This window comes from Campylobacter sp. RKI_CA19_01128 (assembly GCF_025771175.1).
In the GTDB taxonomy this organism is placed as follows: domain Bacteria; phylum Campylobacterota; class Campylobacteria; order Campylobacterales; family Campylobacteraceae; genus Campylobacter_D.
Genome location: NZ_JAKMPU010000004.1, coordinates 1 through 112,638 on the forward strand (window position 1 = coordinate 1; position 112,638 = coordinate 112,638).

Genomic DNA, 112,638 nt, shown 5'->3' on the forward strand with positions numbered 1-112,638 from the left:
CATCAAATTTTTGACCTAAAATATTACCTTTAAAATCTGTATAAATTTCCATCATATTATTTGTTCTGAATTTATAACCATTAATTCTTTTATCTACTTCTACAATAGCTGCATTTGGTTGCGCTGCTTGCACTTTTGCAACAACTTCTTTTGGGATAAATCCTGTTGGAATGCCTTTGTATTTACCATCAACTTCTTTCCAGTCTCCATTAATGATAAAATCAATTTCTGTTCCATCAACCAAATTTACTTCGTAAGAATCCACGTCTTGTTTTACATAACCTACATTTACTCCTTTAAAATGAGTGTTTAAAAACTCTTGAGCCTTTTGAGGTAAAGCACTTGGACTAACAATCATATCTGCAAACATAGAACTTGCACAAACCAAACTAGCCAACATTAATTTCATTTTCATTTTTTCTCCTTTAACTAAAAGTTGAAAGAATGATATTATTTGCTTGTGAAATTTGTGTGAATTTTAATTTTTAAAGCCAACTATCTTATTTTTGTCAAATGAAGATTCTATTTCTTTTTCTATGGTGTGTAAAAAATCACTCATTTTAAAAACACCATCTTTAGAAATAGCCGCTTTTAAAGCCGTATTTTTAACCACCATTACAATTTGAGCTCCACTTAATTCATATGAGGCTAATTTTTTTAAATCAAAACTACCTTCAAATTTAGCATTTTTAGGTAAAGCTTTTTGCCATATCATTAAGCGTTGTTCATAATTTGGCTTTTTAAATTCAATTTTATACTCAAATCTTCTTGAAAAAGCCACATCTAAGCTTTCTAAAAAGTTAGTTGTTGCTATGATAACTCCACTAAAGCGCTCGATTTGTTCCAAAAAAATATTTTGCATTTGATTATGCATTTTATCAGCACCGCCACTGCTTTCTACTCTAGTACTTAAAAACTGATCCGCCTCATTTAAAAGTAAAATAGGGCTTTGCTTACTTGTTTGACAAAGCTCTTTATAAGTATCAAAAATCTTTCTTACATTTTGTTCACTCTCGCCCACATATTTACTTAAAATTTTCGAGCAATCAAAACTCAAAATGGATTTTTTCATAGCTTTTGCCATACTTAGCGCACTCATAGTCTTACCCGTACCAGCAGGGCCATAGAAAATTATCTTAGCTTCTATATTTTTATTAGTTTTTATACCCCATTTATTTAATCTTTCTAAAACCTTTTTATCTTGTTGTTTTAATATGCTTTCTAATAAATCTTTAGTACTTTGGGGCATAATAACATCATCTATATTGATATTTGGCTCGATTAGTTCAAAAATATCTTGCTCTTTAACCAAATTTTGAAGTTTAATTTTTTTATTCTTCTTTGGCTCTTTAAAATTAATAATTCTTTGTAAAATATCATCACTTAAATAAAAAATCTTAGCTATATCACCCAAAGAATTAACAAATTCATCATATTCTAAAAGATTTGAACTAAGTAGCTTAGAATCTTCTTCTAATAAGGCTTTGTTTTCTTGTTTTTGAGTCTCATCCTCGCTAATTAAATGAAGCAAAAAATTAAAATCTCTACTATAAGAATTTTCAGTATTTAGCAAATACTCTTCTTTTAACAAACTAATAAATATCAAGCATTCTTTATCATTTAAAGCATATTCTTTAAAAATCTCTGCTAAAACATTAGAAATTTTACTTTTCTTTAAACGCTCTTTAATGTATACTTCAAATATAGCTATATCTTTTTTAATATTCTTGCTTTGAGAGCTTTTAGCAAAAAAACGCAATCTTTGATAAAGCTCGATTTTAAAAAATTCATCTTTTAAATATGCAATATGATCTTCATAAATTTGATCTTGCATATAATCTTGTATGCTTTTATTTTCTAAGACTTGTAAGAAAACTTCACTTAAACTTAACTCACATTGTAGCAAATTTAAAAGCAAGCTTGAGTTTTTACTTGCTTTAAAATCAGAAAAAATTTGAACAATAAAACCTTTTTCTATAAGATTTTTAAGATCTTTTAAATGATCTAAATACTCATACTCATCATTTTTAAAAACTTCGCTAAGAAGATTATAAGCATTAATACTTGCATTTGCCTGCAAATAATTTTTGCATAAATGCTTTAAAATTAAAATTTCATCTTCACTGCATTGTAAGTTTTTATAAATATTGCTTTTAAAAGTATCATTAAGAAAAAGTTTTAAATCTTTCATATTTTCCTTTATATTGACTTTATGCTAAATTTGATTTTGGATTTTTTATCATTAAAACTCATATTTTTATCACAAACCTCATAAAAAATATCATAATTTTTACTTACAATCTTTTGAGTAAAACCACAAGAAGTAGTTTGTTTATTTTTTCCATAAAAAATAGGTCTTTTGTAGATTAGATCTTGTAAAAAATCATCATAATATTCATTATTAAAAAATCTGTTATTAAAAAAAATTTTTGCATAGCATATGCCATTAACACAAATTTTATCGCTAATTTTTAATTCAAGTAAGGCTTTAGAAGCACTATAAAGCTCTAAACTTGTAAAATTTTTTCCCTCATATAAAAAACCATAATCAGCAAATTTAAACTCTGGAGTTTTTAAAATAACATAAGCACTTTGTGCTTGTGTTTTACTTTTTAAAGCACAAGAGCTTAAAAAAACACACACAAAACACAAAAAAATTATTTGAAGTAAAGTTTTCATTTAAGATTTTTAAAACTAAGATTAAGTTCTAAATTGAGTTCTTTTACTATTTTCATCACGCTTTGTAAATCATCAATTTGCTTACCAACTACGCGAATTTCATTACCTCTAATGCTTGAAGTTACCTTTAACTTACTATCTTTTATAGCTTTGTTAATCTTCTTAGCACTATCAGCATCAATAGCGTCATTAACTTTTAAATTCAGTCTGAAATTTGCTCCACTTTCTCTACTTAACTCTTTAATGCCATTAGGGTTTATCCCTCTTTTAATAAGCTTTGAAATAACAATATCTTTTAACACTTCAAGCTTTGCTTCACTAGAACAAGTAAGCTTATAAACACTTTCTTTTTCATTTAACTCTATTTCACTTTTAATGCCTTTTAAATCATATCTACTATCAAGCTCCTTTTTAGCTTGTTCTAAAGCATTTTTTAACTCTTGCTTGTCAATTTCCCCACTAATATCAAAACTATGTTCACTTGCCATTTTCTATAAACTCCTTAAGATTATTAAATACAATTTGGACTAAATTTTGTATGGATTCTTCACTTGCCCATGCAACATGTGGAGTGATGATTAAATTTTCTTTATTTTTTATACTAAGCAAAGGATGATTTTTAATCATAGGTTCTATTTCAAGCACATCAAGCCCTACTTTGATATTTTTCTCATTCATAACTTGAGCCAAATCTGCTTCATTAATGATTCCACCACGTCCTACATTAATCAAGATAGCCTCATTTTTTAAAAGCATTAGCTCTTTTTTACTTAATAAATTTTTTGTTTTTTCATTTAAAGGTGCGTGGATGCTAATTACATCACAAGTTTTTAAAAGCTCTTCAAGACTTACTTTTTCATACTCATCATTATTGTTAGTTCCTGAAGTAGAATAATAACAAACTTTAGAACCAAACATTTGAGAAACCCTAGCTACTTCTTTACCTATAGCTCCAAGTCCTATAATACCATGTTTTTTACCGGTTAAAGTATGTAAAGTCTTGCTAAAATCACAAAACATTTTACTCTCACACCATTTGCCTTCTTTGCTCCATTTATCATAATATGGAATTTGATTTAAAAAAGCAAAAAGCAAAGCAAAGGTATGGCTTAAAACACTTTTTGTAGAATAACTAGCTGCATTTTTTACCACTATACCTTTAGAATTTGCATAAGCTACATCTATATTATTTACCCCTGTACCAAGTTGTAAAATAAGCTTTAGATTGGTGCTATCAATCACTTTTTTGTCAATGATGATTTTATTTATCATCACAACTTGTGCATTAGCTATTCTTGCAATAACCTCATCTTTAGAAGTTAAGTCATAACTTACAAACTCGCCAAGACTTTCAAAAACCGTTAAATCCGCTCCACCTAAGGTAGCAGCATCTAAGCATACTATCTTCATTAATCTTTTACTATATGTCCTACAAATTTAGAATAATTATCAAGTACCAAACCACCTTTTCTAAAACCTAATCCACAACCCTCATAAGCAAAGAAAACCCCTGCTTGGTAATAATCATTTTCATTTTTATTAAACTCAGCAAATTCTTGATATACAAAGCGATTATTTTGATAATCTCCCTTTGTTTCAAAACATACATCTCCATTAGCTTCTATAATAGAAACATTGGCTCCTTCTCTACCAAAAACAGGTTTTTTAACACATTTTTTACCCACTAAAGGTTGATCGCTTGTTTCGAGCAATAAAGGATGATTTGGATAAAGCTCCCATAAAATTTTCATTATACCCTTACTTTGAAAAAGTAAAGTATAAGCAGGATTTAAAATGATTGCTTTTTGATTTTGCATGATTTGCGTTAAAAGCATAGCAAGCTCACCCTCTTCTATGGCTATACTCTCCCAAGGAATGAGTTTGAAAAAATACTCAAAATTTACATCATTTTTAAAAACACCTTCGGGCGAAAATTCTACTTCATCTATAAAAGAAAACTCACTCTCAAAACCTGCTTCACTAGCAATGTGTGCTAAAAGTTTGGTTGTGATCATATCCTCATCACTTCCTGCAATTGAAGAAAATAATATCTTCCAACCCTCATAATATTTTTCAAACTCACTTACATCTTCTTCTAAAGTGATAAATCTTTTAAAATTATCTTTTAAGGCTTCATATATATTATTAAATTGCGAGCTTTCATCTAGGTTATTTTGCTTTAAAATAGCCCATTGTAAAATAGCACTTTCAAATAAAGATGTTGGAGTATCAGCATTAAATTCTATTAGCTTTATAGGCTTACCATCAAGTCCACCTGCTAAGTCAAATCTACCATATAAATGCCAATGCACATCATTTTCCCAACTCATCTTAATCGCATCAACCAAATTAAAAGGAATTCCAAGCTCATCAAAACGATCATTATCAATCACTTCTTGCGCAGCAGCCACAAACATATCATAAAGTTCATTTACTGCTTCATAATATGCATTTGCTTCATTTTCCCTCACACAAACTAAATTAGAATCTAAATAATCACTCCCATCATTATCTGTATGCCATGAAAAGCCTATTTGTTCTAAGTAAGATTTTTCTAAAGGATTTACTTTTAAAAAATTCATTTTACACCCTTAAGATCCAAAAGAGTTAGAAGAACTTGAGGTAGCCTTAGAACCACCACCAAAAAAGCCTGATTTTTTCGCACTCGAGCCTGAAGTAGCACTTGTACTTGCTTTATTAAAACTATTTACACTTCTTTGATAAGCACTTTGATTTGAAAATGCTCCTCTTTGTTGATTTGCAAAATTTTGATTATTAAAAAGCTTTGAACCTATCCAGCTACCAAGTATAGCACCAGCTGCACTTGCAAGCAATGTCTCACCCAAAGAAAGTCCTCCGCTACTCATTTGAGCATTGTTTGGATTTGTTAAATTTGAAGTACCATTGTCTATTTTAGCAGCTTCTTCTTGGATTAATTTATCCATTTCTTCTTTGCTTAAAACTCTTTCTGTGCCATCAAGTTGTTTTAAAACCACCCTAGTTTCATCACTTGGAAATTGATCTTTGATTTTGTATTGATTTGGAGCAGTTTCTTCAATGATAACAAAAGCACCTTGAGTATTTGCTGCTTGGCTTAATGCATTATTAGAATCATTTGTATTGTTGCTACACGCACTTAAAGCACCGCCACTTATAGCAGCAATACCGCTTATCATACTAAGCTTAAGTATAGTTTTTATATGTTTCATAATCTTTCCTAAATTTATAAGTTTAACTTAATAAGATTTTAACAAAAAAAGTATTAATAAAAATTAATTGCTTTAATTTATCATAATCATTAAATTACTACTTAAAATAAACACAGCAAAAGCAAAAAATATAAAAGCACTTAAATAATCAATAAGTTTTAAATTCTTTTGATAAATTCTTACCATGAAAGGTTTTGAAAATAATAAAGAAACTAAAGAAAAGTAAATTATAGTTTCTAAGATCAAAACAAAAATTAAAACTATCAACATCCATCGCATTTGAGCAAAATCAAAACTTGCAAAAACACTAGCAAAATAAAAAATAACTTTTGGATTGGATAAATTTGTAATCATCCCACTTAAAAATGCAGATATATGAGTTTTTTGGACTTTTATATTACCTATTTTTGCATTTTTATAAATCCCATAAGCTAAATACAAAAGATAGCAAGCTCCAAAGCTTGATAAAACGATTTGCAAAAATGGAAATTGATGAAAAATCACACTCAAGCCAAATATAGAAAGTATAATCCACACACTCATGGCTAAACTCACACCCAAACTTGCTTTTAAAGCACTTTTAATACCTTCTCTTAAAGCACAAGAACTTACTAAGAAAAAATCAGGTCCTGGTAAAATAAGTCCAAAAAAATGAATGATTAAAATCCAAAGAAACATAAAAAATAATCGAAGAAAAGCCGAAAATTCGGCTTTTTGGTATTAGAGTCTTGACTCGTAGCGTCTAAGCATATAAAGTCTTTTAAGCATTTTTTTGCGTGCTGAAATTTTTTGTTTTTTGCGAATTTCAGTCATAGGCTCAAAAAATCTTCTTGCGCGAACTTCAGTAACAACTAGATTTCTATCTACTTGTTTTTTGAATTTTCTATACGCTTCATCAAAAGACTCGTTAGGATGTACCTTGATTCCTGGCACGACCCTCACCACCTTTCGTTGGAAATTTGAAAGTTTTGATTATACCATAATTTTACTTGAAAATAAAATTTATTTTTGTAATAATTACATAAATAAAAATTAAACATAAATTCTTAATTAAGACAAAGTTTGGTTTAATTTTTCTAGTATTACAATTAAAAAAATATTTTACAAGGAAATCAAAATGAGTGCCTGTGTCACTAATTATACTAAGAAAAGATATATAGCTTATATCGTTTCCATGGTTATTTTCATTGCTTTGCCTTTTATCAAAATCAATGGAAATCATTTCTTTTTATTAAGTTTTGATCATAAAAAACTTAATTTATTTTTTACAGCTTTTGATACCCAAGAGCTTTATTTAATGCCATTTCTTATTATGGGTATGTTTTTAACCATACTTTTTGTTACTACCTTAGCAGGAAGAATTTGGTGTGCATGGAGTTGTCCTCAAACCATTGCTAGGGTTATTTATAGAGATTTATTGCAAACAAAAATATTTAAAATACACAAAAGCACAGCAAATAAACAAAAACAAGTAGATGGATTTTTTATCAAAAAAGCTTTAAGCATTGTGATTTTTTATCTTTTTTCTATATTAATGATGAGTGCTTTTTTATGGTATTTTGTACCACCTGAAGATTTTTTTATATATATTCAAAATCCTGCTGATCATTTATTGCTTTTGGGAATTTTATTTTGTGCTTCTTTGGCCTTTACTTTTGATATAGTGTATTTGGGCGAAAAATTTTGTGTTTATGTATGCCCTTATGCAAGAATTCAATCTGTAATGTTTGATAATAATACCGTTCAAGTTATATATGATGATAAAAGAGGTGGAGTGATTTATGATGGGCATACTAAACTTTACCAAAAACCACCACAAGGTGAATGCATAGGATGTGAAGCCTGTGTAAAAATTTGTCCTACACATATAGATATACGCCAAGGAATGCAACTTGAGTGTATTAATTGTCTTGAATGTGCTGACGCTTGCTCGAAAATTCAAGCTAAATTTGATCGCCCTAGTTTGATTAATTGGACTAGTGCAAAAGCTATTGAAACAAGAGAGAAGGTAAAATATTTTAGATTTAGAACTATCGGATATTTAGTAGTTTTATGTGGTGTTTTTGCAGCCTTAGTTTTAATGGGAAGCAAAAAAGAAAATATGCTTTTAAATATTAATCGCTCTAGTGAGCTTTATCAAATTAGAAAAGCACATGATGGAGAATTAATTATTAGCAATGCTTATGTATTTTTATTCCAAAACACTGATAATAAAGCACATGATTATTATTTTGATGTGAAATTACAAGGTATTGATGATGGTTTAGAAATCATTAGACCAAAAAAACCTTTTAAATTAAAAGCTGGAGAAAAAGATAAACAAATAGTTGTACTAAAAGCTACTAAAAAACTAGCTGATAATGATAGAAAAGATACCGTAATACCTTTAACTATTAAAGCATATGCACTTGATGATAAAAATATCATAATCACAAGAGAAAGTAATTTTGTCTATCCTAAAAACTCAATTATAGAGCACAAAAAACACCAATGATAAAAAAACTTTCTTCAAAATCTCAAGCAAGGCTTGAAAAAATCAAACAAATTGCTGCGGAGTCGTTTTTAGAAAACGGCTACGAAGCAACCAATCTTAAAGATATTATCAAGCAAGCTGGTGGTTCATTTTCTTGTGTATATGAGCATTTTAAAAGTAAAGAAGGTTTATTTGAAGCGGTTTTAAATGATTTTGCAGAAAATCATTTTCTAGCTATTTTGAAAAAAAATATGCAACTTTCACCCAATGCTAATTTAGAAGAATTTTTATATCAATTTGCTAAAGCTTATTTGGGAATTTTTAATGACGCTAAAACCATAGCTATAGTAAGGCTTTTATATTCTGAAATTTATAATGAAAAATTTGATTTTGGGAAGTGGTTTAAAGGAAGCAATAGAAAAGAAGTAGAATATGTTCTTCAAAAAAGATTTGAAGAAGAAAATAATGAAAATTTAGCCAAAAATGCTGAATTTTTAAGCTATACATTTTGTGCTATGCTTAGGGGAACCTTTTTTATACAAAGTACTTTTGAAAATAAGGTTTTAATGAGTAAAAAAGAGCAACAAAATCATGCAAAAAAAGTTGTTAAGCTTTTTACTCAAGGAATTGTTAATTTTAATTAACCAAAGATTGATAGAATAACAATCATACATTTTTGTAATATAAATTACTTTTTTAGCTAAATAAATAATTTAAGGAAACCAATGAAAACAAAACTTTTAACTCTAGCTTGTGCCTCGCTTATATTTGTAGCATGCTCAGATAATAAAAATGCACAAGTTAAACAACTCCCTCCTCAACCTGTAAGTATTATGACTATGCAAAGTGCTAATTTACCTTTAGAATTTACTTATCCTGCAAGATTAAGCACTGAGTTAGATGTGGTGATCAAGCCTAAAGTAAGCGGTGAAATCAAAGCAAAATATTTCAAAAGTGGCCAAGCTGTTAAAAAAGGCGATAAGCTTTTTCTTATAGAGCCTGATAAATACCAAGCAACTGTAAATATGGCTTATGGAGATGCTTTAGTCGCAAGAGCAAATTTTGATGATGCTGAAAAAAATTTCAAAAGAGATCAAATTCTAATAGAAAAAAATGCTATTTCACAAAAAGAATTTGATGCAAGTTTGGCTAAATTTAATTCTACCAAGGCTAATTTAGAAAGCGCTAGAGCAAAGCTTGCCAATGCAAGATTAGACTTAAAATACACCGTGGTAAGCGCTCCATTTGATGGGGTTTTAGGAGATGCGCTAATGGATGTGGGTGATTATGTAAATGCTTCATCAACTGAGCTTGTACGCATTACAAACATTAACCCAATCTTTGCAGACTTTTATATTTCTGATGTAGATAAAATCAATATGAATAAAAATATTCAAAGTGGCAACTGGCAATTAGAAAATATCCAAGTGCAAGCTAATGTTGGCGGTGAGCTTTTCAATGGAAAATTGTATTTTATAGATAGCGTTATAGACACTCGTAGTGGTGGAGTAAAAGCAAAGGCTATTTTTGATAATAATAACTCAAGCTTAATGCCTGGTTCTTTTGCAAATGTTCATGTTGGTGGTTTTGTTCAAAAAGATGGTTTTGAAATTCCTCAAGTTGCACTTTTACAAGATGATAGCGCTACTTATGTTTATACCTTAGTAGATGGAAAAGTAGTTAAAACTATTGTTAATGTTATCTATCAAACTTCTGATAAAGCAATCATCGACAAGGGCTTAAAAAATGGCGATAAAGTGATTTTAAATAACTTCAAAAAAATCCGACCTGGTGCAAGCGTTAGCGTAATGGAGAATAAATAATGTTTTCTAAATTTTTTATAGAAAGACCTGTATTTGCTTCTGTTGTAGCTATTATCATTTCTTTAGCAGGGATTATAGGGCTTTATTCTTTACCTGTAGAACAATACCCTTCTCTAACTCCACCCGTTGTAAAAGTAAGTGCAAATTACTCAGGCGCTGATGCTCAAACAGTGGCTCAAACAGTGGCTATTCCTCTTGAAGACGCAATCAATGGGGTTGAAAATATGATTTATATGGATTCAACTTCAAGCTCTTCAGGCGATATGAGCTTAAGTGTGTATTTTAACATAGGTACAGATCCTGACCAAGCAACAGTTGATGTTAATAATAGAATTTCAGCTGCTATGGCAAAACTACCTGAAGATGTTAAAAAAACCGGTGTTAGTGTAAGAAAAACTGGCTCAAGCATTTTAGAGGTTGCTACTTTGTATTCTCCTGATGGTTCTATGGATTCACTTGAAGTATATAATTACGCTGCATTAAATATCTTAGATGATCTTGCCAGGGTTCCTGGTGTGGGTAATGCTGTAGCTATTGGCTCAAGAAATTATTCTATGAGAATTTGGCTTAATCCTGATTTATTAAACAAATACCAAGTTACTGCAACTGATGTTATCGCTGCAGTTAGTGAGCAAAATGCTCAATATGCTACTGGTAAGATAGGTCAAGAGCCTGTGGTAGAAAGATCTCCTTATGTGTATTCAGTAACTATGCAAGGAAGGTTAAAAAATACCAAAGAATTTGAAGATATTATCATAAGAGCAAATAGCGATGGCTCTTTTTTAAGACTTAAAGATGTGGCTGAAGTTTCTTTGGGCTCAAGAGAATATACATTCAATGGTAGATTAAATGGAAATGATGCAACTCCTATTTTGATTTTCTTACAAACTGGAGCAAATGCAGTAAGTACAGCTGAATTGGTACAGAAAAAATTTGAAGAACTTTCTAAAAGTTTTCCTGAGGGCTTAGCTTATAAAGTGCCTTATGATACAACTATATTTATTAAAGCTTCTATTAAAGAAGTGGTAAAAACTTTTTTTGAAGCACTTATTTTGGTTGTGATTGTAATGTATTTATTCTTGAAAAATTTCCGCTCAACTATCATACCTATGATTGCTGTGCCTGTTTCTATTTTAGGAACTTTTGCAGGATTATATGTCTTAGGTTTTAGTATTAACCTACTTACGCTTTTTGCTTTAGTTTTGGCCATTGGTATTGTTGTTGATGATGCGATTATTGTGGTTGAAAATATCGATAGAATCATGCATGAAGATCCAAATATAAGCATAAAAGAAGCAGCTATTAAAGCCATGGATGAAGTTGCTGCACCTGTTGTATCTATCGTTCTTGTACTTTGTGCAGTATTTATACCTGTTTCATTTATATCTGGCTTTGTGGGAGAAATTCAAAGACAATTTGCTATAACCCTTGCAATTTCAGTTACAATTTCAGGTTTTGTAGCTTTAACTCTAACTCCTTCTTTGTGTGCGATCTTTTTAAGAAGAAATGAAGGTGAACCATTTTATTTTGTGAAAAAATTTAATGATATTTTTGATTGGTCTACTGAAGTTTTTGGAGCCGGTGTAGCTTATATACTTAAAAGAACTGTACGTTTTGTTATAATATTTTTTCTTTTAATAGGTGGTTTATATGGATTATTTAAATTAGTACCAAACTCACTTGTTCCAGCTGAAGATCAAGGAAATTTTTTAACTATTGTTAATCTACCAGCAGCATCTTCTCTTAATAGAACTACTCAATCCATGGATGCTATGGCAGAAGAACTACGCAAAAATGAAAACATAACAAATATTGTAGGTCTTATAGGTTATGATCTTTTCACAGGCTCTTTAAAAGAAAACGCCGGTGCAATGTTTGTGAATTTAAAAGATTGGAACGATAGAGATACTAGTAGTTTTGATTTAACAGGAATGTATAACAAACAATACTTTTTAAATCCAAATTTCCAAACTTTCTTTGTTAATCCACCGCCAATCCAAGGATTAAGTTTAACTGGTGGTTTTGAAATGTATGCACAAAATCGTGGTGGTAAAAGCTATGATGAAATTCAAGCAGATGTAAATAAATTAGTTGAAGCAGCAAACAAACGTCCTGAACTTAACAACGTAAGAACAACACTTGATACTAATTTCCCGCAATTAAAATTAGAAATTGATCGTGATAAAGTAAAACTTTATGGTTTAAATTTAGCAGATGTATTTAGCACGCTAAATGCTACTATAGGGACTTATTATGTAAATGATTTTTCTATGCTTGGGAAAAATTATCGTGTAAATATTAGTGCCATTGGAGATTTTAGAAATACACAAAATGCTTTAAAAAACATCTTTGTTAGAGCAAATGATGGTTCTATGATAGCCTTAGATAGCGTTTTAACGCTTCATAGAGGGGTTGGACCTGATGATGTAAAACGCTTTAATATGTTCCCATCAGCACTAGTGCAAGGTGATCCTGCTCCTGGTTATACTTCAGGACAAGCAATCGATGCTATTGCACAAGTTGCTAAAGAAACTTTGGGAGAGGATTATTCTATTGCCTGGGCAGGTTCAGCTTATCAAGAAGTTACAAGTAGTGGCGCAGGTCAAGTAGCTTTTGTACTAGGACTTTTATTTGTATTTTTAATCCTAGCAGCTCAGTATGAAAGATGGCTCATGCCTTTAGCAGTAATCACTGCTGTACCTTTTGCGGTATTTGGCTCTTTACTTCTTGTATGGCTTAGAGGCTTAGAAAATGATATATATTTTCAAACAGGGCTTTTACTTTTAATAGGTCTTTCAGCTAAAAATGCCATTTTGATTGTTGAGTTTGCTATGGAAGAACATCTTAAAAAAGGAAAGAGTATTTTTGATGCTTCTATTAGCGCAGCAAAATTAAGATTTAGACCTATTGTAATGACTTCATTAGCATTTATTTGTGGTATTTTACCTTTATACTTTGCTTATGGAGCAGGAAGTGCAAGCCGTCATGCAATAGGCACAGGTGTCATAGGGGGTATGATAGCAGCTTCTACTATAGCCATTTTCTTTGTACCTTTATTTTTCTATTTACTAGAAAGTTTTAATAAATGGCTTGATAAAAAAAGAGGTAAAATCAATGCGTAAGTTAATAATTTTTGCAAGTTGTTTTTTAATAACAGCTTGTAGTTTAAAACCAAATTTAGAAATCAAAGATGTAAATTACACTAAAAGTTTAGATCAAAACATTAGCATTAATAAACAATGGTGGAAAGCTTTTGATGATAATTATTTAAACACCTTAGTCGATCAAGCTTTAAAAAACAATAACGACTTGCAAATTGCATATATGAATTTACAAAAAGCTTATGAAACTTTAGGTATAGCAAGAAGTAATTTGCTTCCTAAGCTTGATGGAAGTGCTAGTGGAGCAAGAGGAAAAACTAGCATTAATGCTCCAAGCAACAAAAGCAATGAATTTGTCTATGGTAATGATTTTAACATGGGTTTAAACTTAAGCTATGAAGTAGATTTATGGGGCAAATACAGAGATACTTATGGTGCTTCAAAAGCAAAATTACAAGCTAGTGAATTTGACTATGAAAGTGCGAGATTAAGCTTAATTTCTAATGTAGTAAAAACTTATTTTAACTTAGCAAGCTTAAGCGAGCAGGTAAAAATTTTAGAAGAAACAACCCAAAGTTATCAAAAAACTTATGAATTAAAATTAGAGCATTTTAAACTTGGAGTAATTAGTGAGTATGAGCTTAACAAATTTAAAGCTGAGCTTGAAAATTCAAGAGTTTTACTCACAAATGCTAAAATTCAAAAAGAAGCTAATACTAAAGCTTTAAAAATCTTAACTTCGAATGATATTGATGATATACTTTATAATAGCATAGAGTATAAAAAAATAGGACAATACGAGCTTAGCATACCTGAGGGCATTGGCAGTGAAATTTTACTTCAAAGACCTGATGTGCAAGCTAGTTTAAAAACTTTAGAAGAAAAAAACTATCTTGTTGGAGTAGCTAGAACTGCATTTTTACCAAACCTTTCTTTAACAGGACTTTTGGGCTTTCAAAGTAATGATTTAGATCTTTTAGTCAAACATGGAAGTAATACTTGGAATGTAGCTGGAAATTTTGCAATGCCGATTTTTCATTGGGGTGAGATTATGAATAATGTTAATATTGCAAAACTTACCAAAGATGAAGCATTTTTACAATATGAAAATACCTTAAAAACAGCCTTTGGGGAAATAAGACTTGCTTTATTTAACCGCCAAAGCTATTATGAAAATGAGCAAAATTATAAAAATTTATTTCTAGCCCAAAGTAAAATTTATGAAATTTCCACCTTAAGATATGAAAATGGTGTGATTAACTTGGCTGATTTTTTACAAGATCAAAGAAATTACCTAAATGCTAAACTTTCTTACACTAACTCATCTTATGAGCTTGCAAATTCCATTGTAGATGTTATGAAAGCTTTTGGTGGAGGATTTAATGCTAAAGAAGAATCAAAAGAAAACATCAAAGCTATGGAAGAAAACTTAAAGGAAAACTTTTATAACAACTAAGTCTTTAAGGCTTAGTTGTTAATGCATTTGAATTTGAATTCTTTGATTAAAATTATTATTTCCTCTATCTTTTGGGCTATTATGTTCAAAACGATAACGCATACTACCTGAAACATTAACATCTTGGAAAATTTCATCTAAAGGCGCAGAATTTGACACACTTATAAGCCCTAATAAAAATACAAAAAATGCTATAAAAATCTTTTTCATTATAAAGCCTTTGTAAAAATATGATACAATTATAGTCTTTTTAAATAACTACAAAATGAAATTTTTAGGAAAAATATGAATTTTTTACAAAACTTAGCTCTTTCTTACTCACACAAAGCTATGCAAAAATCTTTAGAGAATGGTTTTGATGTGAAACTTTTAAAAGAAGGACAAGAAAAAAAAGTTAATCCAAAAAAATCTTATATGCTTTATGCTCACATACCATTTTGTCATACTTTTTGCCCATATTGTAGCTTTCATAAGTATTATTACAATGAAGATTTAGCAAAAAGATATTTTGAAAGTTTAAGAGAAGAAATCAAACAAGTCAAAGATAAAGGATTTGATTTTACTTCTATGTATGTGGGTGGTGGTACTACTTTAATCAACGAAGAAGAGCTTGCTAAAACTTTAGAACTTTGCAAAAAATTATTTAACATCAAAGAAATTTCTTGCGAGAGCGATCCAAACCATATCGAACCTAAAAAATTAGAAATGTTTAAAGGGCTTATAGATCGTTTAAGTTGCGGTATACAAAGTTTTGATGATGATACTTTAAAAAAAGTAGCAAGATATCATAAATTTGGTTCAAGTAAAGAACTTCAAGAAAAACTTTCTAAAGCCATAGGCGTGCTTCCTATTATGAGTCTTGATTTGATTTTTAATTTTCCTTCTCAAACTAAAGAGCAATTGCTCAATGATTTAGAAATAGCCAAGAGTTTAAAACCTCAACAAATCACAACTTATCCTTTGATGAAATCCAATTTAACCAAAGATAATATCGCAAAAACTTTAGGAGTAAGTTTTAAAGATAATGAATTTGAGTTTTATAAAATCATTGTAGATTTTTTCAAAGATTATGAAAGAAATAATGCATGGTCATTTTCTTTAGAAAAAAGTAGCTTTAATGATGAGTATGTAAGTAGCCATCATGAGTATTTAGGCGTGGGAAGTGGGGCTTTTAGCTTTTTAGATGGAGAACTTTTAATCAATGCTTTTAATTTAAATGATTATTCTAAACTCATCAAAGAAAAACAAAATGCAAATATTGCTAAAGCTAATTTTGGTAAAAAAGAAATCATCAAATATGTCTTTTTAACCGAAATGTTTACTGGTAAAATCGAAATTGATAAATTTAATAAAACTTTAGATTGTAATTTAGAAAAAGATCTTTTCATCGAGCTTTTAGGCCTTAAACTAAGTAAAGCTATAAAAAAAGAAAACAATACTTTATATACAAGTGAATTTGGACGTTATTTGTTTATGGTATTAATGAAAGATTTTTACACAGGTATGGATTTAGTGCGTGCTGTATTTAGAGATGATAAACGCTTACAAGATAAAGAACGCATTAATATCATGCAAGAAAATGTTGATCCACTTGATTTTAAAAGTATGGAGTTTAAAGGATAAAAAGCCTTTAAAAAAAGGCTTTTTACTAAAACGGTCTTACCACCATCATAATAGCGATGATTATAAATAATATTGTTGGAATTTCATTATAAGCTCTAAAGAATTTCCCACTTTTTTGGCAAGTATCATTTTGAAGTTGTCTATAATAATAATAATTTTGCAAATGATAAATGATTAAAAGTAAAGCACAGGTTAATTTAGCATGCATATATCCACCTACCATTAACACATCTTTATTGGCCATCATCATTAAACTTCCAGTGATTGCAGTAGCTATCATAGCAGGAGTTTGGATATAAAAATACAATTTTCTTTCTTGAATTTTCACCACTTCCACAAAGCCTTTATTGTCTTTATGCTCTGTGTGATAGACAAAAAGTCTTGGTAAATAAAACATTCCAGCCATCCATGAAACAAAAGCCAAATAATGCACCATTTTAATCCATAAATACCATTCATTCAAAAAATCTAACATTTTTCTCCTTTTTTATTAAAAATTTCTTTTATTAAAATCAAAGCTACGCTAATGTTAATCATCACATCAGCAAAATTAAACACAGCAAATTCAAACCACTTATGCCAAAATACAAAATCCACCACGCCTATATGCACAAAGCGATCAAGTAAATTTGAACACCCAGCAGATAGCATAATGGCAAAAGCGATCAAATGTGTTTTAAAAAACTCTTTTTGATAAAGTAAATACCCAAACAAAGCCAAAATAAAAACAAGCTGTATGTATTTTAAATACTCTCCCAAAAATGCAAACATTGAAAAGGCCACACCGGTATTATAGGTTAAAACTAAATCAAAAAATTCACCCTTATACTCAAGCCCTTGTAAAAACAAATACTTGCTTACTTGATCTAGTATAAAAATCAAAGCAAAAACAAGCCAAAATTTTAAAGGCAGGAATTTAAGCATTCAACGCTTTCATAAAAAAGCTTTCTACAGCTTTCATTTCTTTTTCTAAAAGCTTAATGTCTTTTGCTTCAAGCAATAAGCGTATTAAATTTTCTGTACCTGAATACCTAAACAAACTAGCAATTCCTTTTTTTTCTAAATCTTTTTTCAACTCTTCCAAGCCTGCAAGCTTACTTAAGTCTTTTTTCTCTGAAATTTTAAGATTATGCAAAAGTTGTGGGTAAGGCTTAACTTGATTTAAAATTTCACTTGCACTTTTTGCTTCACTAAGCATTAAAGCACTAAATTGTAAAGCAGCTACCAAACCATCTCCGGTTTTTGCATAGTCACTAAAGATAATATGCCCACTCTGCTCACCACCAAAATTTCCACCACATTCTTTGAGTTTTTCAAGTACATATTTATCGCCTACATTGCAAGTTTCATGTGTGATTTTATGTTTAGTTAAAAACTCTTTTAAAGCACCATTGCTCATTATAGTGCTAACTACGCTTGATTTTAACTTGCCTTGTTTTTTCAAAAATAAAGCTAAAACACCCAAAAGACTATCTCCATGGGCTACTTCGCCTTTTTCATCCACAACAACCAAACGATCTGCATCCCCATCAAAAGCAAAACCCACATCTGCTCTAAATTTCTTTACCTCCAAAGCTAAATTTAAAGGATGTAAAGCCCCGCAATTTTCATTGATATTTAAACCATTTGGCTTATCGTTGATCACAATCACATCTGCACCAAGTTCTTTAAAAACCGTAGGTGCTACCTTATAAGAAGCTCCATGAGCCACATCTAAAACAACGCGCAAAGACTTTAAAGTCAGCTCTTTAGGAAAAGAATTTTTTATAGAAACAATATATCTTCCTATCACATCATCAATTCTTTTTGCTTGGCCAATTTGTGATTTTGTTGTTCTTGCTTCTTCTATGAGTTTATCATTAAAATAAATTTCTTCTATTTTTGCTTCTGCTTGCTCATCAAGTTTATTTCCATGTGCATCAAAAAATTTAATACCATTATCATAGTAAGGATTATGCGAAGCTGATATCATAATCCCTGCATCACAACGCATATCTTCAGTTAAAAACGCAATAGCAGGTGTTGGCATAGGACCTATTTCTATAACATTATATCCTATAGAAGTAAGCCCTGAAACGATAGCATTTTCTATCATATAACCGCTTCTTCTTGTATCTTTTCCTACTAAGATATTATTTGTAAGGGCTTTGTCTTTAAAATAAATTCCAGCAGCCATAGCTAAACGCATAGCTAAAAATGAATCCAAAAACTCCCCCGCTTTACCGCGTACTCCATCTGTTCCAAAAAGTTTCATTTTTTTACCTTTGATTTTAAATAGTGCAATTATAAGAAAAAAAGTTAAGTAATGTATAAATGTGAGAATTTTATAAACATTAGTTAGTAATAAAAATATATAATTTTTAAAATTTCACTTAAGGAAAATGAATGAAAAAAATCATCGCAGGGGTTGTAGTAGTAGTTTTACTAGCTATAGGATTTTTTACCTCAGCTTCTTACATTAACTCAATCAATGGAAAAATATTTGCTCAAATGAGCCAAGATACAGCATATTATAGTGTTGAAGATGCTAACTATACCAAAGGACTTTTAAATTCCAAAGGAAGTTTTATAGCTACACTAAATGACTTGCCTTATAGTTTTAAAGTGAATGTGGATTTTTCTAATAATTTTTTTGCAAGTAATAATGCCATCGTTTCTATTTTAAATGAAAATGAAGACTTAAAAGGCATTTTCCCAAATGAAGAAATCTTTAAAATCTTAGTTAGTGCAAAAGGTGGAGACATTAACATCAATGCAAAAATAAATGATATTAATTTTACGCGCAATGATACAAATTTAGTTTTAAATAACACATCTTTTAAGATTACAGGTTCTGAGGAATTTGTAAAAAATATGGAACTTAATCTAGGTTATGTTTTGTTAGAACAACTATCTCATGAAGAAAAATTAGAAGCAAAAAATATCAAAATTTTTGAATTTCCTATACAAAAATTAAGTTTTAGTGATATTTTTAGCCCTAGTAGAAATAGTGAGCAAAATATAAGCATTGATAGTGCTAGTTTTATAAGTTCTATTGCTTTTGACTTTGATAAATTAAAAATTTTTGCAAAAACAGCTCAAAATGCTCAAAACGATTATGATAGTGTTTTAAAACTAGATTTAGCTAAATTTAATCTTGCAAATGAAAACTTTATGTTAAATAATATTAATTTAGATATGAATTTTAATAATCTTTCTAAAAAAGCTTATGATAGCTTAATGCAAAATTCAAACACTGATATTTTTTCTATGATGCTTTTGGCAAGTCAGTTTTTAAAAGCAAACCCACAAATCATCTTAAATAATCTAAGTTTTGAAAAAGAAGGTAAAAAATTTGACGCAAATGGACAAACTATTTTCACTGAAAACAATATAAAATCACAATTTCATGCAAACACAGAAATTCTTCCTAGTCAAATTTGGCCTGATTTTGCAAATTTTGATACTTATTTTGTAGATAATAATGGCTCTTATGTGCTTGATTTTATCTATGATGATTCTAATAAAAGTGATGTTACAACTATCATTAATGGCGAAAGACTTACCATAAATCCACAATGACAAATTTAAGCTTAACTTTTCGTCCTAAAACTTTAGATGAGGTTTTAGGACAAGAAAATTTAGTAGAAATTTTTAAAAAATTCATACAAGTTTCAAAACTCCCTCATAGTGTATTTTTTGGTCCAGCAGGTTGTGGAAAAACCTCTTTTGCAAGAGCAATAGCGTATGAGTATAAACTAGACTTTTATGAGTTTGATGGAGGAAATTTTAAGCTTGAAGAGCTTAGAAAAATACTAAGTAATTATGAAAATTCTTTATATAAACCTTTGATATTTATCGATGAGGTGCATAGGCTTTCAAAAACCCAACAAGAAATGCTTTTAATCCCTTTGGAAAATCAAAAATGCCTTTTCATAGGTGCAAGCACTGAAAACCCTTACTTTACTTTAACTTCAGGCATAAGAAGTAGAAGTATGCTTTTTGAATTTAAAGGTTTAGAATATAAAGACTTAGAAAAACTTGCCACAAAAGTACAAGAAAAACTCCAATGTAAAATTGATGATGATGCCAAAGACTTTTTAATCACTTCTAGTGCAAATGATGCAAGAAGCTTTTTAAATTTATGTGAGTTTGCTTTGGCTTTAGATAGCACTCATATCACGCTTGAAACTTTGAAAAAATTAAGAGCAAATGTTTTAAGCGATGGCACTTCAAGTAAAGATACACACTATAAACTAGCTAGTTCTATGATAAAAAGCTTAAGAGGAAGTGATGTGGATGCGAGTTTGTATTATCTTGCGAGGTTGATCGATGGGGGTGAAAGTGCGGATTTCATCGCTAGAAGATTAGTGATATTTGCAAGTGAAGATATATCAAATGCAAACCCACAAGCACTTAATCTAGCCACAAGCACACTCATAGCAGTAAAAAACATAGGCTATCCTGAAGCTAGGATCATCTTAGCTCAATGTGTGGTATTTTTAGCAAGTTCGCCCAAGTCAAACTCAAGCTATCTTGCTATAAATGAAGCGCTAAATTATGTGCAAAACAACCCAGCTTTAAAAATACTCCCTTATCTTGATAATAACAACCCACAAAGAAAAAACTACCTTTACCCGCATGATTTTGGTGGCTGGGTTAAGCAAAGATATCTAGAAAAAGATTTGAAATTTTATCATAGCAAAGGCATAGGTTTTGAAGCGCAGCTAGACTTATGGCTAAACGATATGAAAAAAGTTAAAAAGTGATTTTAAGCACAATGTAAAAATATTTTTATATAATTTTCATTTTTTGGTTCCGTAGCTCAGTTGGTAGAGCACCACCTTGACATGGTGGTGGTCGTTGGTTCAAGTCCAATCGGAGCCACCATTTTTATTTCTTTCGATTAATTCACTACATATATTTTAACAAATTCGTAAATTCTTGAATTTCTTTTTCTTGATCTAAAATAATTTTTTTCGCTATATCAGTGATAGTTTTGTCTTTAGAGTAAAATAAAATTTGTTTTGAAACATCTACTGCACCTTGATGATGTGCTATCATCGCTTCCAAAAAGTCTTTATTAATGTTTTTGTTTTCTTTAACCGAGCTCATTAAAATCATCATTTTTTGCATTAACTCTTTTTCTTCTTGAACGAATTTTTTATAAGTTTCTTCATCAATTTGAGTTTTTGTATAAAGATTTTTATCTAGAATTTCTTGAAATTCTTGAATTTCTTTTTCTTGAGCTTTGATGATATTTTGAGCGATTTTTTTCATCTCTTCACTTTTAGTATGTTCTAATAAAAGCTTAGATGAATCAATAGCACCTTGATGATGTGGAATCATATTAGCTAAAAAATCTCTTTCTATATCATTGCTTTGTACTAAAGGATTTTTCATCATAGGTTCATGCATACTCATCATGATTTGTGATGAAATACTTCCAGAAGCTCCATGATGAGCATGATGAGAATTTGCAGCAAATAAAGCACTTGCTAAAACTAAACTTGAAACTATAGTTTTTATTTTCATTTATTTCCTTAAACTTTTAATTTAAAATCAAAAATATATAAAAATATCACAAACTAAAATTAACAAAAAAATTCAATTTTTTTTTGTTATAATTTATATAAAAATATCACAAGGATGGAAAATGCTTAAAGAACTACTTGAAATAAAAAAAGAAATGGAACCTATAATTCATGATTGTTCAGTAAAAATTCAAGTAGCCGCAAGAGAAGTAATCGTAAGAAAAAGAGAATATGAAATTTATGGGCCTATGATAGATAGAGTATATCTTGATAATGCCATTTATATTAAAATTTTTGGTAGTGGGCGTGATACAAAAAGCACAAAAGTAGATATTAAAAACGGCTTATATATGGTGTATGTAGCTCCTGATAAACCAACTAATCAAGAAATCATGAATAAACTAAAAATCGCATTTGAAAGTATAGATAATAAATTCATTTCAAGAATTTTAGAACTCAATAGAAGAATGAAAGAAGTGATTAATAAAACCCAAGCAACCCTAGCAAAAGCATCAAATATGAATGTTTTAATAGAAACTAATCTAGGCGAAGCAAGTGCTGCACATAAGTTTGTAATAACCATCAAATACCTAAAAGATAATCAAAAATTAGAATTAAAAAATTCAAAATCTGCAGGTAGCTTTAGAGATACCAAAAATCACATCAATCTAGTAGTAGAAAAAAGTACTGATTCAGCTGTATGTGAAAAACTTTTACATGATGTTGAAATTTATTTTATAGGAAATGGAAAATAAAATTACTTTTTCACTCTCAAATTTGCTAAATGCGTCAAAGCCACCGCAATAGCATCTGTGATATCAAGTGGCTTAATATCTTTTGAAATTCCAAGCAATCTTTTCACCATAAAAGCTACTTGCTCTTTAGTGGCTTTTGCTTTACCTGTTACGGTTTTTTTCACTTGTAAAGGTGTGTATTCTGCAAATTCTCCATGGGTTTGTAAGATTTTTAAACTCAAAGCTCCACGAAATTGTGCTAGTTTTAAAACTGTTTTTGGATTATAAGCAAAAAATATATCTTCTATAGCTACCTCATCAAATTGATGATTTTTAAAGATTAAATCAAGTCCTTCACATAATTCTGTGATTTGATACTGCAAATCATTAGATTTGATTTTGATAAGCCCTGCTTCTATGAGTTGATTTTTATTATTAATTCTTTCTACAATAGCATATCCACAATACCTAGAACCAGGATCTATCCCTAAAACTTTCAAACTTTTCACCTTTTTATTCACATAGATGTGAAATTTAAATTTTTATGTGAATAATTTTAACCATTTTTTATAAAAAATAAGCTAGAATTTTAAGTTTTACATCATAATTTATAAGAAAAATAATGAATATAAAAGATTTTTTACTTGAGTTTAAAACTGAAATTAGCAATAACGAATACAATACTTACATTTCTCACTTACAATTTAGTGAAAAATTAAGTAAAAATAATATCTTAGTATTTATCGCACCAAATCATTTTTTGGCTAAATTTATACAAACAAAATATGCACAAAAACTAGCTTATTTTTATGAAGTAAAAACAGGAATTAATCCTCAAGTTAAAATCATCACAAATGATCAAAAGGTAGAGAAAAAACATTTTTCTACAGATATTTCACAGATTAAATTTCAAAGTACTATTTTAAACCCTTCTTTTACTTTTGAAAGTTTTGTTGTAGGAGATTCTAATCAATTTGCCTATGCAACCTGCAAAGCCATTACCGATAAAAGCAAACTTGGAAAGTTATACAATCCTATCTTTATCTATGGCCCTACAGGACTTGGAAAAACTCACTTGCTTCAAGCTGTCGGAAATGTGTGTTTGGATAATGGATATAAGGTTATTTATGCTACAAGTGATAATTTTATCAATGATTTTACCATGCATTTAAATAACAAAACCATGAATAAATTCCATGAAAAATACAAAAATTGCGATGTTTTACTCATCGATGATGTGCAGTTTTTAGGTAAAACAGACAAAATTCAAGAAGAATTTTTCTTCACTTTTAATGAAATCAAAGAAAAATTTGGACAAATCATCATGACAAGTGACAATCCTCCAAATATGCTAAAGGGCATAACAGAACGCTTAAAAAGTCGTTTTGCAAATGGGATCATCGCAGATATCACTCCACCTCAGCTTGATACAAAAATCGCAATTATCAAGAAAAAATGCGAATTTAATGCTATTTATCTTAAACCTGAAGTTATAAGCTATATCGCTACTTCAATGGGAGATAATATCCGAGAAATAGAAGGTATGATTACAAATTTAAATGCTCAAGCAAGACTTTTTAACCAAGAAATCACTTTAGAAATTGTTAAAAGCTTTATGAAAGATCACATTAAAGAAACAAAAGAAAATATTAGTGTTGAAGATATACTTGCTGATGTTTCAAAAAGCTATAATCTTAAACCTAATGATATAAAATCAAATAAAAAAACACAAAATATCGTTATGGCAAGAAGGGTTGTGATATTTTTAGCAAGAGAACTTACGACTATGTCTATGCCTCAACTTGCTAGATTTTTTAATATGAAAGATCACACCGCCATTTCACATAATATTAAAAAAATTCAAGAACTAATGAGTGAAAATGAAAACTTAAAAGCCATAGTAGAAGAATTAAGAAATAAAATTTTGACAAAAATAAAAAGCACCCTGTGAATAAAAGTGAAAAACAAAAAATTTTATTCTACGAGTAAAATTTCTATAAAAAAAGACTTTTAAAAAGCATTTCACATTTTCACATTGCCTATTATTATGATAAAATAAATTTAAAAAATAAAGGAAGTAAAAATGAAAATTAGCATTAACAAAAACACTTTAGAATCTGCCATAGTTTTGACTAACTCTTATGTAGATAAAAAAGACTCAAGCAATATCGCTTCTCACTTACTTTTTGAAGTAGTTGAAGATAAATTAATCATAAGAGCAAGTGATTATGAAATAGGTATTAATTATAAAATCAAAAAAATTAAAGTTGAAAGTGCAGGTTTTGCAACTGCTAATGCTAAAAGTATTTTAGATATTATAAAAAGTTTAAATAACGAAGATGTAGTCTTAGAAACCATAGAAAATTTCCTTTTTATTAGACAAAAAGGAACTAAATATAAACTTCCTATGTTTAATTATGAAGATTTTCCAAATTTCCCAAGCACTGAAGGAAAAGATAAATTTGATATTGATTCAAGTGATTTAAGTAGATCTTTGAAAAAAATCCTACCTGCAGTTGATACAAATAATCCAAAATATTCTTTAAATGGTGCTTTACTTGATATAAAAACAACTCACATTAGTTTCGTAGGAACAGATACAAAACGCTTAGCAGTTTTCACACTTAATAAAACAAATGAAAAAGAATTTAACCTTTGTATCCCTAAAAAAGCTATTTTAGAAATGCAAAAAATCTTTTTTGAAAAAATTGAAATTTATTATGATGAAAATATATTGATTGCAAAAAATGATAATTTTGAGTTTTTCACAAAACTTATTAATGATAAATTCCCTGATTATGAAAGAGTAATTCCAAAAAATATTACAAAAGAATTTATTTTTAAAACTGAAGAATTTATGGATGCATTGAAAAAAATCAATGTAATTACTGAAAAAATGAAATTAAATTTCCATAAAGATAAACTTGTATTTGAAGGTATCAGTTTAGATAATATGGAAGCAAAAACTGAACTTGAAATGGAACTTAATATAGATGAGGAATTTAATCTTTGCATTAAAAATAAATTCATCACTGACTTTTTAAATTCTATTGAAAGCGAAACATTCAAACTTAGCATAAATGAACCTCATATGGCATTTTTAGTTTCAAGTGAAGAATTACAAACTGTAATTATGCCAGTTATTTTATAAGGAAAATAAATGCAAGAAAATCAAAATTATGGCGCAGGAAATATTAAAGTTTTAAAAGGCTTAGAAGCTGTTAGAAAACGCCCTGGTATGTATATAGGTGATACCAACATAGGCGGTCTTCATCATATGATTTATGAAGTAGTGGATAATTCTATCGATGAAGCTATGGCAGGTTTTTGTGATACAATCAATGTAGAAATTACTACAGAAGGCTCTTGTATAGTAAGTGATAATGGTAGAGGAATTCCTGTGGGAATTCACCCTACTGAAAATATACCTACTTTAACTGTAGTTTTAACCGTGCTTCATGCAGGTGGAAAATTTGATAAAGATACTTATAAAGTTTCAGGTGGTTTACACGGGGTTGGTGTAAGCGTTGTAAATGCTTTATCAAAAAAATTAGTTGCTACAGTACATAGAGATGGAGAAATTTATCGCCAAGAATTTTCAGAAGGTAAAGTTACAAGTAATTTTGAAACCATAGGTAAAAGTAAAAAAACAGGAACAATCATAGAATTTTGGCCAGATGATCAAATTTTTGAAGTGACTGATTTTGATTATGAAATTTTAGCTAAAAGATTTCGTGAACTTGCATATTTAAATCCAAAAATTACTATAAATTTTAAAGATAACCGCGTAGGAAAAGCAGAAAGTTTTCATTTTGAAGGTGGTATAAGTCAGTTTGTTACAGATTTAAATAAAAAACAAGCTCTAACTAAGGCAATATTTTTCAATGTAGATGAAGAAGATGTAAATGTTGAAGTAGCATTGCTTTATAATGATAGTTATAGTGAAAATTTACTTTCTTTTGTAAATAATATCAAAACTCCAGATGGTGGAACGCACGAAGCAGGTTTTAGAATGGGCTTAACTCGTGTTATAAGTAATTACATTGAAGCAAATGCAAGTGCTAGAGAGAAAGACTCTAAAATTACAGGTGATGATGTAAGAGAAGGTTTGATAGCAGTGGTAAGTGTAAAAGTGCCTGAGCCACAATTTGAAGGACAAACTAAAGGAAAATTAGGTTCAAGCTATGTTAGACCTATAGTTTCTAAGGCTTCTTTTGAGTATTTGACAAAATACTTTGAAGAAAATCCTATCGAAGCAAAAGCTATCATGAATAAAGCTTTAATGGCAGCTCGTGGTAGAGAAGCAGCTAAAAAAGCTAGAGAATTAACCCGTAAAAAAGAAAGTTCAAGTGTAGGGACTTTGCCAGGAAAATTAGCTGATTGTCAAAGTAAAGATCCAAGTGAAAGTGAAATTTATTTAGTTGAGGGTGATAGTGCGGGAGGTTCTGCAAAACAAGGTAGAGAAAGAACTTTCCAAGCGATTTTACCTTTAAGAGGTAAAATACTCAACGTAGAAAAAGCAAGACTAGATAAAATTTTAAAAAGTGAACAAATTCAAAATATGATCACAGCTTTTGGTTGTGGGATCGGTGATGAGTTTGATATAGAAAAACTAAGATATCATAAAATCATCATCATGACTGATGCTGATGTGGATGGTTCTCACATACAAACTTTGCTTTTAACATTTTTCTTCCGCTTTATGAATGATCTTGTAACAAATGGACATATTTATTTAGCTCAACCACCTTTATATCGTTATAAAAAAGGTCAGAAAAAAGAAATTTATCTAAAAGATGAAAAAGCTTTAAATGATTATTTGATTGAAACAGGTATAGAAAGCTCTACTTATGAGGGTATAGGATTAAACGATTTAAAAGATTTTCTAAAAATCGTTGCAGCTTATAGAAGTGTTTTAAAAGAATTAGAAAAAAGATTTAATGTAATTTCAGTGATTAGATATTTGATAGAAAATCCTGATTTGATAAAAGCTTCTAATGAAGAATTATTTAAAATCATAAAAGAATTTTTAGAAAAACAAAATCACAATATCTTAAATTCATACATCAATGAAAATGAAATTCGTGTTTATGTACAAACTGAAAATGGCTTAGAAGAGCTTATCATCAATGATGATTTATTTGCTAATCCTTTATATGAAGAGGCAAATTATATTTATCAAAAAATCAAAGATAGAGATTTAAAATTTGATAAAGATATTTTAGAAATTTTAGATGAAGTTGAAAAAAATGCTAAAAAAGGTGCTTATATACAACGCTATAAAGGTCTTGGTGAGATGAATCCTGAACAACTTTGGGAAACAACTATGGATCCAAGTAATCGTCGTTTGTTAAAGATCACCATAGAAGATGCTCAAAGAGCAAATGATACTTTCAACCTTTTCATGGGTGATGATGTAGAACCACGCCGTGAGTACATACAAGCTCATGCTAAAGATGTTAAACATTTAGATGTTTGATTTATAAAATGAAAACTTTTTTACAAAATATCCCAAAAGTAGAATTACACTTACACATTGAAGGCTCATTAGAGCCTAAAATGATGTTTGAATTAGCTAAAAGAAATAACATCGTTTTAAAATATAAAAGCGAAGATGAGATAAAAAAAGCTTATGATTTTTCAAATTTACAAGATTTTTTAGATATATATTATCAAGGTGCAAATGTTTTACAAACCAAGCAAGATTTTTATGATTTAACCTTTGCTTATATGAAAAAGTGTAAAGAACAAAATATAGTTCATACTGAAATTTTCTTTGATCCTCAAACTCATACTACTAGAAATATACCTTTAAAAGATGTTATAGAAGGAATTTGGCAAGCTTTACAAAAAGCAAAAGAAGAATTTGGAATTTCAAGTTTTTTAATCGCTTGTATTTTAAGGCATTTAAGTGAGGATGAGGGTTTAAAAACTTTAGATGAGCTTTGTTTATATAAAGATAAAATCAAAGCCATAGGACTTGATAGTTCCGAAATCAATAATCCTCCTTTTAAATTTAAAAATTTATTTCAAAAAGCTAAAGAAGAAGGTTTTTTGTTAGTTATGCATGCGGGTGAAGAAGGAAGTAGTGAGTATATCAAACAAGCTTTAGAGCTTGGTGTAAGTAGAATAGATCATGGAATAAGGTGTGAAGAAGATTTAGAGCTTGTAAAACAATTAGCAAAAAGTCAAATTCCACTAACAATGTGTCCTTTATCAAATATAAAATTAAAAGTTTTTCAAAATATGCAAGAACATAATATTTTAAAACTTTTAAGACAAAATCTTTGTGTTTGTGTAAATTCAGATGATCCAGCGTATTTTGGTGGATATATCTTAGAAAATTTTATAGCCTTAGATGAAACTTTTAAGCTTAGTAAAGATGAGGTTAAAAAACTTTGTATTAATGCTGTAAATGCTTCTTTTTTACAAAAAACAGAGAAAGAAAAAATTAAAAATTTAATAAAAGAACAAAATTAATTTATAAGGATAAAAAATGAGATATGGTGAAAAAGAAATTAAAGAATTTAATGTAGAAAATATGGAAGTTTGGCCAAATGATGCTAAAAATGATTATGTGATTAAAATTACTTTGCCTGAATTTATGTGTTGTTGTCCACGTAGTGGATATCCTGATTTTGCTACTATTTACTTAGAATACATTCCAAATAAATTAGTAGTAGAACTTAAAGCAATCAAACTTTATATCAATACTTTTATGTATAGAAATGTTTCACATGAAGCAAGTATTAATGAAATTTACAATACTTTAAAAGAAAAACTTGATCCAAAATGGATAAAAGTAGTAGGCGATTTTAACCCTCGTGGTAATGTACATACTGTGATTGAATGTAGATCTGACTTAGTAGTGCCACAAAATTAAATTTTTATTAAAAATAAAAAGATATATTAAGTCTTATTTTAAAGGAGGAAAATATGAAATTAAAATTATTTAGTCTAGTTGCAAGTGTTGCTTTGGTTTCAAATTTAGCTTTAGCAGATGAAAATTCAGGTTTACTTTTAGGTATTGATGCAGGATGGTTTCATACTAAGGTAAAATCTGATCTTGATCATAGTAAAACAAAAAATATTAAATATAACGGTGATTTAGAAGGTGATGTTCCTGTTTTTGGTTTAAGAGTTGGTTATCGTTTTAGTGAAAATCATAGACTTTATGGTGCTTATAATTACTCAAGTGAATTTAGTGATGTAATCAATACTACAAGATTAAAAATTGATGGAGAATTTACCACACATAAGTTTTTACTTGGTTATGATTTTACTCCAAAAATTTTTGAAAAAACAAGAGCAGTTTTAGGTGTATATGGTGGTTATGCAAGAACGGATATGACTTTAAAAACAAGCTTTTTATCTTTATCTCAAGACTTTGATGGTTATACTTATGGAGCAAAAATCGGTGCTTTATATGAGTTAAATCAAACAAATGAAATTGAGTTTGGTTTTAAGGCTGAGCAAACTCATTACAATACAAGAAATTTTTATCAAAATATGGTAGGTTCAAACTTTTACGATCCTAAACAAACAAATTATGGTTTATATCTAGGATATACTTATAAATTTTAAGGAGAATTCATGCCAAAAGATGCAAATGGAACCGAGCTTAATGCAGGTGATAGTGTAAGTGTTGTTAAAGATTTAAAGGTTAAAGGTGCAAGCACTACTTTAAAGCGTGGCACGACTATAAAAAATATTAAACTTACAAACAAAGACACCGAAATTGAAGCTAAAGTAGATAAATTTGGTGTGATTGTTTTAAAAACTGAATTTCTTAAAAAAATATAGTAAAAATTCCCAATCAATCTTGGGAATTTTCTTCTTGATAAACACAATGTTTAAAAATAAATTGATGTTCCTCAGGCAAATTTTCAAATAAAGCATTTGCGAGTTGTCTTATCTCCCAAAGGGCTGATTTTGAGCTTCTAAGACTAATAAAATTTTGCAAACTTCTTGCATTAATCGTTAAAGTTAATTCTGTTTTATAGCTTTCTGGTAAGCAGTATTTTGCTATATCTAAACTAATGCTATTTTGCAAAATCAAACGCAAATTTTCTAAAGCTTTAATACTTGCATTATCTACTACTTCATTTCCAGTTAATACCAAGTATCTTTTAGCATTTTCAAAGTCATTTTCTTTAAATTCACTTTCATTTCTTAGTTCTTTTAAAGTATATCTTGTGCTTTTTACACTAGGACTAGTGTGGCGGTGTCTTGCAACTTCTTGTAAGCATGCTCTTGAAATACCTTGTATATAAAAAGTATAGTTTAAATGCTCTAAGGTTGAAGCATGTTTGAATTTATTTCCCACACGATCGATTAATTCTTTATCTTTTTCGCCACCACAATCGCCTTTGTCAAAACTTTGCCAACATGTTCTTGTCGCATGAGAGCATACAGAAAGTGGAGTATGGTTTAATAATGTGATTTTCATCAAAAAATTCCTTCAAAAATAATTGAATTTTACACAAATGTTTATAAAAATAAAATTTTTTATTCGTTATAATTTCAAAAAAAGAAATTAAGGTTATTTTATGAAATTAAAACAAACTAAGTATATTTTTGTAACCGGTGGTGTTTTAAGCTCATTAGGAAAAGGTATAGCAGCAGCTTCTATAGCTACGATTTTAAAAAATTCAGGTTTAAAAGTAAGTATTTTAAAAGCAGATCCTTATATCAATGTAGATCCTGGTACTATGAGTCCTTTAGAGCATGGAGAGGTGTTTGTTACAGATGATGGAGCTGAGACAGATTTAGATTTAGGACATTATGAGAGATTTTTAAATGAGAGCTTATCTCAGGATAATAACTTCACTACAGGTAGAGTTTATCAAAGTGTTATAGAAAAAGAAAGAAGAGGAGATTACTTAGGAAAAACTATACAAGTAATCCCTCATATAGTTGATGAGATAAAAGATCGCATTAAAAAAGCTGGAGTTGATAAAGATATTCTAATCGTTGAAATAGGTGGTACAGTAGGAGATATAGAAGGTTTACCATTTTTAGAAGCCATTAGAGCTTTAAAGCTTGAAGTAGGTAAATATAATGCTATTAATATTCACTTGACTTTAGTGCCATTTATCAAAGCAGCAGGAGAACTTAAAACAAAACCAACTCAACATAGTGTGGGAGAATTACGCCGTATAGGTATAAGCCCTGATATGATCATTTGTAGAAGTGAAAAATCTTTAGATAGAGAGTTAAAAGACAAAATTGCAATTTCATGTGGAGTTGAAAAAAACTGCGTTATAGAAAGTGTGGATGCAGCTAGTATTTATCAAATTCCACTAAATTTCTTAAAACAAGATATTTTAAACTCTATTGCAAGTTTATTAGATCTTCAAAATTTAAAGCCAAATATGAATGAATGGGATTCTTTAGTAAAAAGAGTCATTGCTCCAAGTAATGAACTTAGCATTGCTTTTGTAGGAAAATATGTAGATTTAAAAGAAAGCTATAAAAGTTTAACAGAAGCCATTATTCATGCAGGCGCAGCACTTGATGCAAGAGTAAATTTAAAATGGATCGATAGTGAAAAATTAGAAAATGCAAATATCGAAGAAAGCTTTAAAGATGTAAGTGGGATTTTAGTAGCAGGTGGTTTTGGTTATCGTGGGGTAGAAGGAAAAATCAAAGCCATACAATATGCAAGAGAAAATAAAATTCCATTTTTAGGAATTTGTTTGGGTATGCAGCTTTCTTTAGTGGAATTTGCACGTAATGTTTTAAAACTTGAAGATGCAAATTCTCATGAGTTTAATCCAAATTGTAAAAATCCTATCATCTTTTTGATTGATGAATTTATTGACGCAAGTGGAGAAAAGCAAATTAGAACAAGTAAAACTCCACTTGGTGGAACTATGCGTCTTGGAACTTATGAGTGTCATATCAAGCCAAATACACTTTTAAGTAAGGTTTATGATAATCAAAAAAGCGTAAAAGAACGCCACCGCCACCGCTATGAAGCAAATCCAAAATACAAAGAAATGTTTGAGAAAAATGGGCTTATTATAAGTGGGGAGAATGAAGGTTTGGTTGAGGCTGTGGAGCTTAAAGATCATCCATTTTTCTTAGCAGTGCAGTTTCACCCTGAATTTACTTCACGCTTAGTTAGAGTTAATCCGGCTATTTTTTCTTTTATCAAGGCATCTTTAACAAATCATGCTAAATAAAGCCAAAATAAAAGAAATTTTACACCAGCGTTTTATCAATGATACGCATGTAAAGCTTTGTGATTTACCTATGCCATCTTGTTTAAAAGATGTCTATAAGGGTGCTTTACGTATCAAAGAAGCGATTGAAAAAAATCAAAAGCTTGCTATTGTTGGGGATTATGATGTAGATGGGGTGATTTCTTGTGTGATTTTATCTGAATTTTTTGATGATATTGGATATGACTATGTGGTAAAAATTCCAAATCGTTTTAAAGATGGATATGGTCTAAATGAAGAAATCATCAATGAACTCGATGGAGTAGATTTAATCATCACTGTAGATAATGGTATAGCAGCTTTTGATGCAGCAGAGCTTTGTTTACAAAAAGGAATTGATTTAATCATTACCGATCATCATATGCCTCCAGCTACTTTACCAAAAGCTTATGCGATCATTAATCCTAAACAACAAGATTGTGATTTTCCTGATATTGAAATTTGTGGGGCTCAAGTGGCTTGGTATTTAGTCGCTGCTATAAAAGAAGTGTGTAAGATTAATTATAATATGTGTAAATTTATAGAGCTTTTATCAATTGCAATTATCGCAGATATGATGGAGCTTAGAGATTTAAATAGAGCCTTAGTTAGAAAAGGTATAGAGTGTATTAATGATTCAAAGCGTGTGGCATTTAAAGCGATTAAGCAGTATTTTGGTAAGGATAAATTTGAACTTGACAATATCAGCTTTTTAATCGCACCTTTGATTAATAGTGCAGGAAGAATGGATGATGCGATTATTTCTTATAAATTTTTACATTCTAAAAATATTGATGAGGTTATGGGTTATTTAGAACAAATCATTACTTATAATAATAGCCGTAAAGATGAAGAACGCGAGCTTTTTAAGCAGTGTTTAGAACAAGTTGATGAAAATGATCCTGTGATTATTGTCAATGGCCAAAATTGGCATGAAGGTGTTTTGGGTATAGTTGCAAGTCGTTTGGCAAAGCATTTTAACAAACCTGCCTTTGTTTTTTCAGAATGCGAGCAAAAGGCTAAAGCTAGCGTTAGAAGCGTGGGTAGGATAGATATTTTAAATGTTATAGAACAAGCTAAAGAATTTGTTTTAAGCTATGGCGGACATAAAGGTGCAGCTGGAGTTTTAGTAGAGCTTGAAAAATTTGGTGTTTTTAAAAGCAGGCTTTATGAAATTTGTCAAAATATCCCTAAAGATGACTTTTATAATGCTGATGAGGTTTTAGGTAGTATTGATCCAAATGAAGTTGATTTTGAACTTTTAGAGATATTAGAATTTTTTGAGCCTTTTGGGCATAAAAATCCAAGGCCATATTTTAAATTTGACAAGCTTTTTGTAAAAAATAAAAGAAAGCTAGGTAAAGATGAAAATCATATGAAGCTTATTTTAACTCAAGGAAATAAAACTCTAGAAGCTTTATTTTTTAATTTTGACTATGAGCCAGAGCTTGGAGAAAGCATTGATCTTATAGCTAGTGTTTCTAAAAATAATTTTAGAGGATTAATCACCCCACAACTTACTATAAAAGAAATTCTTAGATAATTCATTAACTTAGCTACATAGTTTTTATTTATAAATTTGCTATAGTATAAGTACTTTAAAGGAGTAAAATGTTAAAAAAATTTTTATTATTAGTAGTATTTTTTAATTTTACTTTTGCTTTTGATACCAAAATTTTTATAGGCGATACTTATATACCTGAAGATTTTTATAAGTACGATAAAGACTTTAAAACTGCAGCTAGAAAGTACAATATACCGACGGCTTTACAAAGCCATAGCTTTAACAGAAAATGCAGCTTATAAGCATAATATCACTAGCAAAAATAAAAACCAAACAAGAGATTATGGCTTAATGCAAATTAATAGCATTCATTTAAAACGCTATGGGATTAGTGAGAGTGAGATTACAAAAGCTAGTGTAAATATTGACATAGCCGCAAGATTACTTCATGAGATTATACAAAAACATGGCTTTAGTTGGAATGCTATTGGAAGGTATCATTCAGCAAATGATAAATATAAAAATATTTGGCTTGATAAAGTGATGAAAAATTTAGTTGCTATAGTTTTAAAAGATAGTAAAGATCTTTTTATAATGGAAAAATTCAGAGCTTTTAAGCTTGCTTCTCTTTTGATAAATGTGGATAAAAAACAATATAGAATTTTATTAGCAAGTAATAATTAAAACAAGAAATTATAAATTTTCTTGTTTTAAAGCTTCTGCTTGGTAATAAGCGATTAATGGTTCGATGATCTCATCAAAAAGACCACCTTCTAAAATCGCATCAAGTCTATATAAAGTAAGATTTATTCTATGATCGCTAATTCTATTTTGAGGGAAATTATAAGTGCGTATGCGCTCACTTCTATCGCCACTTCCAACTTGAGATTTTCTTGCCTGGCTTTCTTTTGCTAAGCGTTCTTGTTCTTGCATTTCAAAAAGTCTTGCTTTTAAGACTTTCATAGCACTTTCTTTGTTTTTATGCTGGCTTTTACCATCTTGATTTACCACAACTATACCTGTTGGAATATGAGTAATTCTTACAGCACTATCTGTGGTATTAACGCTTTGTCCTCCATGGCCACTACTACGCATTACATCGATTTTTAAATCATTTGGATTGATTTGAATTTCAACATCATCAACTTCTGGCATAATAGCCACTGTAATAGCTGAAGTATGAACTCTACCTTGAGATTCTGTTTCAGGTACTCTTTGAACTCTGTGCGTTCCACCTTCGTATTTTAGCCTTGAATAAGCTCCATTTCCTTTGATGAGAATGATAATTTCTTTAAATCCTCCTACACTACCCTCGCTAGAACTTACGATTTCGTATTTGTAATCACGATTTTCAGCATAGCGTATGTAGGCTTTTACTAAGTCCCCAACAAATAAAGAAGCTTCATCTCCTCCTGTTCCAGCACGAATTTCTAAAAATATATTTTTATCATCGTTTGGATCTTTAGGCAATAAAAGAATTTTTAATTCTTCTTCAAGTTGTGGCTTTAAGACTTCGAGATTTTTAAGCTCTTCTTTTGCAAGCTCCCCTAGTTCTGCATCAGATAAAAGAATTTTATTTTCTTCGATTTCATCTAAAGTTTTAAGGTATTCTTTTGCTTTTTCTACTATGGGTTCTAAATTCTTTTGCTCTTTAGATAGAGCTGTCATTTTAGAAATATCATTAGAGATATTAACATCGCTAAGAAGAGTATTTAGCTCATCAAAGCGTGTTAAAAAAGGTTTGAGTTTATCAGCTAACATTAAAAATTATGCTAATTTATTTACCAATAATGCTAATCTACTCACACGGCGTGATGCAGTTTGTTTTTTCAAAAATCCACGGCTTACCATAGCGTGAATGCTTTTATTAGCTACTTTTAGTGCATTTTGTGCAGCTTCTTTGTCATTGTTTGCTGCTGCTTCGCGAACCGCTTTTGTAATGTTTTTTAATCTTGTTCTATAAAATCTATTTCTTTCAGTTCTTTTGATAGTTTGTCTTGCTCTTTTTTCAGCAGATTTATGGTTTGCCATAATTTTCCTTTTTTATATAAATTAAATTGCTAATTATACAAGATTAAAATTAAAATTTAATTAATTTAAGTAATTTTAAAGTATCAATTAATCATATTCATGGCTTTTACTATGCAAGATTTTTGATCTTGACATTGATTTTCTAATTTTTCCGCAAGAGTTTCTTCATGTGTGACTGCAATAAAAACCATAATTGCACTAAAAAGAGTAGTTAGAATTTTCATTAATTTTTCCTTTTTTAAATATTTTGAAAAATTATAAAAATTCTTTGTGGAAATAATGTGAATTTAATATTTTATATTATTTGTCTTTAAAAAATCGCGTAGTTTTTCGTACTCACCATTTTCCAAATAACGATATTTTCCTGCTTTTAACATACCAAGATCTAATGCTCCAAAAGCTACTCTTTTAAGATCCATCACTTCTAAATCAAAATGCCCAAAAAAGCGTCTTAGTTCTCTATTTTTACCTTCATTAATGATTACTTTTAGCTTTGTATAGCCACCACTTGAGCCAAAAATTTCAAAGCCTAAAAATGGAGCAAAACTCATTGAGGTTATTTTAGTTTTAGCATGAGCCCCTTTTTTTTCATTTTGAATTTCTAAGCCATTTTGCATAGCTTCGATAACATTTTTATCTATATTACCTTTTACTTTTAAGTAATATTCTCTTTCTAAATCACTATGCATAAGCGCATGGGCTATCACAGGTGAATCAGTTAACAAAAGCAATCCCTCGCTTGCAAAGTCAAGCCTTCCCACACTAAGCCAAGTGCTAAATTGTTTTGGCAGGGTATGATAGATGGTTTTTCTACCTCTATCATCTTTTTTACTAACTATTTCACCTTTTTGTTTGTGATAAATAATGACTGAAAATTGTGTTTTTTTATGGAGTTTTTTACCATTGATAAAAACTTTATCTTCAGCATTTACGCTATCACTTAGCAAGGCTGTTTTTTTATTGATTTTTACTAAGCCTTGTTTGATTAGCTCATCAGCCTCACGGCGAGAGTATTTGCTATTGTGTGAGATGAATTTATTAATTCTCATAATTTTACTTTACATCACAAAAATAGTTGGTACTATAGTCGGATATTTTTTGATTTTTCTAAAAATATGCTTTCTTAGTACTTGTCTAATTTGAGCTTCTAAAACTTTTGGATTATCTAAAATTTCATCTTTTACATTTGGGAAAAATTGACTTAAAACATCACTCATTTCTTTTGAGAATGCTCCATCTTGTTTATCAGCTACCAAGCCATAGCTAAATACTCTTGGTTTATTAATAAGAGTTTTACTTGCTTTATCAAGCTGGGCAATGATGACAACTATACCGCTATCTGCTAGTTTTTGTCTATCAATTACCACATCATATGCGATTTGTTTGTTGATTTGATTATCTACAAAGACTTTTCCTGTTTTAACTGTTTTAACGCGTTTGATGTATTTTTGGCAAAGCTCTACTTGATCCCCATCACTCATTAAGTAGATGTTTCTTTCAGGTATGCCACATTTTAGAGCGGTTTCTTTGTGTTTATTGATATGATTATACTCTCCATGCACTGGTAAGAAAAATTTAGGTTTTACTAAAGTTAGCATGAGTTTTTGCTCTTCTATACTAGCATGTCCGCTTACATGAATTTCACTAAATTCTTGATAAGCTACTTTAGCTCCTGCTTTTAAAAGAAAATCAAGCACAGCAGAAACATTTGCTTCATTACCTGGTATTGCTTTAGCTGAAATGATAACTTGATCGCTAGGTTTGATTTTGATAAATTTATGCTCATCAGTTGCCATTCTATATAAAGCACTCATAGTCTCACCTTGACTTCCTGTCGTGACAATTAGCACTTCGTTGTCTTTGTATTTGCTTACTTCATCAGCGTCAATGAAAATTTTTCTATCAAGTTTGATATAGCCAAGCTCCATAGTGGTATAGAGATTTCTTTCCATAGAGCGTCCTATAACACACACTTTTCTGCCGTATTTTAAACCATAGCTAATAGCTTGATATACACGGTGGATATTAGAACTAAAGGTGCTCATGATTACTCTGCCTTTAGTTTTGGCAAAAATTTGATCAAAAGTAGGTCCTACGGAGCTTTCACTTTTTGTATAACCCTCTTTATATGAATTTGTGCTATCACTTAAAAGACAAAGCACGCCTTCTTCGCCATATTGAGCTAAACGACTTAAATCCGTTGGATAGCCATCAATTGGTGTTTGATCTATTTTAAAATCGCCAGTGTGTATGATGGTTCCTGCTTTAGTTTTAATAGCCAAAGCACAAGCGTCGATGATAGAGTGGGTTATGTGAATCCATTCTAAGTTAAATTCACCTATTTCATAAATTTGTCTTTTTGTTATAGGTCTAAACCATTTACGCTCAGCTTTTAAACCATGTTCTTCAAATTTATTTGAAATCATACCTAGTGCTAAAGGTGTTGCGTAGATAGGAAATTGAAATTCTTTGAAAAAATACGGCACAGCACCAATGTGATCTTCATGGGCATGAGTGATGATGATAGCGCGAATTTTGTTTTTAATTTTTCTTACATAGTCAAAATCAGGTATGATAATATCTACTCCATGCATGGTTCCATCTGGAAAACTCATACCTATATCAACGATAATCGCATCGTTGTTGGTTTCAAAAACAGTGATATTTCCACCGATTTCTCCAAGTCCACCCAAAGGTGTAATACGAATTTTATATTCGCTTGAGTTGTTGTGTTTTAAAGGGTGGAGTCTTAGCTCGTGCATGATTTTATTAGCTTCTATGCTTTTGGCAAGTTCTATTTGCCATTCTTCATTACCACTTAATTTAGAAGGTAAATTTCTATTTTTTTTCTTTTTCTTTTTTTCTTCGCTAGCTTCAGTTTGAGTATTTTCTACTTTTGTTTCGTTTTTAATTTCACTATTTTGCTCTTGATTTTGTGAATCTTTTTTTCTTTTGTTTCTAAATTTATTAAATCTTTTAGCTTTATTTTGTTCTTGAGTTTTGTTTTCTTCGCTCATAGTCATCCTTTAAATAGTCATAAATTTTAAGGTATGAATCAACGCTAATTTCATGAGCTCTTGAGGTAGAAGAGATGTCTAGTGCTTCAAATGCTTTTAGAATTTTTTCTTTTTTATTTTTAAAATTGGATAAGAGTTGTTTTCTAGGATTTTGAAAACAAGCTCTAAGAAATTCTTTAAAAGCTTCTATATTTTCACATTTTTGCTGATAATGAGTAGTTTTTATTAACTTCATTACAGCTGAAGTAACTTTTGGTGGAGGATTAAAGCTTTGTGGTTGTATATCAAAAAGCATTTGTCTTTGGCATATTAATGCACAAAGCACCCCTAAAGCCGAAAAATTACTTTCTTTTTCATTTGCACAAAATTTCTGTGCCACTTCTTTTTGCACCATTACTATAAGCCCAAGGCAATTTTGATCTTCTAGGGCTTTTAAAATCAAATTTGTAGCAATATAATATGGTAAATTTGCTACCAAAAAGTACTCTTTATCGCTTAAACTTCCTTGATCAAAAGCATCACTTGCATTTTGATGGATAAGCTCAAAATTTCCACCTTCAATCTCATTTTGAAATTTTTTATTTAAAATAGGAATCAAATCTTTATCAATCTCATATGCTCTAATATGAGCTTGTGGGATTTTCAAAAGTTCTTGCGTTAAATCACCTAAGCCAGGCCCAATCTCAACTATATTTTTAGTATCTTTGGGTATGGCTTGGATGATTTTATCTACCACGCTTTTATCACATAAAAAATTTTGTCCAAAATGTTTTTTTGCTTTTATCATAAATTTATTTTATCTAAAAAATATTAATTATAGCATTATTTTAAGCGCTAATTAGATAAAATTTGAATTATTTTTTATAAAGGTTATTTTTTGAAAAATCTTATAGTATGTGCAGGAGGAAATGAGGATTTTAAATTTGCACAAAGTATAGGCATAGGTTTGGTTAATTCTGCTTTTTCTCTAGGTAAAATTTTAAGTCAAGTAAAAGTAGATAGAGTGATTTTTATAGGCACATGTGGAATTTACCAAGAAGGAAAAATTTTAGACATTTATGAAAGTTCTAACGCAGCGAATTTAGAATACGCAGATTTATTTGATAGTTTTTATACGCCTATATCTAATGAGATTAGATTAAATGTTTCACATGAAACTATGATTAATTCTTCAAATTATATTTGCAAAGATGAAAATATCGCCCAAGAATTTTTTAAAAAGGGCGTACATATAGAAAATATGGAAGCATACGCGGTGCTTTCTTGTGCAAAAATGCAAGGGATAGAAGGAATTTGTTATTTATGTGCGACAAATTTTTGTAATGAATTGGCACATGAGGATTTTTTAAAAAACCATCAAAAGGCAAAAGAATTATTAAAAGATTTTTTGTTAGATAAAAAACTTATATAGGAAAAAAATTGAGTGAATTAAAAAATATATTAGACTTTACTAAAGAAGAATTAGAAAATTTAGTCCAACCAAAATTTAGAGCAAAGCAAATTTTTGAATGGGTATATAAAAAATATGCAGACGATTTTTCACAAATGTCATCTTTACCAAAAGACTTTAGGGTGTTTTTGCAAGAAAATTTTCATTTTTCACCTTTAAAATGTGTGAAAGATGAAAAAAGCAAAGATGGGAGTATTAAATATCTTTTTGAACTTCTAGATGGTAAAAAAATAGAAGCTGTTTTGCTACCAATGAAAGAAGAACTTGTAGATGAAAATGGAAAAATCATCAAACATGCAAGATATACTATTTGTGTTTCCTCTCAAGTGGGGTGTAAAAGTGGGTGCAGTTTTTGTCTGACTGCTAAAGGCGGTTTGAAAAGAAATTTGACTGCAGGAGAAATAGTAGGACAAATTTTATGGATTAAAAAACATAATCACATTCCTTATGAAAGAAGGGTTAATATAGTTTATATGGGTATGGGAGAGCCTTTGGATAATCTCAAAAATGTTTCTAGAGCAGTTAGAATTTTAGCCGATAATGATGCCTTAGCGATAAGCCCTAGAAGACAAACTATAAGTACAAGTGGTTTAGCAAAACAGATCAAAGAGCTTGGAGAAATGAATTTAGGTGTACTTTTGGCTATTTCGCTCCATGCTGTAAATGATGAGCTTAGAAGTGAATTAATGCCTATTAATAAAGCTTATAATATAGCAAGTATTATGGAAGCGGTGAGAAATTTTCCTATAGATCAGCGTAAAAGAGTGATGTTTGAATACCTTTTAATTGATGGGATAAATGACAAAATAGAGCATGCCAAAGAACTAGTTAAACTTTTAAATGGCATAAAAGCTAAAGTAAATTTAATACTTTTTAATCCACACGAAGGAAGTTTATATAAAAGACCAAGTGTTGAAAATGCGGTTAAATTTCAAGATTATTTAAGTGCAAAAGGTGTTACTTGTACGATAAGAGAAAGTAAAGGACTTGATATTTCAGCTGCATGCGGACAGCTTAAAGAAAGGCAGAGTAAACAATGACTTTTTTAGATATAGCACAGCTTATTTTTATAAGCATAGTGGTGATCATAGGACTTGGTGGAATTATTTATGTATTAAAAAATGAAGATAAATGATTAGTTGATATATCAATATTGCTTATCATGATTATATATCATCATGGATAGTGTTATCTTTAATGGTATAGAGAATTTTAAACTATAATTTCTTTTAAAAATTCACCTTTTATATCTTTTTGAGATTGTATCAAAAATTTTTGATTTTTATATGTAAATTCTAAGCTAAAAGAGTGTAAAAGCAGTCTTTTAGCACCTGTGATTTGAGCTCTTTCGATATCACTCATTTTTCCATCAAGTATTTGCTCTATTTGTGTTTTTTCTAAACCATATAAAGGTTCACCTAAAATTTTATGTTTCACATGAAACAAATGTAGTCTTATTTGGTGTTGTCTTCCTGTTAGAGGTTTAGCTAAAATTAAACTGGCATCTGAATTTTCAAAATATTCTAAAGTGTAAAATTGTGTTAAAGCTTCTTTGCCATTTTCACAAATATGCATCCTAGTTTTGACTGCATCATAGTCTTTAGCTAAATTCATGCTTTTATCTACTATAAATTCTTTTTTAGTTTTTCCTTTTACTAGAGCAAGATAGTTTTTTTGCACTAATCTTTTTTCAAACATGGTTTTTAACTCAATTTGTGCATTTTTATGTTTAGCTATGAGCAAAAGCCCGCTTGTTTCTTTATCTAGTCTATGAGCCACGCAAGCTTTTTCACCCCATAAATGCCAAATTTCATCACAAAGACTATAAGTGCAATTGCGTCCATTAGGATGAGTTAGCACTCCACTTGGTTTTTCTACGATGGCAAAATCTTCATTTTCAAAAACTATTTCTAATCCTTTGGGGTTATTTTCATATACGATTAATTCCACTAAGCCATCTAAAAATTTGTTTTTTTCTTCTACCAAAATTCCATTACAAAATAGTCTTTTTTTATCAATGAGTTTTTGTGCTTCACGCATAGAGATTTTTAACTCATCCATAAGCAGTCTAAATGCCTTTTTTTCATTATTTGCTAGTTTCTTTTTTATATATGCCATTTAATAACTTTCTTAGGTAATTTATAATAAAATTCAAGCTATTTTTTCATAAAAAATTATATAAAAAAAGGTCTTGAAAATGGTTGAAAGATATAGTAGAGAAATCATGGCTAAAAAATGGGACATGCAAGCAAAATATGACGCATGGTTAAAAGTGGAATTAGCTGCTGTGAAAGCGTGGAATAAACTTGGTCTTATTAAAGATGATGATTGTGAAAAAATTATAAAAAATGCAAAATTTGATATAGCAAGAATAGATGAAATAGAAAAAACTACCAAACATGATGTTATCGCTTTTTTAACTAGTGTAAGTGAAAGTTTAGGCGAGGAAAGTCGCTTTGTGCATTATGCGATGACAAGTTCAGATTGTATTGATACTGCAGTTGCTTTGCAGATTAAAGATAGTTTAGAACTAATCTTACAAGATTTAGATCAAGTTTTAGCAGCAATTAAAACAAGAGCATATGAGCATAAAAACACCTTAATGGTAGGAAGAAGTCATGGAATTCATGGAGAGCCTATAACTTTTGGCTTAGTCTTGGCTATTTGGTATGATTCACTAGTTCATGCAAAAGATTTAATCATTCATGCAAAAGAAGTGATTAGCTATGGAAAAATCAGCGGTGCTATGGGAAATTTTGCTCATGCTCCGCTTGAATTTGAAGAAGAAGTTTGTAAAAATTTAGATTTAAAGCCAGCACCAGTTTCAAACCAAGTTATACAAAGAGATCGTTACGCACAAGTTATCTCGGCTTTAGCTATTTTAGCTTCAAGTTGTGAGCAAATCGCTGTTGCTATCCGCCATTTTCAAAGAACAGAAGTATATGAAGCTGAAGAATACTTTTCTCAAGGACAAAAAGGAAGTTCAGCTATGCCTCATAAAAGAAATCCTGTTTTGAGTGAAAATATCACCGGTCTTTGTAGGATGATAAGAGCTTATGTAACACCTGCTTTAGAAAATGTAGCATTGTGGCACGAAAGAGATATATCACATTCTAGTGTAGAAAGATTTATATTACCTGATGCTTTTATCACGACTGATTTTATGCTTTCAAGATTATGTGGTGTGATAGAAAAGCTTTTGGTGTATCCAGAAAATATGATGAAAAATTTAAATTTAACCGGAGGACTTGTATTCTCTCAAAGAGTGTTGCTTGAACTTCCATTTAAAGGTATAAGTAGAGAAGAAGCTTATAAAATCGTTCAAAGAAATGCTATGAAAGTTTGGGCTGATTTGCAAAATGGTAAGCCTGCTTTAAATGAAAAAGGCGAGAGTTTGTTTTTGCTAGCTTTATTAGCTGATGAGGATTTGAAAAAGTCTTTAAGTGAAGCAGATATTAGAAATTGCTTTGATTATAACTACTATACCAAAAATGTAGATAAAATTTTTGCAAGAACTTTTAAATAATAAACTAGGGGTTGTGAGTGAAAGTATTAAAAAGAAATGGTAGAACTGAAGAATTAGATGTTTCTAAGATTAAAAAATATACCACCGATGCAGTGGCAAATTTAGAAAATGTTAGCCAAAGTGAGCTTGAAGTAGATGCAAAAATTCAATTTCGTGATGGCATAACAACAGAAGAAATCCAACAAACTCTCATAAAAACAGCAGTAGATAAAATAGATATTGATAGACCTAATTGGACCTTTGTTGCTGCAAGATTATTTTTATATGATTTGTATAAAAAAGTAAGTGGTTATAGTGGTTATAAACATTTAAGAGAATACCTTGAAAAAGGTGAAAAAGAAGGTAGGATTTTAATCGGTTTAAAAGAAAAATACGATTTAGATGATCTTAATGCTTATATCAAGCCAGAACGCGATTTGCAATTTACTTATCTTGGTATAAAAACTTTATATGATAGATATTTGATTAAAGATTCTAAGGGTATGCCTATAGAATTACCACAACAAATGTTTATGGCTATTGCGATGTTTTTAGCGCAAAATGAGTTAGATTCTCAAACTTGGGCTAAGAAATTTTATGATTTAATCTCAACTTTTGAAGTAATGCTTGCAACCCCAACCCTTTCAAATGCAAGAACCACAAGACATCAATTAAGTTCATGTTATATAGGAAGCACGCCTGATAATATAGAAGGGATTTTTGATTCTTATCAAGAAATGGCACTTTTATCTAAATTTGGTGGTGGTATAGGCTGGGATTGGTCTAAGGTGCGTGCTATGGGTGGAAGTATAGATGGGCATAAAAATGCAGCAGGTGGGATCATACCATTTTTAAAAATCACCAATGATATAGCAGTAGCTGTTGATCAACTTGGTACTAGAAAAGGTGCAATTGCTGTATATATTGAACCTTGGCATATGGATATTAATGACTTTTTAGATTTGCGTAAAAACTCAGGTGAAGAAAGAAGAAGAGCACATGAGCTTTTCCCTGCTTTGTGGATTAATGATTTGTTCATGAAAAGAGTAAGAGCAAATGACAAATGGACGCTTTTTGATCCTGCTGATACAGCAAGTTTGTGTGATTTATACGGTGAAGAATTTGAGAAAAAATATGAAGAATTTGAAAAAGATGAAAGCATAGTCAAAGAAATTGTTGATGCTAAAGAGCTTTGGAAAAAAATTCTTTTATCTTATTTTGAAAGTGGCTTGCCGTTTTTATGTTTTAAAGATAGTGCAAATAGAACAAATCCAAATTCTCACGCAGGAATTATAAGAAGTTCAAATTTATGTACAGAAATTTTTCAAAATACAGAACCAAATTATTATCAAATCAAAATCGTATTTGATGATAAAACAGAACTTCATTTAGATGAGGATGAAGAGCTTACAATAGATGGAGGATATAAAAAGCTTGCTAAAAAAGTTTCTACTTTAGATAGTATTAATGGTAAAAAAGTCTATATAGTAGAAAAATACAAAAACGAAGGAAAAACCGCAGTTTGTAATCTTGCAAGTATAAATTTAAGTAAAATCAATACCAAAGAAGATATCCAAAGAGTAGTGCCAACAGCAATAAGAATGCTTGATAATGTGATTGATTTAAATTTTTATCCTCATGTAAAGGTTAAAAATACCAACCTAAAATCACGTGCTATAGGGCTTGGTGTAATGGGTGAAGCGCAAATGCTAGCTGAAGCTCAAATTTATTGGGGTTCTAATGAACATTTTGAAAAAATTGATCGCATTATGGAAATGATTAGCTATGAGGCTATTTTAGCTAGCTCAAATTTAGCCTTAGAAAAAGGAAGCTACCCTGACTTTGAAGGATCAAATTGGAGTAAAGGTATAGTGCCAATTGATGTAGCAAACGAAAATGCCAAAAAGCTTACCGCAAGTGAAGGTTTATTTGATCAAAGTGAGTGTGATTGGGAAAAATTAAGAGAAAAACTAAAAAGAGATGGTATAAGAAATGGTTATTTAATGGCTATAGCGCCAACTTCTTCTATTTCTATTTTAGTGGGTACTACTCAAACAATTGAGCCTGTATATAAAAGAAAATGGTTTGAGCAAAACTTAAGCGGTATGATACCAACCGTGGTGCCAAATCTAAGTGCTAATACTTGGCAGTATTATACTCCTGCTTATGAGCTTGATCAAAAAATCTTAGTAAAAGCAGCAGCGATTCGTGGTAAATGGATTGATCAAGGTCAGTCTTTAAATATCTTTGTTTCTTTAGATAAAGCAAGCGGTGGATATTTAAATGAAATTTATCAACTTGCTTGGGAATTAGGTGTTAAATCAACTTATTATCTAAGAAGCGAAAGCCCTGATAGTCAAAAAGTAAATGATGATGTGGTTGATAGAACTATAGAATGTGAAGGTTGTCAATAAAAATGGAGAAGCAAAATGTATACAAAAAATTCACTACCGGAGCTTACGCTTAGGGGTATAATACTAGGAAGTATTTTAACGATTATTTTTACTGCCTCAAATGTATATTTGGGGCTTAAAGTTGGTCTTACTTTTTCTACTTCTATTCCTGCTGTTGTGATTGCAATGGCTGTTTTAAAAATATTTAAGGACTCTAATATTTTAGAAAATAATATGGTTCAAACTCAAGTTTCAGCCGCAGGTACGCTTTCGGCTGTGATTTTTGTTATACCAGGTCTTTTTATGTGTGGATATTGGTTTGAATTTCCACTTTGGCTTACTTTTATGCTCTGTCTTTGTGGAGGTGGATTGGGCGTGCTTTTTACTATACCTTTGCGTAGAGCTATGGTGGTAGAGAGTAAATTAGCTTATCCTGAAGGAAGAGCTGCTGCTGAAATCTTAAAAGTAGCTAATAAAGACCAAGCTGATAAAAAAGGAAAAGTAGGCTTAAAAGAAATCACACTTGGCGTGGTTTTTGCTTCTGTGATAAGTCTTTTTTCAAGCGGTTTTAAACTACTTTCAAGTGGAAGTAGTTTTGCGCTCATCTGGCAAAAAATGACTTTTGGCTTTTCTATGGGCTATTCAGTAGCGCTTTTGGGTGCTGGATACTTAGTAGGTATAGCTGGAGGTGTTGCGTTGCTTGTGGGTATGGTGCTTGCTTGGATGGTTTTTGTTCCATATTTTTCTGCTAAAGAAAGTTTTGACGCGAGTTTAAGTGCACTTGATATAGCTAATCAAATTTGGGCTCAAAAAGTGCGTTTAATAGGCACAGGAGCTATTGCCATAGCAGCATTATGGACTTTAATAGAGCTTGCAAAGCCTGTATATGATGGCATGAAAAATATGCTTAAAAAAACCTCGTTAAATCTTTCACAAGATCCTAAAGATATGGATTTATCTTTAAAAGCTATGCTAGGTTTATTTGTACTTATGTGTATAGGTTTGTTTGTCTCATTTTACGCTTTTGTGGCTGATTCAAATTTAGCAAGTGGCTATCAAATTCTTTTTGCCTTAGTAGGAACTTTAGTGGCTATTTTTATAGGCTTTTTTGTAGCTTCTGCTTGTGGATATATGGCAGGTTTGGTGGGTTCATCATCTTCTCCTATTTCGGGTATAGGGCTTATTGGGATTATGATTTCTTCTTTGATTATTTTACTTTTGGGTTATCAAGTAGATTTATTTAGTGATCCTTTGATGTCTAAATTTGCCATTGCTTTTGCTATATTTACTACCAGTGTTATTTTAGCAACTGCTGCTATTTCTAACGATAATTTACAAGATTTAAAAACTGGCTATTTAGTGGGTGCAACTCCTTGGAAACAGCAAATTTCCTTGATAATAGGTTGTGTGTTTGGAGCTTTAGCTATCGCTCCTGTTTTAAATTTATTATATCAAGCTTATGGTTTTGTGGGTGCAATGCCAAGAGAAGGAATGGATGAGGCAAATGCACTTGCTGCTCCACAAGCAAATTTGATGAGTACTATAGCACAAGGTATTTTTAATGCTAATATCGATTGGAGTTATATTATAGCGGGAGCTTTTGTGGGTGTTGGTATAATCATCATTGATCGTTTATTAAGAAAGAAAAATATGTCTTTGCCACCTTTAGCTGTGGGTATAGGTATATATTTACCACCTGCTGTTAATATGCCTTTGTTTATAGGTGGATTATTAGCGTATTTAATCAAAAAGCGTTTAGAGCAAAGATATGCTAAAAATGCTCATAAAAAAGAACTCATTCAAGAGCATGAGCAAAAAGGAACCTTATTTGCCTCTGGTTTGATAGTAGGTGAGAGTTTATTTGGAGTGTTAATAGCTGGTTTAACCGTGCTTTCTATTAGTAGAGGTGGGACTGAAGATCCACTTGCTATTGCAACTTCATTTAAAGATGATGGGATTATAGGTTTTGTAGTTTTTGTAGCGATTATGCTAATTTTTGCAAGAAGAGTACTTAAAAAATGAATTTAGATTATTATTATGCTTTGATTTTAGGAATCATTGAGGGTCTGACAGAATTTTTGCCTGTTTCATCTACAGGGCATATGATCTTGGGTGCTGAAATTTTGGGTTTAAATATAGATGATTTCTGGAGAAGTTTTTTTATCATTATTCAACTTGGTTCTATACTAGCGGTGATTTTTATTTTCAAAGATAAACTAACTCAAAAACTTGATATTTGGTTAAAACTTGCTGTGGGCTTTTTGCCCGCAGGTGGAGTGGGTTTTATAGCATATAAGTTTTTAAAAGAGATATTTAATGGCTATACTGTGGCTACTATGTTAATCATTGGTGGGATTGTTTTTATCATCATAGAGCTTAAACATAGAAAAAAAGACTATGATATACATTCTTTAGACGAGGTAAGTTATAAACAAGCTTTTTTGATAGGTTTAACTCAAGCTCTTGCTATCATACCAGGTACTTCAAGAAGTGGAGCAAGTATTATAGGCGGCTTATTGCTTGGGCTTGATCGTAAAGTGGCTTCTGAATTTTCATTTTTACTTGCAATTCCTACCATGATTATTGCAACAGCTTATAGCATTTATAAAGAACCACAGGTTTTAAGTAATATGAATAATTTCGTTCCTTTAGCCATAGGTTTTGTAACAGCTTTTATAGTGGCTTTTGTGGTAATAAAAATATTTTTAAAATTAATCAGCAAGATAAACTTCATACCTTTTGGAATTTATAGGATAATTTTAGGTTTTGTATTTTTATACCTTTTTATGAGTGGTGCTTTAGATATATCAAGAACGGGTGTTTGAAATATAAAAATATCCTTTATTTAAAAAAAGTTTAAGTTTTTCATAGCTAAAATTAGTCTTATATTTTAATTTAAGCTCACAAGGTTAGTGAGTGTTAAGGGTAGAAATGACAAAAGATATAATTGCATATGCAAATAATGAAACTTTGGTAGATACTCAAAGTTTTAACAATGATACAAATTTAACTCCGATTTATTTTGATAATTCTAAAGAAAGTTTAGAAGTTATCCGTCACTCTTGTGCGCATTTAATGGCTCAAGCGATTAAAAGTCTATATCCAGAGGCTAAATTTTTCGTAGGACCTGTGATAGAAGATGGGTTTTATTATGATTTTAGAGTTGATAGCAAGATTTCAGAAGAAGACTTAAGCAAAATCGAAAAGAAAATGAAAGAACTAGCAGAAGCAAAGCTAGACATCATAAAATACGAACTTTCAAAGACTGAGGTTAAAGAAAAATTTGCTAATGATGATTTAAAACAAGAAGTTTTACTAAGAATTCCTGATGGAAAAGTAAGTATTTATAAGCAAGGCGAATTTGAAGATTTATGCCGTGGGCCTCATGTGCCAAATACTAGATATTTAAGATTTTTCAAGCTTACTCGTGTAGCGGGAGCGTATTTGGGTGGCGATGAAAAAAGAGAAATGCTCACAAGAATTTATGGTACTGCTTTTGCAGATAAAGAAAGTTTAAATGAATACTTAAAAATCATTGAAGAAGCTAAAAAAAGAGATCATAGAAAACTTGGTAATGAAATGAAGCTTTTTGCCTTTGATGATGAAATAGGCGGTGGGCTTCCTATATGGCTTAGCAATGGTGCAAAATTAAGAAGTAAATTAGAGCATTTGCTATATAAAGCACATAGATTAAGAGGCTATGAGCCTGTGCGTGGGCCTGAACTTTTAAAAGCTGATGCGTGGAAAATTAGCGGGCATTATGCAAACTATAAAGAAAATATGTATTTTACGCAAATTGATGAGCAAGAATACGGCATTAAGCCGATGAATTGTGTAGGGCATATTAAAATTTATCAAAGTGATGTTAGAAGTTATCGTGATTTACCTTTGAAATTTTTTGAATATGGCGTGGTGCACCGCCATGAAAAAAGTGGAGTTTTGCACGGGCTTTTTAGGGTAAGAGAATTCACTCAAGATGATGCGCATATTTTTTGTATGCCAAGTCAGATAAAAGAACAAGTTTTAGAAATTCTAAGCTTTGTTGATACTTTGATGAAGGCTTTTGAGTTTGATTATGAAATGGAAATTTCAACACGCCCAGCAAAAGCAATAGGCGATGATGAAATTTGGGATATAGCTACAAAGGCTTTAAAAGAAGCTTTAGATGAACAAGGTTTAAAATATGGCATTGATGAGGGCGGTGGAGCTTTCTATGGCCCAAAAATCGATATTAAAATCACTGATGCACTAAAAAGAAAATGGCAGTGCGGAACTATACAAGTGGATTTTAACTTACCAAGCCGTTTTAAACTCGAATACACAGACGCAGATAATGAGAAAAAGCAACCTGTAATGCTTCACCGTGCTATTTTGGGTTCTTTTGAAAGATTTATAGGAATTTTAGTAGAGCATTGTGCGGGTGAGTTGCCATTTTTCATAGCACCAACTCAAGTAGCTATAGTGCCTATTTCGCAAAATCACCATAATTATGCAAAAGAAATAGCAAGAAAACTTTTAGAACTTGGCATTGATAGTGAAGTGTATAATAAAAATGAAAGCTTAAATAAAAAAATCCGCACCGCTGAAAAAGCACATGTGCCTATGATACTTGTTTTAGGTGATGAAGAAGTAGCAAACAAAAGTGTGGCTTTAAGAGATAGAAGAGCAAAAGAACAAAAAACAATGACTTTAGATGAATTTATAACCCTAACAAAGGAGAAATTAAGTGAGGTACGCTTTTGAGTAAAGAAAAAGAAGTATTGCTAAATGAAGAAATTCAAGCAGATGAGATCAGATGTATAGGTGATGATGGCAAGGTTTATGGCATTATTAGTAGTGATGAAGCACTAGATATAGCAAATAGACTAGGGCTTGATTTGGTGATGATAGCCCCTGAAGCCAAACCACCTGTATGTAAGATAATGGATTATGGAAAATTCCGTTATCAACAAGAAAAGAAACAAAAAGAAGCAAAGAAAAAGCAAAAAGTTATTGATATAAAAGAAATCAAACTTTCTGTGAAAATCGCTCAAAATGACATTAATTATAAGGTCAAACATGCAAGTGAGTTTTTAGAGCAAGGCAAGCATGTGAAATTTAGAGTGTTTTTAAAAGGTCGTGAGATGGGCTCTCCTGAAGCAGGGGTAGCTTTGCTTGAAAAAATTTGGCAAATGGTTGAAGATATAGCAGATAGAGACAAAGAGCCTTTACTCGAAGGACGCTATGTAAATATGCTAGTAACTCCTAAAAAGAAAAAATAATCACAAGCCTTTTTAAGGCTTGTATTTTAAACTTATGCTAGAAGAAAATCCACAATTTTTAAAAGAACAAATCATAACTTATCTCGGCAATAAAAGATCTTTGCTCGAGTTTTTAAATCAAGGCTTTAAATTCGCACAAAATGAGCTTAAAAAAGACAAATTTAGTTTTTGTGATGTATTTAGTGGCTCTGGGGTAGTTTCGCGTTTTGTGAGGCCTTATGCGAGTTTTATCATGGCAAATGATTTGGAAGATTATTCTAAAATCATCAATGAGTGTTATTTAAGCAATCAAAATGCACAATTTTTACAAGAATTACAAAAATATTATGATTTTTTAACTTCTGATTTAAAACTCAAAAAAGGCTTTATAAGCAAGCTTTATGCGCCAAGTAATGATGAGTATATTCAAAAGAATGAAAGAGTTTTTTACACACTTAAAAACGCTATGTATTTAGACTCTATGCGAGAAAAAATTTCAAGCCTGCCAAGTAATATACAAAAATACTTCATCGCACCGCTTATCTATGAAGCAAGTGTGCATGCAAATACAAGCGGGGTTTTTAAAGGCTTTTATAAAGATAAAAATGGCATTGGTAAATTTGGAGGAAATGGAGCAAATGCGCTTAGTCGTATAAAAGGCGATATAGCTTTAAAAATGCCTATTTTTTCAAATTTTACTTGTGAGTATGAGGTTTTTCAAAAAGACGCAAATATTTTAGCTAAAGAGCTTGATAGCTTTGATGTGGCGTATTTAGACCCACCTTATAATCAACACCCTTATGGGTCAAATTATTTTATGTTAAATTTAATTGCTAATTATAAAAAGCCAAAGGAAATTTCAAAGGTTTCTGGCATACCAAAAGACTGGAACCGCAGTGCTTTCAACAAAGAAAAAAAAGCCGAAGATGCTTTGTTTGATTTGATAAATGATTTAAAAGCTAAGATTGTATTGCTTTCTTATAATTGCGAGGGTTTTGTAAAAAAAGAAAATTTCACAAAAAGACTTCAAAGTCTTGGAGAATGTTTTGTGCTTGAGCAAAAATATAATGCCTTTAGAGCCAGTAGAAACCTCTCTAAACGCTCTATGCATATACAAGAACAACTCTATGTATTAAAAAAACGCTAATCTTGCATGTATGCATTTAACTGCTCAAAAAGCTTTTCTTTTAAAGCAATAGGTTTGTTTATTTTAATATATGGTATCCAATATCTTATCAAATTTAAAAGTTCATCATCATAAGTATAAAATGCCTTGATATAAATAAAATTCTCATCCTCATCTATAAATTCGTATTTAGTAAGGGCATTTTTTCTTAAGAAATATTCTTTAGCTTTTTTATCAAGTTTTAAAATAGCTTCTTTGTTTTCTTTACTAATCCAGTTGCTTTGATCTTTTTGAATTTGTTTTAAAAACTCTTCTTTTGGGGTAAAAAATTCTTTTTTTTCTACTTTTAGTTGTGTAATTTTAGAAAAAGTAAAGGTTTTTAAAGCATCGTTTTCATCTGCTAAAAGATACCATATGTGATCAATATTGATGAGTTTGTATGGATTAGCTTTTCTGTGTTTTTCTTTGTAGTAAAAACTAATGGGATATTTTGCTATGATAGCTGCACTTAGTTCTTCAAAAACTTCTCTATCAAGTGTTTCATAGCTTTGGGTTTTGACTAAAAAGGCTTTATTGATTTTTTCATTAAGCAAGTCGTTTAAAAACTCTTTATCTAAACTAGGATAAAGCCTACCTATACCGCTTAAAATAGCAAAATTTTGTATATCTTTAAAGCTTAATTTTCCTAAAACATAGCCTTCTAAAAAATACTTTCCATTCTCTTTTTTTATAGGGATAAAAGCAAGGCGTTTATGTAAGTCTCTTTGTATGGTACGAATGCTGACATTAAATTCTTGCGCAAGCTCTTTTAAGCTAAAACGCTCTCCATTGTTTAAACACTGCAGTATAGAAACTAAACGCGTAGAAAGCTTGTCTTTTTCCATATACAACCTTTTTTTATTTTTGTTTATTTTAGCAAATCTTTGATGTTTTGTTTGATTGTTTTTGGATCGTTTTCATAGGTAGTTAAAAGCTCTTGAATAAGCTTTAAAAAATCATTAAAATCATCAGGATTTTCTTTTTTAAATTTAAGTACTCTATCTAGGATGATAAAAGCAGCTTCGGTTTTGTCGTTTTCTTTTTCATAAAGCTCTTTTAGCTCTAAAGCAAACTTGGTGTAAGTATAAGCTTGCTTTGGCTTTGAGATGATGTTAAAGATGTTTAATTTATAACTAAAAAGCAATGAAAAAAGTTGGGGTAGTTTGTTTAGCATGGTTTATTGTATATATTGCAATAAAATTGCTATTATTGCAATCCCCAAAGATGTAATAGAAACTATTTTTAATATATTATTATCTAATAGATTTTCGTGTTTTTTTATTACAGTTTTTATATTTTCCAATTCCTGCATAATATCTTTCGATAAATTTGCTATTTGGTTTTCATATTTTTGCATAAATTCATTTTGTTGCATTGATAAATTGTCGATTTTTTTTGAAGATAATAGTAAATCTTTATTAAGTGAGTTTATTTTATTTTCTTGTAACTCAATAGTTTCGGTGAAGTTTTTTTGTTGTTGTTTAATTAGATTTACTTCATCTTCATTTTTTTCTATTTTTATTTGAATTTCTTGAAAATGTTTTGTATGATCTTGCATTTGATTTATTACAATATCTGTAAGTTCATTATATATTTCTAAAATTTCATTTGTATCATAAGATAATTCTGTAATGCTAGTCCTATAATTTTCATTTGTTTTGGAAATTATTAATTGTAGATCGTTGATTGTGTCATTTATAAATTCTATGCTATAACATGTGAGTTTTATAACTTCTTGAATTAAATCATTTTGTGCTTCAATAGCCTCTATATTCATCATGTTTAATTCTATTAGAATATTTATTTTTTTAATCTCTTCACTATCAATAAAAATTCCAGCAAAAGGTATATTTTTTGCCATATTTTCCAAAAAAGTATTTTTAGTATTTTTAGCTAATTTTGCAACTTTTTTTGCCTCTATGATTTTTTTAGAAGCTTTGTGAATTTTATTATTAAGTATGTTAGCTACTTCTTGCGAATTTGCATTTTTATTAGGTGTATTTGTTTTTGTTAAACATTCATGTGAATTTATTATACTAATTTTATGTTTACTTTTACTATAACTAATCATGCAATTCCTTTAGATCAAGAATCTTTTTCTTCAGATTAGATATTTTAGTTTTTCTTTCCTCGTCCATCTTTTTATAAGTATTTAGCTCTTGAGTGAGATTGTTTTGTAGTATTAAATTCTTTTCTTTTATAGAATTTATTGCATGTGTTAAAAAAATATATGCATCATCTAGCATAAGCCATGTTTGAGCTATTTTACAATTTAAAATAACACCACTTTGAGTAACAAGCTGTAATCGTAAATTTCCTATTTTGGAGTTGTTTTTCCATTTATCCATATAAAAAACAACAATAGTGCTAACAATAGCTCCAAAAGCAGCACTTATACTTAATGAAATTGCATCACCTATAGTTTCACTCGTAAATGGTATAGGTAAAGATAATAAAACATTAAGCCCAGGTATAGTTATAAGCCATTTATTTATCGCCTCACTTCCTAGCATTGTGAGTGAGGCGATAATACCTGCTGTAAAAATTTTAGCGGCCTCAAAATATATATCTTCTTTAGGCATATCTTTTGGAGGATTTATAATAATTTTTATCGCATTATATAAAGAAGTAAAGCCAGCACGAATAACTTGAACTATTCTTTTTAAAGTTGTAAATATAGTATTTATAGCAAATACAACTAAATTAGATAAAAATGCTTGAATTCCTGCCTCTAAAGAACTTGCAAAAATATTTTTCCATTTCTTTTTGATATCATCCCAAATGTAATGGATTCTATCTTTAAATCTTTTGAATATATCACTAAAACTCTCGTTTCCAAATTCTTTAAATGTTTTTCTAATTTCTATCATTAAGCTTTTGAAAAAGTCTCTTAAAATCATTCCAAGTGCTGAATATACAATCATTTTTGTAGAGTCTTTAGCTCCGGTTATCAAAGCTTCTTTGTAAGGTTTTAGGCTTGTATAGTAAATTTTATCAATTTCACTATCAATATGTTTTTTTTGATGATTATATTCTTCTATAAATTTTTCACCATCAATTTTACATTGCATATCCAATAATCTTTCTATATTTTTTTGATCTTTTAAGGATAGTTTTCCATTTTTTATTTCTTTTTCGGTTAATATTTGTATCTGTCCTTCTAATTTCTCTAAAGTTTTTGTTGCGCTATTATCTCTTTTAAAATTATTTATCTTAGCATCTGTTTTTTTTAGATTTTGAGGTGTATTAGCTAAAGATACACCATCAGCATTAGCTAAAATTCTTGCACGATCTTCATGAATTTCTTTGGCTGAAACAACATGATCCAGCTGAGTATTGTCTTTTGGCTTAATCATCTTTCCAGTTGCATAATCATATAATCTTCCCTCTTCTATTTCTTTTTTTAGTTTATTATTTATTTTATTGTATTCCCCATTATGATATTTTTTTGAACAGTATTTTTCACGTTTTTCATATTGTTGCTTATCGTTTTCGTTGGCATATATATCTTTCCTGGCATTATGTGTGGTGCTTACATTACCACCGTCTTGAGAATCTAGAACAATAGCAGCCAATCCAAAATGACTTGTTATAGCATCAAGTGCGTTTTGGGTGCATTGCTCAAAAAGTTTTTTACTTTGCTCTTTTGGTAGTTGTGTTTCTATGTTTTTTAGTTCTTGCAAGGCTTCTTCTAAGTTTTGATTTATATTAATTTTAAGTTGTTCTCTTTGTGATATCTCTTTCAAATCATTTTCTAAAAGTTCATAATCGTTTATAAGTTCTTTATTATCTATCATAGTGGTCTCTTTTATAATAGTTTTTGGTTGTTTTGTTTCATATTATAACTTTGTCGTAGATATGCTATTTGAATAACAGCTGGTATAGTTACTCTATAAGCAGGTCCTGCTATATCTATTGCAGTCCACATCCCTGTTATTGCCCATCCAATAGGACCAACAAAAATACTCATCGCTTTTGTTAAACTCACATTAACTACAGCTGACAATCCTCTGCCTAAAATTAATTTTGATATGGCATTTGCAACAATAACTATTAATTGATAGCTTTTGAAACCACCTTGTTTTATTAAAAATTGCATTGCTGCCATTGTAGATTGTTTTGTAAAAGTTGATAAATTTAAATTTAATTCTTGAGAAATTTCCTTGATTTGCTCTTTGCTCATTTGGTCTAAAGAATTTTCTAAAATTTTCATAAAAAGATTTATTTCTATTATCTCTGTATCGGAATTTTTATTATAATTAACTTTAAGTTTATCGGCTACATCGCATAAAATTTCTTTATAAAGTACACCTTTTCCCATTCTTAAGATATTTGCAAAGGTGTTTCCCCCAAAACACTGAAACTCATCTAAAATTAAATCTAAATACTGTTTGTGATCAGGATAGAATTTTTTATACAACTCATTTACTGTTATTAATTCCGTAAATCTTGTAGTATTATCTTTATCATGTGTAAGAATACTAACAAAATCATTTAATTCTTCGCTACTTAAGTTTCTCAAAAATTCCAAATCTTTGTCATATCTATATGCCATCTTTTTCCTTTCAATTTAAATTTTTATTATTATATCAATACCCCCCCCCGTATTGTCAAGATTTTGTTTAGTATTGTTTACTTTTAATTATCCTTGTAAGTATCATTACGCAGGCTAAAATTAGCGTATAAGAAACTACTACATTTATAATTCCGTATTTTTCTATTAAAAATAAACTTGGTAATATAACGCACCATAATATAAATATAAATAAAGCCCAAAAGGCTCCGCAAACTATAGCCCACATAGCAGTAGCTATCATAGCTATAACACCGACTATTATTGCCATTTGACTCCTTTATTGGATTTTATAAAAATAATAAAATCATATTTAACCCTTGTGACAGGTTGTGTCATAAAAAAATTTAATTTTTCTAAAGCATAGTTATAGTAAAATGATAGCTTTCTTTTATGAAAAAATTTATCCAAAGGATACACATGCCAAAAATGAAAAGCGTTAAAAGTGCTGTTAAACGCTTCAAAGTAGGTAAAAATAAAATCAAAAGAGGTGCTGCTTATAGAAGCCACATTTTGACTAAAAAACCTGCTAAAAGAATGCGTGATCTTCGCACTTCTAAGTATGTTCACTCAACCAATGTTAAAGCGGTTGAAAAAATGTTAGGAATTTAAGCTCGCTTAAATTTAGTTTTTGACGAAAGTCATTCAAACTCCCCTTATTTTAAAGGGCAAGATTCGTTTAACGAACGCCAATTTGTGAAAGGATAAATATGGCAAGAGTAAAAACAGGTGTTGTAAGACGCCGCAGACATAAAAAAGTTTTAAAACTTGCGCGTGGTTTTTATAGTGGTCGCCGCAAACACTTTAGAAAAGCTAAAGAACAATTAGAAAGAAGTTTGGTTTATGCGTATCGTGATAGACGCCGCAAAAAACGCGATTTTCGTCGTCTTTGGATAGTGCGTATCAATGCAGCTTGCAGACTAAATGATATTAGTTATTCAAGATTTATAAATGGTCTTAAAAAAGCAGGCATTGAGCTTGATAGAAAAATCTTAGCTGATTTAGCGATGAATGACGCAGCTGCTTTTGCCAAAATCGCAGATGCTGCTAAAAAAGCACTTTAATCTTATTGCAAGGCTTTTTATAAGCCTTGTTTTTCTCTTTACTTTCTTTTTAAATTCTCTTTTTGCTAAAGATATTTTGCTTTTTAAAGTTTATGATGAAAAAGCATTTAAAGATGTAGATTTAAGTCATTATCTCATGAGTGAAAAACTCGATGGTATAAGAGGTCTTTGGAATGGTAAGTCTATGCAAACAAGAGCAGGAAATACTATAAAACTTCCTTTATTTTTCACAAAAAACTTTCCTAAATTTGAGCTAGATGGAGAACTTTGGATAAAAAGAGCTTCTTTTGAAGAAATTTCATCTTTAATACGCCAAGAAAACCCTGATGAAAAACTTTGGCAAAAAGTAAGTTATAATGTCTTTGATGTGCCAAATGCTTGCGAGGAATTTAAGCTTGATCCTTGTACTTTAGAAGCAAGATTAGAAGTTTTAAAAAAGTATTTAGCTAAAAATCCAAATGATTTTATAAAAATCATCCCACAAATTCGCATTAAAGATAAAAATCATTTAAAGCAGTTTTACCAAGATATCATTTCGCATAAAGGCGAGGGCGTAATCATAAGATTAAACAACGCACCTTATGAAAAGAAAAGATCAAACAATGCTTTTAAACTAAAACCTTTTGATGATACAGAATGTGTTGTAAAAAAGCATTTTGAAGGTAAGGGAAAATTTGAAGGCAAAATGGGATCTTTGCTTTGTGAAGCAGTGATTGAGGGTAAAAAAGTAAGTTTTAAGATAGGCTCGGGCTTTAAAGAAAGCGATCGCTTAAATCCTCCGCCAGTTGGTGCTATCATTACTTTTAAATACAACGGCTTAACCAAAAATGGCAAGCCAAAATTTGCCAGTTTTTTAAGAGTGCATGAAAATAGCGTTTTAAAGTAAAAGTAAATTTCAACTTCTCTTTAAAAAAGCACTAAAACAAAGATAAAACACAAAAGCTATACAAGCGCTAGCTATAATGCATGCTCCACTTGCAAGATTATAATAAAAACTTATAAAAAGCCCTATCACACAAAAACTTATACTCAAAAGCGTAGAGATGATCATCATTTGACCAAGCTTTTTAGAAAAGCTCTCGGCGATAAATGCAGGTATGCTAAGTAAAGCTATTACAAGTATAAGCCCTACTACTTTGATACTTATAACGATACAAAAAGCCATCATCGCGATTAAAAGATAGTGAAAAAGATTGGTTTTAACCCCTCTTAAGCTTGCAAATTCTTTATCAAAGCTTAGAATTTCAAATTGACGATAAAAAAGCAATACTAAAATGATAAAAATCACATCAATCACTGCAAATAAAACTATATCTTGTGTAGGTACAGACAAAATACTACCAAACAAATATCCCATTAAATCACCATTATACCCAGGGGTTAAGTCTATGAGTATGATACCAACAGCCATTCCAAAAGCCCATATAACACCGACTATATTGTCACTTCTAAAAGGATATTTTTGTACTAAAAACGCTACAAGCAAGGCTAAAAAAAGAGTAAATAAACTCGTGCTAACAAGTACTGGCAAACCAAAATAAAATGCTATGCCTATACCTCCAAAAGCCCCATGCGTAATACCTCCTGCCATAGAACTTAAGCGGTTGATCATGATTAAAGTTCCCATGATTCCACAAGCAATGCTAGTTAAAAATGCAGCCAAAAAAGCATTTTGTATAAAAGAGCTAGATAAAAGTTCAAGCATGGTTTTTTCCTTCACAGCAACACTGTTCCAAGCTAAGCTCCACATCACAAAAATGCGTGTGATTTTGGCTTAAATGCGCTAGTAAATGTGCCTTTTTTTCAGGAGTGTTTTCATGTAAGAATAATTCTTTATTTAAATATGCGATTTTATTTGCATAAGCTAAGCTTACATTTAAATCATGGCATATTACTATCACGCCAACCCCATTTTCGTGTAATTTTTTCAAAAGCTCAAAAATCTGCACAGAGCCTTTAGTATCTATACTTGCAGTAGGCTCATCAAGGATCAAAAGCTTGCATTCACTTGCTAGAGCTCTTGCGATGTAAACTCTTTGTCTTTGACCTCCGCTTAGTTCGTTGATTTTTTTATCCCAAAAATTTCTCATACCTACTTTTTCTAATGCTAGCAAGGCTTGATCTTGATCTTTTTTGGTATAAAAACCAAAGAATTTTTTATCCACCCTACCCATCATCACCACTTCTAGCACGCGCACTGGAAAGTTTGGATTAGCTAGAGTATTTTGTGGGACATAACCTATATCTTTTAAACTCAAGTTTTCAAAGTTTATATTTTTATGGCTATTTAGTAAACCTAGTATGAGTTTTAAAAGTGTAGATTTACCCCCGCCATTTGGCCCTACTATGGCTAAAAAGTCTTTGCTTTCATAGTTTAGGTTGATATTTTTTAAAACCTCATCTTGATTATATGAAAAGTTTAAATTTTTAATATTGATTTTTATCATTGTAAAACGCTTGCTATATTTTTTGCATCTTTTAAAAGCTCATTTTTATAATCATTTGGCAAATGATCAAGTTCTATGATTTTAAGATTATAATTACTCGCCATAGCTTTAATAGTATTGTTATTAGCTCCTTTTGGCACGAAAATAGCTTTTATTTGCTCTTTTTGTATGAGTTTTGCAAGCTTGGCTAAGTCTTTTGGCTTAGGTTCTTTTCCTTCTATTTCAACAGGAATTTGGCTTAGATGATATCTTTTGGCAAAATACCCCCAAGATGGATGATAGACTAGAAAATGCTTGTTTTTTGCATTTTTAAATAAAGCTTGTATTTGTAAATTTAATGTATCCATTTCTTTTAAGAAATTTTCTAAATTTTGCTCATAAAATGCTTTATTTTGTGGGTATTGTTCTATAAGTGCTAAAGTAATATTTTTAGCATGAGTTTTTGCTAAAAGTGGATCAAGCCATGTGTGAGGGTCATCTCCATGATGATGGTGTCCTTCGTGAGCATGCTCTTGCAAAGGTATAAAATCAATACCATTTTGAGTAGAGATGATTTTGGTATTTTTGAGATTATCTTTAAGTTTTAAAATCCAAATTTTTTCAAATTCTAAATTGGCTGTGAAGTAAATATCGCTTTTTTCAAGTTTTAAAATACCACTTGGTTTAAATTCGAAAGTATGCTCATTTGCATTAGGTGGTATGACTATATTAATATCTAAAGTATCTTTAGCAATTTGCTTTACAAAGTAAGCTTGTGGGGCTATACTAACACTTACCAAATCTTTGGCATATATACTTAAAAATGAAATCAAACACAAAAACACTACTCGCATAATTTTCCTTTCTAAAAACAAAAAAATATTATACTATATTAGAAAAAATAAGGAGTGAAGATGAATTTATGGAATAAAAAAGCAAAAAGCTATGCAAGGTATAATCCTAATTTAAACGAAATTCAAAAAGCTACTTTTGCAAAACTTAGATCTTTACAAGGCAAAATCGTGGTGGATATAGGCTGTGGGAGCGGTGTTTGGACTTTGCATTTAGCACAAAAAGCAAAAAGTGTTTTAGGTATAGACAGCTCTAGTGCTATGCTTGAAATTTTACAAGAAGATGCAAAAACTCATGCCATATCAAATATAAAAACTTTAAATTTAGACTTTGAAAACTTTTATAAAAACAATAACACAAAATTTGACTTAGCCTTTTTGAGTATGTCTCCTGCTTTACAAAATGAAAAAGACTATAAAGCTTTTTTAAGCTTAGCTTCTAAAAAGGTATATTTAGGCTGGGCAAGTAGGCGTAAAAGTAGCTTTTTAGACCCTATATTTGAGCATTTTAACACGCATTTTAAAGGTTTTTACGAAGAGGATTTGCAAAGTTTTTTAAATGCACAAAATATCCCTTATGAGTATGAAATTTTTAATGAAACTAGAGTGGTAAAAAGAGATAAAGAAAGTGCGATAGAAAATGCTTTGTGGCATTTGAGTATGAATGGTGTTAATGCAAACAAACAAGAGTTAGAAAGCTTTGTAAAAGATGAGGTAGAAGAGATCATAGAAGCTAAGATAAAGTTAATAATTTGTGGATAAAGGAAATTTATGAAATTTAGTGTTTCTGATTTTTTAAAAAATATAGGCCAAGAACTAGTCTTAAAATTTAATAGTGCTTCAAATCATAGTCATCCTCATGCAATAGGAAGGGCAAGAGAATGTGGTGTTATAGAAAAACTAGAAGCATTATTGCCTTCAGGTGTTGGCGTTGGTAGCGGTTTTGTTATAGATCTTTATGGTGGAGTATCAAAACAAAGTGATATTGTTATTTATGAGAAGAATTTTGCAAGTAGATTTATACAAAATAATGTTGAAGACTATGCGTATTATTCTTGTGAAAATGTATTAGCAGTTGGCGAGGTTAAATCAAATGCTAACTCTAATGATATCAAAGATTCTATAGAAAAATTAAAACTTGTGAAACAAATACAAAGAGAAAAACCAAAAGAAAAAGGAGTATATAGAAATTTTTTTACTTCAATTTCTATACAAGGGGTGGAAAGTCAAAGTTTTGATCCTGTTGCTAACGAAACAGATCAGATTTTTACTTTTTTAATAGCAAAAACTCTTCCATCGATAGAAATAATTCATAAAAATTTAAAGGATATATGCGGTGATAAAAAATACCTATATCCAAATTGTTTTATTTCTGTAGAAGGTAAATCATTTTATTTTGCAAGTGATGAAGGAATTAGGATTAGTGCTATACATTCCAATGGTATTTATGAATTTGTACTTGAAAATCCCTTTGCATATTTTATAAATCATTTGACTACTTTTATTCAATGTGCAAGAACTACAAGGTTAAACAATTACAAATATCTTGGTTATTATGAAAATACAATTACATCAAATAAACATATGAAAATCTAGCAAATTATGCTAGATTGGTTTTTGAAATTTCATCTTGAATTTTTAAAGTTTCATCTAAAGTTTGTATGATCAAGGTAAAATGCTTATGATCTATATCTTCTTCTTTGTGACTTTTTAAGTATTTATCTAGCACAGCATAACCACCTATTTTAAACTCATAAATTTCAGGACTTACTTCGTTAAAATACAAGCTTTCGTTTATGAAAAGTTCTTTTGTGTCTTTGTTGTATTTGATTTTTTGTATTTTGAAATTTTTATTTTTAATGTCTTTAAACAAGGCTTCGCCCGCATTTGAATTTAACTCATCATTTTTTAATAAATGTAAATTTACAAGTTTTAAGCCTAGTTTGCTTAAATTTTTAAAAGTTTTTTTATTTTCTACAAAAGGAATTTTTGGAAAATCAATTTTTAAAAAATCAAGGTATTTTTCTCTATAAATTTTATGAAAAAGCACCGCATAGATATAGCCTAGTATATCTTCAGGCGAGAATTTTTCTTTATAAAGCTCATCTATGAAAGTTCTAAAGCTTTCTTTGAAATTTTCTATTTTTGAAGTGAAATTTTCTTCATTGAAATTTGGATTTTCTTTTTTTAGGAATTTTTTACTTCTAGTTGTAGGGTAAAGGTAAAGCGGGAATATATAAGCACTTGCATTTCCCGTTTCTAAGATATGTAAATCGGTTATATGTTGTGTTATAAAATTATGATTAAATGTTTGCAATGACACGGTTCTATTGCAAATTAATCCTATATTTTCATTTTCTAAAAAATGTTCAAAAATATCATAAACAGGATAAGCCATAAAGGATTTTGAATTTTCTATATAATAAGTCCATTTATTATCAAAAGGACGATAGTGGCATTTTTTTATAAATTTTTCTAAATTATTATGATTTTTATTAACTGCATTTATAGCAGAATCTAATTTCCAATCCCTTGAATCTTCCCCAATATCATAAATTTTATACAGCTCATCTTTAGTTTTTGTATTAAAATCTTTAAGCAGTTGTATTAGATTTTCTTTTTTATTATGAAAAACTATATTATCTCTTTTTGAGCAAATTCCTACACCTGATAACATAAAAATATCTTTTACACTTATGCCTTTGTTGTATTCTTCTAATAAATCATTATTTTGTGGTAAGAAAAGATAAAAAGGCTCATTATTTTTAATCAAAGTCCATTTTATAGAATTTAAGTCATTTTCATATAAAAATTCGTATTTATCTTTTCTTTTGCCGTATAAATCATGATAATAAATCTTTGTATTTTTAGCTTTTGCATTTTGTTTTATAAAGATATTTATGCTCACACCTTGCATGATATCAAAGACATTATCATCTTTACTTCCATCGGGAGCTTTTTCTTTTTTTCTAGTATCGCCGTGTAAATTTAGTATGTAGATTTTATCAAAGCTTTGCATTAGAGAATATCTCATACCTCTAAAGGTAGGATTATCTAAAAAGCTATTGTTTGAAATAAAAGCAAAAATTCCACTTTCTTGAGAGTCGATTTTGCTTTGTGCAAAGCGTATGAATTTTACATAATCATCTAAAAGCCATTTTGGATTTTTTTCATTTTCTAGTTTGTGTTTTTCATATATAGTTTTGAAAGTGCTTGTGTTTTGCTTTGTTTTTCCTTGAAAATATAAATTTATATATTCTTTTTGCTCTTTGCTAAGATTTGCTTTGCTTGGTTCTAAGCCATAGCTTATTTTGATCTCATCTTCGTATAAGCCTTTGTTGCTACTTGCTCCACTATAAGGTGGATTGCCTGTGATGATTAGAATTTGTTCTTCTTTTATCTTTTGTGCTTTTTTAAATTCGTTGGTTAAATCAGCAAGTGTAAAAAGTGTGTTTTGATTATCTTGTTCTTTGGATATGCTTTTAGAATACAAAGTATTTGTTAGTGCTATTTTAAGACTTTCATTGTCATTTAATGGAGAGCTAAATTCTTCTTTAAAGCTTTGAGAAAGTTTTAAGTGTGCTATGGTATAAGGTGCTATTAAAAATTCAAAACCGCAAAATTTATCTATCAAAGCTTTTGGATTATAATTAACGCTATTTTTATTTATAGGTTCTAAGGCTTTTCTAAAAGCTTCAAGTAAAAAGGTGCCAGTGCCTGTGGCAAAATCAAGCAAGGTTATATCTTTGTTTAAAGCTTCGCTTAAGCCTTTTTTGTGATTGAAATCTTGTTTTAAAATTTCATCTATGGCATTTATGATGAAATTTACCACAGGCGCAGGAGTATAATACACTCCCCTTACTTCTCTAAGCTTTGGATCATAACTTGCTAAAAATGTTTCATAAAAGTGCAAATAAGGATCTTTGTGAGTAGATAAAATACTACGATTAAATAGATCTTTTTCACTAGTTTTGTTTAGTTCTTTTATAATACTTGTAATGTCTATGTGATTTATAATGTTTATAATTTCTTCCAAAAGCCATTTTATATTTTCTAAATTTTCAAAACTATCATCTAAAAATCCACTCATAGAACGAATCAATGGAAATGATTTTGGTATGAATTTTTTGGCATTGTTTAGATCTATTTCTTTTGCGGTATTGTTGTTTAATTTTGCTAAAAATAAACTATAAGTTAAAGTTTGTGCAAAAGAATCGCAAAATTCTTCATAGGATAATTCTTTATAAAGTGTTTCTTTGAAGGTGTTAAATAAACTTATCAGCACTTCATTTTCGATAGAAAGCAAAAGCTCATCTTTTAAAATTCTTGTTCTTAAACTTAGATGATTTGCAAAATCTAAAGCTGAATTTATGGGATTTGGGATTTTGGCAAAAAATATACTAAAAAGCTCGTTTAATTCTTTTGCTTTTGTTTCTAGTAAAGATTGATTTTTAATAATGCTTTTTATCTCATCAAGAGAGCAAATTTTTACTTCTTTGCAAACAGTGATCTCGTTTTTCTCATTTAAGCTTAATAATATAAATCTTAAATAATCAGTAAGAATGATATTTGGACTTAATTTTGTGTATTTTAAAATTTGATCGCTTTTTATGATGTTGTCAAGATTTGCATTTACTCTTTTGTTTTCTATGTAGCCTAGTGTTAGAAAATCTTTTGTTATTAAAAAATCCGGAGCGCCTCTGCCTTCTTTGTCATTGTTTGGCTCTTGTTTGATAGAGATTTTATTTTGCTTGTCTTGATTTTCTTTTATAGCTTGTAATAAATTTTGCAAAGCTGTTCTATGTGTGTGTTCTTTATCGTTGATAGAAATATCTTTTATGTTTTCTAGATAAGCTTTTAGCATTAATTTCCTTTTAATTTGCAACTTTGAAATTTAAAGTTTTTCCTGCCATAAATGGCACTACATCACCGTATTTTTGCGCTACTTGCCATTCTTGTTTTTCTAAAGTGATGATTTTATCTTTTTCAAATTTAAGATTATGAATTTTACAAGCATTATCTGAAATAAATTTTTGTAAATTTGCTTCATTTGAGTGTTTTTCAAAAAGTTCAGCCAATACAGGTAAAATCACTGGCGCACTAAATACACCAGCTGCGCACCCACAGCATTCTTTAGTGTGTAATGGATGAGGTGCGCTATCGCTTCCAAACATAGCCTTTTCATAACCACTAAAAGCAAGCTCACATAAAGCGTCTTTGTCTTCATAGCGTTTTGCAATAGGTTTGCAAAATAAATGTGGATCCATTTTTCCACCCACTACATCATCAAGCGTTATCATTAAATGGTGCAAAGTGATAGTTGCGTATAAATTTTCATAATCTTTTAACAAATCACACAAAACTTTAGTGGTAATATGCTCCATTACGATTTTTAATTTTGGAAAGTTTTTAGCTAATTTTTCATAAATTTTAGCAAAATTTGCTTCTCTATCCATTACAAAATCATTTGTTTCTCCATGCACAAGCAAAGGCAGTCCAAGCTCACTCATAGCATTTAATGTGGGTTTTAACTTTTCTATATCAAAGCTTGAAATTCCATTATCTGAGTTGGTAGTGATACCTGCAGGATAAAGTTTTATGGCAAAAAGCTCATCTTTAGCTTTTTCTAAAAATTTCTCATCATAGTCTTTAAAAAATAAAGTCATTAAAGGCGTAAAATCTTCATTTTTACACGCTTTTAAAATGCGTTCTTTGTAAGCTTTTAATGCGTTTGTTTCAGTAAGTGGGGTGATTAAATTTGGCATGATAACCCCTGCTTTAAAGTCTTTTGCACTAAATGGAGCTACAAGTTCAAGCATGCTTTCATCGCGTAAATGTAAATGCATATCCAAAGGGTTTTTAAGTGTCATTTTATCTCCTATTTGAGTTTATATAAGCCGTTTTTGAGCTTTTCAAGCAAAGCTTTTTCTTCTAAAAATTTAAAAGTAGAAATGATGGTTGGTTTGCTGATGTTTAGTTGTTTAGAAAGTTCTTCTATGTTTGCAAAGACAAAGCCATCTTCATTAGCATGAAGGGCTAAAAATTCTAAAATTTCAAAGCGTTTTTTACCAAATATTTTCGCACATAGTGTTTTTACTTTATCATCCATTCTCTAACCAAATCAAAAAGAATAAAACTCCAAGTAATTATAGCTAAAACCACGCTAAAAAACACTCCAGTGCTCGCACAATCTTTTGCTTTTTTAGCTAAGATGTGAAATTCGCTCGTGCAAAGATCCACGCAAGCTTCTATAGCAGAATTTAGCGCTTCTACAATTAAAATTAGTACCAAAACAAATACAAGCACAAAATGCTCTAAAAAACTCACAGGTAAAAATAAGCTTGCAAAAATCAAAGGTAAAATAATGGCAAATTCTATCCTAAAAGCCATTTCATCTTGGAGTAAAAATTTAATTCCACTAAAGGCATAGCTTGCATTTTTAAATAAAGAATATTTTGGCTTCATTAAGGATTTTCCTTTAAATTTTTGCTAAATATATCATAATTTGCCTCATATTCTTTGCTATTTACACCAAAATACCCTAGCAAACTTGAAAAAAGATTATCTTGAGAAAGTTTATAGTCTTTTTTGCTTTGTAAATCTTGGCTTAATTTGCTATCTTTACTCCAAAATATCATCGGTATATGCTTTTGATCTTTTGGTGCTATTAAATAAGGCATACCATGAAGATAAATTCCATTTTCACCCAAACTCTCCCCATGATCTGATAAATAAAGCAAAGAAGCTTCTTTGGTAGGATTTTGCTTAAGCATATCTATAAGGCTTTTTATAATAAAGTCTGTATAAAGTAAAGTATTATCATAGGTGTTGATGATTTGTTCGTGTGAGCAGGTATTTAGCTCGTTTGTATCACATGTTGGCATAAATTTTTTAAATGCATTTGGATAGCGTTTATAATAAGTTGGCCCATGTGAGCCTTGTAAATGTACAACGATGATTTTATTTGAATTTGTATTTTCAAGTTCTTGCTTTACAAGTTCAAGTAAGCTCTCATCATAATCTTTTGCAATGAGTTTGTGTTTTATACGATCGCAATTTCCTTTACAGCCCCCTGAATTATTACCAAACCAAACACTTTGTATTCCAACCTTTTGCAAGATATCTAAAACATTTTCTTCGTATAATCCATCTTCAAAATTTACTCTTTTGTATCTTGAAAACATACAAGGCAAACTTCTTGCAGTAGCCGTTCCACATGAGCTTACATCGTTAAAATACACTAAATTTGGCTCATTTTTGGTATAAAAATTAGTATCATTTGTGCTGTATCCACCTAAAGAATAATTACTCGCTCTAGCAGTTTCACCTATGACTAAAATCATAAGCTTAGTTGTATTGGTATCTTTTAAACTTGCATCATTTGAAATGATAGTTAGTTCTTTTTTACCTGCTAGTTTTTTCTTTGTAAATTCTATGCTTGAGTATATTGGATAAAAAGGTAGATTATACATTCTAACAATATTGTGTGATCTTAAAAAAGGCAAAAGTGTTTTTGAACTAAGAGCTACTAAAGCAAAGCAAAATACCAAAGAAGTCAAAAATAATACACTTTTTTTGAAAAAATATCTTTGATAATCAATCCTAGTAAAAATCATAAGCAAACTAGGAAAAATCACAAAGGTTAAAATATACAAAGCAAAGGAAAAATTAAAATAAGAAAAAAATTCCCTATTGTCTGTTTCAACGACATTTTGTATCATATGATCATCGATTAAAACCCCATAATTGCTAACAAAATAACTACAAATAGCACAAGTACTAAGTAAAAATATGCTTAAAATTTTGGTGATATAGGGAAAATATACCAAAGATAAAACGCCCAAAACCAAGAAAAAATAAATTCCAAAAAACACACTAAAAAGCATAGTGTTTTGATCTATCTTTTCATATACAAACTCAAACAACGGGAAATTAAACGCCATGATAAAAATCGTATTAAGCAGGGTAAATTTTGTCCATGAAAGTTTTAGGTGCATTTTTTTCCTTTGGAATAAAATAAAAACTTAGTCTATTTGAATAAAATTAATAAATCGCATATAAAATAGCAACAAAAGAAGATTGGTAAAGGTATTTTATGAAATTATTATCATGGAATGTAAATGGCCTAAGGGCAATTTGTGATAAAAACGCACTGGATTGGATTGAAAAAGAAGAAATCGATTTTATAGGTTTTCAAGAAATCAAAGCACACGAGGATAAATTTCCAAAAAGAATTTATGAGTATCCTTTTAAACATATGTATTCAAATAGTGCTAAAAGAGCAGGGTATTCTGGTGTAATGAGCTTGTGTAATTTTGATAGTGAAGTCAAAAAATGTGAATTTTTTGATGATGATGAGGGTAGGGTTTTAGAACATAGTTTCAAAAATGTAGTTTTGTTTAATATTTACTTTCCAAATGGTCAAAAAGATGAAGAGCGTTTAAACTTTAAAATGAAATTTTATAATGATTTTTTAGTGTATTTAGATAAGCTTTTAAAAGAAGGTAAAGAAATCATAATATGTGGAGATGTAAATACTGCTCACCGCGAGATAGATTTAACTCATCCAAAAGCTAATGAAAAAACTTCAGGCTTTTTACCGATTGAGCGTGCTTGGATAGATGATTTATTAAAATTAGGCTTTATAGATACTTTTAGACATATAAATGGCGATATTAAAGAAAAGTATTCGTGGTGGAGTTATAGAATGAAAGCAAGAGAAAGAAATGTGGGCTGGAGGATTGATTATTTTTTCATTTCTAATGGCTTAAAAGATAAGCTCAAAAATGCCTTTATAAGAGATGATATTTTTGGTTCAGACCATGCTCCTGTAGGGATAGAAATAGATATTTAAGGCATTTTTTGATGTCTTAAATAATTATTAAGTAAAAATTGCTATAATTTTGTCTTCAAACTGCAAATTGGCCCATTCGTCTAGCGGTTAGGACATCGCCCTTTCACGGCGGTAACACGAGTTCGAGTCTCGTATGGGTCACCACTCTATATTTTTCTCCACAGTATTATTTTTTTCATTTTTTATCAAAATTCATCTATTTATTTATAATTATTTATTATTTTGTAAATATATGTTTATATTAAGTTAATTTTAAATTAATAATTATTAATATTCCAAATCTTTTATTTAATTTCGTTAAATTTATATTGACTTCACACTTGTTTTTTAAAATATACAAAAAGGAGGGACAAAATGTATAAAGTTAAAAACAAAAATGAGTTGATGAATTTGGTGCACAATGAAAGAATTTCTCTAAGAGATATTGATGTTTCTTTGATAGAAGATTTTTCATTCGTTTTTTATTGTTCTACTAGAAAAGATTTTTTGGGTATTGAGCGTTGGGATGTATCTAAGGCTAAAGATATGTCTTATATGTTTTATTGTTGTGAAAGTTTTAATGCAGACTTATCACGCTGGGATGTTTCAAATGTCGAAAATATGGCAAGTATGTTTTTTAACTGCAAAAATTTCAACAAAGACTTATCAAAGTGGAATACACAAAATTTAAAAGATATGTCTTATATGTTTTTTAATTGTGTTAAATTTAATCATTCTTTATTGCACTGGAAAACCTCTAATGTAATCAGAATGGCACATTGTTTTGAAAACTGCCATGCGTATGAGCATAATGTGGCAAGTTGGGATGTGCAAAATGTAATTACCATGGCCTATCTTTTCCATAATTGTAAAAATTTTCACCACGAGCTAGATGAGTGGAATATCCAAAGAGATTGTAATACTGATAAAATGTTTGGAAATCGTGGTATTGATAAACTTTATGCTGTAAAAGGCGTGGAGTTAAAATAATCAAATTCACACATTTTTTGTGTGAATTTTTCTTTTATTTCTTTAAGTTTTTCATCAAGTTTTTGTACTAAACTTATCTTTTAAAAGTGCTATTTTATAGTGCTTAGAGATTATTTTTTAGGAAAATTTCCATGAGAATAAAATTTATTATAAAAAGAGATAAAAGCCAAGTTACATTTGATATTTTTAAAATCAAAAATGCCATTTTCAAAGCCAATATAAATTCCACAGATGAAAAATTAAATAATGATTTTTTAGATAAACTTTGCGATGAGGTTGTAGCTTTACTGGATGAAAAACACATACAAGTAGAACAAATTCAAGATAAAGTTGAAGAAGTTTTAATCAAAAATGCCTTAGTCAATACTGCAAAATCTTATATTTTATATCGCCAAAAAAGAGCACAAATTCGCAATGGTAGCTATGATTTGCTAAGTTTGTATGATGATTTAACTTTTAAAGATTCTAAAGAAGCTGACTTAAAAAGAGAAAATGCAAATATTAATTCAGATAGTGCTATGGGTATGATGTTAAAATATGGCTCAGAAGGCGCAAAATACTATGTAGATGAGTGTATTTTACCAAAACATATCGCAAATGCACACAAAAACGGCGATATACACATACACGATAAAGACTTTTATATGCTAACACAAACTTGCTGTCAAATAGACTTATTAAAGCTTTTTGAAAATGGTTTTAGCACAGGACATGGAAGCTTGCGTGAGCCAAATGATATCAGATCTTATGCTTCTTTAGCTTGCATTGCCTTGCAGGCTAATCAAAATGAAATGCATGGAGGCCAGTCTATACCCAATTTTGATTTTGCTATGGCAAAAGGTGTGGCAAAGACTTTTCAAAAAGAGTATAAAAAGGCTATAAATGCTTTTTTTGAAATAAAATTAGAACAAAGTTTAGATGAGCAATGCTTTAAAAATGCTAATTTTCAAGCTTCAAGCGAAAAAGAATGCTTCAAAGAGCTTTTAAGGCTTGATTTAAATAGTGATGAGAATTTTTTAAAACAAGCAAATTCTTATGCTTATAAAAGAGCATTAAAGCAAACCCAAGATGCGACTTTTCAAGCTATGGAAGCTTTAGTGCATAATCTTAATACTATGAACTCAAGAGCAGGAGCTCAAGTGCCTTTTAGCACGCTAAATTATGGCACCGATACATCTTTTGAAGGGCAAATGGTGATAGAAAATTTACTAAAAGCCACGATGAAAGGCTTAGGAAATGGCGAAACGCCAATTTTCCCTGTGCAAATTTTTAAAGTAAAAGAAGGTATTAACTATAATGAAAAAGACCCAAACTACAAGCTTTTTAAGCTTGCCATAGAATGTGCTTCTAAAAGACTTTTTCCAAATTTTAGCTTTTTAGATGCAAGTTTTAACGCAAAATACTATAAAAAGGGTGATTACAACAGCGAAGTAGCTTATATGGGTTGTAGAACTAGGGTTATGGCAAATGTTTATGATGAGAGTAAAGAAATCACAAGCGGTAGGGGAAATTTAAGCTTTACAAGTATAAACCTTGTGCGTTTAGCCATAGAAGCCAAAGGAAATTTAGAGCTTTTTTACTCACTTTTAAAAGAAAAATTAGAGCTTGTGTATGAGCAATTACTTCATAGATATAAAATTCAAAGTCTAAAAAAGGTTAAGAATTTTCCATTTTTAATGGGCGAGGGAATTTGGATAGATTCAGATACTTTAAAAGAAAATGATAGCGTAGAAAAAGTTATCGCACATGGGACTTTGGCTATAGGTTATATAGGACTTTGTGAGAGTTTAATAGCTTTGATAGGTTCTCATCATGGACAAAGCCAAGAAGCAAGGGAGCTTGGCTTACAAATCGTGCGTTTTATGCGTGAATTTGTCGATGAAAAAGCACTCAAAGATAAGCTTAATTTTTCACTCATAGCTACCCCGGCTGAGGGTTTAAGTGGAAGATTTTTAAAACTAGATCAAAAAAAATACGGCATTTTAAAAGGCATAACCGATAAAGATTTTTATACTAATTCTTTTCATGTTCCTGTAGATTTTCCTATTAGCATATATGAAAAAATTCAAATAGAAGCCCCATATCATGAGCTAAATAATGGCGGGCATATTACTTATGTAGAATTAAATGGCGATGTGAGTAAGAATTTAGAAAGTTTTGAACGCATTATAAAATGTATGAAAGAAAGCAATATAGGCTATGGCTCGATTAATTTCCCGCTAGATAGGGATCCAGTGTGTGGTTATAGTGGTGTGATAGATGAGTTTTGTCCAAAGTGCCATAGAAAAGAAGATGATATTAAATTTGAACGCATAAGAAGAATCACGGGTTATTTAGTAGGAACGCTTGATCGTTTTAATGACGCTAAAAAAGCTGAAGTTCATGCAAGAATTAAACACGATTTTTCTTAGATTAGCTGGTATTATAAAAGAATCCATAGTCGATGGCTATGGTTTGCGTTATGTGATTTTTACTCAAGGTTGCCCTCATCATTGCAAAGGCTGTCATAACCCACAAACGCATGATTTTAACAAAGGATATTTGCAAGATTTAGCGAGTTTATATGATGAGATTTGTAAAAATCCTTTGCTTCAAGGTGTTACTTTTAGTGGTGGAGAGCCTTTTATGCAAGCAAAAAATTTAAGCATTCTAGCAAAATGCATTAAGGCTTTAGGACTTGATCTTACCATATATACAGGCTTTACTTATGAAGAGCTATTAGAAGAAAAATCAAAAAAAGAATTACTTATCTTAGCTGATATTTTGGTAGATGGGAAGTTTATTTTAGAGCAAAAAGACTTATCTTTAAAATTTAAAGGTAGTAAAAATCAACGCATTATCGATGTAGCAAAAAGCTTAGAGCAAGGCAAAGTAATACTTTTTGAAAAATAAAGACTCATTTAGTCTTTTTTAATTTAACTATGTTAGAATATCCATAAATTTAAAAAAGGAGAACAATATGTTTGAATTAAGAAAACTACCTTATGAAGCAGACGCTTTTGGAGACTTTTTAAGTGCAGAAACTTTTGCATTTCATCATGGCAAACACCACCAAACTTATGTAAATAACCTAAACAATCTTATCAAAGATACTGAATTTGCAGGAAAAGATTTAGTTTATATCATACAAAACTCAAATGGTGGAGTTTTTAACAACGCTGCTCAAGTATATAATCATGACTTTTATTTTGATTGCATTAAGCCAAAAACATGCTGTGGCTGTGGCTGTTCTTTGAGTGCTGAGTTTAAAGCAGCAGTTGAAAAAGACTTTGGCTCTATGGAAAATTTAAAAGAAGAGTTTATCAAAGGAGCTACAGGGGTATTTGGTTCTGGTTGGTTTTGGTTAGTTTATAACACTCAAAATCAAAAATTAGAATTAGTAGCTACAAGCAATGCTGCTACACCTATCACTGAAGGTAAAGTTCCGCTTTTAGTAGTTGATGTATGGGAGCATGCTTACTATGTAGATCACCGCAATGCGCGCCCTGCGTATTTAGAAAAATTCTACGCGCACATTAACTGGGAATTTGTAGCAAAAGCTTATGAATGGGCTATTAAAGAAGGTATGAACTCAGTAAGCTTCTATGCAAACGAACTTCACCCTGTAAAATAATCAAGTTTTTTTAAGAAAAACCCCGTAAAATAGACTAAATACAAAAATTAGGAGATTTTATGGAGGTTTTTCTTTCTGTCGTGGCTACTTTATTTTGTGTATTTTTAGTAGCCTATTTTATTCTTAAAAAATACAATCCTATCTTTACTTTTTTTCTCTCAGGTATTATTATCTTAATCATCATTTCTTTAGCAACTGGTGAGTCTGTGCTAAAACAAAGCTTAGGAAATCCTGTTTTTGATGTCTTTGGTTTTGTAACTCAAACTTTTAAGACAAATTTAGCTGGTGTGGGGCTTATTATAATGTCTGTTGCAGGTTTTGCAGCCTATATGAAGCACATTAATGCTTCGGCAAAGTTAGCTTTTGTAGCAAATAAACCGCTAGGCAAGATTAAAAATAAATACCTAGTTTTAAGTGGAACTTTTGTAGTGGGTATGGCTTTAAAAATAGTTATTTCAAGTTACACAGGATTGTTACTTTTATTGCTTGCTTCGATTTATCCTGTTTTAATCGCCATAGGAATTCGTCCTATCACTGCTGTATCGGTTTTGTCATTAATTGCACTTGATTATGGTCCTAAAGATGGAAATTCTATAAATTTAGCAGATATGGTAGGCATTGAAAATGTTGTTGCTATGTTTTTTGAATACCAAATTTATCCTGTTATAGCTTATGTTGTTGTGATAGCTTTGCTTATTCCGTTTTATTATAGTTATATGGATAAAAAAGACTTAGCAAAAGGCGTTGTGGATAATATCGAACATATGGAAATAAAAAACCCAAATTGTCCTTTATTTTATATTTTCTTGCCTTGGCTTCCTATAGTGTTTTTATTTGGTGCTTATTTTGCAAATTTATATGGATATAAAGTGAAGCTAGATGTGGTGAGTGCCAATTTTTTAAGTATAAGTTTGGTTTTTATTTTAGAGTATGTTAGACATAAAGATGCAAAAAAACTTGCAGATGATTTGATGGTGATACTAAAAGCCATGGCAGAAATTTTTGTAAGTGTTGTTTGTATTATCATTGCAGCTTCTATTTTTGCAGAAGGTATTAAAGCATTAAAAGGTATAGAACATTTAGCCTTAGCAGTTTCTTCTATGGGAGCTTCTGCTGTGTTGCTTACTATTATAGTTTTAAGCTTTATTGTGTATTTTGCAAGTGTGATTATGGGTAGTGGGATTGCTGCTTTTAATGCTTTTGGAAGACTTGCTCCAGATATTGCTCAAAAACTAGGGATTAATCCTATCTCACTAGCTTTGCCACTTGAGATTGCTTCTTGTTTGGGGCGTGCTGCCTCGCCAATATCGGGTGGAATTTTAGCCTTAGCAGGCTTTGCAAAATTAGATCCTATAGCCATTGTTAAAAGATCTACTCCTATGTTGCTTGTAGGAATGGCTTTAAATATCCTAATAGCTTGGTATTTTGCATAAATTTAGAGTGATGGCTTTTAAGCTATCACTCTAAAACAACCCCTTCATTTAATACAACTTCGCCTATTACATAAGCATCTGAGCTTTCTAAAACTTTTCTTACATTAGATGGATCTACCACCACAACTAAACCCACACCCATATTAAAGCTTCTATACATTTCAGCCTCTTCTACACTTTGGCCTATTTGGTAAAAAATTTCAGGAGTTTTTAGATGATGTTTTCTGATGATTGCGCCTATTCCTCTTGGGAAAACTCTAGGTAAATTTTCCACCAATCCACCACCTGTTATATGAGCTAGTGCATTGATGAATGGTTTTAATCTTAAAAAGTCTTTTACGTAAATTCTTGTAGGTTCAAGTAAAATATCGATTAAATTTTTACCCTCTATTTTATCATCAAACTTAAGCTTTTGTGCTTCAAATAATACTTTTCTAGCTAAAGAATATCCATTAGAATGAAGCCCGCTACTAGGTAGAGCTAGTAAAATATCTCCATTTTTTACAAAATTTCTTCTATCGATTTCATCTTTTTCGGCCATACCCACTGAAAAACCTGCTAAGTCAAAATCATTGCTATGATACATTCCAGGCATTTCAGCGGTTTCTCCGCCTATTAAGGCACAATTTGCTTTTTTACAACCATTAGCAATCCCTGCTACGACTTTTTTAGCTACTTCTACATCTAATTTTGCAGTTGCATAATAGTCCAAAAAAAACAAAGGTGTAGCAAAATTGCAAATTAAATCATTCACACACATTGCTACTAAGTCCTCACCTATGGTGTCAAATTTTTGACTATCAATAGCAAGACGCAACTTCGTACCCACTCCATCGGTTGCTGCTAACATAACAGGATTTTTAAAACCACTTGGCATAGCAAAAGCACCTGAAAAAGAGCCTATGCCACCTAAAACATTTTCATTAAAAGTTTCTTTTACTAAAGGCTTGATTGCTTCTACAAAAGCATTGCCATTGTCTATACTTACGCCCGCATCTTCATAGCTTATATTCATTTATCTTCCTTTAAGAATTTAAAAGGTATTTTAACTAAAAATGTTTTAAGGCTAAATTATGCAAAATGCTTATTTTGTAACTTCAAGTATAGCAGGTGGAAAGTCAAGCTTTATAAAAATAGTTCAAAATTTGGGTTTTGATACTTTAAGCGCAGATGTGATAGCTCATGAGCTTTTAAATGAAAATGCAAATTCCATAGCTAAGCTTTTTGATAACGATGATTTAATCATAGCAGGAAAAATAGATAGAAAAAAACTTGGAACTATTGTATTTAATGACTTAAATGCTAAAAAAAAGCTAGAAGATTTTTTACATCCTAAAATCAAAGAAGTTATTTTACAAAAAGCTCAAATTTTAGATAAAAAAAACAAGGCTTTTTTTATAGAACTGCCTTTATTTTTTGAAAACAATCACTACCAAAATTTAGGAAAAAGTATATTAATTTATACGCCAAAAGAACTTCTACTTCAAAGACTAATGCAAAGAGATAATTTAGATGAAAACGAAGCCTTAAAAAGAATTAATTTACAACTTGATATAGAAGAAAAACTAAAAAAAGCAGATTTTGTGATAAAAAATACCTCAGGTTATGAAAATTTTGAGAAAAATGTGCTAAATTTTTTAAAACACACTTTAAAGGTTGAAAAATGAAATTTTACAAGTACTGTGCTAGCGGGAATGATTTTGTGGTGTTTGCAGATAGTGAAAAAAAAGATCGTAGCGAATTAGCTAAAATTCTTTGTAATCGTTATGAAGGCATAGGCGCTGATGGGCTTATAGTGGTTGTGCCTCATGATAGATATGATTTTGAATGGGAATTTTATAATTGTGATGGGAGCAAGGCAAGTATGTGTGGTAATGGCTCACGCGCAGCAGCTCATTTTGCTCATCATTATTTAAAAAAGTCTCAATATTTAAATTTCTTAACCGGCGCAGGACTTATAAAATCTTTTGTTGATGATGATATAGTTGAAATCAAACTTAGCGGGGTAAAGGATATTAAAGAAGCTTTTGAGTATAAAGGTAGAATTTGGCAAGGCTGTAATACTGGTGTTCCGCATATAGTAACCTTTGTTGATGATTTAAACGAATTTGATGTAAATTTATGCAAAGAAGTGCGTAAAAGATACAATGCAAATGTTAACTTTGCCAAAGTAGAAGATGATGAATTTATAAGAGTTAGAACTTATGAACGTGGAGTAGAAGATGAGACTTTAGCTTGTGGTACGGGTATGGGGGCTTGTTTTTATCTAGCGTATTTAAATCAAGAGGTAAAAGATGATATTTTGGTAAAGCCAAAAAGTAATGAAAGTTTGTATTTTAGATTAGAAGAGGATCAAATATTTTTTAGAGGAAAGGTAAAGTGCTGTTTTGAAGCTGATTATAATTTTGCTTAGTAGTGTTTTATTTTTAAAAGCTGAATTTATAGCAGGTTTTGATGAGCAATATTATGCTTTAAGTATAAAAGAAAAGCGTGAAGTTTTTATCAAAAAAATTAATGCTTTATTGGATGTTTCTTTTAAAGAGATAGAAAAGGAAAAAGAATTTATAGAATTTTTCTTTAAAGAGGCTATAAAGAATAATTTTAGAAAGCTAAATACTAATGCTGTGCAAAAACTATGGTCTTTAAAAGAAAAATATCGTGTTAAAAATTTATATGATCACAAAGAATATCAAATGCGTGTCCAAAAGGTACCAAAGTCTTTAGCCATAGCTCAAGCTATTATTGAAAGTGCAACTGGTACAAGTCGCTTTGCTAAAGAGGCAAATAATTTATTTGGAGAATGGACTTGGGGTGAAAAAGGTTTAGTGCCAAAGGAAAGAGGCGAGGGTAAAACTCACAAAATTCGTATATTTGATAGCTTACAAGAAAGTGTGGATTCATACTTGCTTAATTTAAATCGCCACGATGCTTATAAGGAATTTAGAGCTTGGCGGTGGGATGCTATAAATCAAAATGAAAAACTTGATGGTAAAGAAGCGGCAAGTCATTTAGAAAAATATTCAGAGATTAAAAGTAATTACACTAAGCTTATTTTATCTATCATCGAGCAATATAAGCTTGACGAGTTAGATTAATTACCCAAAGCCCACTCATCAAAAGGTAAAATCATCACGCGCACCCCCTCAATGAAAAACTCATCTCTTTGTGAAAGCGTGATGATATAAATAGTCGAAAGTGCAAGTTGATTTTTACTAAGGATTTTTTTGACTTTTAAGCTAAGTAAATCTTTATCTTTAAAAGGTGAGCATAAAAATGCATTTTTAAGACTTGGTAAGTAAAAATCAAAATGCTTAGTATAAAAAATTTCTTGTTTAAATTTAAACAACTCACTTAAAATTAAATTTTCAAACAAAGTACTAAAGTCTTTTTGTATGCTTAGAGAATTTTTTAGTGAAAAGTCCCAAAAATATACTTTTTTTAAATTCTTTTCAAGATTTTTTACAAAATACAAAGTGTAGTTTGATTCCAGTTTTTCTATGCTTTTATATAAGGTATCTTTGGAAATTTTTATACTATTTTTTAGAGTTTTTAATAACTCATTAACGCTAAATTCACTTCCAAGTTCTAAGGCAATTTGTTTGAGTATAGTAAGCTCTAATGGGGTATAAAAGCTTTTTAAGTATGATGAGTTTGTGTTAAAGTTGTGATTTAAAATCACATTGCGTCCTGTGTGTAAAAAATAACTTACCATGGTTTTAGTGTCAGCATATTTTTTGTTTAGGCTTAAAAATTCTTCAAAGTCTAAATAATCTAAATGAAGTTCTTCAAACTGATCTAAGCAAAAATTACTATCACAAACGCTTATTATGATTTGCAAATTAAGATGTTTTAAACTAGCAAAGTCAAAATCATGAGTAAAGTTACAAAGTGCTAAAAATTTAATCTGTGGATTATAAGTTAAAAACGAATTTAAATTTATTAAAGCATTTGCTTGAAATTTTAAATCATCACAATCAATAAAGAGTATATTTTCACTTTTATACAAAGATAAAAAATTTAAAATCAAATTTTTCTTACCACTTGCAAAACCACCTTTTATGATGATGTTTTTATGGGTTTGGATTTGAATTTTTCTTTCATCAAATTTTTGAAATTTTGGGTAATTATCGTAAAAAAATTGTAGTGATTTCATAGATTTCTTTATACTAAATGGTGGAGCATAGCGGGTTCGAACCGCTGACCCCAACGCTGCCAGCGTTGTGCTCTCCCAGCTGAGCTAATGCCCCTTTAGATTTTAAAATCATACTATATTTTTTCTTAGATTTTCTTAATGCATAAAAAATCTTGTAAAATTTATAAAATTTAATTTTTATCCTTTTAAAAAGGAAAATAATTAAAAAAAATGCATAAATTTCTTGACATAGCAAAGTGTGTTTTTATATAATCTCAACATCATTTTATATGGTGGTTAGATTCTTATGGGTCTAACGAGTTCTTTACAAAGGAAAAAATATGGAAAGAATCAGGCTTAAGCTAAAAGCTTATGACCACAGAGTTCTAGATCGCACAGTTGCAGCAATTGTAGAAGCTGTTAAAAGAACAGGTGCTGACATCAGAGGTCCAGTGCCAATGCCTACAAAAATCAAAAGATACACAGTTTTGAAATCTCCACACATCAATAAAGATTCACGCGAACAATTTGAGATGAGAATTCATGCTCGTATGCTTGATATTGTAGCAGCTACTCCAGATACAGTAGATTCACTCACTAAGCTTGACTTGGCTCCAGAGGTCAATGTTGAAGTAAGAGCTATGGGTAAATAAGGATAGAATATGGAATACATTGTAGAAAAAATTGGTATGAGTAGAACAATCAGCACACCAAGCATTCCTGTAACCTTACTTAAACTTGTTCAAACTAAAGTATGTGAAGTAGAAAATGGAAAAGCTTTGGTTGCTTATGTAAAAGGCAAAGCAAATAATAAATGCATTGCAGGTCAGCAAAAAAAATACAATCTTTCAGCTGAATATAATAGATTTGCTTCTTTAGAAGTGGCAAACACAGAAGCAGGCGATATTGATCTTAATCCTTTAAAAGAAGCTTCTATCTTAAAAGTAAGCTTTAATTCTAAAGGTAGAGGTTATAGTGGGGTTGTTAAAAGACACGGATTTGCTGGAGGTCCTGCAAGTCACGGTTCAAGATTCCACAGACGTCACGGATCAATCGGTAACCGCGAATGGCCAGGTCGTGTTCAACCAGGTATGAAAATGGCAGGTCATTATGGTAATGTAAAAGTTACTGTTAAAAATGAAGTAGTTTCATTTGATGAAGAAAATGGCATCTTAGTAGTAAAAGGTGCGGTACCAGGATTTAATGGTGCTATGGGTAAAATAAGGATTGCAAAATGAGTAAAGTAACTGTTTTAAATGATAAATTTGAAAAAGCTAGTGAACTCGATCTTCCAGCAAAATATGCAGAAGTTAATCCTCACAACCTTTATTTATATGTAAAATCTTATCTTGCTAGCCTTAGAGCAAACACAGCTCATACTAAAGGTAGAAGCGATGTAAGCGGTGGTGGTAAAAAACCATGGAGACAAAAAGGTCGTGGTGGTGCAAGAGCAGGTTCAACAAGAACGAATGTTTGGGTTGGTGGTGCTGTGGCATTTGGTCCTACAAACAATCGTAACTATTTCCAAAAAGTTAATAAAAAACAAAAACGCTTAGCGCTTGAAAGAGCATTGGCTGATAAAGCACAAAACAATGCATTATTCTCAGTAGATAGTTTAAGCATTGAAAGCGGTAAAACAAAAGATGCAAATGCAGTTATTAAAAAGCTTGGTTTAAAAGATGCTTTAATTGTAAAAGATTTACTAGATGAAAAAACACTTCTTGCTTTTAGAAACTTAGCAAATTGCTATGTAGTTGATATTAGCGAAGTAAATGCTTATTTAGTATCTGTATTTAATGCTGTTATCATTGAAAAAGCAGCGCTTGAATCTATCGTAAAAGAGGGTTAAAATGGCAGATATTACTGATATAAAAACAATACTTTACACTGAAAAAAGCTTAAACCTTCAAGAGCAAGGTGTTGTAGTTATTCAAACTTCTCCAAAAATGACTAAAAATGGTCTAAAAGAAGTTTTAAGAGAATATTTTGGTGTAACTCCAGTAAGAATTAATTCTTTAAAAATGGATGGAAAAGTAAAGCGTTTTAGAGGTCGTGAAGGTCAAAGAAATAGCTTTAAAAAATTCTATGTTAAGCTACCAGAAGGTGTGAGCTTAGAAAGTTCGGAGGCATAAGATGGCAATTAAAACTTATAAACCATATACTCCAAGTAGAAGATATATCACAGGTGTAAGCTCTGATGATATCACAGCAAAAGCTAGTGTGCGTTCATTACTTGTAAAACTTCCAGCTCATGCAGGTCGTAACAATAATGGTAGAATCACAAGCCGTCATAAAGAAGCAGGTGCTAAAAAACTTTACAGAATTATAGATTTTAAAAGAAGAAAATTTGGTATTGAAGGTAAAGTTGAAGCAATCGAGTACGATCCATACAGAAATTGTCGTATCGCATTAATCTCTTATAGAGATGGTGAAAAAAGATACATCTTACAACCAAAAGGTTTAAGTGTTGGCGATGTTGTTTGTGCTGCTGAAAGCGGACTTGACATTAAACCAGGTAATGCAATGAAATTAAGAAATATCCCAGTGGGTACTATCGTACACAATATCGAGTTAAAACCAGGCAAAGGCGGTCAAATGATCCGTTCAGCGGGTGCTTATGCTCAATTAATGGGTAAAGAAGAAAAATACGTTATCTTAAGACTTGCAAGTGGTGAAATGAGACAAGTTTTAGCTGAATGTATGGCAAGTATCGGTGAAGTTGGTAATGAAGAATGGTCAAACGTGACTATTGGTAAAGCTGGTAGAAATCGCCATAGAGGTATTCGTCCTCAAACAAGAGGTTCTGCGATGAACCCAGTTGATCACCCGCACGGTGGGGGTGAAGGTAAGAAAAATTCAGGCCGTCATCCAGTTACTCCATGGGGTAAACCAACTAAAGGTGCTAAAACTCGCCGTAAAAAAGCTAGCGATAAGCTAATAATTTCAAGAAGAAAAGGAAAGTAAGATGGCTAGGTCACTAAAAAAAGGTCCTTTTGTTGATGACCATGTAATGAAAAAAGTCATCGCTGCTAAAAAAGCTAACGATGGTAAGCCAATTAAAACTTGGTCAAGACGCAGCACTATTATACCTGATATGATAGGTTTAACTTTTAATGTTCATAATGGAAAAAGCTTTATCCCAGTATATGTTACTGAAAATCATATCGGTTACAAATTAGGTGAATTTGCACCTACTAGAACATTCAAGGGTCACAAAGGCTCTGTTCAGAAAAAAATAGGTAAGTAAGGGAGATTTATGAGTAGAGCGTTAATTAAATTCATAAGATTATCTCCAACTAAAGCGAGATTGATTGCTAGAGAAGTTCAAGGTATGAATGCAGAGCTTGCATTAGCTAGTTTGAAATTTATGCCAAATAAAGGTGCTAAATTTATAGCAAATGCTATTTCAAGTGCTGTAGCAAATGGCGGATTTGAAGCAAATGAAGTTGTTGTTTCAAGTTGTCGTGTTGATGCTGGTGCGGTTTTAAAAAGATTTAGACCAAGAGCTAGAGGAAGTGCTAGTCGTATTAGAAAGCCAACTTCACACATTTTGGTAGAAGTTAGTAAAGTAGAAGCAAGTGCTGAAAAAACTACAAAAGCTAAAAAAGCATCAGTGAAAAAGGAAAGCTAATATGGGACAAAAAGTAAATCCGATTGGTTTAAGACTAGGAATTAATAGAAATTGGGAATCAAGATGGTTTCCTACAAAAGCTAATTTAGCAGAAAATATTGGTGAAGATTATAAAATCAGAACTTTCTTAAAAAGAAAACTTTATTATGCAGGAATTAGCCAAATTCTTGTAGAAAGAACAGCGAAAAAATTAAGAGTAACTGTTGTAGCTGCAAGACCAGGGATTATTATTGGTAAAAAAGGTAGTGATGTTGATATTTTAAGAAAAGAACTTCAAGATTTAATAAAAAAAGAAGTTAATATCAATATCAAAGAAGAAAGAAAAGCAGGTGCTTCAGCTCAGCTTGCAGCTGAAAGTGTTGCTACTCAACTTGAAAAAAGAATTGCTTTTAGAAGAGCAATGAAAAAAGTAATTCAAGGAGCGCAAAAAGCAGGTGCTAAAGGGATTAAAGTTTCAGTTTCAGGCCGTTTAGGTGGTGCTGAAATGGCAAGAACTGAATGGTACTTAGAAGGTCGTGTTCCACTTCACACTTTAAGAGCAAAAATCGATTATGGTTTTGCAGAAGCACACACTACTTATGGAAACATAGGTATTAAAGTATGGATCTTCAAAGGTGAAGTTTTACAAAAGGGTGTTCAACCTGAAAAAACCGAAGAAAACGCTCCAGCTAAAAAAACTAGAAGAGCAAGAAGAGGTAAATAATCATGTTAATGCCAAAAAGAACAAAATATCGTAAAATGATGAAAGGGCGTAACAGAGGTTATGCCAACAGAGGGACTGAATTTACTTTTGGTGATTTTGCCCTAAAAGCAACTGAAGCTGGTCGTATCAATTCACGTCAAATCGAAGCAGCTCGTATTGCTTTAACTCGTTTTGTAAAAAGACAAGGTAAAACTTGGATTAGAGTTTTCCCAGATAAACCTCTAACTAAAAAACCTTTAGAAACTCGTATGGGTAAAGGTAAAGGTGCAGTTGAGGAATGGGTAATGAACATTAAACCAGGTCGTATCATTTATGAAATGGCAGGAGTTAATGAAGAAATGGCAAGACAAGCTTTAACTTTAGCGATGCACAAATTGCCATTTAAAACTAAGTTTGTTACAAGAGAGAGCCAAAATGAAATATACTGAGATTAAAGATAAAACAGCAGGTGAGCTTGCAACAATGCTAAAAGAAAAAAAGGTGCTTTTATTTACTTTAAGACAAAAGCTAAAAACAATGCAGCTAACTAATCCTAAAGAGATTAGCGAAGTTAAAAAAGACATCGCTAGAATCAATACTGCAATTAGCGCTTTAAAATAAGGATAGAAAATGGCATTTAAAAGAGAAATTCAAGGCGTTGTTGTTCAAATTGCTGGAGATAAAACAGCAACAATTTTGGTTGAAAGAAAAGTGGTTCACCCAAAATACAGAAAAATCGTAAAACGCTTTAAAAAATATTTAATTCATGATGAAAGAAATGAACTTAAAGTGGGAAATACTGTAGTTGCTATTGAATGTAGACCACTTTCTAAGAGAAAATCATTTCGCTTAAAAACTATAGTATCAGCAGGAGTTGAGTAATGATTCAAAGTTTTACTAGGCTTGCAGTTGCTGATAATAGCGGTGCAAAAGAATTAATGTGTATTAAGGTTTTAGGTGGTAGTAAAAGAAGATACGCTACTGTTGGTGATGTAATCGTTGCATCTGTAAAAAAAGCTCTACCAAATGGTAAAGTTAAAAAAGGTCAAGTAGTAAAAGCAGTTATCGTTAGAACTAAAAAAGAAATTCATAGAGATAATGGTTCTTTAATTCGTTTTGATGAAAATGCAGCAGTTATTCTTGATGCTAAAAGAGAGCCTATCGGAACGCGTATTTTTGGACCAGTAGGTCGTGAAGTAAGATATGGTGGCTTTATGAAAATTGTTTCACTAGCACCGGAGGTGTTGTAATGAAATTAAAAATTAAAAAGAATGATATGGTAAAAGTTATCGCAGGCGATGACAAAGGCAAAACAGGTAAAGTTTTAGCAGTATTTCCTAAAACAAATAAAGTAATTGTTGAGGGTTGCAAAATCGCTAAAAAAGCTGTTAAGCCAAGTGATAAAAATCCAAACGGCGGTTTTATCAATAAAGAAATGCCAATGGATATTTCAAATGTAGCAAAGGCAGGAGAATAAGATGATGAGATTAAAAGAAAAATATACTCAAAATATCAAACCTGCTTTAGTAAAAGAATTTGATATCAAAAATCCTATGCTTATTCCTTTTATTGAAAAAGTTGTAATCAGCGTAGGTGCTGGGGAATTAGCAAAAGATCAAAAAGTATTACAAAATGTTGCAGATACTATTTCATTGATCGCTGGACAAAAAGCAGTTATCACAAAAGCTAAAAAATCAGTTGCTGGTTTTAAAGTGAGAGAAGGCTTCCCAGTAGGTGTAATGGTAACATTAAGAAAAGACAATATGTATGCTTTCTTAGATAAGCTTATTACTATAGCTCTTCCTCGTGTTAAAGACTTTAGAGGTCTTCCAAGAGATGGTTTTGATGGAAGAGGAAACTATAACTTTGGTTTAGATGAGCAGTTAATGTTCCCAGAAGTTGAATATGATAAAATCTTAAGAACTCATGGTATGAACATTTCTATCGTTACAACAGCAAAATCAGATAAAGAGGCACAAAAATTATTAGAATTATTTGGCGTGCCATTTGCAAAAGGAAAGTAATATGGCTAAAAAATCAATGATTGCAAAAGCTGCCCGCAAACCTAAATTTAGCGTTAGAGGGTATACTAGATGCCAAATTTGTGGAAGACCACATTCAGTTTATAGAGATTTTGGAATTTGTAGAGTTTGCTTAAGAAAAATGGCAAATGAAGGTTTAATTCCTGGTCTTAAAAAAGCAAGTTGGTAAGAGGAAAGAACCATGATAAATGATTTAATTTCAGATTCACTAACAAGAATTAGAAATGCAGGGATGAGAAGATTAGAAACTACTCAACTTTTGCATTCTAAAGTTATCGAAGCTTTACTTGGAATTTTCCAAGCTAAAGGTTATATTGAAAGCTTTAATGTTATTGAAGAGGATAAAAAGAAATTCATCAATGTAGTTTTAAAATACGATGAAAAAGGTAAAAGCGTAATTAACGAAGTTAAGCGTATTTCTAAACCTGGTCGTCGTGTTTATAAAGGCAAAGATGAGATCAAAAGATTTAAAAACGGTTATGGTACTATCGTAGTAAGCACTTCAAAAGGTGTTTTAGCTAACGACGAAGCTTACAAAGCAGGCGTTGGCGGCGAAGTTTTATGTACTATTTGGTAAGAGTTTCTACTTTTTATGGTATTCGGTATCCATTCTTATAAAGTAGTCATATCGTAGACAAGTAAAAAGGAAAAATGAATGTCTCGTATAGGTAAACAACCAGTTGCTATTCCAAGTGGAGTAGAAGTAAAATTAGAAGGTAACTTGCTAAAATTCAAAAAAGGAAATTTAGCAAAAGAGCTTGATACAAAAGCAAATGTTAATGTTGAGATTAAAGAAGGACAAATTCTTTTCTCTCCTAAAGGTGAAGATAGACAAAGTAGAGCTTATTGGGGAACTTATAGAGCTTTAGCTCAAAACATCATCATCGGTTTAACTGATGGTTTTAGCAAAACTTTAGAAATCAATGGTGTTGGTTATAAAGCTGCATTAAAAGGTAAAGTTCTTGAACTTGCTTTAGGTTTTTCTCATCCTATCAACTATGCTATTCCAGAAGGCATAGAAATTACTGTTGATAAAAACAATGTTATTATCAAAGGTAGTGATAAACAAGTGGTAGGTCAAGTTGCTGCTCAAATTCGTGAATTTAGACCACCTGAGCCTTACAAAGGAAAAGGTGTTAAATATTCAGATGAGCGTATTATCCGCAAAGCTGGTAAGACATCTAAGAAGTAAGGATAGAATATGAGAGCAAATGTATTAAAAAGAAAAATATCTTTAAGAATTAAAAGAAAAAAAAGAATTAGAGCAAAAATTTCAGGAACACAAGCTCTTCCAAGAGTTTCTGTTTTCAAATCAAACAGAACTTTATATATCCAAGCTATCGATGATGTTAAAGCAGTAACTTTAGCAGCAGTAGATGGAAGAAAAATTGGTGTTAAAGCAAATAAAGAAGGCGCTAAAAAAATAGCAGCTGAATTTGCAAAAGTTTTAAAAGCTAAAAACATAGAAGAAGCAGTGTTTGATAGAAATGGTTATTTATACCATGGTGTGATTGCAGCTTTAGCTGAAGCACTAAGAGAAAACGGAATCAAACTATAACCCAAAAGGAAGATCGATGGAAAAATATAATAGAGAAGAATTTGAAGAAGTAATCGTCGATATCGGCAGGGTTACTAAGGTTGTTAAAGGTGGTAGAAGATTTAGATTTACTGCTTTAGTTATCGTTGGAAATAGAAAAGGTTTAGTTGGTGTGGGCTATGGAAAAGCTAAAGAAGTTCCAGATGCTATAAGAAAAGCAGTTGATGATGCTTTTAAAAACATTGTTGAAGTTAAAACAAAAGGTTCAACTATCCCTCATGATGTAGAAGTAAAATACAACGCAAGTAGAATTTTACTTAAACCAGCAAGCGAAGGTACAGGGGTTATTGCAGGTGGTTCAACACGTCCTATCGTGGAACTTGCAGGTATTAAAGACATTTTAACTAAGTCTTTAGGTTCAAATAATTCAGCAAATGTTGTGCGTGCTACTATCAAAGCACTTACAATGCTTAAAGGATAATCAATGAATTTAACAAAAGCACCAGGTTCAACACATAAAACCAAAAGAATAGGCCGTGGTCAAGGTAGTGGTATGGGTAAAACTTCTACTAAAGGTGGAAAAGGCCAAACTGCTAGAAAAGGTTATAATGAAAAAAGAGGTTTTGAAGGGGGTCAACAACCACTTCAAAGACGTTTACCAAAGGTAGGCTTTACTTCTAAATTTGAAAAACCTTATGTGATTAATGTTGAAAAAATCACAGCAATCAAAGAGCTTAGCGAAATTACATTTGAAACAATCAATAGCATTCATAAGCTTTCAAAAAATGTAAATAAAGTTAAGCTTATTGGAGCAAGCGCTAAAGATCTTGCTAGTAAAATTAAAGACGAGAAGATTACTTTTAGCGGACAAAAATAATGAATAAAACATTGACAAATAAAATTCTCATAACATTGGCTTTTTTATTCGCTTATAGAATATTAGCTTATGTTCCAGTTCCGGGGGTTAATGTCAGTGTTATCAAGGAATTTTTTGATTCTAATGCATCTAATGCATTAGGCTTGTTTAATATGTTTAGTGGGGGTGCTGCTGAAAGACTTAGCATCATCTCTCTAGGCATTATGCCTTATATTACTGCTTCGATTATTATGGAGCTTTTAGCGGCAACTTTTCCTAATATAGGAAAAATGAAAAAAGAACGCGATGGTATGCAAAAATATATGCAAATTATCCGTTATGCTACTATAGCTATCACTTTGATACAAAGTATAGGCGTTTCTATAGGCTTGCAAAGTCTTCATGGAAAAGCAGGTCAATCAGCCATTATGATTGATATGAATACTTTTATCGCACTTTCTGCTGTTTCTATGCTTGCAGGTACCATGCTTTTGATGTGGATAGGTGAGCAAATCACTCAACGCGGTATAGGAAATGGTATTTCTTTAATTATCTTTGGTGGTATTGTTTCTACAATTCCAGGTGCAATTAGTGGAACAGTAAATTTGGTAAATACAGGTGAGATGAATTTCTTGACTATCATTGCCATTTTAGTTGTAATTTTACTTACTATTTGGGCTATTATAGTAGTAGAACTTGGAGAAAGAAGAATTCCTATTTCTTACTCAAGAAAAGTAATCATGCAAAATCAAAACAAACGCATTATGAACTATATACCTATTAAGATCAACTTAAGTGGTGTTATTCCTCCTATTTTTGCAAGTGCGATTTTGATGTTTCCAAGTACTATTTTACAAACAAGTACAAATGAATATGTGTTAAAAATTTATGACTTTTTAAATCCAAATGGATTTTTCTTTCATATTTTAACATTCTTACTTGTTATTTTCTTTGCGTATTTTTATGCATCAATTGTATTTAATGCAAAAGATATAGCTGAAAATCTTAAAAGACAAGGTGGTTTCATACCAGGTATTAGACCAGGTGAAGGAACTGCAAATTATCTTAATGAAGTAGCGTCAAGACTTACCTTGTCAGGTTCTATTTATTTAGGGCTTGTAGCTACATTACCATGGCTTATTGTGAAGTTGTTTGGTGTGCCTTTTTATTTTGGTGGAACTTCTGTTTTGATTGTAGTTCAAGTAGCACTTGATACAATGAGAAAAATCGAAGCTCAAATTTATATGAATAAATACCAAACTTTAAGTGCAGTAGGCTTATAAGAAAGTAGATTTTCTACTTTCTTCCTTTTTAAAGGATTTTGATGAGACTAGGCGTTTTTGATAGCGGTGTAGGTGGGCTTAGTGTTTTAAAATCTTTACTTCAAGCAAAACTTTTTAAAGAATATATTTACTATGGGGATACTGCAAGAGTGCCTTATGGGGTTAAAGATAAAGAAACCATCATTAAATTTTCCCTAGAAGCTTTAGAATTTTTCAAAGAAAAAAAAGTCGATATGCTTATTATTGCGTGCAATACAGTTAGTGCGCATGCTTTAGAAATTCTAAAAGCAAATGCACCATTTCCGGTTCTTGGAGTTATAGAAGCAGGAGTTTTAGCGGTTAAAAACTCTTTAGAAGATAAAAACTCTAATATATTAGTCATTGCAACACAAGCTACCGTGGATTCTCACGCTTATAAACAAGCTTTAATCAAAGAAGGTTTTTTAAAAGTGGAAGAAAAAGCAACTGGGCTTTTTGTACCTATGGTTGAAGAAGGGATTTTTCAAGGAGATTTTTTAAAAGCTGCTTTTGAGTATTATTTTAATAAGCTCAAATTTCACCCTAATGCTTTAATCTTAGCATGCACACATTTTCCCTTAATCGCTCATTCTTTGGAAGAGTATTTTGGTAAAAACACAAAACTTATTCATTCAGGTGAAGCTATAGCTTTGCAATTACAGCAAGAATTTAACTTAACATCAATCCAAGAAGAAGCTAATATTGAATTTTATGCTTCAAGTGATGTAGAAAAACTAAAAAAAATTGCAAATTTATGGCTTTAAATTAATGGTTGTTTACTAAAGTATTTTTTATATTTATAATTTATTTTTATTTAAACATAGTTGCATTATAATCTTTATCATTTCTAATGAAAGGACTAACATGAAAAAAATGTTAATGTGTGCAGCTATGGCACTAAGTTTAGGAGCAGGAATTTTGGAAGCAAAACCAAAAGTTGCGATTTTAGCTACAGGTGGAACCATCGCTGGTTCGATTGATAGTTCAGTAGCTACTACAGGTTATACAGCTGGAGTTTTGGGGGTTGATGCTTTGATTAAGGCAGTACCTCAAATTCAAGATTTGGCAGTAATTAGCGGAGATCAAATTGCTAATATTGATAGCAAAGATATGACAAATGAAATTTGGCTAAAACTTGCTAAAGAAGTTAATAGACTTTTAAAATCTGATGTAGATGGAGTTGTAATTACTCATGGTACTGATACTATGGAAGAAACTGCATATTTCCTAAATTTAACCGTAAAAAGCGACAAGCCTGTTGTTTTGGTTGGTGCAATGCGCCCATCAACTGCAATTAGTGCAGATGGTCCTAAAAATCTTTACAACGCTGTAGCATTAGCAGCAAATCCTCAAGCAAAAAATAAAGGCGTAATGGTGGCTATGAATGATAGAATTCAAAGTGCTAGAGGCGTTATGAAAACTCATAGTTTAAATGTAAATGCATTTAGCTCACCAGATATGGGTGATATGGGTTATATAGTAGATGGAAAAGCATTTTTCTATAATACTAATACAAAATTACACACCAAAAAATCTCCATTTGATGTTAGCAAACTAAAAGAACTACCAAAAGTAGATATTCTTTATAGTTATGCAAATGATGGTAGTGGTGTTGCAGCAAAAGCTTTGTTTGAAAATGGAACCAAAGGTATAGTTGTAGCTGGAACAGGTGCTGGTAGTATTCATGATTATCAAAAAGATGTGTTAAAAGAATTGCTTAAAAAAGGTCTTAATGTAGCGGTAAGCTCACGCGTAGTAGCTGGTAGAGTTGCAGTAAGTGATGCTGATGCAAAACTTGGTTTCATTGATACAGGTGATATGAGTCCTCAAAAAGCTAGAGTATTATTAATGCTTGCCCTAACTAAAACAAGTGATCCTAAGAAAATTCAAGAATATTTCTTAAAATACTAAAATCTTAAACACTCAAATGCTACAATAACATTTGGGTGGATTTTTCAATAAAAATCTTACCTAATTAATCACAAGGATATTAAATGAAACAATATGAAAGTTATAAATGCCAAAAATGTGGCAATGAAGTAGAAGTACAAAATGTAGGTGGTGGAAAGCTTAGTTGCTGTGGTCAAGAAATGGAGTGTATTACTAAAGATTTAACAGCTGTAAATTTAATGAAAGCTTTTGCTGGCGAATCTATGGCAAGAAATAAATATGATTTATTTGCAGATATTGCTCAAGAGGAAGGTTGGCATGCTATTGCAAAACATTTTAGAGAAGCTGCAGAAAATGAAAAATGGCACGCAAGAGCTGAATTTAAAGCTTATCATGAATTAGTAGATGGTAAAGCTTTAGAAGAAACTGCTAAAAATTTAATCTGCGCAGCAGAGGGTGAAAATTATGAGCATACTACTATGTATCCAAATTTTGCAAAAATCGCAGAAGATGAGGGCAAAAGAAATATAGCAAGATTATTTACAGCTATAGGTAAAGTAGAAATTGAGCATGAAAGAGAATATCTAGCGCTTAAAAAAATGCTTGAAGAAGAAGATTTCTTTAATTCAGAAGTAGAAGAATTATGGGTTTGTGAAGTTTGTGGGCATATACACCGTGGTAAAAAAGCACCAAATGCCTGTCCTTTATGTAAAGCTCCAAAAGAATACTTCAAACGCGAATTTTTAGGATAATTTTAAAAACCTTGATAAAAATGATAAAATATTTTATTTTTATCAAGGTTTAATATGCAAATTCTAACTCATCCTTTCAAACCTTTTTTTGATGAAAACTCAAAAGTTTTAATACTAGGTTCTTTCCCATCTATTAAATCAAGAGAAGAAAATTTTTATTATCAACATAGCAAAAATCGTTTTTGGCGTATTTTTGAAATATTATTTGAGTGTGAGTTAAAAACAGTACAAGTTCAAAAAGCTTTTTTAAAAGCAAATCATATAGCACTTTGGGATGTTATAGCAAGTTGTAAGATAAAAAATTCAGACGATAAAACTATTTCTTATGCTAAAGCAAATGATATAAATATAATTTTAGATAAGGCAAATATAGAAAAAATTTGTGTATTAGGTAAAGTTGCAAGTAAATATTTTGCTAAATTTTATCCTGAACAAGAATTTTTTGAACTCCCTTCAAGTTCACCTGCTAATATGAATTATTCTTTAGAAAATTTAGTAGAAAAATATAGCATTATAAAGGAAAGATAATGGCTTTAGTTGGAGTAGATGAGGCTGGGCGTGGGGCTTTGGCTGGAGATATGCACATAGGAGCTTGTAAGCTTTTAAAAAATATTGATGGTTTGGCTGATTCTAAAAAATTAAGCGCAAAAAAAAGAGAAGAATTATATGAGCAAATTCTTTCTAGCTCAAATTTTTTAATCCTTGCTTTTTCACCTTTGCAGATTGATACTTTAGGGCTTAGTCAGTGTTTACAGCTGGCTTTAAAAATCATCAAAAAACATTTTAATCAAGATGAGATTTTATATGATGGAAATTTAAATTATGGAGTTTTAGGCATAAAAACCATGATTAAGGCTGATATGAAAGTACAAGAAGTTTCAGCAGCTAGTATATTAGCCAAGGTAAGTCGTGATCAAAAAATGTGTTATTTTTCTAAATTATATAATCATTATGATTTTGATAAACACAAAGGTTATGGCACAAAAGCTCATATAGAAAAAATTAAAGCATTTGGTTATTCGCCCTTGCACCGCAAAAGCTTTATGCTAAAGTGTTTTGAGAAAAGCTTATTTGACTAAAATGTGTGGTTTTTACACTTTTTTATTTTAAATTTTCATTTTCTTTGAAAAAAATAGAAAAATTAACATTTGAAATATTATTATTAAGATAAAAAAATATATTCAAAAAATATTTTTTTGATAATTAATTATTAAAATTTACAATATCAATTAAAAATACAATGTATTTTAAGAAAAATTAATTTTTTTCTATTATAGTAATATAAAAATATTTCAAGGGGTATCATGTCTTTACTTTTAAGTGAGCTAAAGATTGGAAATTTTTATGTAAAAAATCGCATTGTAATGCCCCCTATGGATATGTATGAAACACAAGTTTTAGATGGTAAGATTAATCAATTTCACCTGATACATTATGGAGCCAGAGCTTTGGGTGGTGTTGGGCTTATCATAGTTCAAGCTTGTGCGATTAATGAAAATGCAAAAATAGCTGATAATGATATAGGTCTTTGGGGAGATTTTCAAATTCAAGGACATAAAGAGCTTGTTGAGCTTTGTCATCATTTTGGTGCTAAAATTGCCATTCAGCTAAATCACAGTGGCCGTAAAAATTCGTGTAAAGAAGCCATATCAAAAGCCCCAAGCAATATAGCTTTTAGTGAAAAATTTTCCAAACTTCATGTTTTAAGCAAAGATGAAATTTTACAAATTGAGCAAGAATTTATTCAAAGTGCTAAAAGAGCTAAAGAAGCAGGTTATGATGCAGTAGAGCTTCATAGTGCTCATGGATATTTGCTTAGTTCGTTTTTATCGCCTTTATCAAATCAAAGAGATGATGAATATGGTGGTAGTTTTGAAAATAGAATACGTCTTTTGTGTGATATTACTAAGCGCATAAAAAAAGAAGTTGATATTGCTTTATTTGTAAGAATTTCAGCTACGGAATGGCAAGAAGGTGGTTGGAATTTAGAAGATAGTAAAAAACTTGCCTTGATTTTAGAAAAATTAGGCGTTGATATGCTAGATGTTTCAGCAGGAGGAAATATCAATAAACCTTCTTTAGTGCCAAACATAGCACCACTTTATCAAGCTCCTTATGCTAAGGCCTTAAAAGAAGTTGTTAAAATTCCTATATCTTGTGTAGGTCTTATAAATAGTGCTAGTGAAGGCGAGGCTTTGCTTTTGGGTGGGGTGTGTGATTTGGTTTGTTATGGTAGAAAATTACTAAGAAATCCAAATTTTGCAAATGAAGCCGCAGTTGCTTTAAATGAAAGAGAAAAAATTATGCCAAATTACTCCAGAGCATATTTGTAAAATAATACAAAAAGTTTTTTTAGGTAAAAGCTTTTTTTATTATTTTTTACAAGGAGAAAATATGGATAATCTTAAGTGGAATTCTTTTGATACGCGTTGGATGCTTTCTCTTTTTGGGACTGCAGTTGGTGCGGGGATTTTATTTTTACCTATTAAGGCGGGTGTTGGTGGTTTTTGGCCAGTTGTTGTGATGGCTTTGATTATTTTTCCAATGGTATATTTAAGCCATAGAGCCTTAAGCCGTTTTGTATGCCAAGCAAATGGCAATGATAAAGACATTACTCATGCGGCTGAAGAGTATTTTGGTAGAAAAGTAAGTATTTTTATTTCTGTGCTTTATTTCTTTGCAATTTTCCCAATTTGTTTAGCGTATTGTGTAGGTATAACTAATACTTTTGAGAGTTTTATTTATAATCAATTCTTACCACTTTTAGATCCAAATGGTTCTTTTGCAAGTGCAATTAGTGCTATGTATCAAACAAGTGTTAATGAACAAGGAAAAACTATAGCTAATTTACTTCCTTTTTATAGAGCGCTTTTTGCTTTTGTTTTGGTAAGTATTTTTATGCTTATTATGCTTTTTAGTGAAGAATTAATCACTAAAGTATGCGAATGGCTTGTGTATCCTTTATGTGCTATTTTATTTTTATTTTCTTTATATCTTATTCCACAATGGTCATTTGAAAGTTTTAGTGCTATTCCTGGTACGAAAGAATTTATCACTATAGTGTGGCTAACTTTACCAGTTTTAGTGTTTTCGTTTAATCACTCACCGGCTATTTCTACTTTTTCTCTAAGTGTAAAAAGAGAATATCCTGAAAATTCGGTACAAAAAGCAAATCAAATTTTGCTTAGAACCTCTGTAATGTTACTTGCTTTTGTTATGTTTTTTGTGGTATCTTGTGTGCTTTCTTTAACTCCAGCTGAACTTGCTGAAGCTAGAGCGCAAAACATACCTGTGCTTTCTTATTTTGCTAATAAGCTTGATAATCCATTTATTTCTTATGGTGGTCCATTAATCGCATTTTTAGCGATTTCTAGTTCATTCTTTGGTCATTATTTTGGTGCTAGAGAAGGTGCTTATGGTATAGTTAGAAAATGCTGCAAATTAGCAGGTAATGAAAACCCTGATTTGAAAAAAATCGCAGTTTATTCTACTTTAGTAATGTATATTGTTATGTTAATTACTGCTTATGTAAATCCAAGCATTTTAGGTTTTATTGAAAGCTTAGGTGGTCCAATTATTGCTGCAATCTTATTCTTAATGCCTATGATTGCAATTTACACTGTTTCTAAAATGAAAAAATTCCAAAATAAAGCTTTAGATGCATTTGTATTTATCACAGGTATTTTGACAATTATCACTGTAATTTATACTTTTTAAGGTGTTAGTGAATGAGTAGTAATTTAAGTATATTTAAAGTTGGTGTTGGTCCTTCATCTTCTCATACCTTAGGACCAATGCTAGCGGGTAATATGTTTTGTGAAAAGATTAAAGATAAAATCACGCAAATTACAAAAATTCAAATCAAACTTTATGGCTCTTTATCACTTACTGGTAAAGGCCATTTAAGTGATAAGGCTATTATATGGGGTTTGAGTGGCTTAAGGGCAAAAGAACTCAATGCTGCTTTGCAAGATCGTGTGTTTAATAAAATTTTACAAGATAAAATTTTAGTTTTAAATGCCCAAAAAGAATTAAATTTTGATTATGATAAAGATTTGATTTTTGAAAAAGACTTTTTACCTTTGCATGAAAATGGGTTAAAAGTAAGCGCTTATGATGAAAATGGAGAAGTCATTGCTGAAGAAATTTATTATTCAGTGGGTGGTGGTTTTGTTATGAGTGAAGCTGAGCTTCAAAAACACAAAGACGGAGCTTGCGAGCAAAAACATACTAAATTAGAACTTGATGTTAATAATGCAAGTGATGCTTTAAAAATTTGTGAAGAAAGATCATGGGATCTAGCAAAACTTTCTTATGAATACGAGCTTCAATTTCACACCAAAGAAGAAATTAGAGCTTATTGTTTAGAAATTTGGGAAGTAATGCAAGAAGTTTATTATAATGGTATTCATCCAAGTTCAGATTTTCTTCCAGGAAATTTGCACTTAAAACGCCGTGCAAAAGGGCTTAATGAGCGTTTGGCTATGACAAGCGATCCTTTGGGGATTATTGATTTTATTTCTTTATATGCTATTGCTATTGCAGAGGAAAATGCAAGTGGAGCTAGAGTAGTAACTGCTCCAACTAATGGAGCTTGTGCTGTTGTGCCTGCTGTAATGCTTTATCTTAAAAACCATACGGTTGGTTTTAATGATGAAAAGGCTATTAATTTTTTACTAACTGCTATGTTAATAGGTTCTTTTTATAAGAAAAATGCAAGCATAAGTGGTGCTGAAGCTGGCTGTCAAGCTGAAATTGGTAGTGCAAGTTCTATGGCAGCAGGAGCTATGGCTACTGTGATGGGTTTTGATGCAAAGATAGCTTGTAATGCTGCTGAAATTGCGATGGAACACCATTTAGGATTAACTTGTGATCCAGTAAGTGGTTTAGTGCAAATTCCTTGCATAGAAAGAAATGCCTTTGGAGCGATTAAAGCTATTTCAGCTGCTAGAATGGCAATGAGTAGAAAATCAACCCCAAAAGTAAGTCTTGATGAGGTTATAAAAACTATGTATGAAACCGGCAAGGATATGAACTCAAAATACAAAGAAACTTCCTTAGGTGGTTTAGCTACCAATCTTACAAGTGTATGTTAAAACCTTAAGTTTTAGAACTTAAGGTTTTTCCTTAAAGCTTTTAAAAGCGCATAAATGCTAAATTTTCAAAAATTTTAAGGAAAATATAAATGATAGAAATCAAAAAACCAGCAGAGATAGAAAAACTACGCAAAGCAAATGAACTTGTAGCTAGAACGCTTGATTATCTAGAAACTATCATAGTTCCGGGTATGAGTTTAAAAGAAATTGATATTAAAGCGGAAGAATTTATACTTGATCATGGTGCAAAACCATCTTTTAAAGGTTTGTATGGTTTTCCAGGCAGTATTTGTATCTCGCTTAATCAAGCTTGCATTCATGGTGTAGGCGATGAGCGTATTTTAAAAGAAGGCGATATTTTAGGGCTTGATGTGGGTACTTGCATAGATGGATATTATGGAGATGCAGCAAGGACTATACCTATAGGTAAAATTTCAGCTACTGATGAGGCGTTAATTGCTTGTGCTAAAGATGCTTTGTATTATGCTATAGATATTATCAAAGAGGGTATGCGCTTTAAAGAGCTTTCTTATGAACTTGGTGAGTTTATTGCTAAAAGAGGTTTTGTGCCTTTGAAAGGTTATTGTGGTCATGGTATAGGTAAAAAACCCCATGGTGAGCCTGAAATTCCAAATTATTTAGAACCAGGAGCTAGCGCAAAAAGTGGACCTAAAATCAAAAATGGCATGGTATTTTGCATAGAGCCTATGGTGTGTCAAAAAGATGGTACACCGGTGCATTTAAAAGGTAATTGGGAAGCAGGAAGCAAAGATGGTTTAAATGCTGCTCATTATGAGCATTGTGTTGCTATTATAAATGGTAAGGCAGATATTTTATCTAAGTAAGAAAGTTTAATCTTTCTTACTCGAATGTTTTTAATTTTTCTGAAAGTTTAGAAGCATTTTCTAAAACATCTTGTGAAATTTGCGTTAAATCAAGGGAGTAGTTTTTAACACAATTTGCAAGCTCAGTTACTTTTTCTATATTTTGTTCTAGTTCATTCATTTTAGCTTTTGATTCATCGCTTTTTTCTTCCATGATTTTAGTAGAATGAATACTTGTTTTTAATTTTTCTATAGAAGTTCCAACCTCACCTTGCAAGATATTAGCTTTATTAGAAGTATCATTCATGGATTGATGAATTCCATCCATCAAACTTTTATTGTCATTGATTTGTTGCACTATAGTTCTTACAGTAGTTTCTATAGCAACTAAAGATTTTGTGGTTTTATCTGCTAGATTTCTAACTTCATCAGCAACTACAGCAAAGCCACGTCCGTGTTCACCTGCACGCGCTGCTTCAATAGCTGCATTTAGCGCAAGCAAATTGGTTTGATCGGCTATATCTTTTATGGTTGTAGTAACTTCTACTATGCTATCAGCACTTTGTACTAGCATATCCATAGCACTTAAAACACTTTGTTCTTTTTCACCACTTAACAATATAAGCTCTACTAATTCTTTAAGTGTAAGCTCAACTTTAGCCATTACTTCTTGCATACCATGCATATCATTTATAGTGTTTTTAGCTAAATTTTGTGTTAAGTCTATATGACTTTCTAAGATAGAACTTATTTCATGGACATTAGAAATTTGCTCATGTTGTAAAAGTGAACTTTGCTGTAAAACTTCAGCATTTTGAGAAAGCTTTTGTGAGCTTTTGTGACTTGAATTTGCAGTTTGTATAGCTTCTAAAACCGAATTTTGCACTATTTGTATAAAAGAGTTTATATAGCCAGCACTTGTTGCTAATTCACTTTTTTTATCAATATCTAATCTTGCACTTAAATTCGCATGCTCGCCAGCTAAGTTTGCACTTAGTTTTTCAAGTAAAGATATAGGTATGATTACTTTTTTTAATGTTAAAAGTATGAAGAAAATCAATACAGCTAAGGTGAATAAGAAAATTCCTATAGCGGTGTAAAGATTGTATTTGTTGTTAAGATTAATTTCTTGAGCAATGAAATTTTTATGAGATATGATTTCTTTTTGTAATTCTTGATCAAGAAAACTTTGAGAATTATCTTTTAAAATTTTAATCTGACTTAGTATCATTTTACAATGTGTGCTAAAAAGTTCAAATAATTCTTGTGGAAGCTGTGGATCGTTTGTGTTTAAATTTGCTACTAAACTTTGGAGACGATTTTGTGCTAAAGGTTCTAGTATATCCATAGTTCCTATGATGCTTAATATATCCCCGATAGATTCTATTTGTCTAGCTTCTTGAGCAGTAAGTGCTAGCTTGTTTGTTTGTTTAATGATTTCTTGTTGAATTTCATAAAGATAAAGTTTTGAATTTATAGCAATAGAATTAGCTGATTTAAAATGCTGTAATTGAGCATTTTTTTTCTCAAAAATCGTTTGTATTTTTTTAGTGTCTATTTTATTGGCTTTTAAAATTGCTAAAGTATTTTCAAAATCTTCTACCAAAGCAACACTAGTATCGTAATTTTGCAAGTTAAGTTTATTTTTAAAAATCTCATCTATTTTGGTATCTAGAATTTCTAATTTTTGAAAAGAACCCATGATGAGTGAATTTCTTTTTGTGGTGTTGTAGGTATTAAAGATAAATAAAGTCAAAGTTAAAAGTAATACCAAAACCACTATAGATAAAGTGATGAATTGTTTTAAAAAAGAAAAAGATTTTTTATTTGAGTGGGTCATGGTATTCTCCTGTTAAAGAATTTAAAAAAGCAACTATATCATCAACCACATCTTGTTCTAAAAATTTACCAAGTTGATAATAAGCCATAAATTGCACGCAAGCATCAAGTGTTGGCATGGAGCCATCATGAAAATAAGGAGCAGTTTTGGCTATATTTCTAAGGCTTGGCACTTTTACTACAAATTGATCATGAGGATCTTGGGTAATCTCATAGCGCCCTTTCCAGTTTGTTCCATTATCATAAGGCACAAATACGCCCATTTTTTGATACATATTGCCACCTATATTTTGACCTTGATGGCATGCTATACAACCATTTGATAAAAAAGCATTGTAACCTCTTTTTGCTTGCTCGCTTATTGCATTTTTATCACCTTTTAAGTAGCGATCAAAAGGAGAATTTGGAGTGAGTAAGGTTTTTTGAAACTCAGCTAAAGCGTGTGTTATATTTTCAAAGCTAATTTCTCCATAAAGTTTTTTAAACTCTTTTTCATAAATTGGGTTAGCTTTTACAATTTGTACTACTTCATTTTTATCTTTTAAGCCCATTTCTTTGGGATTTAATAAAGGATGTTTGGCTTGATCTTGCAAGTCTTTTGCATTACCTCTCCAAAATTGAGATAGATTAAAAACAGCATTGAAATTTGTAGGTGTATGAAATGGTTCGTCTATTATGCCATTAATACCCGTTGAAAAAGTTTTATTATCAACTCCAAATTTTGTAATATCATGACAAGTATTACAGGATACTTTTTTATCTTTTGATAAACTTGTATCCATGTAAAGCTTTTTACCTAAGGTAGCTTTTTCTTTATCATAGGGAATGCTTTCAGGCAAAGGGGTAATCATTTCAAGTGCTAAAAGTGGTAGTAAAGAAAATATTAAAATAATAAAAGCTTTCATAATCATTTTCCTTTATTTTATAAATTTTTAGTTAATAATTTTTATTAATTATAGCACTAAAATCTTAATCTTTTATAAGTAAATACAGTGGTTAGAAGTGTTATAAATGATAAAAATAAAATATAAATAAAAATTCCATAAACAAAAGGATTCTCAGGTCTTATAGCTAAAGAATGCAACATAAATACAAGCTGAGGTGTAAAACCACCTGCTATAGCATAGGCTATATTATAAGAAAAAGAAATTCCACTAAAGCGAATACTTGGTTTAAAAATTTTACACATTAAAATAGGCGCTAAGGCATTAATACCGCCAAAAAAACATGCAATAAAATAAAAATATATACTTAAATGTAAAATTTGAGCATAGAAAAAATAAAAATAAAAAAAGCAAGAAAGACTAAAACCTATTGTAAATATCAAACTAGTGATTAAAAAGCCAAATTTATCTACCCAAATTCCAGCAAGCAAAGTTCCACAAGATAAAATTATTATCGCAATCATTTGTATTAAAATAGCATCTGTTTTATCAAGAACTAAAACCTCAGGTATAAAATTTGGCATAAGTAAAATGAGTATAATCACGCAAGCTGTAAGCATCCATGTTAAAAGCATAGAGGCGATGATGTCTAAAAAAATATTTTTTTCTTTAAAAAGTGTCCTTAGCGGAAATTTTTCTAAATTATTTTCTTGATGCATTTTTTGAAAAATCGGTGTTTCTTCTAGAAATTTTCTAAGATATATAGAAATAACGCCAAAAAATCCACCTATAGCAAAAGGAATACGCCAAGCATAATCATAAATTGATTCTTGCTCAAAACAATGATTAATTACCAATGCAACAGCACATCCTAAAAGAATTCCAAAAGCCATAGAAGCATTAATAGCGCTAACACAAAAACCATCTTTCCCATCAGGCGCATGTTCTTTTACAAATACCCAAGCACCAGGTAATTCTCCGCCTATAGCTACACCTTGAGCTATTCTAACAAGTAGTAAAAATACCGGAGCTAGATAACCTATGCTTTCAAAAGTAGGTATAAAAGCTAAAGAAAAAGTTGGAAACACCATGAGTAATATGCTTAGCATAAACATTTTTTTACGGCCAAATTTATCACCAAAATGCGCCATAACTATACCACCAAGTGGCCTAGCCAAATATCCTGCTGCAAAGGTTCCATAAGTATTTAAAAGTTTCCAAAAATCACTCATATCGCTTGGAAAAAAATTTCTTGAAATATAATTAGCAAAAAAGACAAAAATCACAAAATCATAAAATTCTAAAGCTCCTCCCAAAGAAGATAAGGAAAGTGTTTTATAATCTTTTCTTTTTAAACTTTTTAGCATTTAAATACTTTCTTTTATAGTGTTTTGGTAATTATAATAAAAAATGCCGTAGTTTGTAAAAAATATTAAAAATTTAAAAAGAAAAATTGTGATAAAATAATAGCTTTGTATTTTGTAGAAAGGAGAAAAGCATTGGCAAAAGATGATATTATCGAAATTGATGGTAATGTAATCGAAGCTTTACCTAATGCAACTTTTAAAGTTGAATTAGATAATAAACATGTGATACTTTGCCATATTGCAGGTAAGATGCGTATGCATTATATTAGGATTATGCCTGGCGATAGAGTTAAAGTGGAACTAACACCTTATAGCCTTGATAAGGGTCGTATTACATTTAGATACAAATAAGTCTAAGTTGTTTAAAAGCAAAAGTAAAGTATAATTAGCACTTTTGCAGAAATTGCAATAAAACTGTATGAAGAAGTATTTTCAAAATCACCACTTATTTTGAAAATAGTTGGTTGCTCTAAAAACCTGGTGCAGTTGTAAAAAAAGTGGAATTTACAATAACAGGAGTAAAGCATGAAAGTTAGACCATCTGTTAAAAAGATGTGTGACAAATGCAAAGTAGTTCGTCGTAAAGGCGTAGTTCGCATTATTTGCGAAAATCCAAAACACAAACAAAGACAAGGATAATTTATGGCTCGTATTGCAGGTGTGGATTTACCAAAGAAAAAAAGAATTGAATATGGTTTGACTTATATTTATGGTATAGGTTTGCATACTTCAAGAAAAATCTTAGATAAAACAGGAATTTCTTACGATAAAAGAGTTCATGAACTAAGTGAAGATGAAGCAGCAGCTATCCGTAAAGAAATTCAAGAAAACTATATGGTTGAGGGTGATCTTAGAAAACAAGTTGCTATGGATATCAAAGCATTAATGGATCTAGGAAGCTTTAGAGGCTTAAGACATAGAAAAGGCTTACCGGTTCGTGGTCAAAAAACAAAAACAAATGCCAGAACTAGAAAAGGTAAGAGAAAAACCGTTGGTGCAAAATCATAAGGATAGAAAATGGCAAAAAGAAAAGTAGTTAAGAAAAAAGTAGTTAAAAAAAATATAGCTAAAGGTATAGTTTATATCAGTGCAACATTTAATAATACTATGGTTACTGTAACTGATGAAATGGGAAATGCTATCGCTTGGAGTAGTGCAGGTGGTTTAGGATTTAAAGGTTCTAAAAAATCAACTCCTTATGCAGCACAACAAGCAGTAGAAGATGCTTTAAATAAAGCAAAAGAACATGGTATTAAAGAAGTAGGTATTAAAGTACAAGGACCAGGAAGTGGTCGTGAGACAGCGGTTAAGAGTGTAGGTGCTATGGAAGGTATTAAAGTAACTTTCTTAAAAGATATTACCCCATTAGCTCATAATGGTTGTAGACCACCAAAACGTCGTCGTGTCTAAGAATAAGATATAAGATTTAGGAGAATTATAATGGCAAGATATAGAGGACCAGTAGAGAAATTAGAAAGACGACTTGGCGTAAGCTTGGCAATGAAAGGTGAAAGAAGATTAGCAGGTAAAAGTGCTTTAGATAAACGCCCTTACGCACCAGGTCAGCATGGACAAAGAAAAGCTAAAATCAGCGAATACGGACTTCAATTAAGAGAAAAACAAAAAGCTAAGTTTATGTATGGTGTTAGTGAAAAACAATTTAGAAGATTATTTAGCGAAGCTGCTAGAAAAGATGGCAACACCGGTGCGCTTTTAATCCAGCTTTTAGAACAAAGACTTGATAATGTTGTTTATAGAATGGGTTTTGCTACAACACGCCGTTTTGCTAGACAACTTGTAACTCATGGACATATTTTAGTAAATGGTAAAAGAGTGGATATTCCTAGTTATAGAGTAGAAGCAGGTCAAAAAATTGAAGTGATTGAAAAAAGCAAAAACAATCCTCAAATTTCAAGAGCGATCGAACTTACTGCTCAAACTGGTATAGTTGCTTGGGTTGATGTAGAAAAAGATAAAAGATTTGGAATTTTTACAAGAAAACCTGAAAGAGAAGAAGTTATCATTCCAGTTGAGGAAAGATATATCGTTGAGTTGTACTCTAAATAATAAAGGTTTTTGATATGAGACATATTACAACTTCTGCTTATACACCAACAGAGTTTAGTATTGAAAATATCAGTGATACAGTAGCAAAAGTAAGTGCATGGCCTTTTGAAATTGGCTATGCTATTACTTTGGCGCATCCTTTGCGTCGTTTGCTTTATTCAAGCACAGTAGGTTTTGCTCCAACAGGAGTTAAAATCAAAGGCGTAGCACATGAATTTGATAGTATGCGTGGTATGCTTGAAGATGTAGCATTGTTTATTATCAATCTAAAAAAATTAAGATTTAAACTAAAAACAGATTCTGAAAAAGAAGTTATAACTTTTAGTTTTAAAGGACCAAAAGAAATTTGCGGAAAAGACTTAGATAACGATGTTGTTGAGGTTGTGAACGCAGATAGCTATCTTGCAACGATCAATGAAGATGCAGATTTAGAATTTACCTTAATCATTGAAAAGGGTATAGGTTATGTACCTTCTGAAGAAGTGCAAAATTTCTTAGATCCTGAATTTATAGCACTTGATGCATTCTTTACTCCGGTAAAACATGCAGTTTATGATATAGAAAAAGTGCTTTTTGAAGATAACCCAGATTATGAAAAAGTTGTTTTTACAATCACAACTGATGGTCAAATTTCACCAAGTGATGCTTTTAAAAATGCTTTAGAAGCAATGTATAAACAATTATCGGTGTTTGATAAAATCACTAATGCTCAAAGCGTTGTAAGAAGCCAAACACAAAATAATGAAGTAGAACACGTAAAATTACTTCAAAATATAACTGAGTTAAATTTAAGTGCAAGAAGCTTTAATTGCTTAGAAAAAGCAAATGTGGTTTATATCGGTGAGCTTGCTTTAATGAGTGTAGGCGAACTTGCAGATTTAAAAAATCTAGGTAAAAAATCTTTAGATGAGATTAAAAGTGTGATGGAATCTATAGGTTTTCCTATAGGAAATTCAAAACTCAGTGATAGTGCAAAAGAAACGCTAAAAAGAAAAATTACAGAATTAAAAGCACAAAATGAAGGATAATCAATGAGACATAGACATGGATATAGAAAGTTAGGTCGCACTTCTACTCACCGTGCAGCCTTATTAAAAAACCTTACCATTGCTATTATTAAAGCAGGTAAAATAGAAACAACATTACCTAAAGCAAAAGAATTAAGAGGTTATGTTGAAAGATTGATCACTCGTGCAAGAAAAGGTGATTTCAATGCCCATAGAGCAGTTTTTGCTAGCTTGCAAGATAAAGAAGCTACAAATAAACTTGTAACAGAAATCGCACCTAAATTTGCAGATAGAAACGGTGGTTATACAAGAATTATCAAAACAAGAATCCGCCGTGGCGATGCTGCAGAAATGGCTTTCATCGAATTTGTAGCTTAATTTTTAGCCTTTTTAAAGGCTAAAAACTTCTTATTTTTATTTATTTACTTACTATTTTTTGTATTTTTATCCATTTTTTGCTACTATTAATCTTTTTAACTACAAAAAAGGAAAAAAATGCAAGAAAATTCAAGATTACGCATAGCTATACAAAAATCAGGTCGTTTAAGTAAAGACTCTATCGCCTTACTTGAATCTATAGGCGTAAAACTTCGCATACACGATCAAAGCTTGATTGCTTTTTCTACAAATTTACCTATTGATTTACTTAGAGTAAGAGATGATGATATACCAGGATTAATTTTTGATGGAGTAGTAGATCTTGGCATAGTTGGAGAAAATGTTTTAGAAGAAAATGAACTAGAAAGAAAATCAAAAAACGAAAACGCAGATTTTACAATGCTTAAAAAGCTTGATTTTGGTGGGTGCCGTTTGTCTTTAGCATTGCCAGAAAATAGCGAGTATAAAGGTATAGAAAGTTTTAAAAATTTACGCATAGCAACTTCTTATCCACAGCTTTTAAAGCGTTTTATGGAAGAAAATAACATTCCTTATAAAACTTGTATGCTAACAGGCTCAGTTGAAGTAGCACCAAGTGCAAATTTAGCTGATGGAATTTGTGATTTAGTTTCAAGTGGTGCTACTTTAAAAGCAAATGGGCTTAAAGAAGTTATGGTGATTTATAAATCAAAAGCTTGCATTATCCAAAGAAAAGAAAGTTTAGCTTCACATAAACAAGAATTAATCGATAAACTACTCATTAGGATTAATGGAGTTATGCAAGCAAGAGAGTCAAAATACATCATGTTGCATGCTCCTATTGAAAAGCTGGAAAAAATCACAGCTTTATTACCAGGTGTTGAAAAACCTACGATTTTGCCTTTAGAAAATGATAAAGCTAGAGTGGCGCTACATATGGTAAGTCAAGAAAATTTATTTTGGGAAACTATGGAAGCTTTGAAAAAAGAAGGCGCAAGTGCGATTTTAGTTTTACCTATTGAAAAAATGCTCTCTTAAAGGATAAAAATGCAAATACTTGATTTTGAAAAATTAAACCAAAGCGAACAAGAATTAGCACTCAAGCGTCCTGCTATAAGTGCTAATGCACAGGTTAAAACCATAGTAGAACAAATCATTGAAGATGTTAAGATAAATGGCGATGAAGCTTTAAAACAAATGGCTATAAAATTTGATAAAGTAGAGTTAAATTCCATCAAACTAAGCGATGAAGAGCTTAGTAATTTAGCAGAGCAAATTGATGATGAGTTAAAACAAGCTATTAAAATAGCTTATGAAAATATCTATAAATTCCACAAAGCTCAAGAAAGTAAAACCATAGAACTTCAAACCTTTGAAGGGGTAACTTGTAAGGTGCTAACAAGAGCCATTGAAAAAGTAGGGCTTTATATACCAGGAGGCTTAGCGCCACTTTTTTCAACTGCACTCATGCTAGCTATCCCAGCTAAAATTGCAAAATGCAAATTCATAGCTTTAGCTTCCCCAGCACCACTACACCCTGCCATTGCTTTTGTAGCAAAACTTTGCGAAGTTGATGCAGTGTATCAAATAGGTGGAGCAGGAGCCATAGCAGCGCTTGCTTATGGAACGCAAAGTGTGCAAAAAGTGGATAAAATTTTTGGCCCAGGAAATGCTTTTGTAACTGAAGCCAAAAAGCAAGTTAATAATCATGGAGTAGCTATTGATATGCAAGCAGGGCCTTCAGAGGTATTAGTTTTAGCAGATAAGTTTGCTAATGCTAAATTTATAGCTTCGGATTTACTCTCACAAGCTGAGCATGGAGCAGATTCTCAAGCGATTTTAGTTTGCACAAGTGAAAAATTAGCCAAAGAAGTAGATAGTGAAGTTGCTTTACAGCTTGAAAAACTCTCGCGTAAAGAAATTGCTTCAAAATCTTTAGCACATTCTAAAATCATTCTTGCAAAAGATATAAAACATGCTATAAGCATTTCAAATGACTATGCACCCGAACATTTGATCATTCATACACAAAATCCATCTAGCTTGCTTGATGATATTATGCATGCAGGTTCAGTATTTTTAGGTGAGTATTCTCCAGAATCTATGGGAGATTATGCAAGTGGAACAAATCATGTATTACCAACTTATGGTTTTACTAAGTCTTATTCTTCTTTAGGGCTTGCTGATTTTATGAAAAGAATGAGCGTGCAAGAACTTAGTAAAGAAGGCTTTAAAAAACTTGGGCCTGTGGTGGAAATTTTAGCAGCAGCTGAAGGGCTTGATGGGCATAAAAATGCCGTGAGTTTAAGATTAGAAAGTCTAAAATGAGTGCAAAAATTTTATTTATTGATAGAGATGGCACGCTCATTGATGAGCCAAAAGATGATTTTCAAATCGATTCTTTGGAAAAACTTGAGTTTGAAAAAGGTGCCATCAATGCACTTTTAAAGTTAAAAAATTTTGGTTTTAAATTTGTTATGGTGAGTAATCAAGATGGCCTAGGTACAAATTCTTTTCCTAAGGAAAATTTTGACAAGGCTCATGAAAAAATGCTAAGTGTTTTTCAAAGTTGCGGCATAGAATTTGAAGATATTTTTATATGCCCACATTTTGAGCATGAAAATTGTGCCTGTAGGAAGCCAAAAACTGCCATGCTTGAAAACTACATTAAAAACAAACTTTATGATAAAAACAAAAGTTTTGTTATAGGCGATAGAGACAGCGATATGCTTTTGGCGCAAAATCTTGGAATTCAAGGTTTAAAATACGACAAGAACGACTTTAACTGGGAACAAATCTCTGATTTTATCTTGCAAAATTACCGCAGTGCTTGTATAGAGCGTAATACCAAAGAAACTCAAATTCAAGTTAAAATAGCGTTTAATGAAAAAGCAAAAGCTAATATAAAAACAAATATCGCATTTTTTGATCATATGTTAGAGCAAATTGCTACGCATGCAAATATATCTTTAGAGATAAAATGCAAAGGGGATTTAGAGGTTGATGAACATCACAGCGTAGAAGATGTCGCGCTTGCTTTGGGAGAGGCTATCAAAAGCGCACTTGATCAAAAAATAGGCATTGCAAGATATGGCTTTGTTTTGCCTATGGATGAGTGCTTGGCAAGTTGTGCGATTGACTTTTGTAATAGACCGCATTTAGTTTATAAGGCTAAATTTAAAAAAGAAAAGCTTGGAGAATTAAGCACAGAAATGATAGAGCATTTTTTCTACTCACTAAGTTATGCTATGGGTGCGAGTTTGCATTTAAAAGTTAAAGGCAAAAACGATCATCACAAGGCCGAAGGACTTTTTAAAGCCTTTGCAAGAGCTTTAAAAATGGCTATAAAAATAGAAAATGAAAACCTAGCAAGCTCTAAAGGAGTGATATGAAACTAGCTATTATAGATACAGGTTGTGCGAATTTAGCTTCTCTTGCTTTTGCGCTTGAGTGTTTAGGGCAAAAAAGTATCATCACGCATGATTTAAAAGAACTCTCGCAAGCAGATAAGCTTTTGCTTCCTGGGGTTGGCACAGCAGCTAAAGCAATGACTAATCTACAAGCACTTAATTTAGAAAATTTTATCCAAACTACCACAAAACCACTTTTAGGTATTTGTCTTGGTATGCAAATTTTGGGTAAATTTTCAGAAGAATTACACCAAAAAACACTTGGTATTATGCCTTTTGATACACAAAAATTCCAAGAAAAAGCAAATTTTACTTTCCCGCATATGGGGTGGAATCAAGTCTTTAGCTCACATGAACTTTTTAAAGGCTTGGATGGAGCTTATTTTTATTTTGTGCATAGTTATTGTGTGGGCTTAAATGAATACACCATCGCAGAGTGTGAGTACTCTACTAAATTTAGTGCAAGTTTAAACAAAGACAATTTTTATGGTGTGCAGTTTCACCCTGAAAGAAGTGGCGAAGCGGGTGAAGTGTTATTAAAAAATTTCATAAATATGTAGGTAAAAATGCAAACTCAAATCATTCCAGCATTAGACTTAATAGATGGTAAAGTGGTAAGGCTTTATAAAGGAGATTATGCTAAAAAGCAAGAATACAGCTTTGATCCTTTAGCTAAATTTCAAGAGTATGAGGCTCAAGGCATTGCTTGGCTTCATTTGGTGGATTTAAGTGGTGCAAAAGATCCTAGTAAAAGACAACTAAAACTCATAGAAAACCTAGCTTCTAAAATCAAAGTAAATCTTCAAGTAGGTGGGGGAATTCGCACTAAAGATGAGGTTAAAGCTTTGTTTGATAGTGGTGTTAAACGCGTAGTTATAGGTTCTTTAGCGGTTAAAAACAAAGCCTTTACACAAGAGCTTTTAAATGAATTTGGTGTAGAAAGTATAGTCTTAGCGCTTGATAGTATTTGCGTTAAAGATGAGTTTTTTGTGGCTGTTGATGCATGGAGCAAAACAAGCGATGAAAAATTATTTGATCTTTTAAATTTTTATAAAAATGTAAAGCATATTTTATGCACAGATATTTCTAAAGATGGCACGATGAGTGGAGCAAATATCACTTTATATAAAACTTTGCATGAAAAATTCCCACATTTACAAACCCAAGCAAGTGGAGGCGTGGCGAGCTTAGAAGATTTTAAAAAGTTAAATGGCATAGTAAGTGGTATCATCGTAGGTAAAGCCTTGCTTGATAAAGAATTTAGCATAAAGGAGGCTAAAGAATGCTTGCAAAACGCATAATCGCATGTTTAGATGTAAAAGATGGTAGAGTAGTTAAAGGGGTGCAGTTTAAAAATCATGAAGATATGGGCGATATCATCGAGCTTGCTAAATTTTACTCACAAAATGGCATTGATGAGCTTGTATTTTATGATATAACCGCTTCAGCTAAAAATGAGCGCATTGATAGGACTTGGGTAAGCAAAGTAGCACAAAATATCTCTATACCATTTTGCGTTGCAGGGGGTATAAAAAGTGAAGATGACGCAAAAGAACTTTTAGCAAATGGTGCTGATAAAATTTCTATTAATTCCCCTGCTTTAAATGACCCTGATTTAATCTCACGCCTTGCAAAAAGCTTTGGAGTGCAATGTGTAGTCGTAGGTATAGATACTTTTAAAGATGAAAACAACGAGCTTTTAGTCTATAAATACACCGGAGATGAGAGTAAATCTCATCATAGCGGTAAAAAAACACTAGAGTGGGTAAAACAAGTATGTGAGCTAGGAGCGGGCGAAATCGTGTTAAATATGATGAATCAAGATGGCATGAGAAAGGGCTATGATCTTGATCAACTTGCTAAAGTTAGACAGATTTGCCCTGTGCCTTTAGTGGCAAGCGGTGGTGCAGGGGCCAAAGAGCATTTTTTAGATGCTTTTAAACTTGGTGTTGATGGAGCTTTAGCAGCTTCAGTGTTTCATAAAAAACTTATAGATATTAAAGAATTAAAACTATTTTTAAAAGATCAAGGCATACAAATTCGTATTTAAAGGAAAAGCT

General features: G+C 30.9%; 129 protein-coding genes and 3 tRNA genes. 89 read left to right on the top strand and 43 right to left on the bottom strand.

The window, feature by feature from the left end:
- From L8U98_RS03655 to rpsU, 9 genes are all read right to left on the bottom strand, one after another.
- Positions 1–415 (bottom strand): PepSY-like domain-containing protein (locus L8U98_RS03655; protein WP_263663656.1); only part of this gene is annotated, 415 nt, incomplete at its 3' end.
- A 63-nt stretch (positions 416–478) separates the two neighbouring features.
- Positions 479–2,191: an ATP-binding protein gene (locus L8U98_RS03660; protein ID WP_263724969.1), complete on the bottom strand. Its 1,713-nt coding sequence runs from the start codon at positions 2,189–2,191 to the stop codon at positions 479–481.
- An 8-nt stretch (positions 2,192–2,199) separates the two neighbouring features.
- Complete coding sequence (locus L8U98_RS03665) at positions 2,200–2,679, bottom strand: hypothetical protein (protein WP_263724970.1); 480 nt, start codon at positions 2,677–2,679, stop codon at positions 2,200–2,202.
- Positions 2,676–3,167 (bottom strand): YajQ family cyclic di-GMP-binding protein, encoded by a 492-nt coding sequence (locus L8U98_RS03670; protein WP_263724971.1) that lies wholly within the window; start codon positions 3,165–3,167, stop codon positions 2,676–2,678. The genes L8U98_RS03665 and L8U98_RS03670 overlap by 4 nt, the downstream gene beginning before the upstream one ends.
- Entirely contained in the window at positions 3,157–4,089 is a 933-nt protein-coding gene (locus L8U98_RS03675; RefSeq protein WP_263724972.1) for a D-2-hydroxyacid dehydrogenase, read from the bottom strand. Before L8U98_RS03675 ends, L8U98_RS03670 begins: the two co-directional genes overlap by 11 nt.
- Positions 4,089–5,261 carry a glutathionylspermidine synthase family protein gene (locus tag L8U98_RS03680; RefSeq protein WP_263724973.1) on the bottom strand — a complete coding sequence of 391 codons (1,173 nt, stop codon included), beginning with the start codon at positions 5,259–5,261 and terminating at the stop codon, positions 4,089–4,091. The genes L8U98_RS03675 and L8U98_RS03680 overlap by 1 nt, the downstream gene beginning before the upstream one ends.
- 9 nt (positions 5,262–5,270) lie before the next feature.
- The gene (locus L8U98_RS03685) at positions 5,271–5,888 is read right to left on the bottom strand and encodes a UPF0323 family lipoprotein (protein WP_263663661.1); all 618 of its coding nucleotides are present in this window, start codon (positions 5,886–5,888) and stop codon (positions 5,271–5,273) included.
- 72 nt (positions 5,889–5,960) lie between these two features.
- The gene (locus L8U98_RS03690; protein ID WP_263724974.1) at positions 5,961–6,566 is read right to left on the bottom strand and encodes a LysE family transporter; all 606 of its coding nucleotides are present in this window, start codon (positions 6,564–6,566) and stop codon (positions 5,961–5,963) included.
- Between the two features lie 42 nt (positions 6,567–6,608).
- Positions 6,609–6,821, bottom strand: coding sequence for a 30S ribosomal protein S21 (gene rpsU / locus L8U98_RS03695; protein WP_002780697.1), 213 nt, complete (start codon positions 6,819–6,821; stop codon positions 6,609–6,611).
- Positions 6,822–7,005: 184 nt separating this feature from the next.
- Here rpsU and ccoG point away from each other — a divergent pair, with 184 nt between their 5' ends.
- The 5 genes from ccoG (at position 7,006) to L8U98_RS03720 (ending at position 14,741) form a co-directional block, all read left to right on the top strand.
- Entirely contained in the window at positions 7,006–8,382 is a 1,377-nt protein-coding gene (ccoG, locus tag L8U98_RS03700; RefSeq protein ID WP_263724975.1) for a cytochrome c oxidase accessory protein CcoG, read from the top strand.
- Positions 8,379–9,005, top strand: coding sequence for a TetR/AcrR family transcriptional regulator (locus tag L8U98_RS03705; protein WP_263682807.1), 627 nt, complete (start codon positions 8,379–8,381; stop codon positions 9,003–9,005). The genes ccoG and L8U98_RS03705 overlap by 4 nt, the downstream gene beginning before the upstream one ends.
- A gap of 81 nt (positions 9,006–9,086) precedes the next feature.
- A complete protein-coding gene (locus L8U98_RS03710) occupies positions 9,087–10,184 on the top strand; it encodes an efflux RND transporter periplasmic adaptor subunit (RefSeq protein WP_263724976.1) in 1,098 nt (365 codons plus the stop codon).
- Positions 10,184–13,306, top strand: coding sequence for an efflux RND transporter permease subunit (locus L8U98_RS03715; protein WP_263724977.1), 3,123 nt, complete (start codon positions 10,184–10,186; stop codon positions 13,304–13,306). The genes L8U98_RS03710 and L8U98_RS03715 overlap by 1 nt, the downstream gene beginning before the upstream one ends.
- Entirely contained in the window at positions 13,299–14,741 is a 1,443-nt protein-coding gene (locus L8U98_RS03720; protein WP_263724978.1) for an efflux transporter outer membrane subunit, read from the top strand. The genes L8U98_RS03715 and L8U98_RS03720 overlap by 8 nt, the downstream gene beginning before the upstream one ends.
- A gap of 18 nt (positions 14,742–14,759) precedes the next feature.
- Here L8U98_RS03720 and L8U98_RS03725 read toward each other — a convergent pair whose 3' ends face one another.
- Entirely contained in the window at positions 14,760–14,951 is a 192-nt protein-coding gene (locus L8U98_RS03725) for a mini-MOMP protein (protein WP_039627274.1), read from the bottom strand.
- 75 nt (positions 14,952–15,026) lie between these two features.
- Here L8U98_RS03725 and L8U98_RS03730 point away from each other — a divergent pair, with 75 nt between their 5' ends.
- Positions 15,027–16,364 carry a coproporphyrinogen III oxidase family protein gene (locus tag L8U98_RS03730; protein WP_263724979.1) on the top strand — a complete coding sequence of 446 codons (1,338 nt, stop codon included), beginning with the start codon at positions 15,027–15,029 and terminating at the stop codon, positions 16,362–16,364.
- Between the two features lie 25 nt (positions 16,365–16,389).
- Here the strand turns inward: L8U98_RS03730 and hemJ are convergent, their stop codons facing one another.
- Genes hemJ through glmM form a run of 3 tightly spaced genes read right to left on the bottom strand, consistent with a single transcriptional unit; the run spans position 16,390 to position 18,618 of the window.
- Positions 16,390–16,839 (bottom strand): protoporphyrinogen oxidase HemJ, encoded by a 450-nt coding sequence (hemJ, locus tag L8U98_RS03735; protein ID WP_039627278.1) that lies wholly within the window; start codon positions 16,837–16,839, stop codon positions 16,390–16,392.
- Positions 16,833–17,288, bottom strand: coding sequence for a signal peptidase II (gene lspA, locus L8U98_RS03740; protein ID WP_263724980.1), 456 nt, complete (start codon positions 17,286–17,288; stop codon positions 16,833–16,835). Before lspA ends, hemJ begins: the two co-directional genes overlap by 7 nt.
- The gene (gene glmM / locus L8U98_RS03745; RefSeq protein ID WP_039629248.1) at positions 17,281–18,618 is read right to left on the bottom strand and encodes a phosphoglucosamine mutase; all 1,338 of its coding nucleotides are present in this window, start codon (positions 18,616–18,618) and stop codon (positions 17,281–17,283) included. The genes lspA and glmM overlap by 8 nt, the downstream gene beginning before the upstream one ends.
- Positions 18,619–18,749: 131 nt before the next feature.
- Here glmM and L8U98_RS03750 point away from each other — a divergent pair, with 131 nt between their 5' ends.
- From L8U98_RS03750 to L8U98_RS03760, 3 genes are all read left to right on the top strand, one after another.
- Positions 18,750–19,925: a YdgA family protein gene (locus tag L8U98_RS03750; RefSeq protein WP_263724981.1), complete on the top strand. Its 1,176-nt coding sequence runs from the start codon at positions 18,750–18,752 to the stop codon at positions 19,923–19,925.
- Positions 19,922–21,112: a replication-associated recombination protein A gene (locus L8U98_RS03755; RefSeq protein WP_114640745.1), complete on the top strand. Its 1,191-nt coding sequence runs from the start codon at positions 19,922–19,924 to the stop codon at positions 21,110–21,112. The genes L8U98_RS03750 and L8U98_RS03755 overlap by 4 nt, the downstream gene beginning before the upstream one ends.
- Before the next feature lie 45 nt (positions 21,113–21,157).
- A tRNA-Val gene (locus L8U98_RS03760) sits at positions 21,158–21,233 on the top strand.
- A gap of 24 nt (positions 21,234–21,257) precedes the next feature.
- Here the strand turns inward: L8U98_RS03760 and L8U98_RS03765 are convergent.
- Positions 21,258–21,878 (bottom strand): DUF305 domain-containing protein, encoded by a 621-nt coding sequence (locus L8U98_RS03765; protein ID WP_263724982.1) that lies wholly within the window; start codon positions 21,876–21,878, stop codon positions 21,258–21,260.
- 121 nt (positions 21,879–21,999) lie between these two features.
- Here L8U98_RS03765 and L8U98_RS03770 point away from each other — a divergent pair, with 121 nt between their 5' ends.
- Positions 22,000–22,632 carry a hypothetical protein gene (locus tag L8U98_RS03770; protein ID WP_039668996.1) on the top strand — a complete coding sequence of 211 codons (633 nt, stop codon included), beginning with the start codon at positions 22,000–22,002 and terminating at the stop codon, positions 22,630–22,632.
- 2 nt (positions 22,633–22,634) lie between these two features.
- On the opposite strand, the gene ruvC is transcribed toward L8U98_RS03770, so the two are convergent.
- Entirely contained in the window at positions 22,635–23,111 is a 477-nt protein-coding gene (gene ruvC, locus L8U98_RS03775; protein ID WP_263724983.1) for a crossover junction endodeoxyribonuclease RuvC, read from the bottom strand.
- A gap of 122 nt (positions 23,112–23,233) precedes the next feature.
- Here ruvC and dnaA point away from each other — a divergent pair, with 122 nt between their 5' ends.
- The 7 genes from dnaA to L8U98_RS03810 all read left to right on the top strand — a co-directional run bounded on the left by dnaA (position 23,234) and on the right by L8U98_RS03810 (position 30,414).
- Positions 23,234–24,562, top strand: a complete 1,329-nt coding sequence (gene dnaA, locus L8U98_RS03780) for a chromosomal replication initiator protein DnaA (protein ID WP_263724984.1) — start codon at positions 23,234–23,236, stop codon at positions 24,560–24,562.
- Between the two features lie 132 nt (positions 24,563–24,694).
- The gene (gene dnaN / locus L8U98_RS03785; protein WP_039617031.1) at positions 24,695–25,762 is read left to right on the top strand and encodes a DNA polymerase III subunit beta; all 1,068 of its coding nucleotides are present in this window, start codon (positions 24,695–24,697) and stop codon (positions 25,760–25,762) included.
- A 9-nt stretch (positions 25,763–25,771) separates the two neighbouring features.
- Positions 25,772–28,090: a DNA topoisomerase (ATP-hydrolyzing) subunit B gene (gene gyrB, locus L8U98_RS03790; RefSeq protein ID WP_214115516.1), complete on the top strand. Its 2,319-nt coding sequence runs from the start codon at positions 25,772–25,774 to the stop codon at positions 28,088–28,090.
- An 8-nt stretch (positions 28,091–28,098) separates the two neighbouring features.
- A complete protein-coding gene (locus L8U98_RS03795) occupies positions 28,099–29,091 on the top strand; it encodes an adenosine deaminase (RefSeq protein WP_263724985.1) in 993 nt (330 codons plus the stop codon).
- A 16-nt stretch (positions 29,092–29,107) separates the two neighbouring features.
- Positions 29,108–29,494, top strand: a complete 387-nt coding sequence (gene queF / locus L8U98_RS03800) for a preQ(1) synthase (RefSeq protein ID WP_263702389.1) — start codon at positions 29,108–29,110, stop codon at positions 29,492–29,494.
- A gap of 53 nt (positions 29,495–29,547) precedes the next feature.
- The gene (locus L8U98_RS03805; protein ID WP_263682822.1) at positions 29,548–30,195 is read left to right on the top strand and encodes a porin family protein; all 648 of its coding nucleotides are present in this window, start codon (positions 29,548–29,550) and stop codon (positions 30,193–30,195) included.
- Positions 30,196–30,204: 9 nt separating this feature from the next.
- Positions 30,205–30,414, top strand: a complete 210-nt coding sequence (locus L8U98_RS03810) for an alkylphosphonate utilization protein (protein ID WP_039617052.1) — start codon at positions 30,205–30,207, stop codon at positions 30,412–30,414.
- Positions 30,415–30,427: 13 nt separating this feature from the next.
- Here L8U98_RS03810 and thyX read toward each other — a convergent pair whose 3' ends face one another.
- Positions 30,428–31,060 carry an FAD-dependent thymidylate synthase gene (gene thyX / locus L8U98_RS03815; protein WP_263724986.1) on the bottom strand — a complete coding sequence of 211 codons (633 nt, stop codon included), beginning with the start codon at positions 31,058–31,060 and terminating at the stop codon, positions 30,428–30,430.
- Between the two features lie 100 nt (positions 31,061–31,160).
- Here thyX and L8U98_RS03820 point away from each other — a divergent pair, with 100 nt between their 5' ends.
- The 4 genes from L8U98_RS03820 (at position 31,161) to L8U98_RS03835 (ending at position 35,004) form a co-directional block, all read left to right on the top strand.
- Complete coding sequence (locus tag L8U98_RS03820; protein ID WP_263724987.1) at positions 31,161–32,798, top strand: CTP synthase; 1,638 nt, start codon at positions 31,161–31,163, stop codon at positions 32,796–32,798.
- Positions 32,788–34,359 (top strand): single-stranded-DNA-specific exonuclease RecJ, encoded by a 1,572-nt coding sequence (recJ, locus tag L8U98_RS03825; RefSeq protein WP_263702391.1) that lies wholly within the window; start codon positions 32,788–32,790, stop codon positions 34,357–34,359. The genes L8U98_RS03820 and recJ overlap by 11 nt, the downstream gene beginning before the upstream one ends.
- A 68-nt stretch (positions 34,360–34,427) precedes the next feature.
- Positions 34,428–34,622 carry a hypothetical protein gene (locus tag L8U98_RS03830; RefSeq protein ID WP_263724988.1) on the top strand — a complete coding sequence of 65 codons (195 nt, stop codon included), beginning with the start codon at positions 34,428–34,430 and terminating at the stop codon, positions 34,620–34,622.
- The gene (locus L8U98_RS03835) at positions 34,594–35,004 is read left to right on the top strand and encodes a lytic transglycosylase domain-containing protein (RefSeq protein WP_263725042.1); all 411 of its coding nucleotides are present in this window, start codon (positions 34,594–34,596) and stop codon (positions 35,002–35,004) included. Before L8U98_RS03830 ends, L8U98_RS03835 begins: the two co-directional genes overlap by 29 nt.
- 9 nt (positions 35,005–35,013) lie before the next feature.
- Here the strand turns inward: L8U98_RS03835 and prfA are convergent, their stop codons facing one another.
- The 6 genes from prfA to rsmA form a co-directional block, all read right to left on the bottom strand.
- The gene (gene prfA, locus L8U98_RS03840) at positions 35,014–36,081 is read right to left on the bottom strand and encodes a peptide chain release factor 1 (protein WP_263663683.1); all 1,068 of its coding nucleotides are present in this window, start codon (positions 36,079–36,081) and stop codon (positions 35,014–35,016) included.
- Between the two features lie 6 nt (positions 36,082–36,087).
- The gene (rpsT, locus tag L8U98_RS03845) at positions 36,088–36,351 is read right to left on the bottom strand and encodes a 30S ribosomal protein S20 (protein WP_039617063.1); all 264 of its coding nucleotides are present in this window, start codon (positions 36,349–36,351) and stop codon (positions 36,088–36,090) included.
- Between the two features lie 83 nt (positions 36,352–36,434).
- Complete coding sequence (locus L8U98_RS03850) at positions 36,435–36,575, bottom strand: hypothetical protein (protein ID WP_187153653.1); 141 nt, start codon at positions 36,573–36,575, stop codon at positions 36,435–36,437.
- A 63-nt stretch (positions 36,576–36,638) separates the two neighbouring features.
- Positions 36,639–37,400 (bottom strand): pseudouridine synthase, encoded by a 762-nt coding sequence (locus tag L8U98_RS03855; RefSeq protein WP_263724989.1) that lies wholly within the window; start codon positions 37,398–37,400, stop codon positions 36,639–36,641.
- Positions 37,401–37,409: 9 nt separating this feature from the next.
- Positions 37,410–39,368 carry a ribonuclease J gene (locus L8U98_RS03860; RefSeq protein ID WP_263724990.1) on the bottom strand — a complete coding sequence of 653 codons (1,959 nt, stop codon included), beginning with the start codon at positions 39,366–39,368 and terminating at the stop codon, positions 37,410–37,412.
- Entirely contained in the window at positions 39,334–40,155 is an 822-nt protein-coding gene (gene rsmA / locus L8U98_RS03865; RefSeq protein WP_012660773.1) for a 16S rRNA (adenine(1518)-N(6)/adenine(1519)-N(6))-dimethyltransferase RsmA, read from the bottom strand. The genes L8U98_RS03860 and rsmA overlap by 35 nt, the downstream gene beginning before the upstream one ends.
- Positions 40,156–40,245: 90 nt before the next feature.
- Between rsmA and L8U98_RS03870 the strand changes: the two genes are divergently transcribed.
- The 3 genes from L8U98_RS03870 to L8U98_RS03880 are packed head-to-tail and all read left to right on the top strand — an operon-like array spanning position 40,246 to position 41,953.
- The gene (locus L8U98_RS03870; RefSeq protein WP_263724991.1) at positions 40,246–40,779 is read left to right on the top strand and encodes a purine-nucleoside phosphorylase; all 534 of its coding nucleotides are present in this window, start codon (positions 40,246–40,248) and stop codon (positions 40,777–40,779) included.
- An 8-nt stretch (positions 40,780–40,787) separates the two neighbouring features.
- Positions 40,788–41,858: a 23S rRNA (adenine(2503)-C(2))-methyltransferase RlmN gene (gene rlmN, locus L8U98_RS03875; RefSeq protein ID WP_263724992.1), complete on the top strand. Its 1,071-nt coding sequence runs from the start codon at positions 40,788–40,790 to the stop codon at positions 41,856–41,858.
- The gene (locus tag L8U98_RS03880) at positions 41,855–41,953 is read left to right on the top strand and encodes a hypothetical protein (RefSeq protein ID WP_087685297.1); all 99 of its coding nucleotides are present in this window, start codon (positions 41,855–41,857) and stop codon (positions 41,951–41,953) included. Before rlmN ends, L8U98_RS03880 begins: the two co-directional genes overlap by 4 nt.
- A 77-nt stretch (positions 41,954–42,030) precedes the next feature.
- Here the strand turns inward: L8U98_RS03880 and L8U98_RS03885 are convergent, their stop codons facing one another.
- Positions 42,031–42,936 (bottom strand): RluA family pseudouridine synthase, encoded by a 906-nt coding sequence (locus tag L8U98_RS03885; protein ID WP_263724993.1) that lies wholly within the window; start codon positions 42,934–42,936, stop codon positions 42,031–42,033.
- 79 nt (positions 42,937–43,015) lie between these two features.
- Between L8U98_RS03885 and purB the strand changes: the two genes are divergently transcribed.
- The 7 genes from purB (at position 43,016) to L8U98_RS03920 (ending at position 53,103) form a co-directional block, all read left to right on the top strand.
- On the top strand, positions 43,016–44,344 hold the full coding sequence (gene purB, locus L8U98_RS03890) for an adenylosuccinate lyase (protein ID WP_263679287.1): 1,329 nt from the start codon (positions 43,016–43,018) through the stop codon (positions 44,342–44,344).
- A 17-nt stretch (positions 44,345–44,361) separates the two neighbouring features.
- Positions 44,362–46,737: a ribonucleoside-diphosphate reductase subunit alpha gene (locus L8U98_RS03895; protein WP_263663691.1), complete on the top strand. Its 2,376-nt coding sequence runs from the start codon at positions 44,362–44,364 to the stop codon at positions 46,735–46,737.
- 15 nt (positions 46,738–46,752) lie between these two features.
- On the top strand, positions 46,753–48,738 hold the full coding sequence (locus L8U98_RS03900; RefSeq protein WP_263724994.1) for an OPT family oligopeptide transporter: 1,986 nt from the start codon (positions 46,753–46,755) through the stop codon (positions 48,736–48,738).
- A complete protein-coding gene (locus tag L8U98_RS03905) occupies positions 48,735–49,541 on the top strand; it encodes an undecaprenyl-diphosphate phosphatase (protein WP_263724995.1) in 807 nt (268 codons plus the stop codon). The genes L8U98_RS03900 and L8U98_RS03905 overlap by 4 nt, the downstream gene beginning before the upstream one ends.
- Before the next feature lie 106 nt (positions 49,542–49,647).
- Entirely contained in the window at positions 49,648–51,459 is a 1,812-nt protein-coding gene (gene thrS / locus L8U98_RS03910; protein WP_263663694.1) for a threonine--tRNA ligase, read from the top strand.
- Positions 51,456–51,977, top strand: coding sequence for a translation initiation factor IF-3 (gene infC, locus L8U98_RS03915; protein ID WP_039617082.1), 522 nt, complete (start codon positions 51,456–51,458; stop codon positions 51,975–51,977). Before thrS ends, infC begins: the two co-directional genes overlap by 4 nt.
- 34 nt (positions 51,978–52,011) lie before the next feature.
- Positions 52,012–53,103, top strand: coding sequence for a DNA adenine methylase (locus L8U98_RS03920; RefSeq protein ID WP_263724996.1), 1,092 nt, complete (start codon positions 52,012–52,014; stop codon positions 53,101–53,103).
- Here L8U98_RS03920 and L8U98_RS03925 read toward each other — a convergent pair.
- The 6 genes from L8U98_RS03925 to L8U98_RS03950 all read right to left on the bottom strand — a co-directional run bounded on the left by L8U98_RS03925 (position 53,100) and on the right by L8U98_RS03950 (position 57,965).
- Entirely contained in the window at positions 53,100–53,966 is an 867-nt protein-coding gene (locus L8U98_RS03925; protein WP_263724997.1) for a helix-turn-helix transcriptional regulator, read from the bottom strand. The two genes, L8U98_RS03920 and L8U98_RS03925, sit on opposite strands and share 4 nt — an antisense overlap.
- Positions 53,967–53,989: 23 nt before the next feature.
- Positions 53,990–54,295 carry a hypothetical protein gene (locus tag L8U98_RS03930; protein ID WP_263659202.1) on the bottom strand — a complete coding sequence of 102 codons (306 nt, stop codon included), beginning with the start codon at positions 54,293–54,295 and terminating at the stop codon, positions 53,990–53,992.
- Between the two features lie 3 nt (positions 54,296–54,298).
- Positions 54,299–55,192 (bottom strand): hypothetical protein, encoded by an 894-nt coding sequence (locus L8U98_RS03935; protein WP_263659201.1) that lies wholly within the window; start codon positions 55,190–55,192, stop codon positions 54,299–54,301.
- Complete coding sequence (locus L8U98_RS03940; RefSeq protein ID WP_263724998.1) at positions 55,185–56,918, bottom strand: hypothetical protein; 1,734 nt, start codon at positions 56,916–56,918, stop codon at positions 55,185–55,187. The genes L8U98_RS03935 and L8U98_RS03940 overlap by 8 nt, the downstream gene beginning before the upstream one ends.
- Positions 56,919–56,929: 11 nt before the next feature.
- Positions 56,930–57,676: a DUF3944 domain-containing protein gene (locus L8U98_RS03945; protein ID WP_263659199.1), complete on the bottom strand. Its 747-nt coding sequence runs from the start codon at positions 57,674–57,676 to the stop codon at positions 56,930–56,932.
- Positions 57,677–57,743: 67 nt separating this feature from the next.
- Positions 57,744–57,965, bottom strand: a complete 222-nt coding sequence (locus tag L8U98_RS03950; protein ID WP_263724999.1) for a hypothetical protein — start codon at positions 57,963–57,965, stop codon at positions 57,744–57,746.
- A gap of 149 nt (positions 57,966–58,114) precedes the next feature.
- On the opposite strand from L8U98_RS03950, the gene rpmI reads away from it, so the two are divergent.
- The 3 genes from rpmI (at position 58,115) to L8U98_RS03965 (ending at position 59,644) form a co-directional block, all read left to right on the top strand.
- Positions 58,115–58,306, top strand: coding sequence for a 50S ribosomal protein L35 (gene rpmI, locus L8U98_RS03955; protein ID WP_039617094.1), 192 nt, complete (start codon positions 58,115–58,117; stop codon positions 58,304–58,306).
- A 98-nt stretch (positions 58,307–58,404) separates the two neighbouring features.
- Positions 58,405–58,758 (top strand): 50S ribosomal protein L20, encoded by a 354-nt coding sequence (gene rplT, locus L8U98_RS03960; protein WP_039617097.1) that lies wholly within the window; start codon positions 58,405–58,407, stop codon positions 58,756–58,758.
- Positions 58,736–59,644 carry a DNA ligase gene (locus L8U98_RS03965; RefSeq protein WP_263725000.1) on the top strand — a complete coding sequence of 303 codons (909 nt, stop codon included), beginning with the start codon at positions 58,736–58,738 and terminating at the stop codon, positions 59,642–59,644. The genes rplT and L8U98_RS03965 overlap by 23 nt, the downstream gene beginning before the upstream one ends.
- 9 nt (positions 59,645–59,653) lie before the next feature.
- Here L8U98_RS03965 and L8U98_RS03970 read toward each other — a convergent pair whose 3' ends face one another.
- Genes L8U98_RS03970 through L8U98_RS03980 form a run of 3 tightly spaced genes read right to left on the bottom strand, consistent with a single transcriptional unit; the run spans position 59,654 to position 62,038 of the window.
- On the bottom strand, positions 59,654–60,463 hold the full coding sequence (locus tag L8U98_RS03970; protein ID WP_263725001.1) for a metal ABC transporter permease: 810 nt from the start codon (positions 60,461–60,463) through the stop codon (positions 59,654–59,656).
- Complete coding sequence (locus L8U98_RS03975; RefSeq protein ID WP_263725002.1) at positions 60,456–61,205, bottom strand: metal ABC transporter ATP-binding protein; 750 nt, start codon at positions 61,203–61,205, stop codon at positions 60,456–60,458. The genes L8U98_RS03970 and L8U98_RS03975 overlap by 8 nt, the downstream gene beginning before the upstream one ends.
- Positions 61,202–62,038, bottom strand: coding sequence for a metal ABC transporter solute-binding protein, Zn/Mn family (locus tag L8U98_RS03980; RefSeq protein ID WP_263702409.1), 837 nt, complete (start codon positions 62,036–62,038; stop codon positions 61,202–61,204). Before L8U98_RS03980 ends, L8U98_RS03975 begins: the two co-directional genes overlap by 4 nt.
- A gap of 60 nt (positions 62,039–62,098) precedes the next feature.
- Between L8U98_RS03980 and L8U98_RS03985 the strand changes: the two genes are divergently transcribed.
- A complete protein-coding gene (locus L8U98_RS03985) occupies positions 62,099–62,797 on the top strand; it encodes a class I SAM-dependent methyltransferase (RefSeq protein ID WP_263725003.1) in 699 nt (232 codons plus the stop codon).
- Between the two features lie 9 nt (positions 62,798–62,806).
- On the top strand, positions 62,807–63,631 hold the full coding sequence (locus L8U98_RS03990; RefSeq protein WP_263725004.1) for a DUF6602 domain-containing protein: 825 nt from the start codon (positions 62,807–62,809) through the stop codon (positions 63,629–63,631).
- Positions 63,632–63,635: 4 nt separating this feature from the next.
- On the opposite strand, the gene L8U98_RS03995 is transcribed toward L8U98_RS03990, so the two are convergent.
- The 5 genes from L8U98_RS03995 to L8U98_RS04015 are packed head-to-tail and all read right to left on the bottom strand — an operon-like array spanning position 63,636 to position 70,032.
- Positions 63,636–66,899: a type ISP restriction/modification enzyme gene (locus tag L8U98_RS03995; RefSeq protein WP_263725005.1), complete on the bottom strand. Its 3,264-nt coding sequence runs from the start codon at positions 66,897–66,899 to the stop codon at positions 63,636–63,638.
- Positions 66,900–66,909: 10 nt separating this feature from the next.
- The gene (pyrC, locus tag L8U98_RS04000) at positions 66,910–67,905 is read right to left on the bottom strand and encodes a dihydroorotase (RefSeq protein WP_263725006.1); all 996 of its coding nucleotides are present in this window, start codon (positions 67,903–67,905) and stop codon (positions 66,910–66,912) included.
- A gap of 8 nt (positions 67,906–67,913) precedes the next feature.
- Complete coding sequence (locus tag L8U98_RS04005) at positions 67,914–68,144, bottom strand: helix-turn-helix domain-containing protein (RefSeq protein ID WP_039617109.1); 231 nt, start codon at positions 68,142–68,144, stop codon at positions 67,914–67,916.
- On the bottom strand, positions 68,129–68,500 hold the full coding sequence (locus L8U98_RS04010) for a diacylglycerol kinase (RefSeq protein WP_263725007.1): 372 nt from the start codon (positions 68,498–68,500) through the stop codon (positions 68,129–68,131). The genes L8U98_RS04005 and L8U98_RS04010 overlap by 16 nt, the downstream gene beginning before the upstream one ends.
- Positions 68,500–70,032: a phosphoethanolamine transferase gene (locus L8U98_RS04015; RefSeq protein WP_263725008.1), complete on the bottom strand. Its 1,533-nt coding sequence runs from the start codon at positions 70,030–70,032 to the stop codon at positions 68,500–68,502. Before L8U98_RS04015 ends, L8U98_RS04010 begins: the two co-directional genes overlap by 1 nt.
- 98 nt (positions 70,033–70,130) lie before the next feature.
- Between L8U98_RS04015 and L8U98_RS04020 the strand changes: the two genes are divergently transcribed.
- From L8U98_RS04020 to dcuC, 7 genes are all read left to right on the top strand, one after another.
- Positions 70,131–70,889, top strand: a complete 759-nt coding sequence (locus L8U98_RS04020; RefSeq protein WP_039640473.1) for an exodeoxyribonuclease III — start codon at positions 70,131–70,133, stop codon at positions 70,887–70,889.
- A gap of 69 nt (positions 70,890–70,958) precedes the next feature.
- Positions 70,959–71,033 (top strand) — tRNA-Glu (locus L8U98_RS04025).
- Between the two features lie 210 nt (positions 71,034–71,243).
- Positions 71,244–71,858, top strand: a complete 615-nt coding sequence (locus tag L8U98_RS04030) for a BspA family leucine-rich repeat surface protein (RefSeq protein WP_263663709.1) — start codon at positions 71,244–71,246, stop codon at positions 71,856–71,858.
- Between the two features lie 131 nt (positions 71,859–71,989).
- Entirely contained in the window at positions 71,990–74,269 is a 2,280-nt protein-coding gene (locus L8U98_RS04035) for an anaerobic ribonucleoside triphosphate reductase (protein WP_263725009.1), read from the top strand.
- Positions 74,241–74,750, top strand: a complete 510-nt coding sequence (gene nrdG / locus L8U98_RS04040) for an anaerobic ribonucleoside-triphosphate reductase activating protein (protein ID WP_263725010.1) — start codon at positions 74,241–74,243, stop codon at positions 74,748–74,750. Before L8U98_RS04035 ends, nrdG begins: the two co-directional genes overlap by 29 nt.
- Positions 74,751–74,817: 67 nt before the next feature.
- Positions 74,818–75,471: a superoxide dismutase [Fe] gene (gene sodB / locus L8U98_RS04045; RefSeq protein ID WP_263706970.1), complete on the top strand. Its 654-nt coding sequence runs from the start codon at positions 74,818–74,820 to the stop codon at positions 75,469–75,471.
- 59 nt (positions 75,472–75,530) lie between these two features.
- Positions 75,531–76,904, top strand: a complete 1,374-nt coding sequence (gene dcuC, locus L8U98_RS04050; protein ID WP_263663713.1) for a C4-dicarboxylate transporter DcuC — start codon at positions 75,531–75,533, stop codon at positions 76,902–76,904.
- Between the two features lie 25 nt (positions 76,905–76,929).
- Here dcuC and purM read toward each other — a convergent pair whose 3' ends face one another.
- The gene (purM, locus tag L8U98_RS04055) at positions 76,930–77,919 is read right to left on the bottom strand and encodes a phosphoribosylformylglycinamidine cyclo-ligase (RefSeq protein ID WP_263725011.1); all 990 of its coding nucleotides are present in this window, start codon (positions 77,917–77,919) and stop codon (positions 76,930–76,932) included.
- 58 nt (positions 77,920–77,977) lie between these two features.
- On the opposite strand from purM, the gene coaE reads away from it, so the two are divergent.
- Genes coaE through L8U98_RS04070 form a run of 3 tightly spaced genes read left to right on the top strand, consistent with a single transcriptional unit; the run spans position 77,978 to position 79,999 of the window.
- Complete coding sequence (gene coaE, locus L8U98_RS04060; protein ID WP_263725012.1) at positions 77,978–78,571, top strand: dephospho-CoA kinase; 594 nt, start codon at positions 77,978–77,980, stop codon at positions 78,569–78,571.
- Complete coding sequence (gene dapF, locus L8U98_RS04065; RefSeq protein ID WP_263663716.1) at positions 78,568–79,317, top strand: diaminopimelate epimerase; 750 nt, start codon at positions 78,568–78,570, stop codon at positions 79,315–79,317. Before coaE ends, dapF begins: the two co-directional genes overlap by 4 nt.
- Entirely contained in the window at positions 79,292–79,999 is a 708-nt protein-coding gene (locus L8U98_RS04070) for a glucosaminidase domain-containing protein (RefSeq protein WP_263725013.1), read from the top strand. The genes dapF and L8U98_RS04070 overlap by 26 nt, the downstream gene beginning before the upstream one ends.
- Here the strand turns inward: L8U98_RS04070 and L8U98_RS04075 are convergent.
- Positions 79,996–81,057 carry an ATP-binding protein gene (locus tag L8U98_RS04075; RefSeq protein ID WP_263725014.1) on the bottom strand — a complete coding sequence of 354 codons (1,062 nt, stop codon included), beginning with the start codon at positions 81,055–81,057 and terminating at the stop codon, positions 79,996–79,998. The two genes, L8U98_RS04070 and L8U98_RS04075, sit on opposite strands and share 4 nt — an antisense overlap.
- Before the next feature lie 18 nt (positions 81,058–81,075).
- Positions 81,076–81,151, bottom strand: a tRNA-Ala gene (locus tag L8U98_RS04080).
- Positions 81,152–81,377: 226 nt separating this feature from the next.
- Between L8U98_RS04080 and rpsJ the strand changes: the two genes are divergently transcribed.
- The 30 genes from rpsJ to map all read left to right on the top strand — a co-directional run bounded on the left by rpsJ (position 81,378) and on the right by map (position 99,668).
- Positions 81,378–81,689 (top strand): 30S ribosomal protein S10, encoded by a 312-nt coding sequence (gene rpsJ / locus L8U98_RS04085; RefSeq protein WP_012660810.1) that lies wholly within the window; start codon positions 81,378–81,380, stop codon positions 81,687–81,689.
- A 9-nt stretch (positions 81,690–81,698) separates the two neighbouring features.
- Positions 81,699–82,274 carry a 50S ribosomal protein L3 gene (rplC, locus tag L8U98_RS04090; RefSeq protein WP_012660811.1) on the top strand — a complete coding sequence of 192 codons (576 nt, stop codon included), beginning with the start codon at positions 81,699–81,701 and terminating at the stop codon, positions 82,272–82,274.
- Entirely contained in the window at positions 82,271–82,885 is a 615-nt protein-coding gene (gene rplD, locus L8U98_RS04095; RefSeq protein ID WP_039617137.1) for a 50S ribosomal protein L4, read from the top strand. Before rplC ends, rplD begins: the two co-directional genes overlap by 4 nt.
- Before the next feature lies 1 nt (position 82,886).
- Positions 82,887–83,168: a 50S ribosomal protein L23 gene (locus L8U98_RS04100; RefSeq protein ID WP_039617139.1), complete on the top strand. Its 282-nt coding sequence runs from the start codon at positions 82,887–82,889 to the stop codon at positions 83,166–83,168.
- A 1-nt stretch (position 83,169) separates the two neighbouring features.
- On the top strand, positions 83,170–84,000 hold the full coding sequence (gene rplB / locus L8U98_RS04105) for a 50S ribosomal protein L2 (RefSeq protein ID WP_039617141.1): 831 nt from the start codon (positions 83,170–83,172) through the stop codon (positions 83,998–84,000).
- 1 nt (position 84,001) lies between these two features.
- Positions 84,002–84,283, top strand: a complete 282-nt coding sequence (gene rpsS / locus L8U98_RS04110) for a 30S ribosomal protein S19 (protein ID WP_039617142.1) — start codon at positions 84,002–84,004, stop codon at positions 84,281–84,283.
- 9 nt (positions 84,284–84,292) lie between these two features.
- Entirely contained in the window at positions 84,293–84,667 is a 375-nt protein-coding gene (gene rplV, locus L8U98_RS04115; protein ID WP_039617143.1) for a 50S ribosomal protein L22, read from the top strand.
- A 1-nt stretch (position 84,668) separates the two neighbouring features.
- Positions 84,669–85,370: a 30S ribosomal protein S3 gene (rpsC, locus tag L8U98_RS04120; RefSeq protein ID WP_039617145.1), complete on the top strand. Its 702-nt coding sequence runs from the start codon at positions 84,669–84,671 to the stop codon at positions 85,368–85,370.
- 2 nt (positions 85,371–85,372) lie between these two features.
- Positions 85,373–85,798, top strand: a complete 426-nt coding sequence (rplP, locus tag L8U98_RS04125; RefSeq protein ID WP_012660818.1) for a 50S ribosomal protein L16 — start codon at positions 85,373–85,375, stop codon at positions 85,796–85,798.
- Entirely contained in the window at positions 85,785–85,970 is a 186-nt protein-coding gene (gene rpmC, locus L8U98_RS04130; protein ID WP_012660819.1) for a 50S ribosomal protein L29, read from the top strand. Before rplP ends, rpmC begins: the two co-directional genes overlap by 14 nt.
- A 9-nt stretch (positions 85,971–85,979) precedes the next feature.
- A complete protein-coding gene (rpsQ, locus tag L8U98_RS04135; RefSeq protein ID WP_039617148.1) occupies positions 85,980–86,231 on the top strand; it encodes a 30S ribosomal protein S17 in 252 nt (83 codons plus the stop codon).
- Complete coding sequence (gene rplN, locus L8U98_RS04140; RefSeq protein ID WP_012660821.1) at positions 86,231–86,599, top strand: 50S ribosomal protein L14; 369 nt, start codon at positions 86,231–86,233, stop codon at positions 86,597–86,599. Before rpsQ ends, rplN begins: the two co-directional genes overlap by 1 nt.
- Positions 86,599–86,826: a 50S ribosomal protein L24 gene (gene rplX, locus L8U98_RS04145; protein ID WP_012660822.1), complete on the top strand. Its 228-nt coding sequence runs from the start codon at positions 86,599–86,601 to the stop codon at positions 86,824–86,826. Before rplN ends, rplX begins: the two co-directional genes overlap by 1 nt.
- Position 86,827: 1 nt before the next feature.
- Positions 86,828–87,373 (top strand): 50S ribosomal protein L5, encoded by a 546-nt coding sequence (gene rplE, locus L8U98_RS04150; protein ID WP_012660823.1) that lies wholly within the window; start codon positions 86,828–86,830, stop codon positions 87,371–87,373.
- Position 87,374: 1 nt separating this feature from the next.
- The gene (locus tag L8U98_RS04155) at positions 87,375–87,560 is read left to right on the top strand and encodes a type Z 30S ribosomal protein S14 (RefSeq protein WP_012660824.1); all 186 of its coding nucleotides are present in this window, start codon (positions 87,375–87,377) and stop codon (positions 87,558–87,560) included.
- A 12-nt stretch (positions 87,561–87,572) separates the two neighbouring features.
- Positions 87,573–87,968, top strand: coding sequence for a 30S ribosomal protein S8 (rpsH, locus tag L8U98_RS04160; RefSeq protein ID WP_039617152.1), 396 nt, complete (start codon positions 87,573–87,575; stop codon positions 87,966–87,968).
- A gap of 78 nt (positions 87,969–88,046) precedes the next feature.
- Positions 88,047–88,583 carry a 50S ribosomal protein L6 gene (gene rplF / locus L8U98_RS04165; protein ID WP_039617154.1) on the top strand — a complete coding sequence of 179 codons (537 nt, stop codon included), beginning with the start codon at positions 88,047–88,049 and terminating at the stop codon, positions 88,581–88,583.
- Between the two features lie 9 nt (positions 88,584–88,592).
- Positions 88,593–88,949: a 50S ribosomal protein L18 gene (gene rplR, locus L8U98_RS04170; protein ID WP_039617157.1), complete on the top strand. Its 357-nt coding sequence runs from the start codon at positions 88,593–88,595 to the stop codon at positions 88,947–88,949.
- 16 nt (positions 88,950–88,965) lie between these two features.
- Complete coding sequence (rpsE, locus tag L8U98_RS04175; protein WP_039617161.1) at positions 88,966–89,409, top strand: 30S ribosomal protein S5; 444 nt, start codon at positions 88,966–88,968, stop codon at positions 89,407–89,409.
- A gap of 3 nt (positions 89,410–89,412) precedes the next feature.
- Complete coding sequence (gene rplO / locus L8U98_RS04180; RefSeq protein WP_039617163.1) at positions 89,413–89,805, top strand: 50S ribosomal protein L15; 393 nt, start codon at positions 89,413–89,415, stop codon at positions 89,803–89,805.
- Entirely contained in the window at positions 89,805–91,067 is a 1,263-nt protein-coding gene (gene secY / locus L8U98_RS04185; RefSeq protein ID WP_039667833.1) for a preprotein translocase subunit SecY, read from the top strand. The genes rplO and secY overlap by 1 nt, the downstream gene beginning before the upstream one ends.
- 41 nt (positions 91,068–91,108) lie before the next feature.
- The gene (gene murI / locus L8U98_RS04190) at positions 91,109–91,849 is read left to right on the top strand and encodes a glutamate racemase (protein WP_263663720.1); all 741 of its coding nucleotides are present in this window, start codon (positions 91,109–91,111) and stop codon (positions 91,847–91,849) included.
- 115 nt (positions 91,850–91,964) lie between these two features.
- A complete protein-coding gene (locus L8U98_RS04195; RefSeq protein WP_256374651.1) occupies positions 91,965–92,996 on the top strand; it encodes a type II asparaginase in 1,032 nt (343 codons plus the stop codon).
- A gap of 83 nt (positions 92,997–93,079) precedes the next feature.
- Entirely contained in the window at positions 93,080–93,727 is a 648-nt protein-coding gene (locus L8U98_RS04200) for a ferritin family protein (protein ID WP_012660833.1), read from the top strand.
- A 54-nt stretch (positions 93,728–93,781) separates the two neighbouring features.
- On the top strand, positions 93,782–94,255 hold the full coding sequence (locus L8U98_RS04205) for a DNA-deoxyinosine glycosylase (RefSeq protein ID WP_263663721.1): 474 nt from the start codon (positions 93,782–93,784) through the stop codon (positions 94,253–94,255).
- Positions 94,255–94,806 (top strand): ribonuclease HII, encoded by a 552-nt coding sequence (locus L8U98_RS04210; RefSeq protein WP_263679245.1) that lies wholly within the window; start codon positions 94,255–94,257, stop codon positions 94,804–94,806. The genes L8U98_RS04205 and L8U98_RS04210 overlap by 1 nt, the downstream gene beginning before the upstream one ends.
- A 225-nt stretch (positions 94,807–95,031) precedes the next feature.
- On the top strand, positions 95,032–96,060 hold the full coding sequence (locus L8U98_RS04215; RefSeq protein WP_263725015.1) for a tRNA-dihydrouridine synthase: 1,029 nt from the start codon (positions 95,032–95,034) through the stop codon (positions 96,058–96,060).
- Positions 96,061–96,121: 61 nt separating this feature from the next.
- Positions 96,122–97,444, top strand: coding sequence for an aromatic amino acid transport family protein (locus L8U98_RS04220; RefSeq protein ID WP_263682898.1), 1,323 nt, complete (start codon positions 96,122–96,124; stop codon positions 97,442–97,444).
- 11 nt (positions 97,445–97,455) lie between these two features.
- The gene (locus tag L8U98_RS04225) at positions 97,456–98,823 is read left to right on the top strand and encodes an L-serine ammonia-lyase (protein WP_263725016.1); all 1,368 of its coding nucleotides are present in this window, start codon (positions 97,456–97,458) and stop codon (positions 98,821–98,823) included.
- 89 nt (positions 98,824–98,912) lie between these two features.
- Positions 98,913–99,668: a type I methionyl aminopeptidase gene (map, locus tag L8U98_RS04230; protein ID WP_263675043.1), complete on the top strand. Its 756-nt coding sequence runs from the start codon at positions 98,913–98,915 to the stop codon at positions 99,666–99,668.
- 16 nt (positions 99,669–99,684) lie between these two features.
- Here map and L8U98_RS04235 read toward each other — a convergent pair whose 3' ends face one another.
- From L8U98_RS04235 to L8U98_RS04245, 3 genes are read right to left on the bottom strand one after another with little or no spacing between them, the layout of a single operon-like run.
- A complete protein-coding gene (locus L8U98_RS04235; RefSeq protein ID WP_263725017.1) occupies positions 99,685–101,487 on the bottom strand; it encodes a methyl-accepting chemotaxis protein in 1,803 nt (600 codons plus the stop codon).
- Positions 101,471–102,394, bottom strand: a complete 924-nt coding sequence (locus tag L8U98_RS04240) for a cytochrome-c peroxidase (protein WP_412175042.1) — start codon at positions 102,392–102,394, stop codon at positions 101,471–101,473. The genes L8U98_RS04235 and L8U98_RS04240 overlap by 17 nt, the downstream gene beginning before the upstream one ends.
- A 53-nt stretch (positions 102,395–102,447) precedes the next feature.
- Positions 102,448–103,737 (bottom strand): MFS transporter, encoded by a 1,290-nt coding sequence (locus L8U98_RS04245; protein ID WP_263725019.1) that lies wholly within the window; start codon positions 103,735–103,737, stop codon positions 102,448–102,450.
- 132 nt (positions 103,738–103,869) lie between these two features.
- On the opposite strand from L8U98_RS04245, the gene infA reads away from it, so the two are divergent.
- The 13 genes from infA to hisF all read left to right on the top strand — a co-directional run bounded on the left by infA (position 103,870) and on the right by hisF (position 112,628).
- Complete coding sequence (gene infA / locus L8U98_RS04250; RefSeq protein ID WP_012660842.1) at positions 103,870–104,088, top strand: translation initiation factor IF-1; 219 nt, start codon at positions 103,870–103,872, stop codon at positions 104,086–104,088.
- 174 nt (positions 104,089–104,262) lie between these two features.
- The gene (gene rpmJ, locus L8U98_RS04255; RefSeq protein WP_002781429.1) at positions 104,263–104,376 is read left to right on the top strand and encodes a 50S ribosomal protein L36; all 114 of its coding nucleotides are present in this window, start codon (positions 104,263–104,265) and stop codon (positions 104,374–104,376) included.
- A 3-nt stretch (positions 104,377–104,379) separates the two neighbouring features.
- The gene (gene rpsM, locus L8U98_RS04260) at positions 104,380–104,745 is read left to right on the top strand and encodes a 30S ribosomal protein S13 (RefSeq protein ID WP_012660843.1); all 366 of its coding nucleotides are present in this window, start codon (positions 104,380–104,382) and stop codon (positions 104,743–104,745) included.
- A 9-nt stretch (positions 104,746–104,754) separates the two neighbouring features.
- Positions 104,755–105,147 carry a 30S ribosomal protein S11 gene (gene rpsK, locus L8U98_RS04265; protein ID WP_012660844.1) on the top strand — a complete coding sequence of 131 codons (393 nt, stop codon included), beginning with the start codon at positions 104,755–104,757 and terminating at the stop codon, positions 105,145–105,147.
- 30 nt (positions 105,148–105,177) lie between these two features.
- Positions 105,178–105,804, top strand: a complete 627-nt coding sequence (gene rpsD, locus L8U98_RS04270; RefSeq protein WP_039617184.1) for a 30S ribosomal protein S4 — start codon at positions 105,178–105,180, stop codon at positions 105,802–105,804.
- 14 nt (positions 105,805–105,818) lie between these two features.
- On the top strand, positions 105,819–106,832 hold the full coding sequence (locus tag L8U98_RS04275; protein ID WP_263663730.1) for a DNA-directed RNA polymerase subunit alpha: 1,014 nt from the start codon (positions 105,819–105,821) through the stop codon (positions 106,830–106,832).
- Positions 106,833–106,835: 3 nt separating this feature from the next.
- Complete coding sequence (gene rplQ / locus L8U98_RS04280; protein WP_012660847.1) at positions 106,836–107,189, top strand: 50S ribosomal protein L17; 354 nt, start codon at positions 106,836–106,838, stop codon at positions 107,187–107,189.
- Positions 107,190–107,306: 117 nt separating this feature from the next.
- Complete coding sequence (gene hisG, locus L8U98_RS04285; protein WP_263708696.1) at positions 107,307–108,206, top strand: ATP phosphoribosyltransferase; 900 nt, start codon at positions 107,307–107,309, stop codon at positions 108,204–108,206.
- 9 nt (positions 108,207–108,215) lie between these two features.
- Positions 108,216–109,496, top strand: coding sequence for a histidinol dehydrogenase (hisD, locus tag L8U98_RS04290; protein ID WP_263725020.1), 1,281 nt, complete (start codon positions 108,216–108,218; stop codon positions 109,494–109,496).
- Positions 109,493–110,560, top strand: a complete 1,068-nt coding sequence (gene hisB / locus L8U98_RS04295) for a bifunctional histidinol-phosphatase/imidazoleglycerol-phosphate dehydratase HisB (protein WP_263725021.1) — start codon at positions 109,493–109,495, stop codon at positions 110,558–110,560. Before hisD ends, hisB begins: the two co-directional genes overlap by 4 nt.
- On the top strand, positions 110,557–111,138 hold the full coding sequence (hisH, locus tag L8U98_RS04300; protein WP_263725022.1) for an imidazole glycerol phosphate synthase subunit HisH: 582 nt from the start codon (positions 110,557–110,559) through the stop codon (positions 111,136–111,138). The genes hisB and hisH overlap by 4 nt, the downstream gene beginning before the upstream one ends.
- 6 nt (positions 111,139–111,144) lie before the next feature.
- Complete coding sequence (gene hisA / locus L8U98_RS04305; protein WP_263725023.1) at positions 111,145–111,879, top strand: 1-(5-phosphoribosyl)-5-[(5-phosphoribosylamino)methylideneamino]imidazole-4-carboxamide isomerase; 735 nt, start codon at positions 111,145–111,147, stop codon at positions 111,877–111,879.
- Positions 111,861–112,628, top strand: a complete 768-nt coding sequence (gene hisF, locus L8U98_RS04310; RefSeq protein ID WP_039625107.1) for an imidazole glycerol phosphate synthase subunit HisF — start codon at positions 111,861–111,863, stop codon at positions 112,626–112,628. Before hisA ends, hisF begins: the two co-directional genes overlap by 19 nt.
- Positions 112,629–112,638: the final 10 nt, after the last annotated feature.

What these genes read in the sequence shown, in the direction of transcription:
- L8U98_RS03660 (WP_263724969.1), bottom strand. Translation starts at nt 2,191, where the DNA reads ATGAAAGATTTAAAACTTTTTCTTAATGATACTTTTAAAAGCAATATT.
- L8U98_RS03665 (WP_263724970.1), bottom strand. Translation starts at nt 2,679, where the DNA reads ATGAAAACTTTACTTCAAATAATTTTTTTGTGTTTTGTGTGTGTTTTT.
- L8U98_RS03670 (WP_263724971.1), bottom strand. Translation starts at nt 3,167, where the DNA reads ATGGCAAGTGAACATAGTTTTGATATTAGTGGGGAAATTGACAAGCAA.
- L8U98_RS03675 (WP_263724972.1), bottom strand. Translation starts at nt 4,089, where the DNA reads ATGAAGATAGTATGCTTAGATGCTGCTACCTTAGGTGGAGCGGATTTA.
- L8U98_RS03680 (WP_263724973.1), bottom strand. Translation starts at nt 5,261, where the DNA reads ATGAATTTTTTAAAAGTAAATCCTTTAGAAAAATCTTACTTAGAACAA.
- L8U98_RS03685 (WP_263663661.1), bottom strand. Translation starts at nt 5,888, where the DNA reads ATGAAACATATAAAAACTATACTTAAGCTTAGTATGATAAGCGGTATT.
- L8U98_RS03690 (WP_263724974.1), bottom strand. Translation starts at nt 6,566, where the DNA reads ATGTTTCTTTGGATTTTAATCATTCATTTTTTTGGACTTATTTTACCA.
- ccoG (WP_263724975.1), top strand. Translation starts at nt 7,006, where the DNA reads ATGAGTGCCTGTGTCACTAATTATACTAAGAAAAGATATATAGCTTAT.
- L8U98_RS03705 (WP_263682807.1), top strand. Translation starts at nt 8,379, where the DNA reads ATGATAAAAAAACTTTCTTCAAAATCTCAAGCAAGGCTTGAAAAAATC.
- L8U98_RS03710 (WP_263724976.1), top strand. Translation starts at nt 9,087, where the DNA reads ATGAAAACAAAACTTTTAACTCTAGCTTGTGCCTCGCTTATATTTGTA.
- L8U98_RS03715 (WP_263724977.1), top strand. Translation starts at nt 10,184, where the DNA reads ATGTTTTCTAAATTTTTTATAGAAAGACCTGTATTTGCTTCTGTTGTA.
- L8U98_RS03720 (WP_263724978.1), top strand. Translation starts at nt 13,299, where the DNA reads ATGCGTAAGTTAATAATTTTTGCAAGTTGTTTTTTAATAACAGCTTGT.
- L8U98_RS03725 (WP_039627274.1), bottom strand. Translation starts at nt 14,951, where the DNA reads ATGAAAAAGATTTTTATAGCATTTTTTGTATTTTTATTAGGGCTTATA.
- L8U98_RS03730 (WP_263724979.1), top strand. Translation starts at nt 15,027, where the DNA reads ATGAATTTTTTACAAAACTTAGCTCTTTCTTACTCACACAAAGCTATG.
- hemJ (WP_039627278.1), bottom strand. Translation starts at nt 16,839, where the DNA reads ATGTTAGATTTTTTGAATGAATGGTATTTATGGATTAAAATGGTGCAT.
- lspA (WP_263724980.1), bottom strand. Translation starts at nt 17,288, where the DNA reads ATGCTTAAATTCCTGCCTTTAAAATTTTGGCTTGTTTTTGCTTTGATT.
- glmM (WP_039629248.1), bottom strand. Translation starts at nt 18,618, where the DNA reads ATGAAACTTTTTGGAACAGATGGAGTACGCGGTAAAGCGGGGGAGTTT.
- L8U98_RS03750 (WP_263724981.1), top strand. Translation starts at nt 18,750, where the DNA reads ATGAAAAAAATCATCGCAGGGGTTGTAGTAGTAGTTTTACTAGCTATA.
- L8U98_RS03755 (WP_114640745.1), top strand. Translation starts at nt 19,922, where the DNA reads ATGACAAATTTAAGCTTAACTTTTCGTCCTAAAACTTTAGATGAGGTT.
- L8U98_RS03765 (WP_263724982.1), bottom strand. Translation starts at nt 21,878, where the DNA reads ATGAAAATAAAAACTATAGTTTCAAGTTTAGTTTTAGCAAGTGCTTTA.
- L8U98_RS03770 (WP_039668996.1), top strand. Translation starts at nt 22,000, where the DNA reads ATGCTTAAAGAACTACTTGAAATAAAAAAAGAAATGGAACCTATAATT.
- dnaA (WP_263724984.1), top strand. Translation starts at nt 23,234, where the DNA reads ATGAATATAAAAGATTTTTTACTTGAGTTTAAAACTGAAATTAGCAAT.
- dnaN (WP_039617031.1), top strand. Translation starts at nt 24,695, where the DNA reads ATGAAAATTAGCATTAACAAAAACACTTTAGAATCTGCCATAGTTTTG.
- gyrB (WP_214115516.1), top strand. Translation starts at nt 25,772, where the DNA reads ATGCAAGAAAATCAAAATTATGGCGCAGGAAATATTAAAGTTTTAAAA.
- L8U98_RS03795 (WP_263724985.1), top strand. Translation starts at nt 28,099, where the DNA reads ATGAAAACTTTTTTACAAAATATCCCAAAAGTAGAATTACACTTACAC.
- queF (WP_263702389.1), top strand. Translation starts at nt 29,108, where the DNA reads ATGAGATATGGTGAAAAAGAAATTAAAGAATTTAATGTAGAAAATATG.
- L8U98_RS03805 (WP_263682822.1), top strand. Translation starts at nt 29,548, where the DNA reads ATGAAATTAAAATTATTTAGTCTAGTTGCAAGTGTTGCTTTGGTTTCA.
- L8U98_RS03810 (WP_039617052.1), top strand. Translation starts at nt 30,205, where the DNA reads ATGCCAAAAGATGCAAATGGAACCGAGCTTAATGCAGGTGATAGTGTA.
- thyX (WP_263724986.1), bottom strand. Translation starts at nt 31,060, where the DNA reads ATGAAAATCACATTATTAAACCATACTCCACTTTCTGTATGCTCTCAT.
- L8U98_RS03820 (WP_263724987.1), top strand. Translation starts at nt 31,161, where the DNA reads ATGAAATTAAAACAAACTAAGTATATTTTTGTAACCGGTGGTGTTTTA.
- recJ (WP_263702391.1), top strand. Translation starts at nt 32,788, where the DNA reads ATGCTAAATAAAGCCAAAATAAAAGAAATTTTACACCAGCGTTTTATC.
- L8U98_RS03830 (WP_263724988.1), top strand. Translation starts at nt 34,428, where the DNA reads ATGTTAAAAAAATTTTTATTATTAGTAGTATTTTTTAATTTTACTTTT.
- prfA (WP_263663683.1), bottom strand. Translation starts at nt 36,081, where the DNA reads ATGTTAGCTGATAAACTCAAACCTTTTTTAACACGCTTTGATGAGCTA.
- rpsT (WP_039617063.1), bottom strand. Translation starts at nt 36,351, where the DNA reads ATGGCAAACCATAAATCTGCTGAAAAAAGAGCAAGACAAACTATCAAA.
- L8U98_RS03850 (WP_187153653.1), bottom strand. Translation starts at nt 36,575, where the DNA reads ATGAAAATTCTAACTACTCTTTTTAGTGCAATTATGGTTTTTATTGCA.
- L8U98_RS03855 (WP_263724989.1), bottom strand. Translation starts at nt 37,400, where the DNA reads ATGAGAATTAATAAATTCATCTCACACAATAGCAAATACTCTCGCCGT.
- L8U98_RS03860 (WP_263724990.1), bottom strand. Translation starts at nt 39,368, where the DNA reads ATGAGCGAAGAAAACAAAACTCAAGAACAAAATAAAGCTAAAAGATTT.
- rsmA (WP_012660773.1), bottom strand. Translation starts at nt 40,155, where the DNA reads ATGATAAAAGCAAAAAAACATTTTGGACAAAATTTTTTATGTGATAAA.
- L8U98_RS03880 (WP_087685297.1), top strand. Translation starts at nt 41,855, where the DNA reads ATGACTTTTTTAGATATAGCACAGCTTATTTTTATAAGCATAGTGGTG.
- L8U98_RS03885 (WP_263724993.1), bottom strand. Translation starts at nt 42,936, where the DNA reads ATGGCATATATAAAAAAGAAACTAGCAAATAATGAAAAAAAGGCATTT.
- purB (WP_263679287.1), top strand. Translation starts at nt 43,016, where the DNA reads ATGGTTGAAAGATATAGTAGAGAAATCATGGCTAAAAAATGGGACATG.
- L8U98_RS03900 (WP_263724994.1), top strand. Translation starts at nt 46,753, where the DNA reads ATGTATACAAAAAATTCACTACCGGAGCTTACGCTTAGGGGTATAATA.
- L8U98_RS03905 (WP_263724995.1), top strand. Translation starts at nt 48,735, where the DNA reads ATGAATTTAGATTATTATTATGCTTTGATTTTAGGAATCATTGAGGGT.
- thrS (WP_263663694.1), top strand. Translation starts at nt 49,648, where the DNA reads ATGACAAAAGATATAATTGCATATGCAAATAATGAAACTTTGGTAGAT.
- L8U98_RS03920 (WP_263724996.1), top strand. Translation starts at nt 52,012, where the DNA reads ATGCTAGAAGAAAATCCACAATTTTTAAAAGAACAAATCATAACTTAT.
- L8U98_RS03925 (WP_263724997.1), bottom strand. Translation starts at nt 53,966, where the DNA reads ATGGAAAAAGACAAGCTTTCTACGCGTTTAGTTTCTATACTGCAGTGT.
- L8U98_RS03930 (WP_263659202.1), bottom strand. Translation starts at nt 54,295, where the DNA reads ATGCTAAACAAACTACCCCAACTTTTTTCATTGCTTTTTAGTTATAAA.
- L8U98_RS03935 (WP_263659201.1), bottom strand. Translation starts at nt 55,192, where the DNA reads ATGATTAGTTATAGTAAAAGTAAACATAAAATTAGTATAATAAATTCA.
- L8U98_RS03940 (WP_263724998.1), bottom strand. Translation starts at nt 56,918, where the DNA reads ATGATAGATAATAAAGAACTTATAAACGATTATGAACTTTTAGAAAAT.
- L8U98_RS03945 (WP_263659199.1), bottom strand. Translation starts at nt 57,676, where the DNA reads ATGGCATATAGATATGACAAAGATTTGGAATTTTTGAGAAACTTAAGT.
- L8U98_RS03950 (WP_263724999.1), bottom strand. Translation starts at nt 57,965, where the DNA reads ATGGCAATAATAGTCGGTGTTATAGCTATGATAGCTACTGCTATGTGG.
- rpmI (WP_039617094.1), top strand. Translation starts at nt 58,115, where the DNA reads ATGCCAAAAATGAAAAGCGTTAAAAGTGCTGTTAAACGCTTCAAAGTA.
- rplT (WP_039617097.1), top strand. Translation starts at nt 58,405, where the DNA reads ATGGCAAGAGTAAAAACAGGTGTTGTAAGACGCCGCAGACATAAAAAA.
- L8U98_RS03965 (WP_263725000.1), top strand. Translation starts at nt 58,736, where the DNA reads ATGCTGCTAAAAAAGCACTTTAATCTTATTGCAAGGCTTTTTATAAGC.
- L8U98_RS03970 (WP_263725001.1), bottom strand. Translation starts at nt 60,463, where the DNA reads ATGCTTGAACTTTTATCTAGCTCTTTTATACAAAATGCTTTTTTGGCT.
- L8U98_RS03975 (WP_263725002.1), bottom strand. Translation starts at nt 61,205, where the DNA reads ATGATAAAAATCAATATTAAAAATTTAAACTTTTCATATAATCAAGAT.
- L8U98_RS03980 (WP_263702409.1), bottom strand. Translation starts at nt 62,038, where the DNA reads ATGCGAGTAGTGTTTTTGTGTTTGATTTCATTTTTAAGTATATATGCC.
- L8U98_RS03985 (WP_263725003.1), top strand. Translation starts at nt 62,099, where the DNA reads ATGAATTTATGGAATAAAAAAGCAAAAAGCTATGCAAGGTATAATCCT.
- L8U98_RS03990 (WP_263725004.1), top strand. Translation starts at nt 62,807, where the DNA reads ATGAAATTTAGTGTTTCTGATTTTTTAAAAAATATAGGCCAAGAACTA.
- L8U98_RS03995 (WP_263725005.1), bottom strand. Translation starts at nt 66,899, where the DNA reads ATGCTAAAAGCTTATCTAGAAAACATAAAAGATATTTCTATCAACGAT.
- pyrC (WP_263725006.1), bottom strand. Translation starts at nt 67,905, where the DNA reads ATGACACTTAAAAACCCTTTGGATATGCATTTACATTTACGCGATGAA.
- L8U98_RS04005 (WP_039617109.1), bottom strand. Translation starts at nt 68,144, where the DNA reads ATGGATGATAAAGTAAAAACACTATGTGCGAAAATATTTGGTAAAAAA.
- L8U98_RS04010 (WP_263725007.1), bottom strand. Translation starts at nt 68,500, where the DNA reads ATGAAGCCAAAATATTCTTTATTTAAAAATGCAAGCTATGCCTTTAGT.
- L8U98_RS04015 (WP_263725008.1), bottom strand. Translation starts at nt 70,032, where the DNA reads ATGCACCTAAAACTTTCATGGACAAAATTTACCCTGCTTAATACGATT.
- L8U98_RS04020 (WP_039640473.1), top strand. Translation starts at nt 70,131, where the DNA reads ATGAAATTATTATCATGGAATGTAAATGGCCTAAGGGCAATTTGTGAT.
- L8U98_RS04030 (WP_263663709.1), top strand. Translation starts at nt 71,244, where the DNA reads ATGTATAAAGTTAAAAACAAAAATGAGTTGATGAATTTGGTGCACAAT.
- L8U98_RS04035 (WP_263725009.1), top strand. Translation starts at nt 71,990, where the DNA reads ATGAGAATAAAATTTATTATAAAAAGAGATAAAAGCCAAGTTACATTT.
- nrdG (WP_263725010.1), top strand. Translation starts at nt 74,241, where the DNA reads ATGCAAGAATTAAACACGATTTTTCTTAGATTAGCTGGTATTATAAAA.
- sodB (WP_263706970.1), top strand. Translation starts at nt 74,818, where the DNA reads ATGTTTGAATTAAGAAAACTACCTTATGAAGCAGACGCTTTTGGAGAC.
- dcuC (WP_263663713.1), top strand. Translation starts at nt 75,531, where the DNA reads ATGGAGGTTTTTCTTTCTGTCGTGGCTACTTTATTTTGTGTATTTTTA.
- purM (WP_263725011.1), bottom strand. Translation starts at nt 77,919, where the DNA reads ATGAATATAAGCTATGAAGATGCGGGCGTAAGTATAGACAATGGCAAT.
- coaE (WP_263725012.1), top strand. Translation starts at nt 77,978, where the DNA reads ATGCAAAATGCTTATTTTGTAACTTCAAGTATAGCAGGTGGAAAGTCA.
- dapF (WP_263663716.1), top strand. Translation starts at nt 78,568, where the DNA reads ATGAAATTTTACAAGTACTGTGCTAGCGGGAATGATTTTGTGGTGTTT.
- L8U98_RS04075 (WP_263725014.1), bottom strand. Translation starts at nt 81,057, where the DNA reads ATGAAATCACTACAATTTTTTTACGATAATTACCCAAAATTTCAAAAA.
- rpsJ (WP_012660810.1), top strand. Translation starts at nt 81,378, where the DNA reads ATGGAAAGAATCAGGCTTAAGCTAAAAGCTTATGACCACAGAGTTCTA.
- rplC (WP_012660811.1), top strand. Translation starts at nt 81,699, where the DNA reads ATGGAATACATTGTAGAAAAAATTGGTATGAGTAGAACAATCAGCACA.
- rplD (WP_039617137.1), top strand. Translation starts at nt 82,271, where the DNA reads ATGAGTAAAGTAACTGTTTTAAATGATAAATTTGAAAAAGCTAGTGAA.
- L8U98_RS04100 (WP_039617139.1), top strand. Translation starts at nt 82,887, where the DNA reads ATGGCAGATATTACTGATATAAAAACAATACTTTACACTGAAAAAAGC.
- rplB (WP_039617141.1), top strand. Translation starts at nt 83,170, where the DNA reads ATGGCAATTAAAACTTATAAACCATATACTCCAAGTAGAAGATATATC.
- rpsS (WP_039617142.1), top strand. Translation starts at nt 84,002, where the DNA reads ATGGCTAGGTCACTAAAAAAAGGTCCTTTTGTTGATGACCATGTAATG.
- rplV (WP_039617143.1), top strand. Translation starts at nt 84,293, where the DNA reads ATGAGTAGAGCGTTAATTAAATTCATAAGATTATCTCCAACTAAAGCG.
- rpsC (WP_039617145.1), top strand. Translation starts at nt 84,669, where the DNA reads ATGGGACAAAAAGTAAATCCGATTGGTTTAAGACTAGGAATTAATAGA.
- rplP (WP_012660818.1), top strand. Translation starts at nt 85,373, where the DNA reads ATGTTAATGCCAAAAAGAACAAAATATCGTAAAATGATGAAAGGGCGT.
- rpmC (WP_012660819.1), top strand. Translation starts at nt 85,785, where the DNA reads ATGAAATATACTGAGATTAAAGATAAAACAGCAGGTGAGCTTGCAACA.
- rpsQ (WP_039617148.1), top strand. Translation starts at nt 85,980, where the DNA reads ATGGCATTTAAAAGAGAAATTCAAGGCGTTGTTGTTCAAATTGCTGGA.
- rplN (WP_012660821.1), top strand. Translation starts at nt 86,231, where the DNA reads ATGATTCAAAGTTTTACTAGGCTTGCAGTTGCTGATAATAGCGGTGCA.
- rplX (WP_012660822.1), top strand. Translation starts at nt 86,599, where the DNA reads ATGAAATTAAAAATTAAAAAGAATGATATGGTAAAAGTTATCGCAGGC.
- rplE (WP_012660823.1), top strand. Translation starts at nt 86,828, where the DNA reads ATGATGAGATTAAAAGAAAAATATACTCAAAATATCAAACCTGCTTTA.
- L8U98_RS04155 (WP_012660824.1), top strand. Translation starts at nt 87,375, where the DNA reads ATGGCTAAAAAATCAATGATTGCAAAAGCTGCCCGCAAACCTAAATTT.
- rpsH (WP_039617152.1), top strand. Translation starts at nt 87,573, where the DNA reads ATGATAAATGATTTAATTTCAGATTCACTAACAAGAATTAGAAATGCA.
- rplF (WP_039617154.1), top strand. Translation starts at nt 88,047, where the DNA reads ATGTCTCGTATAGGTAAACAACCAGTTGCTATTCCAAGTGGAGTAGAA.
- rplR (WP_039617157.1), top strand. Translation starts at nt 88,593, where the DNA reads ATGAGAGCAAATGTATTAAAAAGAAAAATATCTTTAAGAATTAAAAGA.
- rpsE (WP_039617161.1), top strand. Translation starts at nt 88,966, where the DNA reads ATGGAAAAATATAATAGAGAAGAATTTGAAGAAGTAATCGTCGATATC.
- rplO (WP_039617163.1), top strand. Translation starts at nt 89,413, where the DNA reads ATGAATTTAACAAAAGCACCAGGTTCAACACATAAAACCAAAAGAATA.
- secY (WP_039667833.1), top strand. Translation starts at nt 89,805, where the DNA reads ATGAATAAAACATTGACAAATAAAATTCTCATAACATTGGCTTTTTTA.
- murI (WP_263663720.1), top strand. Translation starts at nt 91,109, where the DNA reads ATGAGACTAGGCGTTTTTGATAGCGGTGTAGGTGGGCTTAGTGTTTTA.
- L8U98_RS04195 (WP_256374651.1), top strand. Translation starts at nt 91,965, where the DNA reads ATGTGTGCAGCTATGGCACTAAGTTTAGGAGCAGGAATTTTGGAAGCA.
- L8U98_RS04200 (WP_012660833.1), top strand. Translation starts at nt 93,080, where the DNA reads ATGAAACAATATGAAAGTTATAAATGCCAAAAATGTGGCAATGAAGTA.
- L8U98_RS04205 (WP_263663721.1), top strand. Translation starts at nt 93,782, where the DNA reads ATGCAAATTCTAACTCATCCTTTCAAACCTTTTTTTGATGAAAACTCA.
- L8U98_RS04210 (WP_263679245.1), top strand. Translation starts at nt 94,255, where the DNA reads ATGGCTTTAGTTGGAGTAGATGAGGCTGGGCGTGGGGCTTTGGCTGGA.
- L8U98_RS04215 (WP_263725015.1), top strand. Translation starts at nt 95,032, where the DNA reads ATGTCTTTACTTTTAAGTGAGCTAAAGATTGGAAATTTTTATGTAAAA.
- L8U98_RS04220 (WP_263682898.1), top strand. Translation starts at nt 96,122, where the DNA reads ATGGATAATCTTAAGTGGAATTCTTTTGATACGCGTTGGATGCTTTCT.
- L8U98_RS04225 (WP_263725016.1), top strand. Translation starts at nt 97,456, where the DNA reads ATGAGTAGTAATTTAAGTATATTTAAAGTTGGTGTTGGTCCTTCATCT.
- map (WP_263675043.1), top strand. Translation starts at nt 98,913, where the DNA reads ATGATAGAAATCAAAAAACCAGCAGAGATAGAAAAACTACGCAAAGCA.
- L8U98_RS04235 (WP_263725017.1), bottom strand. Translation starts at nt 101,487, where the DNA reads ATGACCCACTCAAATAAAAAATCTTTTTCTTTTTTAAAACAATTCATC.
- L8U98_RS04245 (WP_263725019.1), bottom strand. Translation starts at nt 103,737, where the DNA reads ATGCTAAAAAGTTTAAAAAGAAAAGATTATAAAACACTTTCCTTATCT.
- rpmJ (WP_002781429.1), top strand. Translation starts at nt 104,263, where the DNA reads ATGAAAGTTAGACCATCTGTTAAAAAGATGTGTGACAAATGCAAAGTA.
- rpsM (WP_012660843.1), top strand. Translation starts at nt 104,380, where the DNA reads ATGGCTCGTATTGCAGGTGTGGATTTACCAAAGAAAAAAAGAATTGAA.
- rpsK (WP_012660844.1), top strand. Translation starts at nt 104,755, where the DNA reads ATGGCAAAAAGAAAAGTAGTTAAGAAAAAAGTAGTTAAAAAAAATATA.
- rpsD (WP_039617184.1), top strand. Translation starts at nt 105,178, where the DNA reads ATGGCAAGATATAGAGGACCAGTAGAGAAATTAGAAAGACGACTTGGC.
- L8U98_RS04275 (WP_263663730.1), top strand. Translation starts at nt 105,819, where the DNA reads ATGAGACATATTACAACTTCTGCTTATACACCAACAGAGTTTAGTATT.
- rplQ (WP_012660847.1), top strand. Translation starts at nt 106,836, where the DNA reads ATGAGACATAGACATGGATATAGAAAGTTAGGTCGCACTTCTACTCAC.
- hisG (WP_263708696.1), top strand. Translation starts at nt 107,307, where the DNA reads ATGCAAGAAAATTCAAGATTACGCATAGCTATACAAAAATCAGGTCGT.
- hisD (WP_263725020.1), top strand. Translation starts at nt 108,216, where the DNA reads ATGCAAATACTTGATTTTGAAAAATTAAACCAAAGCGAACAAGAATTA.
- hisB (WP_263725021.1), top strand. Translation starts at nt 109,493, where the DNA reads ATGAGTGCAAAAATTTTATTTATTGATAGAGATGGCACGCTCATTGAT.
- hisH (WP_263725022.1), top strand. Translation starts at nt 110,557, where the DNA reads ATGAAACTAGCTATTATAGATACAGGTTGTGCGAATTTAGCTTCTCTT.
- hisA (WP_263725023.1), top strand. Translation starts at nt 111,145, where the DNA reads ATGCAAACTCAAATCATTCCAGCATTAGACTTAATAGATGGTAAAGTG.
- hisF (WP_039625107.1), top strand. Translation starts at nt 111,861, where the DNA reads ATGCTTGCAAAACGCATAATCGCATGTTTAGATGTAAAAGATGGTAGA.